The following is a 112223-nucleotide window of genomic DNA, read 5'->3' on the forward strand; positions in this document are numbered from 1 at the left end:
CAGAAGGCGTCGAAGTCGTCGGGCTCCTCACGGTCGGGCAGATAGCGGCGCAGTTCCTCCAGCGGGAGGTCCATCTGGGGCACGGTGCGGCTCCTCGGGGATGCAGGCGGCGGGGTGACGGCGCGTCAGGCGGGGTTCCCGGAGTCGGCCTCGGGGTCGACGCCGGTGTCGGCGCCGACCACCCGTACCGGCGCCGATGTGGTGACCCGGGCGCGGCCGTCTGCGTCAAGCGCGACCGAGAGCGGGTGCCCGGCGATCCGCAGGCCGTCCAGGCGCAGCGGGCGGAGGCTGTGGGCGGCCGGCGACAGGCTGAGCGTTCCACCGGGTACGTCGGCGTCGAGCCCCAGAGCGGCCTGGAGCAGCACGACGGCGGAGGCGGCGGACCAGGCCTGCGGGCGGCAGGCGGCCGGGTAGGGCGCGGGCGCGGGGTCGATCGCGGAGCCGTGGCCGGCGAACAGCTCGGGGAGCCTCCCCTCGAATGCCTCGGAGGCGGCGATCAGGCCCTCGGCCAGCGCGGCGGCCTCCTGCGGGAATCCGGCGCGGACCAGGCCGTGCACGGCGATGGCGGTGTCATGCGGCCAGATCGACCCGATGTGATAGCCGAGCGGGTTGAACCCGGTGCTGTCGGTGGAGAGGGTGCGCAGGCCGAAGCCGGAGTCCAGCTCGGGTCCGGCGATCCGGGCGGCCAGCAGTGCGCTCTCCTCCTGGTCGAGCAGTCCGGTACCGAGCAGATGGCCGAAGCCGGAGGTGACCGAGTCCACCGGCTGCTTCTTGGCGTCCAGTGCCACCGCCGGGTAGCGGCCGGTCTCGTCCTCGACCCAGAAGCTCTCCCGGAACCGGCGGCGCAGCCGGTCGGCCCACTCCTCCCAGCGGTCCGCGCCCGGGCGGCCGAAGGCGCGCAGCAGCTCGGCCCCGGCGAGGGCGGCCTCATAGCCGTACGCCTGGACCTCGCAGAGCGCGATCGGCGCTTCGGCGAGGCGGCCGTCACGCCAGCGGATGGAGTCGCCGGAGTCCTTCCAGCCCTGGTTGGCCAGGCCCCGGCCGGTGGTGTCGATGTACTCCAGCAGCCCGTCGCCGTCGGCGTCGCCGTAGGTGGCCAGCCACTCCAGCGCGGCCTCGGCGTGCGGCAGCAGCTCCCGCACCTGCTCCGGGTCCAGGCCCCAGCGCCAGGCGTCGCGGAGCAGGGTGATCCAGAGCGGGGTGGCGTCGACGGTGCCGTAGTAGACCGGGGGGAGGCTGGTGCGCTCGTCCAGGTTCAGCTCCTCGCGGCGGACCTCGTGCAGGATCTTGCCGGGCTGCTCCTCGGAGCGCGGGTCGACGGCGGCGCCCTGGCGGCGGGCCAGGGTGCGCAAGGTTCCGGCGGCCAGCTCGGTGCCGAGCGGCAGCAGCATCCGGGCGGCCCAGAGCGAGTCGCGGCCGAAGAGGGTGAGGAACCACGGGGAGCCGGCGGCGAGGAAGACGTCCTCCGGGGCCTGCGGGTCGGAGAGCAGCAGCCGCTCCAGGTCGCCGACGGACCGGGCCACCAGGTGGTCGAGGCTGCGGTCGGCGCTGCGCAGCGTCACCGGCTGCCAGGGCACGGCGTCCCGGTGCACGGCCGGGAACTGGTCGGGCTCCCGGTCCTGGACGGTGCACTCGACGGTGGTCTGCCAGGTCTCGCCGGGGGGCAGCTCGATGTGGTGGCGCAGTTCGGCGTGGCTGCCGGCGGTGCGGACCTCGGCGGCGGGCGTGCCCGGGGCGCTGCGCAGGGCGACGGTCAGCCCGCCGTCCGTCCAGGTCAGGCCGTCGGCGTCGGCCTGCGGGGTGAGGGCGGGGAGGCTGCGGCCGCTCTTGACGTCGACCATCCGGGCCAGGTCGGTGGCGGCCCGGACGACCAGGGTCAGCCGGACGTGCCCCAGGCCCGCGTTGCTGATGCTCAGCTCCTCGCGGAGCGCGCCCGGCTCGACCCGGCGCACCCGGTGCAGGGTGACCGCCGGGTCGGCGGTGTGCTCACCGACACCGCGCAGCACCGCGCGGAACGCCGTCTCGTCGGCGGCGCGCAGCGTGCGGGCGATCGGCGCCACCGGGACGCCCTCCACCCGGACCGAGAGCGCGGAGAGCGCCCGCCGGTCCCCGTGGAAGAAGCCGTCGGCCCCGGTCGCGATGTCCCCGTCCGGGCGGGAGAGCACCAGGCTGGGGGCGTAGAGGGTGGTGCAGGTGTCGTGCAGGAAGGGCTGGAGCCCTTCGACCGCGACCTCCTCGGCGGGCTGGTCACCGGCGGGGTGTCCCTGGACAGCCATGTTCACTGTGGGGCGCCTCTCATCGTTTGGATCGATCAAATCTCACCCTAACCCTTGCCAACCTGGGGTTGAAGAGAGTTTTATCGATCCATCAACCACGCAGCGCCGCGTTTCAGCCGTCGGCGCTTCATGACGGAGGCCGTTGGTGGCAGCTACGAACCCGCCTGCCGGGCGCAGAAAGGGCCCGCCCACGCTGGCCCTGGTCGCCCAGCGGGCCGGGGTGTCCGCACAGACGGTGTCCAATGCGCTCAACTCCCCCGAGCTGCTGGCCCCGGCGACCCTGGAGCGGGTCCGCCAGGCCATCACCGAGCTGGACTACCGCCCTCACCAGGCCGCCCGCTCGCTGCGGACCAAGTCCAGCCGGCTGATCGGGTACGGTGTGGTTCCGGCCCCCAGCGGTGTCTCCACGCCTGTCCTCGACCACTTCCTGCACGCGCTGTCGGACTCGGCCGACCAGGCGGGCTACCGTATCCTGCTCTTCGCCGCCCCCACCGGCGCGGCCGACGAGCCCGAGCGGTACGCCGAACTGCTCCAGGACCACTCGGTCGACGCGTTCGTCCTGAGCGGCACCTACCGGGGCGACCGCCGCCCCGCCTGGCTGCAGAAGCGTTCCATCCCCTTTGTCGCGTTCGGCCGCTCCTGGTCGGCGCGTGACATCGGGGACTGGGTGGACGTGGACGGCGCCCACGGCACCTCGGCCGCCGTCGACCACCTGGTCGCCCTCGGCCACCGCAGGATCGCCTTCCTGGGCTGGCCGCGCGGCTCCGGCGTCGGTGACGACCGGGCACGCGGCTGGCGCGAGGCGATGCGCCGGCACGGGCTGCCGGTACGGGACCTCCGGATCAGCTCGGTGGACGACGTGGACGCCGCCGGGGAGGCGGTCGGCCGGCTGATCCACGGCGGCGCCACCGCCGTCGTCGCGGCCAGCGACACGCTGGCGCTCGGCTGCTACCGGGCGCTGCGTGAGGCCGGTCACGTCCCCGGTCGGGACATGGCAGTGGTCGGGTTCGACGACTCGCCCGCCGCCGCGCTGCTCAGCCCCAGCCTCAGCAGCCTGCACCAGCCGCTGGAGGAGGTCGGCCGGGCCTGCATGCGGCTGCTGCTGGCTCGGATCAAGCGTCCGGAGGCCGAGCCGGAGCATGTGCTGCTGGCCCCGGACCTCGTCGTCCGGGAGAGCTCCGCCCCGGCGCCGGCGAGGTGAACCCGGTCACACCGGACCACCCCGCATGACCGCACCACCTGTATGACCGCACCACCCGCACGACCCTGCACCACCCTGCATGACCCGCACGACCTGGAGAGATGATGACAGCACGAAGAGCCGCAACAGCCGCCGCCGTCTGCGGCGCGTTCCTGCTGGCCGGATGTTCGTCCGGCTTCGGCAGCGACAGCAGCGCCAAGCAGGAGACGAGCAGCGGCGGGCAGAAGCTCACGGTGATGATCGGCTCGTCGGGCGACGCCGAGACCAACGCTGTGAAGTCCGCCACGGCTGCCTGGGCCAAGAAGACCGGCAACTCCGTCACGGTGGTGCCCGCCCAGAACCTCGACCAGCAGCTCGGCCAGGCGCTGGCCGGCGGCAAGCCGCCGGACGTCTTCTACGTCGGCTCCTCGACCTTCGCCAACTACGCCAAGGGCAACTCGCTCTACGCCTACGGCGACCAGCTCTCCTCCAAGGACGACTTCTCGGCCTCGCTGCGCAGCTCCTTCAGCTACGACGGCAAGTTCGTCTGCGCGCCCAAGGACAGCTCCACGCTGGCCCTGGAGATCAACACCGCGATGTGGAAGAAGGCCGGGCTCACCGAGGCCGACTACCCCACCACCTGGAACGACCTGGAGAAGGTCGCCAAGAAGCTGACCAGCGGCAAGGTCACCGGCCTGGTGGTCGACACCTCGTACAACCGGCTGGGCGCGTTCTTCAAGGAGGCCGGCGGCTGGATCACCGACGCCGACCAGACCAAGGTGACCGCCGACAGTCCCGGCAACCTCCAGGCGCTGACCTTCGTCAAGAAGATGCTCTCCGAGGGTGTGATGAAGCTCCCCAAGCAGGTGGACACCGGCTGGGGCGGCGAGGCGCTGGGCACCGGCAAGGCCGCCATGACCATCGAGGGCAACTGGATCACCGGCGCGATGGCCTCGGACTACCCGTCCGTGGACTACAAGGTCATCCCGCTGCCGCAGGGCCCGGTTGGCAAGGGCACGCTCTCCTTCAGCACCTGCTGGGGCATCGCCAACAAGAGCGCGCACCACGCCGCCGCCGTCTCCCTGGTGGAGTCGCTCACGACCGTGGACCAGCAGCTCGCCTTCGCCGGAGCCTTTGGCGTCATGCCCTCGCGGACCAGCGCGCTGGCCGGCTATGAGGCCAAGTTCCCGGAGGCCAAGGTGTTCGCCGACGGCAGCGCCTATGCGCAGGGTCCGGTGACCCTGCCCGGCTTCAGCAAGGTGCTGACCCAGTTCGACAGCGACCTGGCCGGACTGGCGACCGCCGATCCGAAGAAGATCCTGTCCGACTTCCAGGCCAACGCCCAGCAGGTACTGGACAGCGGCAACTGACCGCAGCCGCCGGTGCCGCGCCCACCCGGCGCGGCACCGGCGGCAGCCACGCAGCCATCCAGCCACGCAGCACACGCGGTCACCGGCACCGCACCGCACGGCACACCCCGAGGGAACCGATCCCTTCGGGGTGCAAGAGGAGAAAGCATGAGCCAGCACGGCAACGGCACCGCCACGGCGCCGGCCGGCACCGGCGCCGTCCAACCCGACGGAGAGCGCCGGCGTGACGGCGGCCGCCGCCGCGAGGGAGCGGGCCGCCGCGACCGAGGGCCCGGAATCAGAGGGCGCCAGGGCGTGTGGGGCTGGCTCTTTGTGAGCCCGATGGTGGTCGTCCTGGGGCTGTTCCTGCTGGTGCCGATCCTGATGGCGCTCTGGGTGAGCCTGCTGCACTGGAACGGCCAGTCCAACCCGTTCAGCGGCGCGGCGGACTTCGTCGGTGTGCGCAACTACACCGACATGCTCACCACCGACGGCCTGGACCGCCGGCTCTTCATGACCTCGGTGCGCAACAACCTCTACTACGTGCTGCTGGCCGTGCCGCTCCAGACCGTGCTCTCGCTCGGGCTGGCGGTCGCCGTCAACAGCCGCCTGGTCAAGGGCAAGGGCCTCTTCCGGACGGTCTTCTACTTCCCCTCGGTGACCAGCTCGATCGCCATCTCCACCGTCTTCCTCTTCCTCTTCCAGGGCAGCGGTGCGGTCAACGCGCTGCTGAAGTGGTTCGGGATCACCGGGCCGAAGTGGTTCACCGACGCGCATGGGCTGGTCTGGTCGGTACTCGGCTGGTTCGGCATCGTCGACCCCGACAAGCCCGTCGCGGCGCTGGCCGCGCACGGCTTCCTCGGGCTCTCCTGGTGGGACTGGCTCTCCGGCCCGTCCATCGCCATGTGCACCATCATCGCGCTGGCGGTGTGGACCACCTCGGGCACCTACATGCTGATCTTCCTCGCCGCGCTCCAGGACGTGCCGGTCGAGCTGGAGGAGGCGGCCCGGATCGACGGCGCCGGCCGCTGGCAGTCCTTCCGCCATGTCACCCTGCCCGCGCTGCGCCCGGTGCTCTTCCTGGTGATCACGCTCGGGCTGATCGGCACCTGGCAGGTCTTCGACTCCGTCTATGTGATGAGCCAGGGCGCCCCGGCCAACACCACCCTCACCCCCGCCTACCTCTCGTACACCGCAGGGTTCCAGGACAGCGACTACGGCCGCGCCGCCGCCATCGCCTTCATCCTGCTGGCGATCATCGTGATGATGACCATCGTCCAGCGCGTACTGCTGCGGGACCGCGACGAGCACCCGTCGCGCTTCCGGCTCCGGCGCAGGAGGACCTCATGAGCACCCCCAAGAACCCGATCCGCGCCCACCGCGGCGGGAACCGGACGGTACGGATCATCGCCTACCCGGTGCTGATCCTGCTCGGCCTGGTCTATGTGCTGCCGTTCGTCGTCCAGATCGTCACCTCGCTCAAGACCGACCCGGACGCCGCCGCACATCCGCTCTCGCTGATCCCCAACCCGTTCTCGCTCGCCTCCTACCAGCGGCTCTTCGGCTCGGGCGTGGCCGGTGACGCGGTGCCGTTCCCGCACTGGCTGGCCAACTCCGTGCTGGTCACGCTCTTTGTCACCGCCGGGCGGGTGTTCTTCGACTCGCTGGCCGGGTACGCCCTGGCCCGGCTGGACTTCCGGGGCCGCAAGCTGCTCTTCAACGGGCTGCTGACGGTGATGGCCGTACCGGGCGTGGTGCTGCTGATCCCCAAGTTCCTGGTGCTCAACCAGCTCGGGATCTTCGACACCTACGCGGGCATGATCATTCCGCTGATGGTCGACGCCGCCGGGGTGTTCATCATGCGCCAGTTCTTCGTCTCGCTGCCGAAGGAGGTGGAGGAGGCGGCCCGGATCGACGGCGCGGGCGTCTTCCGCACCTTCTGGTCGGTGGTGCTCCCGATGGCCCGCCCGGCACTGATCACCCTGACCATCCTGTCGTTCCAGGGCTCCTGGAACGAGTTCACCCACTTCCTGGTGGCCACCCAGTCCCCGCAGTACGAGACCCTGACCACCGGCCTGGCGCACTTTGTCTCGGGCAGCCTGAGCGCGGGCACCCAGTACCCGCTCAAGCTCACGGCGGCGCTGCTGGCGACCATCCCGGTGGCCATCCTCTTCTTCGTCTTCCAGCGGCACTTCGTCCGCAGCGCCAACTCCGGAGCCGTCAAGCAGTGACCGGGGCGGGCCCGCCCCGGCCCGCCACCCGGCCCGCTCCCCCGAAACCCGAGGACCCCTCCACCTGACAGGGAGGGGTCCTCGGTCATGCGGCGGGGTCGCGCCGGAGCCTGTCGTGGAAGTCGACGGCGAAGGCCCCGCTCTGCGTGAGAGGAGGCGGGCGGCGCGGACCGGGAACTCGGCCGGACCGGGAACTCGGCCGGAGTGGGCGGGAGTCGAGGGGTCGTGCCGCAGCCGGGCGACCAGGGAGGCGGTGCGCTCGTCGAATGACGCCGCGTCGAAGACCCTGGCCATGCCCTTGCGGCAGGCGGCCTCCGCCGCCTCGCTGCGCGACCGGCCGAGCGGGGTGAGTTCGCAGTACACCCCACGGCGGTCGTGGTCGCAGCTGTGAAGGCCATGGTGCCCAGGCCGGTGATGAGGATGCCGATCGTGGAGGTCAGCCGCGCGGTGGCCTTGGCGCTCGACTTGCTCCGGAAGCCGTGCGCGACCATGCATGCGCACGCACTTTCCACAAATGCTTGCGCAAGCATGGCCGGGAGGGCTCTAATGACCACCACGCGCTCCCCCACACCCCCTCCCCGCCTTCCGGAAGGGCCACCATGCAGAGAACCGTGCGCACCGCCGCCGCCACAGCCTTCGCCGTCGCGCTGCTGGCCACCGCCTGCTCGACCAAGGGCAGCACCCCCTCGGCCGCCGCCTCCGACGGTGGGGTCGCCATGGGTCCCGGCGTGACCGCCCACGCCATCAAGCTCGGCGTGCTCACCGACCTGTCCGGTCCGATCGGCCCGCAGGGCAAGGCCGGACTGGCCGGCATCAAGCTCTTCTGGGAGCAGCAGAACGCCAGGGGCGGGGTCTGCGACCGCACCGTGGAGATCGTCGCCAGGGACAACCAGTACAACGTGCAGAAGTCCGTGGTGCACTACGCGGCGCTGCGCAACGAGGTCCTGGGCCTCCAGAACTTCGCGGGCGCCGCAGATGTCCTGGCCGTCCAGCAGCAGATCAAGTCCGACCGGATGGTCGTGCTGCCCGGCTCGTACGACAGCGCCATCCTGGCCATCCCCACCGCCCCGCTGCCGGGCTCGCCGTACGACATCGAGGCGATCAACGGCGTCAGCTACCTGGTCGGGGCGAAGAAGATCGCCGAGGGCGACACCATCGGCGTCATCCACTACCCGAGCGGTATCGGCACCAATGTGCTGGCCGGGGTGAAGGCCGCCGCCGAGCACTTCAAGCTCAGGCTGGTGGAGCAGGAGATCGACCCCACCAGCAGCGATGTCACCGCCCAGGTGGCGGCGATGAAGGCGGCCGGTGCCAAGGTCATCGTGATGGGCACCTCCGGTACCCAGACCGTGGCGGTGGCCTCGCTGGCCTACTCCAGCGGCTACCGGGTGACCGTGCAGGCACCGAATCTGATCTCGGCCGCCTCGGTCACCGGCCCGGCCAGGGACGCCCTGGTCAAGACGGTGGTGCTGACCGGCAACACCTCGCCGTTCTCCGCCGACAAGCCGGTGATCAAGGAGATGCTGGCCGCGTTCAAGGCCGAGTACCCGGACACCGACATCACCGCCCCGGCCGGCGCCGGCTATGTCTTCGCCAAGATCTACCTCCAGATCCTGGAGCGCGCCTGCGCCAACAAGGACCTCACCCGGGACGGCCTGGCCACGGCCCTGGCCCAGCTGACCTCGATCGACTCGGGCGGCATGCAGGTCGCGCTGGACTTCTCCAAGCCGGGTGAGCCCGCCTCGCGCGAGAGCTTCATCATGAAGCCGGACCCGGCCTCCGTGGACGGCGTGTCCGTCGTACAGGAGCCGAAGGCCAGCGAACTCGCCCTCAGCTACGTCCCGACCGGCCGTTGAACGTCGTGACCGCATCGCGTGCCGGAGCGTGAACCGTGCTCAACGTCGAATCGCTGGTCGTGCGCTATGGAACGGCACACGCCCTCAGCGGTATCTCCCTCACCGTCGAACCCGGCCGGGTCACGGCCCTGCTCGGCAACAACGGCGCCGGCAAGACCACCCTGCTGAGGACGCTGTCCGGCACCATCGCGCTGCACGGCGGTCTGGCGGTCGGCGGCAGTGCGCAGTTGGAGGTGCGCGACCTGCTGCGGACCCCCGCCGACCGGATCGTCCGCGCGGGCCTGGCGCAGGTCCCCGAGGGGCGGCGGGTCTTCGCGCAGCTGAGCGTGGAGGACAATCTGCGGGCCGGCGGCCTCTCGGTGAAGTCCCGGCGGGACGCCGAGCAGGTGCTGGGCCGGGTGCTGGAGATGTTCCCGATCCTGCGCGAGCGGTCGCGGCAGAGTGCGGGCCTGCTCTCCGGCGGCGAGCAGCAGATGCTGGCCATCGGACGCGCCCTGATGAGCTCGCCGCGAGTCCTGCTGCTCGACGAACCGTCACTCGGGATCGCACCGCTGGTGGCCCGGGAGATCGCCACGGCGGTGCGGCAGATCGCCGACACCGGCGTGGCGGTGCTCCTTGTGGAGCAGAACACCCGCCTCGCCCTGGGTATCGCCGACCAGGTGTACGCGGTCGACGGCGGGGCGGTGGCCGCGCAGGGGCCCGCCTCGGAGTTCGCCGACTCCGAGCTGCTGCGGCGGCTCAGCCTCGGCGGCGGCTCCGGCGGGGCGCCCGCCTCTCCCCGACCCGCCTCCCCCCGACCCGTCTCCCCCCGACCCGCCTCCCCCCGGAAGGAGCAGTGACCTCCCATGAGTGACCTTCCCCGAGCGCGGACCGGTGCCGACCAGGCCGCCCCGGAGCTGGTGGTGGAGGGGGTGACCGTCCGCTTCGGCGGCGTGACGGCGGTCGCCGACGCCGGCTTCACGGTGCGTCCGGGCACGGTGCATGCGCTGATCGGCCCCAATGGGGCGGGCAAGTCGAGCTGCTTCAACGCGATCACCGGGGTGTACCGGGCGGCTGCCGGCACCGTGCACCACCGCCGCGAGCGCATCGACACGCTGCGGCCGGCCGCGATTGCCGCCCGTGGGGTGGCCCGTACCTTCCAGAACCTGGTGCTGCCCGGGGAGTTGAGCGTGTACGACTGCCTGCGGGTCGCCCGCCACCACCGGACCAGGGCCGGGGTGCTCGCCACCGGTCTTGGGCTGCCGTCGGCCCGGCGGGAACGGCGCCGCGACGCGGAGTTCGTGCGCGAGGCGGCCGATGCCGTCGGCCTCGCGGACCTGCTGGGCCATCCGGTGGGCAGCCTGCCGTACGGCATCCGCAAGAAGGTCGAGTTCGCACGCGCCCTCTGCGCCGAGCCCACGCTGCTGCTGCTGGACGAGCCGGTGGCCGGTATCAACGACGCCGAGTCCGACGAGATGGCCGAGGCCGTGCTCCGGGTGCGGGCCGAGCGCGGGCTGACCGTGCTGCTGGTCGAGCACAGCATGCCGTTTGTCATGGGCGTCAGTGACCATGTGACGGTCCTTCAGTCCGGGCGGGTCATCGCCGACGGGACACCGCAGCAGGTCCGGAACGACCCGGTGGTGATCGCCGCCTATCTCGGCGACACCCCGACCACGCCGGAACCGGCCCTCTCCTCCGGAGAACTCCGTGATCAGACTTCTTGAGGCTCTTGTCAACGGCGTCTCACTCGGGGCGCTCTACTCGCTGATCGCGCTGGGTTTCGTGATCATCTACCGCGCGACCGGGGTGCTCAACTTCGCCCATGGCGCATTCCTGCTGGCGGGCACCTATGTGACCGCCGAGGTGGCGGCCGACCACGGCTTCCCGCTCGGTCTGCTCGCCGGGCTGGCCGCCGGGGCGGCCCTGGGGGCGGTCACCCAGATCGTCTTTATGCGGTTCTCGCGGGACCGCAGCCATATCGGCCTCAGCGTGCTGACCCTGGGGATCAACATCCTCGCGGTCACCGAGGTCACCCGCCGGATCGGCGACCGCACCATCCCCATGAGCCAGCCCTGGGGGTCGTCCGAGCTGCAGCTGGGCCCGGTGACGGTACCCCTGGTGCGCATGGTGGCCCTGGCCGGCGCCGCCGTGATCATCTCCGGGTTCCTGGCCGTGTTCCGCCGCACCCGCTGGGGTCTGGCGCTGCGGGTGAGCGCCGCCGACCGGGAGACCGCCGCCCTCATGGGGGTGCGGCTGTCGCGGGTGTCCGGCACCAGCTGGGCGATCGGCGGCCTGATGGCGGCCGTGGCCGGTCTCTTCCTGGCCTCCTTCCCCAGCCCGGGTGTGGACGCGGGCCTCTCCAACAGCGCGATGCGCGCCTTCCCGGCGGCGGTCATCGGCGGCCTGGACTCGGTCGGCGGCGCGCTGCTGGGCGGTCTGGCGCTGGGCGTCGCCGAATCGCTCACCGCGACCTATGAGTCCGGGCTCGGCGCCTTCGGCAAGGGTCTCTCGGGTGTGGTCGCGTACCTCGTCCTCTTCGCCGTCCTGCTGGTGCGCCCGGACGGCTTCTTCGGCAGGAAGGCGGTGGCCCGTGTCTAGATCCGGATGGCCCGTGGCCGGGTCCGGATGGACCGTCACCAGGGCCCGGGCGGTCACCGGGGCGATGCTGCTGGTGCTGGTCGCGGCGCCGTTCTACCTCGGCGAGTTCTGGATGCAGCTCGGCGTCTTCGCCCTGGCCGCCGTGGTGGGGGCGATCGGTCTGAGCATCCAGGTCGGGGTGGCCGGGCAGCTGTCGCTGGCCCATGCGCTCTTCCTGGGCAGCGGCGCCTATCTGTACGCCTTCCTGGGCAGCGGCGGCGAAGGCCAGGTGGCCGGGCTGGGCTGGCCCACCGCCCTGGCCGCGATCGGCGCGGTCGGGCTGACCGCACTCCTCGGGGCGGCGCTCAGCCCGATCGCCGGGCGGCTGCGCGGCCTCTATCTGGGAGTCGCCTCCATCGGCCTGGTCTTCCTCGCCCAGCATGTGCTCATCAGGGTCACCCCGCTCTCCGGGGGCTCCGCCGGCCGGGCCGTACCGCCGCTCTCCGTCGGCGGGTTCGAACTCTCCGACAGCTCCCCGCTGACGGTGCTGGGGGTGCCGCTCGGCGGCCTTGAGAAGCTGTGGTTCCTCGGGCTGGCCGTCGCGGTCGTCGGCTATGCGGCGGCCCGCCGCATCGTGGGCGGGCGCCCCGGCCTGGCCCTGCACATGGTGCGGGAGAGCGAGATCGGCGCCGCCGCGATGGGGGTGCGGGTCGGCCGCGCCAAGGCCACCGCCTTTGTGCTGGCGGCCGTGTACGGCGGTACCGCCGGGGTGCTGATCGCCCTGGGGTCACGCTGGATCGTCCCCGACTCCTTCGGCTACTCGGCGTCCGTCGAGTATCTGGTGATGATCATCATCGGCGGCCTCAGCAGCGTCCGAGGGGCGGTCGCCGGAGCGGCGTTTGTCTCCGTGCTGCCGCTGCTGCTGTCCCGGTACGTCGACAGCGTGCCGTTCCTCGGCGCCGGGGGTGGGATCGACGGCCCCATGCTCGCCGCGTTCCTGTACGCGGCGCTGCTGGTGGTCGTGATCATGTTCGCCCCCGGCGGCCTCAACTCCCTGCTGACGGCGCTCACCGGCCGCAGCGACACCAGGACGGAGCAACTTCCGTGACCCCCACCGCCGACAGCCTCGCCGACCGGTTCCTCCGAGCCGTCGAGCAGGGCGACATCGACACCGTCCGGGACACCGTGTACACACCGGAGACGGTGATCTGGCACAACACCGACAACCGGGAGATCGGCCCCGAGGAGAACTTCCGGGTGCTGCGCTGGCTGACCGGGGTGCTGCCGGATATGCGCTACGAGGAGGTGCGGCGCCGGGAGACCCCGGACGGATATGTGCAGCAGCACGTCCTGCGCGGCACCGTGCCCGACGGCACCGCCATCGAGATCCGCGCCTGCTTTGTGGTGACCCTGCGCGGGGACCGCATCGTGCGACTCGACGAGTATCTGGACACTGCGGCCGGGCGCCCGCTCGACCCCTACCGACCCACCTCCCCCTCGGCATGACCAGCGGCCCATCCACCTCCGGAGGCACCATGACCCTCACCGTCACCGCGCTGTCCCAGCTCAGGGAGAAGGCCGGAACCGACCTCGGCACCACCGGCTGGCTCGACATCACCCAGGACCGGGTGGACACCTTCGCCGACGCCACCGGCGACCACCAGTGGATCCACATCGACCCCGAGCGCGCCGCGCGCGGCCCCTTCGGCGCCCCCATCGCCCATGGGTACCTCACCCTGTCCCTGATCAGCCTGCTCTTCAGCGACCTGCTCAGGAGGCAGGGCCTGGGCATGTCCATCAACTACGGGCTGAACAGGGTCCGCTTCCCCGCGCCCGTGCCCGTCGGATCGAGAATCCGGCTGACCGGCCGGATCGCCGAGGTCGCGGACGTCCCCGGGGGCCTCCAGCTGACCTATGACTTCACCGTGGAGGTCGAAGGCTCGCCGAAGCCGGCCTGCGTCGCCCAGGCCATCCACCGCTACCACGCCTGAACGCCGTCCGCAGGGTGGCCCGGGCGGGGACCCGAGGTCTAGACTGCCCCGCGATGCGTACCGCTCCGATCGTCTAGCGCCCGACACGAGGCCCCGACTCCCCTTGTGTCCATTTATGCTGACGGAGCATCACCGCATGACTACCCCCTCCGGGCTTCCGCTGCGGCGGAACCGCGACTTCCTGCTGCTGATCTCCGGGCAGGCCGTCTCCTACCTCGGCGACCAGGTCCAGGACTTCGCCCTGCTGCTGCTGGTGCTGGCGATGGCCGGGCCCTCCGGGCAGGCCGGTGTGGTCCTCGGCCTCAACACCGCCGCCTTCCTGGTGTTCGGGCTGTTCGCCGGGGCCCTGGTGGACCGCTGGGACCGCCGCCGCACCATGGTCTGGTGCGAGATCGGGCGGGCCGCCGCCACCGGCGGCGTCGCCGCCGCGCTCTGGCTGGACAGGCTCACCCTGCCCTGCCTGTATGCGTTCGCGGTGGTCACCGGCACGCTCACCGCGCTCTTCCAGTCCGCGAACACGGCCGCCCTGCCCAATGTCGTCGGGCCGGACCGCCTCGCCAGGGCGCTGGGGACCAGCCAGGGCGTGACCAGCACCCTGCGGGTCGGCGGCGCATCGCTGGGCGCCGCCGTCTACGCCGTCGGCCGGGCGGTGCCATTTGTGGTCAACGCCGTCTCCTTCCTGCTCTCGGCGGCGGCGCTACGGCTGATGCGCCTCTCCTTCCAGCAGCCGACCGGGCCGGTGGACGGCGGGGAGCGGACCGCCCGGCGGATGACCACCGACCTCCGCGAGGGGCTGAGCTGGCTCCGGCAGCAGCCGGTGATCCGCTTCCTCTGCCTGGTGCAGGCCGCCGACAACCTCCGCTACGGGGCCGGATACCTGGTCATCATCGCGCTGGCGCAGGCGGTCGGTGCGACACCGACGCAGATCGGCCTGGTCTTCACCGGGGCGGCGATCGGTGCGCTGGCCGGCTCACTGCCGGCCGCCCGGGCCGCCGCCCGGTTCCCGCTGGGGCGGATCGCCGTGGCGATGCTCTGGGTGGAGGCCCTGGTCTTCCCGCTCTACGCGGCGGCGCCGAATGCGCTGCTGCTGGGCGTGGTCGCGGCGGCCGAGTCGGTGATCGCCCCGATCCACTCGGTGGCCATCACCACCCATCGGCTGGCCGTCACCCCGGACCACCTGCGCGGTCGCACCTCCGCCGCCGTGCAGACCCTCACCATGGGCGCGCTCTCGGTCGGCACCATGCTGGGCGGCGTCCTGATCGCCGCCCTGGGCGCCCGGGGCACCGCCCTGACGCTCGGCGGCTGGCTCGCCCTGCTGGCGCTCTGCACCACCGCCAACCGCCGGGTCCGGACCGCCGGGACCCCTGCGCCCACGGCCATGGCCGCCACCGCCGCTCCCTTGACCTGACCGCGCCCACCCGACCGCGCCGCCGGGGGCGCGGGTGAGGGTGCACGTGCGGGGCGGCGGGCGGCGTGCGACGGGGTCAGGACCGCCCGACGTCCTGCCGCAGCCGCCACACGGCCCCCGCCGTGAAGACCCCGGTCCAGGCCAGCAGATTGAGTACCGAGGCTGCTCCGGCGCCGCCGCCGCCCAGACAGGACTGCGCGAGGGTACCGGCGCCATAAGCCGGGGTGAACGGCGCCACGACCCGGATCGCGTGCGGCAGCAGGCTCAGCGGGATGAAGATGCCGCCGAGCACGGCCAGCAGCACCAGCGCCGGGCCGACCAGTTGCATCACGTTCTGGGACGGCAGGACCAGGCCCGTGAACAGGCCGAAGAGCGCGAACACCGCAGAGGGGAGCCAGGCGGCGAGCCCGGCCAGCAGCCAGACATGCGGCGGAAGGTCGACGCCGAGCGCCGCCCCGAGGGCGAACTCGGCCAGCACCGCGATCAGCCCGAGCACCATCGCGGTGATCGTCTTCACGGCGACCTGGGCGAGCGGCCGCAGCGGGGTGAGCCGCAGTTGCCGGTTCCAGCCCGCGACGCGCTCCATGGCGACGCCCGCGCCACAGGAGGTGGCTCCGATCATGGCGCCGTACACGGCCATGGCCACCGTGATCCGCGCGAGCGGCTGCCCGTCCCCGGGGTGGTGGTCGCGGTACGGCAGCCCGTAGAGCAGCAGAAAGGACATCGGCATCGCCACCACCAGGATGACGGTCCGTAGGCTGCGCAGCGCCCTGCGGATCTCCAGCCCCAGCAGCGTGGCGTTGAAGCCGCCGAGGGCGGGTGCGGACCGGGGGGCCGGGGCCGATGCGGACACGGTCAGCTCCTTGTCGTACCGGCGTGGGAGGGCCCGGCGTCCGGCGCGGTGAGCGCGAGGAACGCCTCCTCCAGGCGGTTGGAGGTCACTTCGATGTCCCGGGCCGCCGGATGGGACATCAGATAGCGCACGACGGCGTCGGAGTCCCGGGTGCGCACGGTGACGGTCACGCCCCGGCGCTCCACGGACTCGACCCCGGGAACGGCCCGGACCAGCGTCTCGTCGGCGTCCGGCCAGACGGCCGTGACCTGCCGGCCCGCAGCGGCGTTCCGGATCTCGGCCGGGGTGCCGTCTGCGATGACCCTGCCGCCGCGGATCACCACGATGCGGTCGGCGTAGCGGTCCGCCTCGTCCAGCTGGTGGGTGGCCAGCAGAAGGGTGGGCGGCAGAAGGGTGGGCGGCATGGCTCCGGACGCCTGGGTGACGGTACGCCAGAAGTCGCGCCGCCCACCGGCGTCCAGCCCGGCGGTGGGCTCGTCGAGGACCAGCAGCCGTGGACGGCCGACCAGGGCGAGGGCGAAGCGGAGCCGCTGCTGCTCTCCGCCGGAGCACCTGCCGACCCGGCGGCGGGCGATTGAGGTGAGCCCGGCGCGCTCCAGGGTCTCGCCGACCGGGGCGGCGTCGGCGTAGAGCGAGGCGACATAGCGCACGGTCTCCGCGACGGTGAAGTCGCCCAGCAGTCCGCCGCCCTGGAGGATTCCGGCGACCTCCCCGGCGGCGACCGCCCGGTCCGGGCTGCGGCCGTGGATCAGTACCGAGCCGGAGTCGGGGTGCTGGAGTCCCAGGACCATGTCGATGGTGGTGGTCTTCCCGGCGCCATTGGGGCCCAGCAGGGCCACCACCTGCCCTGCGTCGACGCTCAGGGAGAGACCGTCGACGGCGGTGATGTCGCCGAACCTCTTGGTCAGCGCGGAGAGCCGCACGGGCGCCGCCTCCGGGGACGGCGGGCTCTCCGCGCTCCTCGCGGGGGCGGTCATGGGGCACCTCGCCGGGTCGCGGGTTCGGGTTCGGCTGGTGCGCCGGTGACATCGAGGGCGAGCAGCACCGCCGCGAGCTGGGCCTCACGCAGCGGGCTGAGGCCGAGCCGGTTGTGCGCCATATGCACATGGGAGCCCAGGATCTGCCGCGCCCGCTCCGGTCCGAGGGTTGTGCTCCAGCCGCCCGCTGCGGCCCGCAGCCGCTTGGTCCAGGTCGACCAGCGGCACGGCGCCCCGGCCACCAGCTCGCGGAGCGCCGGGGCGGTGGGGGCCAGCCGCTCGGCGTCGGCCCGCACCGCGCGGTCCAGCCCCTCCCAGTCCGGAGGCCCGCCGGGACGCCGGGCGAGCAGCGCCCGCCAGCCGTCGCGATGGCCGGCCAGCAGTCCGCTGCGGTCGGGCCGGTCGGTCCGGTCGGTCCGGTCAGGCCAGGCGGACAGCGAGGCGGCGAGCAGTTCCAGCCCGTCCAGGAAGGCATGCCGGTGGTCGGGCCGGGCACGGCAGGCCCGCAGGCAGACCACGCTGGACGCGTGGAAGAGGTCCTCGCTGTACGGCAGCAGCGCCGGTCCGCCGTAGCGCTCGTACTCCGGCTGGTACTCGGCCCGGTGGGCGCCGGGCGGCGCCAACTGCTCGACCGGCAGCGGGCTGCCGTACTCGCCGATGGCGGCCAGCGGCTCCACGGACCGGCGGTAGGCGTCGGGGGTCAGCCTCCGCTCTTCGGGAAGGTCCGCGTCGATCCGGGCGAGCCGGTCGGCGAGCAGGGCTTCGACGTCTGCGGCCTGCCGGTCGCCGAGGTCGGCGATGCGCAGCCGCACATGCGGGCCCGCCTGCCAGTACCGGATGAAGAACCACGGCCGGGGCTGCCCGTCGGAGGTGGGGCCGACGAGTTCCAGCACCGGGGGCAGCGCGGTGACCACGACGGTTTCGAGTGCCTGCGGATCGAGCGAGGCGACATGCAGGTGCCAGCTGCGCCAGGTGCGCGCGGTGCCGGTCATGGGCGCAGGTCCAGCATCGGGGCGGTGAACCTGGGGGTTCCGCAGACGGTCATGAAGACGGGGACCTCCTTGCGTTCCAGCCCGAGCAGGGGCTGGACGTGGTGTTCGTCGTAGGAGCGGGCCGGCCGGGCGATCAGACCGGTGGCGGCGGCTGCCAGGCAGAGTCCGTGGATGGTCCATCCGCACCACAGGTTGAGCAGGGCGAGGGCGCCCGGGCCGAGCGCATCGAAGAGCGCGTCGGTGTCGGTGCTGTGCACCCAGAGCACCGAGGCATGGCGCAGCGCGATGTCGGTGGTGGGGGACGAGGGACGGGCGAAGCCGGGTTCCAGCCGGGCGAGCACCCCGGGGTCGGCGCGGTGGGGGTGCGGCCGTCCGGCGTGCAGCCGGTGGACGCCGTCGGGCAGGTCGCCGACGCCGCTGAGTACCAGGGTGGTGCGCACATGGCGGCCGACCTCGGCGACCAGCGGGTCGGGGGGCGGCACGGCGGCCCAGGCGAGCAGGTTGTCCAGCGTGGCGCGGCCGACCGGCGCGGGGCGCAGTGCGAAGCCGTAGCGGCGGCCGGAGACCCGTCCCGCCGTTCTGCGCCACAGGACGTCCGCCCAGCTCACGGGGGACACGGAGGACGGTGTGGGATGGAGGGGCAGGCCGTGGGCGGGGCTCGGCGGCTGCGGCGAGCCAGGCGGTGCGGCGGTGGCGCGCAGGGCGCTGACGGCGCTGGACTCGGCAACCGTGGGGTCCTGGGCCGCCGACTCCAGCAGCCGGTGGCGGGCCGCTCCCCCGCTGTCGGCGGGTTCGGGGCGGCCGGGTGGGCCGGGGAGCGGTCGGCTGGGCCGGGGCGGCCGGGGCTGCGGGAGCCGGGCGACCAGCGGCGCCGACCAGTGGCCCGGTCCGGCTGCGGTGAGCAGCCGGAAGGCCGGGTGCGGCGGTGCGGTGACCGGTGCGGTGACCGGTTCGGCCTCGATCGGCTCGCCGAAGAGGTCGGCGGCGACGCAGAGGGCTCGCAGATTGATGCCGAGTTCCGCTTCGCAGACCGCGAACCGCAACCGGCCGTAGGCGGCGGGCAGGTCGGAGTACCGGGCGGCCAGCACGATCCGCGCCGTGTCGTCCCCAGGGTCCCTGTCGTCCCTGTCGTCCCCGACGTTCCCGGCGTCCCCGGCGTCCGGCGCGGCCGGTCGGATGTCGACCAGGGCGTGCCGGTAGAGGTCCAGGTAGCGCAGCGAGTCATGGTGCGCGAGGAAGGCGTGCACCGGGTACTTGGCCCGGCCGGAGGCGACCGCGCGGTGGTCGTCGTACTGGTGGTCCGGTTCGCGGCGCTGGAGTCCGAGGGCGGTCAGCAGGATCGCGCCCACCCGGTCACCCTCGGCCGCCCCGGCCGTGTCCCGGCAGCGGTGCGGGAACGGCGTGGCGGCCAGGGTCTCGTACACGTCCATGGGCAGCGGCAGGCCGGTGGTGCCGCGCGCCTGCGGCGGCGGCAGCAACGCGGTCGTCGGGTGCGCGTCATCCACCTGGTGCTGCTCGCCCAGCAGCCGCTTACCGGGCCCCTGCCGATAGGCGAACCGTCTGACGTCATCCGCCGCCATGGAGGGCCCGGTCATGGGAACGGGTGGGGGTCGAAGGGGATGTCCGCCTCGGGCGCCCCGAGGGTGTCGAGCAGGCGGCCGAGCCCGGCGAGGCGCTGCTGGGCGTGGCCGAAGCACATCGGCACGATGCCGGGCACCACGGCCTTGACGGCGCTCATGCCGTGCGCGGTGTGCTCGGGCGTGGACTGGTCGACCACCAGGATCCGGTCGAGCCCGGCCTGCCGGAACAGCTCGGCGGTGAACTCCAGGGCCCCTCGGACGTCTCCGGCGGCGGCGCGCACCAGCGCATGCGGCCAGTCCGGGAAAGCCTCCTCCAGGGTGACGTCCGGTCCGCCGAGCACCCGCTCGATCCGGGGCAGCAGCTCGGGGAAGGTGCTGCGCCGCCAGTGCTCCGCGATGGTCTGGATGGGCCAGGGGTCGTCGATGGTGTGCGCGTACTCCGCCGGGTCCCAGACCAGGCCCGCGCTGACCATCTGGGTCAGCTCCCAGAGCGCCGCGCGGACGGCCTCCTCCGGGTCGGGGTGGCAGCCGGCGGTGCTGAAGCTGGCCGGGATCATCCGGTCGCGGCGGATCGCCAGCGCCCACACGGCGGGCACCGGGATCCGGTCGGTGGCCACCAGCAGATGGACGTCGTAGCCCCGCTCCTCGGCCAGCCGCAGCATCATCCGGCTGTCCGGGTCGCGGATCACGGCCGGGTCGATCCGGGGCAGCGGCCGGGCCCGGTGCCAGGCCAGCAGGAAGGCGTCGCGTTCGGCGAGTTCGAAGAGGGCGTGCAGGGACGCCTCCTCGTAGGTGGCCCCCAGGGCGCTGCCGCTGGAGGAGTCCAGGAAGAAGTTGCGCCGGGGCCCGGGAGGCGTCGCGGGGTCGTCGCGTTCCCGTGCGCTGGGCGGGCGCAGGTCGTAGCGGTAGCGGAAGAACCCGATCTCGGCGGGGACCAGCAGCGGTTCGCCGCCGCCGAGCGGCTGGGACCAGACCCAGTCCAGTTCGGCGTCCTGGTGGTAGGGGCGCAGCCGGGAGTGCGGTGAGGCGAGTTGGCGTTCGGTGTAGTGGCCGAGGGTCATCGGGTCGAGGGCCAGGTCGCCGAGGGTGCGGCGGCTGGTCGCGGGCAGGATCGCCGCTCCGTGCGGGTAGCCCGCCATGCGTTCATAGGCTTCGAGTACGGCGACCGCCTCGGCCTCGCGGAAGGTCGCGGCCCGCCCCATCCCGGCGGGGGTGCCGACCAGCAGCTCGGTCTCGCTGATCGGGTACGTTCCGGCGGAGTGCCGGGTCATCCGGGTGATCGGGCCGAACCGGGGGTCGGCGAGGGCGGCGCGCATCCGTTCCGGGTCCAGGGCGAACGGTGGGTGCTCGCCCCGGGTCGGCACCGCCGCTCCGGTGGGTCGGCTGACGGTGCGTCGCGCCTTGGGCGGCGGGTCGGACGGTGTGATCAGCAGGCGGGGCGCCGGATCGCCGCAGACGCGGCAGCGGAAGGTCCGGCTGACGCGATGCCGGGTGACCGTGCCGGTGGCGGAGACGGCGATCAGGCCGCCGGTGTCGCGGATGCCGTGGTGCCGGTCGGTGGCCAGGGCGCCGACGGCGTCCCCGAGCCAGGGCGGGAAGGCGGCGGCCGTACCGGACCCGGCGGGCGGCGGGGTCGCGGAACCGCTTGCCTCCAGTCGCTCGCGCTCCGCGCGGTCGTGGCCGAAGCGCTCCTCCGGCTCCCACCGCAGATAGAGCGAGGCCGCCTGGGCGCAGCCGGCGCACCCGGTGGAGCCGCCGGGGGTCCACAGCGGCCCGATCAGGGTCTCCGAGGCGGTGATCCGCACCGAGAGCAGCGGCCGGTCGGCGGTCCGGGCCCAGGCCAGGGCCTGGCGTTCCCAGCCCACGTCGAACCCGCCGCGGCAGGCCAGCAGGGGTCCGGTCGCATCCGGGCCGCCGAGTGCGGCGGCCCAGCCCGGCCAGTCCCAGCCGGCGGGGGCTCCGGGGCCCACCCGTGGCGGGTGCCCGGGGGCGGCCGGTGCGGCGGGGACAGCCGGTGCGGCGGTGTCGGGCTTGGCGATGTCGGGCTTGGCGATGTCGGGCTTGGCGATGTCGGGCTTGGCGATGTCGGTCATGCGCACCACACCAGCCCGCTGACGACGGGCAGTTCGCCCAGCACCGGGTCGGCGGTGCGCCGGGCGGCGTGCAGGCGGCGCCCCTGCTCGGCCAGCACCTTCTCGACCTGCTGGAGCCCGGCGCGCACCGCCGCGTCCGGCAGGGTTTCGATCAGCGCGGTGCCGGGGCCGCCGTCTCCGAGCCGCTCCCGGAGTGCGGGGTCGGCCTGGGCTGCGGCCGCCCCGGCGCCGAGTGCCGCGTACAGCGCTGTGTCGGGGTCGGGGCCCCAGGCCCGGGCGCGGAGGGTGCCGGTGGTGTCCTCGACGGCGGCCAGTGCCCAGCCGAGCCCGGGTAGGGCCCGTACCTCGGCGTGGATGGAGCGCCGGAAGTAGTCCTCGGTGACGCTCCACAGCGACCGCTGGCCGGCGTCGGTGAGGCCCTGCCAGTCCAGTCGGCGCAGCGCCGGACGGTTCGTCAGCTCGGCGTCCAGGCAGCGCAGCGCTCCGTCGAGCAGCCAGCGCGGAGCCGTGGAACCGGCGGCGGCAGCCACCGGCGGGCCCCCGGCCGCGCCCGGCGGTCGCCACTGCGGCGGGCAGTCCTGGGCGGCCAGCACACGTACGGCCGCGAGCAGGGCGTCCAGAACCGCCTCGGCGCGGTTGTGCCCCCAGCCTGCGGTGGGCTGCGGCGGGCGGCTGCCGAGCGGCCGGGCGGTGGCCAGCGAGACGGGCATCTGGATCAGCGTGGCGTCGTCTCCCCGGGCGACCAGGCCGCTCCACGGCTGGGTGAGGGCGGCGAGCGCTTCCAGGGTGGCGGCGGCGCTCAGCTCTGCCTGCTCGGTCGGCTCCGCCGGTGCTGCGTGCTGGTCGAGCAGGGCCAGGGGGGCGGCGCAGCGCTCCCAGGTCGGGGCGGGGGTGCCGGGCGCGGCCGGGAGCTGCCGGGTGCGCAGTTGCCCGCCGTGTACCAGCGTCGGGCCCGGCGCGGGGTCGCCGATCCCGGTGAGCAGGGCCAGTGCCGCGCTCGCGGCGAGCGATCCGGCCAGTACCGCGCTGAGCGGGCGCGGCGCCGGGCCGTCCGGGGTGGCGTCGATCCAGGCCCGTACCCGCCGCAGCAGCGGCGCGGGGTGCGCGGGGAGGGCGCCGACCGGCCCGACCAGGGCGAAGTCGCGTCCGGCGTGGACCGGGATCAGTGGGACGCCGGCGTACTCCTCCGGTCGGGGCGGCTCCCCGGGGGTGTCGGCGTCGTCCACCAGGACGGCCAGGTCGCAGTCGGCCGCCCGGGGGGTGGGGCGCTCACTGCGCCGGATGTCCTCGACGCCGTAGCTCCGCAGGGTCCGCTCGACCAGCCGGGCCGCCGGACCGCCGCCGACGACGGCGACGGTGGCGCCGCGCAGCCGCGCGAAGACCCGGTACGGGTCGTCGCTCCGCGCCTCCAGGAAGGCGAGCACCTCGGCGTGGCGGGCGGCGGTCGCCGGGTCCGGCGGTGGGGCGGTCAGCGCGTCCAGGTCGAGCAGGACGCCTTCCCGCAGCAGGCGGTCCAGGATGTGGCGCAGGACGGGCCGGGCGGCTTCGTCGCCGAGGTCGCGGACCAGGTCGTCCAGGCTGGTGCCGGCGGCCAGCAGGCCCAGTCGGCTGTCGAGCAGCGGATACAGGCCGGGCGGCCCGGCCAGGACGAACGAGCGTCCGGCCCGGGCCCAGTGGACGCCCTGCGGGACCGGCGCATAGTGGGCGTCGGGGCGCAGCTTGACCCTCACGCGGGGCCTCCCTCGGGGTGCGGCGGGGACGGGAGGCGGTCCAGTTCGACGGCCCACTCGGCGGCGTGGACGCCGGTGCGCACCTCGGGCAGCGCCTCCTCGAAGTACCCCATCCGACGGCGCTCCATCAGCCGGGGCAGCACCCGGACCATCAGCGCGCTGGCCAGGTCGACATACTGCGGCTTCTCCCGGCGGCGGGCGGCGACGATCTGCTGGATCTGCGCGGCCGTACCGGCCTCCGGCGCGCTGCCGTCGCGGTCGCGGTCTCGGTCCAGGCCGGGCATCCGCCACAGCGGGGTCTTGATGACGATCTGCTCGGGGACGTCGTGCCGGGCACGCCAGGCGGTGACCGCGAGCAGGTCGCTGACCTCGTCGGCGGGCTCCGCCGGGGCGGGCAGGTCAGCGCCCGGGTACCAGCGTCGGCGCTGGAGCACGCAGTGCCCGGCGACCAGGCGCGGATACGCGGTGGTGCCGCCGGTCCGGGCGTCGTGGTCGCGGCGGGCCCGGTGGGTGCGTTCGACCGGGTCGAAGGCGACCAGGCTCGGGCCGTACAGCCAGACCGCCAGCAGCAGCGCGGGGGGCTGGGCGTCGATCCACTTCATGCCGAGGGAGAGCACCCGGACCGGGGCGCCGTCGCCGTCGAGCAGGCCGAGCCGGTCGGTGGCCGGGTCGTGGACCAGGCGGGCGGCGGCCCAGTCCCGTGCGGTCATGGTGCGGTCCAGCAGGCGCATCCGGTGGTTGAGGTTGCTGCCGTGCAGCCCGTGGTCCTCGACCAGGCGGGGGCCGTCCGAGCCGTAGAGGGCGTGGAGGCGGCGGCGCAGCCGGTCCGGCGGGTCGCCGTGCGGGTCCGCCTGGGGCTGGCCGAGGAACCGCGTGGTGAGCTGGCCGTGGCCGGGATAGCAGGCGTTGACCACCAGCCGGTCGCCGGCGGGCTGCACCAGCATGCCGTAGGAGGCGCCGTCGGCGGAGAACCGGTCGGGTACGGCTGCCGCCAGTTCGGCCAACCAGTCGGCGCCGAAGCGCAGCTCCTCCTCGGCGCGGGCCGCCAGCAGGCGGTCGCCGAGCGCGGTGCAGGCGTCGGCCCGGGTCTTGAGCAGCGCGGCCAGCGAGCCGTCGGCGGGGCCGTGGTCGGCCGCGGTCTGCTCGGTCAGCGCGGCCTGCCGGGCGCGGACCTCGGCGACCAAATCCTGGGCGTGGTCGAGCAGCGGGGCCTGTCCGCCGCTGCCGAACCGGTCCACAAAGGCCCGGGTGAGCAGGGACCGCGCATCGTGGTGGCGGTCGAACATGGCGTAGAAGCGGGCGACCGCGGCCAGGTCGCGGAGTGGCTGATCGTAGCCGTCGCGGCTCACCGTGCGCGGGGCGAGCAGGTAGTCCTCGTTGACCCGCAGCCGGGCCGGGGCCGCGCTGAGGGCGTTGAGCTGCTTCTCGGTGGCCTCGATGCGGTTGAGGGCGGCGGTCCGCTCGGTCACCGAGCCCCGGGCGGCCAGGTCGAGTGCGTCGCGCAGCCGGGTGAGCAGCGGCGCGGCCTCGGGGCAGCGGTCGGCGAGCGCGTGCTCGGCGTCGCCGAGCAGGTCGGCGCTCTGCTCGTCCAGCACGGGCCCGGCGACCAGGATCTGGGCTCGGGCGGCGGCGGTGACCAGGGCCTCGGCCTCCTGCGGGGGGATGGCCAGCCGGAGCGCGGTCTGCTCGATCAGTGCCTCGGTGGGGATCGGCCCGAGCGCGGTCAGCCGCAGTACGGTCGCCAGGCCGTCGTTGAGCACGGCGCCGAGCAGCCGGGACCGGCCGTCGGCGCGGTGCAGAAAGCGGATCCGGTCGCCCTCCTCACGCAGCATGGGGTTGCGCGCCAGCAGGCCGGGGATGGGCGCGGTGCCTGCGGAGACCGCGTCGGGCGGGTTGGCGATGCCGCCCACCAGGCCGGAGAGCAGCGGCTGGTCGATGCTCAGCAGTCCGGCCGCCTGGCGCCGGTCGAAGCGGGTCTGGTCCAGCGGGGTGCCGTCCGGCGACCAGGTCGCGAAGCCGGCGGCGGTGAGGCGGGAGAGCGGGCTGACCCGCAGGATGGCGCGGGCGTAGTGCTGGATCAGGCCGCGTTCGGACTTGCGGTCCCTGGCTGATGGGCGGCCGGGGCTGCGGCGGTAGCGCAGCACGGCGTCCAGCATCTGCGGGGAGTTCAGCGCGAGCGAGAGCTGGAACGGCTCCGACCCGAGGGCCTCGGCGAAGGCAACGCGTTCCTGGGTGAGGAAGGTGGGGTGGCCGGTCTGGACGGCGGTGCGGGCCAGCAGCCTGCGTTCGGCGGCGTCGAGCCAGGCGACGACGACTGCGGGGAGGTCGGCCGGCCAGGGGCCGGGCCCGGGGTCGCGCCCGTTGTAGACGGCGCGCTTGAGGTGCAGCAGGCGGTGCCGGAGTCGGCCTTCGGCGGTCCCGGCCAGGGCGAACAGCGCGTCGCAGGCGGGTTCGCTCAGCTCAGCGCAGCGGCGTTCGGCCGCGTACAGGGCGCCGAGCGCGGTACGCAGCGGGGGTGCGCTCAGCCGGCGGCCGGCGGCCGGCGGTCGGGTTGATGCGCAGCATCACGCTGTCGGCGAGCGTCCACCGTCCGGGCTCTGCCGGGGGCGTCGGGGCGGCCGAGTCCTGCGCGGCGTCGGTCAGCACGGGGAGAGTTCCTCTCGCTCGGGGGAATCACCCGGGAAGTGCGCCAGGGGGGGGTGGTGCGCCAGGGGAAGTACGCCGGGGGGAGGTGCGCGCGCCGGGGTCAGCGGGGCGCGAGTTCGCCGGCCCGGGCGCGCATGCGCTCCACGGAGCTGAGCCCGGTCAGGCGGTCGGCCGCCTCGCTCAGCCCGAAGCACAGGTAGTAGCGCCGCAGCGGAGTGATGCCGAAGCAGGTCAGCGTGGGGTAGACGGTGTTCAGCAGCACCCGGTAGGCGGTCTGGCGGTAGTTCTGCTCGGCCACCTGGCGGTTGGTCAGATACGCGGCGATGAACTCGCTGCGCACCGGCGGGCCCATCGGGTACTCCATCGGGCCGACGGCGCTCTGCAACGCCCGCTCGTCCAGCAGGCCGGCGGCGCACATGCCCTCGGCCACGCCCCAGCCACGGCCGATCGCGGACTGCCAGGAGTGCAGCAGCGGGTCATCGACGGGTGCGGTCAGCGCGTCGAGGAAGACCTCCTCGTCCTGCGCGAAGCGCTGGGCGAAGACGGACCCGAGGTCGGCGTGGTTGCCGGTCGCCGAGCAGACGCCCTCCACATGGGAGCGGAAGGCGAGCGTCCCGACGCCGTAGCCCAGCGGATGCGAGCGCGCCACCAGGGCCATCACCCGGGCGAGGGTGGGCAGCAGCTCGGCGTCGGGCAGTTCGGCGGTGTCCAGGACGGGTTCCAGATAGCCGGCGGTGATGAGGTCGCGGGCCCGCAGGACGTCCGGGGCGAGCTGCTCGGCGTCCTCGTCCGGTCCGGCGGTGACATGGCCCTGCGGGTGCAGCGGCAGGGGGTCGCCCTTCTGGTTCTCCCAGCGGGCCAGCTGTCCGGCGCGCCGCAGGTAGTCCTCCACTGCGGGCGGTTCACCGGGGCGCTCGGCGGCGATCCGGCCGGCGGTCTCCAGGAACTCCTCAAGGTGCGCGGTGCGGTCGGGATAGGCGCGTACGACGACGCGCAGATGCGAGCCGTGCAGCCAGCCGCGCCGCAGCTGGACGACCGGAAGCTGCTGCGTGGATTTCAATCGCCGGATCGGCGAGGACATCGCACGCAGCAGCTCCCGAGGCTGCGTTGAATAGTCGGTGATGCATACGGCCGTGCCCGGGCCGATTCTGTCCATGTCGTGACTCCCGGAGGAACACGGAGCGCCGCGCCGGCGTGAGGCCGGACGAACGTCCGCAGATAGGCCGGTCCGCTGAATCCACCGGTGACGCTACTTTGAATTCATGATGCGTTCAGCGCGTCATTCCGGAATGCGGGAGGTCAGCAGCAGGAGGTGGACAGCGAGCCGCTGATGCCCAGGTCGGCCTCGCCGAGGATCTCCTCGCCGTCGGGGGTGACGGTCGGGAAGATGATGATCGCGGAGGCGCCCATGTCCGGGAGCGCGACACTGTCGGTCACGTCCAGGACCTCCAGCTCGTTCACGTCGAATGCGCCGAAGTCGATGCTCATTGTCTTTTCCCTTCGTCGGTTGCCGCGTGGATTTCGGTGCCACGCGAACGACCATCAGCTTCCTGGGGCCGCCGCATTCGCGCAAGCACGTCCGATGACATCAACGTGCCATCGCGCGGTCGGCTCGGCGCGTCCGCAATGTCCCCTTTGGGGCTTTTCCTCGAAACTGTTCGCATCAAAGGCGGCAAGCCGGACATCCCCGAGGTGCAGTTTGGTGCCAGATTCCGCCGCACCCCGGGCCGTGCACTGGACGCGGCGGTGGCTCTCGCCCACAGTCGGGTGCTGCCAGCGCATGCCGTGCCGTCGCCTTCGGCCGACCGCCGGCCCCGACTCCGTGCGCTCGACCGCCGCGACCGGGAGTTCGTGGCCCGTAGCGCCCCTGGACGCACATCGGAGCCCAATGTGATCACAGCGCAGGGATTGACCCGAGTCTTCCGCACCCGTTCCGGTCCGGTGGAGGCGGTCTCCGGAGTCGATCTGACGGTCGAGGACGGCGAAGTCGTCGGCTTCCTCGGCCCCAACGGCGCCGGGAAGACCACCACCGTCCGCATGCTCTGCACACTGCTGAAGCCGACCTCCGGCACCGCCACCGTGGCCGGCCACGACGTGGTCCGGCAGCGGGCCGAGGTGCGGCGGCGGATCGGCTATGTCGGCCAGAGCGGCTCCGGCGGCGAGCACCGCGCGGGGGACGAACTGCGTACCCAGGCGATGCTCCAGGGCCTGGACAGAGCCGCGGCCACCGCCCGGGCGGCCGAACTCGCCGAGCAGTTCGACCTCGGCGAGCTGCTGGAGCGGCCGTGCAGCAAGCTGTCCGGCGGGCAGCGCCGCCGCCTCGACCTGGCGCTGGGGCTGGTGCACCGCCCCGGACTGCTCTTCCTCGACGAACCGACCGCAGGTCTCGACCCGCAGGCGCGCGCCAACCTCTGGGACCACCTGCGCACGCTCCGTGCCGAACAGGGCACCACGATCTTCCTCACCACGCACTACCTGGACGAGGCCGACGCCCTCTGCGACCGCATCCTGGTGATCGACGGCGGGCGCATCGTCGCCTCCGACACCTCGGACGCGCTCAAGAACCAGATCGGCGGCGACGTCATCATCCTGGAGAGCGACCAGATCGGCGACATCACAGCCGTCGCCACCCGGGTCCTCCCGGACTGCCGCCCGGACTCCACGGTCGGCTCGGTCCACCTCCACTGCGCGGACGCGCAGCGCCGGCTGCCCGAGCTGCTGCGAGCCCTCCACGAGGCGGGGGTCGAGCTCACCTCGATCGCCGTCAAACGCCCCACCCTGGAGGACGCCTTCCTGCGGCTGACCGGCCGTTCGCTGCGCGAGGAGGGCCGCGGTGCCGCCCCGGCGGAGCAAGCCCCCCAACCCGACCAGGCAGCGACCGGGGACGCCCCCGCCGAGCCGATCCACTCCGAGGTGGCCTCGTGACCACAGCACGCACCAGCCTGATCATCTTCCGCCGGTCGATGCACTACACCCTGCGCAACCCCGCCTGGGTGATCGCCGGACTCCTCCAGCCGCTGCTCTACCTCACCCTCTTCGCGCCGCTGCTGTCCCGGCTCACCGAGGTGCCGGGCTTCGGCGACAACCCGTGGCGGGTCTTCGTCCCCGGGCTGCTGGTGCAGCAGTCGGTCTTCGCCTCGGTCTTCGTGGGGTTCGGCGTGATCGCCGACACCCGCTCGGGCGTACTGGACCGCATGCGGGTGACGGCGGCCAGCGAGCTTGGCCTGCTGATCGGGCGGGTGCTGCGCGATGTGGTGGTGCTCACCGCCCAAGGCGTGCTGCTGGTCCTCGGCGCACTGCTGGCCGGGCTGCGCGCCTCCCTCGTCGGCGTGCTGATCTCCTTCGCGGTGCTGGGCGTGCTGGGCCTGGCCATGTCGGCGCTCTCCTACGGCCTGGCGCTGCGGCTGCCCGCCGAGGACGTCTTCGGCCAGCTCATCAACAGCCTGACGCTGCCGACCCTGCTGCTCTCCGGGGTGCTGCTGCCGATGACGCTGGCCCCGGGCTGGCTGTCCGGCCTCTCCAAGGCCAACCCGCTCTCCCATGTGGTGACCGGGACCCGGGCGCTGTTCCAAGGGCAGCTGACCGGCAGCGGCGCCATGACCGGCGCGGCGGTGGCGGTCGGTCTGGCGCTGCTGACCCTCTGGTTCGGCCTGCGCTCCCTCCGTACCGACGAACGCTAGTGCCGCGCCCGCCCGAGCACCGGAGGAAAGGGATCTGACGTGACCGTGAGCACCGCCGAGGTGCGCACCCGCCACCGGCTGGAACGGCACCGGCTGGGCAACGGGCTGACCGTGCTCCTGCTGCCGGACCCCGAGGTCTCGGCCGTGGGCGTCACCGTGAGCTATGACGTCGGCTACCGCACCGAGGCGCGGTCCGGCTTCGCCCACCTCTTCGAGCATCTGATGTTCCAGGGCAGCGCCTCGCTGCCCAAGCTCGCCCACGCGCAGCACATCCAGGCCGCCGGCGGCGCCTTCAACGGCGCCACGCACCGGGACCACACCGCGTACTACCAGGTGGTACCGGCCGAGGCGCTGGAGCTCGTGCTCTTCCTGGAGGCGGACCGGATGCGGTCCCCGCGCATCACCCAGGAGAACATCGACAACCAGGTCGCGGTGGTCGCCGAGGAGATCCGGCGGAACATCCTCGGCCGCCCCTACGGCGGATTCCCGGCGTTCCAGCTGCCCGAGCTGCTCTTCACCCGGCACGCCAACACCCACAACGGCTACGGCGACTTCGCGTCCCTGGCGGATGTGGAGGTGGCGGAGTGCGAGGAGTTCTTCGACCGGCACTACGCACCGGGCAGCGCGGTCCTGGCCATCAGCGGCAACTTCGACCCGGCCCGTGCGCTGGACCTCGTCGACCGGTACTTCGGCCCGCTGCCCGGCAGGCCCGCCGCCGACCGGCCGCCGACCGCCGAACCGCCCCCGGCCGAGCCCGTCGCCGTCACCCGCCGCGACCCGCTGGCCCCGGTGCCCGCGCTGGCCGTCGCCTGGCGCTGCCCGCCGCCCGGCTCGCCCGAGTACCGGGCCGCGCTGCTCGCCGCCTCGGTCCTCGGGGACCCCGAGTCGGGTCGGCTGCGCCGGGTCCTGGTGCGGGAGCGGGCGCTGGCCACCCAGGCGGCCGTACTGCCCTCGCTCACCGGGCAGGCGTACGACGCCAGGGACCCCGAGGCGATCGTGGCGACCGCCGTCTGCGGCACCGGCGCCTCGCCCGACACCGTCGCCGCCGCCGTCCAGGAGGAGCTGTCCCGGATGGCCCGCGCCGCCGAGCAGGACGGCGGCCTGACCCGGCAGGAGGTGGAGTCGGCCGCGCGCCGGCTGCGCACCGCCTGGTACGTCGAGCTGGACACCGTGGCCGCGCGGGCCCGCCGGCTGGCCGCCTTCGAGGTGCTCTACGCCGACGCCGAACAGGCCCTGGAGGCACCCGCGCTGCCGACCGGTGACGGACTCGACCAGGTGCGCGCGGCAGCCGCCGCGCTCGCCGACTGCCCACCCGCCGTGCTGTCCCTGGAGCCCGACCAAGGAGCGGCATGACCACCCCGACCCTGCCCGCTCACCTGCTGCCCGACCTGCGGCAGGCCCCGCCGCCGCCACCGCTGGACCACGCCGCGCGTACCCTGCCGAGCGGACTGCGGATCGTCGCCGCGCGCCGCGCCTCGGTGCCGATGGTCGAGCTGCGCCTCGGCGTCCCGTTCGGCGGCGAGGAGCCCCGGCACTGCGCCGACGCGGAACTGCTGGTCTCCACCCTGCTCTGCGGCACGGCGCGGCGCGACCGGGACGCCTTCGAGCGCGACCTGGCCGGACTCGGCGGCACCCTGCGCGCCACCGTGCGGCCGGAGCGGCTGAAGATCACCGCGCGGGCGCCGGTCGAGGGGCTGCCGCTGCTGCTCGACCTGCTCGCGGACTGCCTGACCGGGGCCGCCTACGACCCCCGGGCCGTGGAGGCCGAACGCGCCCGGCTGGTCGACCGGGTCCGGATCGCCGAGCGGCTGCCACAGTACGCGGCGCGCGCCGCCCTGCTGCGGCACTGCTTCGGCGACCACCCGGCGGCCCGCGAGACGCCGTCGGCCGACCAGGTCGCCGCCGTACCCCGGGAGGCCCTGCCGGAGCTGCACCGCACCCGGCTGGTGCCCGGCGGCTCGGTCCTGGTGCTGGCCGGGGACCTGACGCCCGGTCACGCCCTGGACGCCGCCGCCACCGCGCTGGCCGACTGGTCCGGGGCGGCTCCGGCCCGCGCGATGCCCCGGCCGCCCGCCGTCCTCGGCGGCCCGGTCGCCACGGTCGACCGGCCGGGCGTACGGCAGGCCGACGTCTGGCTGGCCGGGCCCTCCCTGCCGCGCCGGGACCCGGAGTACCCGGCGCTGCACCTGGCCGAGCAGATCGTCGGCGGCTACTTCTCCTCCCGGCTGATGCGGACGCTGCGCGAGGAGGCCGGCTACGTCTACAGCGCGCGGTGCGCCGCCGAGGAGATCGGCGGGCAGGCGGTGAACCTGGTGCAGTTCGGCTGCGATCCGCGCCACGCGGCGGAGGCGCTGGACCGCACCCTGGCCCACCTCGACCGGATCGGCGGCGACCAGCCGCCCACCCCCGAGGAGGTGCGGTCCGCGGCGGGGTACAGCCGGGGCGTCCGGTCCATCACGCTCTCCAGCCAGACCGGCCTGGCCGACGCGCTGTTCGACGCCTGCGTGCACGACCTCGCCCCGGACTGGCTCACCGAGTTCCCCGCCCGCCTCGCCGCGACCGGCACCGCCCAGGTCCGGGCCGCCGCCGCGCGGCACCTCTCCGCCGCCGCCTTCACCGGCGTCCTGCTCCAGCCCTGACCCCGTACCCCCTGCCAACTCCCCTGCCTCCGGAGGACACTGTGCGCTTCGGCCTCTCCTTCCTGCCCGACAGCACCCCGGCGACCAAGGCGCCGACCGCGTACTACGACGAAGTCCTGGAGCTGGCCCGGTACGGGGACCAGGCCGGGTTCGACTACGTCAAGATGACCGAGCACTATCTGCACCCCTACGGCGGCTACTGCCCGAGCCCGCTGACCTTCCTGACCGCCGTGGCCGCGCAGACCCGGAACATCCGGCTGATCACCGGATGCGTCCTGCCGGTCTTCCACCACCCGGTCCAGCTCGCCTCGCTGATCGCCATGGTCGACGCGATCAGCAACGGGCGGCTGGAGATCGGCTTCGCGCGGGCCTACCTGCCGCATGAGTTCGTCTCCTTCGATGTGCCGATGGACGGCAGCCGGGCCCGCTTCGAGGCCACCGTGGCCGCCGTGCACCGCCTGCTGACGGAGGAGAAGGTCAGCGAGGAGACCCCCTTCTTCACCCTGCGGGACGCGACCGTGCTGCCCCGCCCGACCCAGCAGCCCCGGCCGCCGTTCTGGATCGCGGCCGTACAGACCCCGGCGAGCTTCCGGCGGATCGGCGAACTCGGCTACGGCCTGCTGATCACCCCGACCGGGCGGGACTTCGACACCTCGATGGTCGAGCTCTACCGCGAGTCGTTCGCCGCGCACCACCCGGGCGAGCGGGCCCGCGTGATGGCGAGCATGCCGCTGGTCGTCGCCGACACCGACCAGGAGGCCAGGGCCATCGCGGACCCGCACCTCAACCGGTACCTCCAGGTCTGGGGGTCGGCCCTGGAGAGCTGGGACGAGACCGTCTCCTCCGACTACGCCCAGTACACCGGACTGGCCGCGTCCATCCGCACCCTCACCGCCAAGGACCTGCGGGCCAACGGCAGCGCCATCGTCGGCTCGCCGGAGCATGTGGTCGAGCAGATCGGCCGCTTCCAGGAGCGCACCCACGCCGACGGGCTGCTCTGGCAGGCCGACTTCGGCGACTTCGGGGGCGCCGCCGCCATGCGCTCCACCGAGCTCTTCGCGGACAAGGTGCGCCCGCACTTCCCGGCGGTGGCCCAGTGACCTCCGCCACCGCACCGGTGATCGAACCGGCCGCCGACCCGGCCCTCCCCGTACTGCTCAACCCGAGCGCGGTCCACCAGGACGGCCGGATCCGCTACCAGGTGCGGGACGGCGAGCGGATCCGGGTGCTGGCGGTGACCGTGACCGCGACGGTGCGCGCCCTGGTGGCGCTCGCCGGACTCGGCCCGCTGCCCGCCGCCGCCCTCACCGCAGAGCTGGGCGGCCGGTTGGCCGGGCCGGACGCCGCCGCGCAGGCGGTCCGGGCCGGGCTGCGCAGCGGGCTGCTGGTCCCGGCCGGGCCCGGCGGGCCGCCCGCCCCGCCGAGCCGTCCAGGCACCGGGGCGGCGGCCCTGCGGCACACCCTGGCCCGGCCCCCGGCCGGCTATGAGCGGGCCTTCGGCGACCTGGCGGCGGTCGCCCGGCTGTGCGCGGTGTTCGACCGGGGACATGACACCCGGGCCCTGCTCACCGTCGCCTTCACCGACCGGTTCGGTGCGGGCGGCCGGGCCAACCTGGCGGACGAGGCCGCCGACCTGCTCGGCGTCGCGCAGCGCCGGGCCCGCATGCTCGGCTCCGCAGCGAGCGACGAGTTCGGACCGGCCGACGGCTCCCTGGGCCGGCTGCTGCGGCTGCGCGCCGAGGCCAGGCGCGCACTCGACCGGCGGCTGCGCGCGACCGCCGACGGTCCGGTCGCGCTGGAGCCCGGCCTGCTCGAAGAGCTGGCGGCGGGCCTTCCGCAGCGCTTCGCGGAGCCGCCGGTCGGCTACCGCGTGCTGGTCCGGCCGCAGGACGGCTGGGTCGAGGTCCTCGCCTATGAGGCCGCCGGGCGGACCTCGGACCCGGAGCCCGGGGAGGACGGGCAGCGGATACGGGTGCTGGCGCACCCGGAGCGGCCCATGGTGCGGTCCGCCACCGCCGACCGGGCCCCGATGGCGTCGGCCGACTGGTGCCGGGTGGCCCTGGTCCATGACCAGGAGTCCGACACGCTGACCCTGCACGACGGCGACGGCCGCCCCTTCCTGGTCCGCTGTACGCCGACCGGGCAGCCGGAGTCGCTGCCCGCGCCGCTCGGGGTCGCCGCCTGGCTGTCCGGCGCGGGACGGGTGCTGCTCGACCCCTATGCGGCGACCGTCGCCGGGCTGCGGGCCGCGAACCCCTCCGCGACCGGCTTCGACCTGCCGCGCCTGACCAGTGGACGGGTCGTCCTCGGGCGCGGCGGCCACCTTCCCGCCGACCCTGGCGCAGCGGCCGGAGCGCAGCCGGGAAGCCCCGCGTCGCCGGTCTGGCTGGTCGACTGCGACGGTGCCGCGCGGTGAGGGTGAAGCTGCGGCCAGGCAGCCACTTCGCCCCCACCGAGCAGGGGCTGTACTGCCGCTTCCACGGGTCGTCGTTTGTACTGCGCGGACCGTCCGAGGTGTTCCGGCTGTTCGACTCCCACCTGGGGGCGCTCACCGACGGCACCGACCTGGACGCGCTCATCGCGACGGAGCAGCCCTCGGCGGCGGCGGTGCTGCGCGGGATCGTCGGCCGGCTGCTGGAGCGCGGCCTGATGCTGGACCTGGACACGGCCGGGAGGCCGGTACCGGACGCGGCCACGGCCGCGCGCCACGAGGATCTGCTCAGCCATCTGGAGGAGCACTGCGCGCGGCCCTACGAGGTCTTCGCCGAGGTGCGCGCGGCCCGGGTCGCCGTCCGGGGCGGCGGCCCGGCCGCCGCCGCCCTGACCCGCGCGCTGGAGTCCTTCGGCATCGGGCTCGCCGAGGGGGCGGACCCGGCCCGGCTCACCGTGCTGATCGACGACGTGGAGGCACCGGCCGACCTGCTGGCGGTCGCCGCTTCGCTGTCCGGGCCCGGGGCGCTGCTGCCGCTGGTCGCCGACGAGGAGCGGATCGTGGTCGGGCCGGTGCTGGACGGCGCGGGGGGCCTGCCCGGGTTCGCGTCGGCCGTCGAGCGGGTGGCGCTGTGGAATCGGACCGACCCGGCGGCGCCCCCGCCCCGGCCCGTGGGGGCCGTGCTCGCCGGGTCGCTGGCCGCCCGACGCGTACTCGACCGGCTGACCGGCATCGCGGAGACCGACGACCTGCTGGTGGTGCACGGCCACACGGCGTCGGTCACCACCGTCCCGTTCACCCCGCCGCCACCGGGGCCGCACCGGCGACCGCTGACCGGACGTGACCTGGAGCCCGCCGCCACCCTCACCCCCGCCGACACCGACACCGACACCGACAGCGACGGAGAAGCCGCCGCAGCGCTCCTCACCGCACCGTGGCGCGGCACAGCGCGCTGGCTTGAGAACGCGGCCGGGACCGGCCGACCGATCGCCACGGCCGCACTCCGACCGGTCGCGGCGGCACCGCATGGCCCGCTGCTCGGCTGGGGAGGCAGCCAGGCCGCCGCCCGGCGCGACGCCGTACTGGCCCTGCTGCGCGCCCAGGCGGCCATGGCGGACGACGGTCCCGCGACGCCCGGCCCCCCGCCCGGGGCGCCCTGGACGGCGGCGGCCGGGTCCAGCATGGCGCACCTCGTACTCGACGGCGTCCTGCGACTGCTCGCCACCGAGGCGCCGGCCGCCGCCCCCGAGCGTCAGGTGCGCTGGCAGGACCTCGGCTCCTCCCCCGTCCGGGCGCTGTGGAGCGCACTCGATGACTACCACGGCAGCCCGGTGGAGCTGACCGAGCGCCGCCTCCCCGGTCTGGACTGGTCGCTGGTCTGCTGCCAGGACCGGCGGACCGGTGACCTGGTCAGCGCGGAATGGGGGCCGACCACGCCGACGGCCGCGCACGCCGCCCTGGGTACGGCGTTCGTCACCGCGCTGCACCACGGCGAGAAGGCCCCGCCCCCGACCGCCGGGGCCTGGTGCGTGGAGCTGCTTCCGGTACGCGCCCTGCACCGCCTGCTCGGGCAGGTGCGGGAGGGCACGGCGGTGGGCGGGCGCAGGATCGGCGGACGGCTGGTCACGGTGGACCCGGTCTTCGGCCGCCACCCCCTGCCGAGCGGACGGATATGGCTGACATGACGCCGGAGAGGGCGGAGAGAACGACGATGGCTGCCGCGAGCGACGACGAGATCCTGCGGTTCGCGCTGCGCCAGGGGCCGCTGCGCGGACTGCTCCAGGACCCGGTGCGGATCGACGAGCGGGTCCGTACCACGGCCACCCTGCCGCCGCAGGGCGCCCGCGGGCCGCTCGGCCGCCCCCTCCCGCTCGGCACCCGGGACCTGCTGGCCGAGGCCGGGTACCCGGGCGGCCGGGTCCCCGCCGCGAACGCCGGGCCGGGGCTGCTCGGGCATGTGCTCACCGCCGCGTTCGGCCTCCAGCGCCGCGAGCCGTCCAACCCGGCCAACGACCACCGGGTCATCGCCTCCGTCCGCAGCAAGTTCCCGGTCCATGTGCAGGTGGTCGGACCGGACGGTGCGCCCGGCTACCTCGATCCCTACCGGCATGCCCTGGTGGACCTCGATGCCGACCCGGCCCCGGTGGCGGCGCTGCGACCGCCGGGCGGCGGCGTCCGCGTGGTGCTGGGGGCCCGGTACACCGATCTGCCCACCCCGTACGGCATCCTGCGCCGGGCGCTGGCCGACCTGGAGATCGGCATCAATGTGCGCAGCCTGGTGGTCGCGGCGCAGCTCTTCGGCGTCCCGGCGACCGTTCAGTACGGCGGTCCCCAGGTGGGCGCCGCCGGGGAGCTGCTGGCCTCGTCCGGGCCGGGAAGCTGGTCGGCGCCGGTTGTCGTCACCCTGCACGGCCTCGATCCGCTGCCGCCGTCCCGGCCGCTCGGCGGGCCCGTCCAGGACCGCTACGACCGGGGCTTCGACGCCCTGCTGGACACCGGGTCCGCGCACCCGTCCCTCACCGGGTCGGCCCTGGTGGCCGAGGTCCGCTACACGGTCGACGCAGCGCCCTGCTCCCCCGCCGAGGCGATCCCGCCGCTGCCCGATCGGGCCGGGACGGACTGGAGCCGGGTGGTGTGGAACCGTACGGCGGGCCGGGTGCCGAGCCCGCTGACCGGGTTCGCGGTGCGACCGGCGGCCACCGACCGGGGCCGCCTGGCGGAACTGCTGGCCTGGGCGCGGGTCCCGGCTCCGGAGGGGCGGCTGCGGGACATCGGCTCCGCCGTCCGGCTCCATGTCGTCGTCCAGCACACGGCCGGCCTCGCCTCCGGCCACTATGCGGTGGACGAGGGAGCGCTGCGGCTGGAGCAGGCCGACGCGGGGCTGGCGGGCAGGCTGGAGGCCGGCTTCGGCTATCCGCTGACGCCGGAGAACGACTGCGGCGTCCGGCATGCGCTCTCGCTCTGGTACTTCACCGTCGACCTGGAGCGGCTGATCGCGGACTTCGGGCCGGAGGCGTGGAGCCTGCTCCAGGTGTGGTGCGGCTGGGTCACCCACGGCCTGACCGTCGCGGCTGCGGCGCAGGGGCTGTTCGCCCGCCCGGCGCGTTCGTTCGACGAGCACCTGGTCTCCAGCCTGCTGCGGCTGCCGCGCGAGCAGACCCCGGTCTTCATGACCGTCTGCGGGCGTGCCCGCTACGCCGAGCCGATGCTCGATCTGCGGACCTGATGCCCTCCGGTCCGGGCCCCCGCCGCCCCCTGGCCGGGTGCGGCGGGGGCCCGGACCGATCGTCAGCCCGCCACCGTCTGCTGCTCGGTGCAGGAGATGCCCAGCCGGACCGACTGCACGCCGGCCTGGAAGCGGCTGACCGCGCCCAGCTGGTGGAGGATGTCCGCGACATGGCGTCTACAGGTCCGCAGCGAGATGCCCAGTCGACGGGCCACCACCTCGTCCTTGGCACCGTCCGCGAGCAGCCCGATGATGCGCCGCTTCAGCTCGGCGTCCGCACCCCTCCCGAACGGCTCGGGCTCGGCGCCGGCCTCGGGCGCCGGACGCTCGTCCTCGACCCGCCCCCAGGCGGTCTCGAAGAGCCAGACCAACTGCTCGACCACGGCGGCCTGCCGGACCACGACCACCGCCCCCGCCTGACCTGCGGCCCCGGCTCCTCCGGCTCCCCCGGCTCCCCCTGTGGCCGGGAGCAGCGCCACCGAGTCATCCACGATCAGCAGTTCGCGCGACCCCGCGGGGGCGGCCCTGACCTCGCCCCGGTCGCACGACGGCAGCGGCGAACCGGCGCCGAGCAGGGCCCGCAGGGCCACGCCGGGGGCGGTCAGCACCCGGTCCCGTACGGCCGGGAAGCCCAGGATCAGGGTCCCTTCCCCGGGTCGGATCCAGCGCAGCTGCCGGGCACCGCCGACCAGCAGGTCGACCACCAGGGCGGCTGCCTGACCGGCCGTCACCACCGCCGTACCGCCCGGCTCCGCAGCTCTGCGGTCGTCCACCTGGGTGCAGAGGGACCGCATCCTGGCCTGTGCCTGGACCAGGTCCGACTGACACCTGCCCACCTGCTCGGCGAGTTCCGCCAGCAGGTCGGTCATCTCATGGGGCGACCCGCCGCCGGACGGTCGGGTGACCATGCTCGTGCCCGATCGACCGGCGGAAGGGTGCATCTCGGACAATGACCTGTCTCCTCTGCGGGACGGCTCCCCTTCGGCTCGGGAGGGGAGCTGGCGGTCTCCTCACTGCTGACCACGCGGCGGGCGCCTGCGGTTCGGTTCGTCCCCTGTCCGGGAGACCGGCGGTCGGCCGACCCTTGGCCCTCAATCCACCTTTGCGGCGTTAAAGAGTGTGTTGCCTCCGACTGCGGGAGAAATCGGCAGTATTACCGAATCTGTCGAACACGGCCCGAGGCCGGGCCGGAGACCCGGCTCCGGTGCGGTGCCGGGGCGCCGGCGGCCCGTCATGCCTTGGGTTGGAGGAGCCGCTGCGCCAGCGCCGTGCGGTTGGGGACACCCAACTTGCGGTAGATGCGGCCCAGATGGCTGTCCACGGTCCGCACGCTCAGTTGGAGCCGGGCGGCGATGCCGCTGCTGGTGAGGCCAGCGCTCGCGAGTTCGGCGACCTGGCGCTCGCGTTCGGTCAGCGCGGCCAGGCCGGTCAGGCCCGAGAGCCCGGTGAGGTCGGTGAGCCCGGTGAGACGGGTCAGCGGTTCGGCGCCGCCGGAGGTCCGGGGCTGGTCCGGGGAGAGCAGCCGGCGCAGCTCGGCCGCCTCCGCGCCCAGCCGTGGCGACCGGCAGGCACGGGCCAGCTCCTCCGCCGCGCAGAGCTGCCGTACGGCCTCCGCGCCGCGCCGGGCGGCGATGAGGCGGCGGGCCGAGAGCAGCAGCGTCCGGCACTGCTCCAGCCGCATGGACTGCCGGCCGAAGCCGTCGGCCGCCTCGCTCAGCGCCCGGGCACGCTCGCCGTACGGAGCCGCGACGCGGAACTCCGCCCGCCGGGCGTAGGCCCGTACGCCGGGCAGCGGCAGCCACCGGGCGCCCGCTGCGGCGCGTCTGCTGTGGCGAACGGCCGCCGCGACGTCCCCGCGTGCCGCCGCGCCGGTGGCGAGCAGTTCCCAGAGCCTGGTCCGGGCGCCGGGGCGGACTCCGTGCAGTGCCTCGCCTCCGGCTGCCTCAAGCAGCAGGCGGTCGCCGCGCTCCCATGCGCCGCAGCAGAGCAGCAGTTCCGCCTGGCGGGCGCGTACCGCGACCGCCCATCTCCAGGGCAGGTGCCGGGTGAGCAGCACGGCGCGCTCGGCGACCGCCAGGGCGTCTTCGGCGGAGTCCGACGCGGCGCTCCACAGCAGGGCGTGCGCCCGTAAGACCTCGGCCGACGCCCGGACATCGGGGCGGTCGGCGCGTGTCGCCAGGAACTCGGCCTCTTCGGCGGCGGAGAGCGCGAGGGAGAGCCGCCCCGTCCGGAGGCAGGTCTCGGCGAGGGCCGCGAGGACGTCCGGCAGCGCATACGCCTGGCCGGTGCGGCGGCACAGGTCCGCCGCCCGCAGCAGGTGGCGCTCGGCGTCGCCGAACCGCTCCAGGGCCAGCTCGGCCACGCCCAGCCGATGGAGGCTGAGCAGGTCGTCGAGGAGGGCGCCGTCGGACATCACATCGGCCAGCCGCGCGGCCTCGTCCGTGGCGGTCTGCGCCTCGGCGAGCCCCCCGAGCTGCAATGCGGCGTGCGCGGCCAGGGCCTGGGCACCGGCCTGCACGGGACCCGGACAGTGCTCGCGGGCCAGTACCAGGGCAGCGTCGGCGTGCCGACGCGCCGCCAGGTCGTCGCCGCTCTGGTCCGCGACCTCCGCCAGCTGGGCGTGCACCATCCCCGCGATGGGGTGGCCCTGGGCGGGCACGGCGGCCAGGGTGCGCTCGCCGATCGCGGACGCCTCGGGATAGTGGCCCAGCATCCGCTCGGCCTGCATGCAGTAGGCGGCCCCGGAGGACTCGGCACCCGGCAGCGGCTGCGCCAGCGAGGGCAGCGCGGCATGCAGCACGGCCCGGGCGTCGGCCGGCCGACCGGCGAGCAGCCACGCCTGGCCGAGCAGGATCTGCGCCTCGGTGCGCCTCGGGTCGTAGACCGGGGTCAGCCGGACCGCGATCTCCGCCCAGGTCGCCGCGAGTTCCGGGGCCGTACGGAGGCAGGCTTCGGCCCCCCGCCGGAGTATCCCGATGTCCTCGGGGTGGTCGAAGCCGGCCACCTGTGCGACATGACCGGCCACCGCCGTGGGCGGCGCTCCACGCCCGGCCAGCTCGGCCGCCGCGCGGCGGTGCAGCAGCCGCCGCTCCCCCAGTGGTGTGTCGTCGTACACGACCTTGCGCAGCCGCCTGTCGCGGAATGCCAGCAGCGCCGGGGAACCGGCGACCCGGACCAGGTACTCCCGGCCCAGGATGTCCAGCGCCGCCAGGACCCGGTCCTGCGGCAGACCGGCGACGGGCACCAGCGCGTCGGGGGTGAACTCGTCGCCGAGCACGGCGGCGGCGCGCACCACCCGGACCACCGGCGCTGCCTTCTCCAATCCGTCCGCCTCGGTGGGCAATTGGCCTAGCAGGCCGCTGGTGTCGATATCCGGTTCTCCGGCGACCAATCCGCCCCGGTCTCTCCACGGCCCCCAGGTCGACCCGCCCGGGGCTCTGACCTCCGGCGTTCTCTCCGGAGCCACTCTGGGGTGACCGCATCGTGATATGCCGTCATGGTGCTGCTGCTCTTCAGAAGAGATCACGTGTTCCGTCCCCCTGGGATCGCGACGTTGATCTGCTTTCGACAGGCCGCGGAAACGCGCACCAAGAACGCCCGACTTGGGCCCGCGGCACGGGGATGAGCCTATGCGTGCGAACGGTTTCCGCGCGAGAGATCGGCCTCCGCTTCCGGCCGCAGACCGGTCGGACGGCCTTCAGTCGGCGAGCAGCGCCCTCTCGAAGACCTCCCGCCGCTCGCGTAGAGAGGCCGTGTCGTCCGGGTACAGCAGGTGGTGGCCCTCTCCGGCACCGCGTCAGCTGCCCGAAGCCGCATCCTCACCGGCGACGAGCAGACGATAGCCGTAGTCGACACTGTCCCGGCGGAGCAGGTCGGCGTGACGGCTCTCCCAGGCACCGGAGTCCAGATCCGCGCGCAGCCGCGCCATCGCGGCCGCCACGACGTCGGTCGGCAGGGTCGCGAAGGTGGAGCTGGCCTGCCGCACCACGGGGTCGAGGAAGTACTCGGGCCGACGCCAGTAGGCGGTCTGGAGGCCGTCGGTGAAGTCATGCGGAATCGGGAAGGGGAGCACCGTATGCGCGCCCAGCGCCTCGGCCACCTCCGACAGCGGGGTGAAGCGCCCTTGATCCAGGTCCCGGATCTCCGGCAGGTACTCCTCGACCAGCCACAGCTCCGGACGGTGGTCCGGGTCCCAGGTGAACACGACCTGCCGCCCGGCGACCCGGCGCAGCTCGCTCAGCCCTCGGTGCAGATCGGCCCAGTGGTGCACGGTCAGCACCGCCATGGCCGCGTCGAAGGCCCCGTCCGGGAACGGCAGGTCCTCCGCGCCTGCCCGGACCTTGGCCGTACCCGGGTGCTGGTCGAGCATGACCTGGGACGGGTCGACCGCTGTGACCTCGGCGTCCGACGGCTCATAGGAGCCGGCCCCCGCACCGACGTTGACCACCGTGCGGGCGCCGCCCAGCGCCCGGTGGATCAGCTCGCCCAGCCGGGGGTCGGGGCGCCGGACCTGCCGGTAGCCGATCCCGATGCGGTCATAGGTCGCCGGTGTGCCACCGGCAGCAGAGGAAGCCATGCCTCCCATGCCATCAGCTTTCCCGCCGGGACTCCAGCCTGGCCGGGTCCTGATCCGAACGGAAGGTCGCGCTCCCCGCCGGGCGGGGAGCGCGACCTCCGTGCAGCCGACTGCGCTCATGGCCGGGTGGGCCATGGGCTCGCCGTCAGGCCGCGACGGGCCCGGACGGCAGGCGGCCGGTTAGTCGTGGCAGCGTTGCCGGCGCCTCCTCACAGCAGCGAGGACCGAGATGCCCAGGGCGAGCGAGAGAGCCGCAATCGCGAGGACGGCGTGCTCGTTGCCCAGTCCGCTGCTCGCCAGCCCGGTGGAAAGCGGCACCGGGGGCAGCAGGCCGGGTGCTGCGGCGGCGTACGGGGCGTCATGACCCGACTCGTCGCCTCCTGCACCGCCCCGACCGTGGCCGATGCCCTCGTCACAGTGGTCGCCGGTGTAGATGCCGTTGTCACCGACGTAGCCGGCGTCGTCACCGTAGTCGTCGCCGTAGCTCTGTTCCACGGACTCGTCGAGGCGCTCGCCGCCGTAGCCACCGTGGTCCTCGCTGTAGCCACCGTGGTCCTCGCTGTAGCCACCGTGGTCGCCGCCACCGTGTCCGCCGCCGTAACCACCGTGGTCGCCACCGTAGCCACCACCGTGACCACCATGACCGCCGTGGCCGCCGTGGCCGCCGTGGCCGCCGTGACCACCATGGCCGCCGTGACCACCGTAACCACCGTGGCCGCCGTAGCCGCCGTGGCCGCCGTAGCCACCATGGCCGCCGTAGCCACCATGGCCGCCGTAGCCACCATGGCCGCCGTAGCCACCGCCGGAAGGTCCAGGCGGTCCAGGCGGTCCGGGAGGACCGGGAGGACCGGCCGGGCCAGGTGCCCCAGGTGCACCGGGTGCTCCCGGCGCTCCCGTCGGACCAGCAGCTCCAGGTGCACCGGGTGCTCCGGGTGCTCCGGGTGCTCCAGGCGCTCCCGTCGGACCAGCGGGACCAGCCGGACCGGTAGGCCCAGCCTCACCAGGCGCCCCAGGCGCTCCAGGCGCACCGGGTGCTCCAGGCGCCCCGGTCGGACCAGCCGGACCAGCCGGACCGGTAGGCCCAGCCTCACCAGGCGCCCCAGGCGCTCCAGGCGCACCGGGTGCTCCAGGCGCCCCGGTCGGACCAGCCGGACCAGCCGGACCAGTAGGCCCAGCCTCACCAGGCGCCCCAGGCGCCCCAGGCGCACCGGGTGCTCCAGGCGCCCCGGTCGGACCAGCCGGACCAGTAGGCCCAGCCTCACCAGGCGCCCCAGGCGCCCCAGGCGCTCCAGGTGCCCCCGGTACCCCGGGTGCTCCAGGTGCCCCGGGTGCCCCCGGCGCTCCAGGTGCTCCGGGCGCTCCAGGCGCTCCAGGCGCCCCGGTCGGACCGGGTGAGCCGGTCGGACCGGGTGGTCCGCTCGGCCCCGGAGGTCCGCTCGGCCCGGGAGGCCCGGGGGGTCCGGGAGGACCGACGGTGCAGGCTGCCCTGGTGATCGTGTTGGTGTCCAGGGTGACCGCGCCGTTGCGCGCCAGCGCCCGGCCTTCGATGACCGCGCCGGTCTCCACCGAGATGGAGGTCAGCGCCAGGATGTTGCCCATGAAGAAGGAATTGGTCCCGATGGTGGCGGAGCTGCCCACCTGCCAGAACACATTGCACGCCTGAGCCCCGTTGATGAGGCTGACGTTGCTGGCGGAGCCGGTGATGAGGGTCGAGGCGATCTGGAAGATGAAGACGGCGTCAGGATCGCCCTGGGCGTCAAGTGTCAGGGTCCCCGTCAGGCCGAGGGGGCCGGTGGACTGGTAGACCCCTGGAATCAGGGTCAGCCCGGTGAGATCGCCCGCGACGCTGGCCGTGGGCGCCCGTCCGGCCGCGTCGTTGTACGCGGTCGTCAGGTCGGACTGTGCCTGAAGGGCGGGGGCGTCGGCGATGTGCTGCACCCCATTGACGATTCCCGGGGGAAAGCCCGTCACCGAGCTGCCCGGGCTCAGTCCTAGATCTCCATTGATGATGCTGGGGCCTGTATTGGTGACCGTTGAACCGGCCAGAACGGCGTAGCTGGTGACGGTCCCGAGCCCGACAGGGGCATCCGCAGCATGTGCGTTCCCTGGGAACAATGAGGCCGCCGCCAGCACCAGCACCCCAAGCGGCAGGCCGATGGCTGCTCTGAGCCGGGCGACCCGCCGCCGACGCCCTCTACGGGGGTCAAGCGGGATGGCATCCACTGCCATTGAAGGTGGACCTTTCCCTGTGGTGGTCGTGGCGCCTGCCGCTCCGGTGGACAGGGAGTCCTCCATGGTCAGGCTGGGGGCAGCCATTGCAGGAACTATCGCCGGGCCACTGGAGCAGGAGATCGCAGAACATGTGTGCGTGCGGTGATGGTCAGTCATGCAACGGATCCAGCACGCAGGACGAATAAGAACATAATCCGCAAAAGCTATCTTCTTGGGCGGGGCAGACGGGTGACCGCCCAAGACCACGCGACACTGCCCTAAGGTGACGCTTCGGCAGCGGACAACCGAGGAGGAGCAATGGAGCCTGACGGCACCGGACTGCAGGTGTGGGTGACGGGATCGACGGACGGGATCGGACGGGAGACCGCGGCGACCCTTGTCGCAGCCGGGCACCGAGTCGTCCTGCACGCGCGCGACCAGGCACGGGCCGAGCAGGCGCGAGCTGCGGTACCGGGGGCCGCCGGGGTGCTCGTGGGCGACCTGGCCTCGCTGGCCGACACCCGGGAACTGGCTGCGGCCGCCACCGAGGCCGGCCTGTTCGATGTGGTGATCCACAACGCCGGCATCGGCGGCGGAGCGCCCCGACGCAGCGTTACCGGCGACGGACTGGAACTCATCTTTCAGGTCAATGTGCTCGCGCCGTACCTGCTCACCGCGCTGATGCCGGCGCCCCGCCGCCTGGTCTACCTGACCTCCGGGCTGGAGGCCCAGGGCACGGCGGCGCTGGACGACCTCCAGTGGGTGCGCAGGCCGTGGGACGGCATGCAGGCGTACTCGGACTCCAAGCTGTACGACGTGGCCCTGGCCTTCGCGGTCGCGCGACGCTGGCAGGGGACCCTGTCCAACGCCGTCGACCCGGGCTGGATCAGGACCAAGCTCGGCGGGCCCAACGCCACCGACGACCTGCCGGAGGGCGCGGAGACCCAGATCTGGCTGGCCACCAGCGATGAGGAGGCCGCCACCGTGACGGGGCGCTACTTCAAGCGGCGGTGCGAGCTGAAGGCCAACCCCGCCGCCACCGACCCGGCGGTCCAGGACGGACTGCTCGCCGCCTGCGCCGAGCTGACGGGCGTTGAGCTGCCTGCCTGAGACCCGGGCCGCAGCACGGCCGTGACCGCTGCGCTACCGTCCGGATCCATGGACGACAGCGTGTACGTGGGCAACGCGGGCCGGGACGCGGCACTGGACCGAGGCTGGCTGCTCGGGCACTTCAAGGACGCCCCCGACCCCCGGCACAGCGAGGCCGTCGAGATCAAGTGGGGCGTCCACCCGCAGGGCGACAGGCGCGCGCAGTGGGTGACCGGAGAGGAGCGCACCGCGCTGCTGGTCCTCATCAGTGGGCGCTTCCGCGTGGAACTGCCCGGGCGCGATGTCGTCCTGACCCGGCAGGGTGACTATGTGGTGTGGGGCCAGGGCGTCGACCACTCCTGGTACGCGGAGGAGGAGTCGGTGGTACTGACCGTCCGCTGGCCGTCAGTCCCCGGCTACCGGGTCGCGGACGAGGCGGGCGAGGACGACATCGCCATGGCGGCCGGTCCTGCTTGACGTCGACCTCTGCCCGGGGCCGTCGCCACCATGGCGGCGGCCCCGACGGTCGTCCTCCGTCGGCGCTACCGGAAGCGGGCGACGAAGCGGCGTTGCCAGGGTGTCTCCACGGCCCGTGGCGCGTAGTGCTCCCGGACATAGGCGACGGCTTCGCGGTTGGGCACTCCGTCCAGTACGGCGAGGCAGGCCAGCGCGGTACCGGTCCGCCCGTACCCGCCGCCGCAGGCGACCTCGACGCGCCCGTCCCCGGCACGCGCCCATGCCTCGCGCAGCGCCTCCCCGGCGGCCGTGCGGTCGGACGGCAGCCAGAAGTCCGGCCAGCGCACCCAGCGGGCCTCCCAGTCGACGGGCGGCGGCTCGTGGCCCAGCAGGTACAGCGCGAAGTCGGGCTCCGGTCCGGCCGGCAGGGGGTGGCGCAGTCCCCGGCCGCGCACCAGTCGGCCCGAGGGCAGTCGCAGCACGCCCACCGTCGTGGGATCCCAGGTAGCGGTCACGGAGCGAGCGTAGCCCGCCTGTCCTGCCGAGGCGCTGACCGTAGACCCGGGCAGGCCGCGGGCCCTACGCCGTCCCGGTCAGCCGGGCCACCTGGTCCGTGCGGGCGAGGTGCCGCCGGAAGGCGTCGAGGTCGGCCGGGCCGGGGACGACAAGGGTGTCCACCCGGTCCACCCGATTGGCGGGCAGGTCCGCCGCTATCCGCAGGCCGGTGCCAGCGGGGCGGCGACGTCCATCAGCCGTACCCCGTCGAAGGCGAAGACGACCACCTGGTGGGCCCGGCGTCCTGCCTGTCGATGGTGCACGCGGCCAGGGTATCGGCCTCGGTCGCACGGAACGGCGGTGTCCGGACCTGTGGGGTTCCTGTCCTGGAGGACATGGCAGCACGGTGGGCGCGCGGGCAGGCTGAAGGGGTCACCGGGGCCTACCAGGCCCTTCCCCCGAGGAGAAGAGTCGTGCCCATGACAGCCCAGGAGTCGTTCGCCGCCGGAGTGGCCGTGCCGGACACCCGGCTCGCCACGGAGGCCACCGAGCTCGTACGGGAGACCACCGACGACCTGATCTACCACCACTCGCGCCGGGTCTACTGGTTCGGCGCCCTCCAGGGCCGCAACCGAGGGCTGAGCTTCGACCCGGAGCTGCTCTACCTCGGCGCGATCTTCCACGACCTGGGTCTGGGCGCGAAGTTCCACGGCAGTGGCCGCCGCTTCGAGGTGGACAGCGCCGACGAGGCCCGCCGCTTCCTCCAGAGCCGGGGGGTGCCCGAGGACAGCATCCGGCGGGTGTGGACGGCCATCGCCCTGCACACCACCCCGGGCATCCCGCAGTTCATGGAGCCGGAGGTGGCGCTGGTCACCGCCGGAGTCGAGTACGACGTCCTGGGCATCGGCTACCACGACATCAGCGCGAGCGACCGTGCCGAGATCACCGCGCTGCACCCACGGCCCGACTTCAAGCGGTGCATCCTGCGGGCGTTCACCGAGGGCATCGCCCCCAAACCGGAGACCACCTTCGGAAATGTGAAGGCGGACGTCCTGGAGCACTTCGTCCCGGGCTTCACCCGAGGGGACTTCGTCGAGACCATCCAGAACTCGCCCTGGCCGGAGTGACCACGACCTGCGAGGCCCGGCCGGGTGATGACGGGGGAACACCACCCGACCGGGTCACGCGCCGAGCGTACCCCCTCGCACGCTGGCAAAGAAGGGGCAATGGAAGACCAAAATCTTCCCCTTCAGCGGGGGTCTCCACCCGGGGTCCGGGGGCGCACGCCACCCTTTCGGGGTGTACGACAGAGGGGTGATTCCGAGGACGCGTCTCGATCGGCTGCGGAGACCGGCCCATGCGTGGCTGACCCTTCCGCTGGCCCTGATCGTGCTGATCACCTTGGGAGACCTGCTCACCCCCCGGCCGATCCATCTCGGCGCGCTGCTGGTGGCCGCGCCCGCCTTCACCGCCGCCTTCGCGGGGCCCTGGCTCACCGGCGCGATCAGCCTGCTGGCGGTCTGCGCCCAGGTGAGCATCGGCCTGCACAGCGGCCAACTGGGGTCGGAGGACGTCCAGGCGCAGATCGTCGCCCTGGTGGCGGTGTCGGCGGTGGTCGTGGTCTTCGCCCTGCTGCGCAGCCGGCACCAGAAGGTCCTGACCCAGGTGCGCTCGGTGTCCGAGGCCGCGCAGCGGGTGGTGCTGCGCCCGCTGCCGCCGCGTCTGGGCCCGCTGCGGGTCGCCACGCTGTACCTGGCGGCGGAGGCCGAGGCGCAGATCGGCGGCGATCTGTACGCGGCGGCGCGCACCGGCTCCGGTACCCGGCTGCTGATCGGCGACGTCCGGGGCAACGGCCTGACCGCGATCAACGACGCCGCCTCGCTGCTGGGCGCCTTCCGCAGCGGCGCCCGCAACCCGGTGCCGCTGCCCGACCTCGTGGCGTACCTGGACAGCCGGGTGTACCAGGACCTCAATGAGCCGACCGACGCGGACGCGTACACCGAGGGCTTCATCACCGCCACGCTGCTCGACATACCCGACCACGGCCGGGAACTCCGGCTGATCAGCTGCGGCCATCCGCCGCCGCTGCTGCTGCACCACGGCCGGGTCACCCCGTTGCAGGCCGCCCGCAGCGCGCCGCCGCTGGGGCTGGCCGGGCTCGCTCCGCCGGACGGCTACGCGGCGCACACCTTCCCCTTCGAGGAGGGCGATGTGCTGCTGCTCTACACCGACGGGATCACCGAGACCCGTGACCGGTCGGGGCGGTTCTACCCGCTGGCCGAGGCCGCCGCGCGCTGGACCGGCGGCGAGCCGCAGGAACTGCTCGACCACATCCGTGACGATCTGCTGGCCTTCGCCAAGGGGCGCCTGGAGGACGACGCGGCGGCGGTCGCCCTCTGCCGGGTGCCGGCGCCGGTCGGATAGCCGCCCGGGACAGCCAGGAGGGCCAAGACGGCCAGTACAGCCGGGACAGCCGGGACAGCCAGGACGGCCGGGACGCCGCATGCCGCGACCGGGCGGGATCACGCGGCGACCGCATGATCGACATGACGGCCGTCCGGGGCTGCGGCACGATCGATCAGGCCTTCTACTCCTACACGGCCCCCGAGCCCGACGGGCTGGCCGACCGCCCGCTGGAGCCGACCGCCGCCCGGTGGCTGCCGCAGCGCGGCTCCCACCTCGCCGTACTGCCGTATGACGCGGTCCGCCGCTCGCCGACCCCGCACGAGGACATCCAGACCTTCTTCGCCGCCGCCTACCGGGCCGGTGCCGACCTCGCCGGATGGCCTGCCGAACGGGAGTGCGACCACGGCATCACCGATCCGCTCCTCGCCTGACCGGCCCCGACGGCGCCCCCAGGGCGCGCGCCGGGGCCGGGTCGCCGGGCGGGGTCCTGCTACAGGTCGAACTCGTCCGGGGAGATGCCGACGGCAAAGCATGCCTCGCGGACCACGGCCTGCTCGGACTTGTCGAAGTCGCCGTCGGCGCCGCCGATGACGATGCCGATCTGGATCACGGCGCGGGCCTCGACGGGCTTCTTCTGCACCCTGCCGATGTCCTGAAGGAGCGTCACCTTGCCGAGGCCGAAGTCGGCGGTCAGCTTGGCCAGGTAGTCCTCGAAGCGGCGGTGCAGGTCGGCTGCGGGGAAGTTCTGGAGTACGGGGTTGGTGGCGATCAGTGAGGCCACGCGCTGCCGCTCGGAGGGGTCGACCGAGCCGTCGGCAGCCGCGACCAGGGCGCAGATGGCCATGCTGGCATCGCGGAAGGCCCCGCTCTTGAGCTCGTTCTTCTTGGATTCGAGCTGGGTCTGCATCGTCTGCGCGGACTCCCGCAGGCGGTTCCAGAGTGACATGAAGGTTCTGCTCCTGAATCTGCTCGGGCCGACCCGGCCAGGGTGGGTGCCGCTGGGCGGCTTGAGGGGTCAACGTGCACAGGCCGACCGGGAGTTCCGCCGGGGCGGTCCGGATCGATCCGCCCTGCTCGCCCGGCGGCAGGCGTGTCGTGCCGGGTGTGTACGGAAATGCAGTCGGCAGCCTGCTACCTTTTACTTTCGCTTTACCATACGGGGTGCAGGACCGAAGACGGGAGATGAGGCCGCGATGCAGCCGAGCGGTGAGAGCAACGGGCAGGGCGCTGGGGTGTCCCTGTCGAAGGTGACGCTGACCAAGAGCGCGCCGCAGGTGTCCCTGGAGAAGTCCGCCGCGCGCGGGGTGCTGCGGGTGAACCTCAACTGGACGGCCCGGCCGCCGCAGCAGCAGGCCCCGGCGTCGGGCGGCTGGCTGAAGAAGCTTCAGTCGGCGCTGGCGCCGCAGCCCGGCATCGACCTGGACCTGGGCTGCCTGTGGGAGTTCAGCGACGGCTCCAAGGGCGTGGTGCAGGCCCTCGGCAACGCCTTCACCGCGCGGACCGCGGACGGGCGGGTGGTGATCTCGCTGGACGGCGACGACCGGTCGGGCGCCTCCGTGGGCGGCGAGAACCTGTCGATCGACCTGGCCCACCTGGACGCCGTCCGCCGGATCCTGGTCTTCGCACTGATCTACGAGGGCGTACCCAACTGGGAGCAGGCGCGCGCGGTGACCACGGTGTCGCCCGCCGACGGCCCGGCGATCGAGGTGCTGCTGGACGAGGCCGATCCGGCCGCGCGGGTCTGCGGGGTGGCGCTGCTGGAGAACACCGGCGGCCAGCTGTCGGTGCGGCGCGAGGTGCGCTACGTGCGGGGCGGCCAGGACCTGCTGGACCAGGCGTACGGGTGGGGTCTGGAGTGGGCGCCCGGCCGGAAGTAGGCCGCCCGCGCCCCCACAGCGCACGACACGCACCACACGCACCACGCGCGCCATGGCACCGCCCGACCGGGCGGTGCCATGGCGCGTCTGCCGTTCACCCGCCGCCGCGCGTGGACGGCCCGGCTGCCAGGGGTCAGACGTTGACGCCGTAGTCGCCGGCGATGCCGGCCAGCCCGGAGGCGTATCCCTGGCCGATCGCCCGGAACTTCCACTCGGCGCCGTTCCGGTACAGCTCCCCGAAGACCATGGCGGTCTCGGTGGAGGCGTCCTCGGTCAGGTCGTAGCGGGCCAGTTCCCGCCCGTCGGCCTGGTTGACGATGCGGATGAAGGCGTTGCGGACCTGGCCGAAGCTCTGGCCGCGCGTATTGGCGTCGTAGATGGAGACCGGGAAGACGACCCGGTCGACCTGGGGCGACATCCGGCCCAGGTCGACCCTGATCTGCTCGTCGTCGCCGTCTCCGCCGCCGGTGAGGTTGTCGCCGCTGTGCTCGACCGTGCGGTCGGGGCTGGCGAGGTTGTTGAAGAAGACGAAGTGCTGGTCGGTCAGTACCTTGCCGTCGGCGCCGCAGAGCAGCGCGGACGCGTCCAGGTCGTAGTCGGCCCCGGTGGTGGTCCGCACGTCCCATCCGAGGCCGACGGTGACGGCGGTCAGCCCGGGAGCCTCCTTGCTCAGCGAGACATTGCCGCCCTTGGCCAGCGTCACACCCATGAACGTCCTCCTAGTGCCTTTGCGGTTGCGTTTGGTAGTTCCTTGGATTGCGCAATGTCTAAAGTATGGGGGCGCCACCGGTACAGCGACGACTCAGGAGGGCAACGGCGATGTGGGAGACGGCAGTCCTGGTAGGCGGCCCTGCGGACGGGGTCCAGGTGCGTGTCGCCGACCGCCCGCTGGTCCTTCAGGTCACGCTGCCCTGCCCGGTCGAGGGCACAGCGGGCGAGTTGACCGTGGAGGCGCTGCACGTCTACCGCCGCAAGGGCGGCCAGCCGCCGCTGCGGTACGGGTTCGACCCGGCCAGCCCCTGACACCGGCACGCTCTGCGACATCGCGCAATCATGCCTCCTGAGGTACCCGCGGGCAATGCGCGGCGCCGGCGCCGCGCCCGGCGACGTCTGCCCGGTAGTGAGGCGTACTGGTGCGTGCAGCTGCCGGGTCGTACGTGGGCGGTTCGCCGACGCAGCAGCTGTGCCTGCCAGGGCGGCGAGCGGGGCAAAGGCTGCCGGGTGCGGCACCAGGCCCGGGGCGTACCCTGAAGGGCCGCCACCAGCCGGAAGCGAGGCGTGTACATGTGACCAGGTCCGCCGCCGGGCCGGGCGGCCCCGCCGCCGAGTCGGGCCCGGAGCCACCCGCACCCGAGGTGCTCCGGAACGCCGCAGCGGCGTTCGGCCTGCTGGCGTCGACCATGCGGCTGCACCTCGTCTGGATCCTGGCGCAGGGCGAGTGCGACGTCAGCGGGCTCGCCGAGCAGGTCGGCGGCGCCCTGCCGGCCGTCAGCCAGCATCTGACCAAGCTGAGGCTCGCCGGACTGGTACACGCGCGGCGGGAGGGCCGCCGGCAGGTCTACCTGGTGAGCGACCCCGATGTGGTGACGGTGGTGCAGCTGATGATCAGGCAGCTGGCGGACCGCTCCAACCGTCCGCCCACCGCCCACCGCCAGGGGGCCTGACAGCGCCTCGGCACCCCCGCGAGCGCCCCGGTCCGGTACAGGACGTGGCGCAATCGGTGCCCACGGCAACCGCTCGACCGCCGACCCCTATCAGCAGATGACAAGGCTCTTGGGCACTGCCTGACAGCCGTTGCCGGGACCGTTGACACCGCGTCCAGCTGCTGCCACCTTGCGAATACCCGCCAGTAATGTACGCGCCTCCCGCAGTCGCGGAGCCGTACCCCGCCCGCTGACCGCCCCCGGTCGGCGGGCGGTACACGCCATATGACGGATCGTCATACAGCGGCTGGACACCCACCCCCCATTCCACGGAGCGTTCCCATGCGCCTTCCGCTGCCCTCTGCTGCCCGCAAGCGGCTCCGCCGCCCCGCCGCCGTGCTCACCGCGCTGGCTGCGGCCTCGGCCCTGCTCTTCGCGGGCGCCGCCCCGGCCAGTGCAGCCACCGCCCAACTGCCAGTCCGCTACTCCCCGCTGGGCGGTCTGCTGCCCTCGCTGACCGACCCCTCCTCGGCACCGCCCGGAGCGAACGACTGGAACTGTCGACCCGGCAGCGCGCACCCCCGGCCGGTGGTCCTGGTCAACGGCACCTTCGCCAATATGCGCAACAACTGGGACTCCCTCTCCCCGCTGCTGCACAACCGCGGCTACTGCGTCTACGCCTTCAACTACGGCGGGCCCGCGGGCAATGTCATCCAGAGCATCGGCGACATCCCCACCAGCGCCGGGCAGCTGTCGGCCTTTGTCGACCGGGTGCTGGCCGCCACCGGGTCCTCCCAGGTCGACCTGGTCGGCCACTCGCAGGGCGGGCTGCTGCCCCGCTACTACCTCAACTTCCTCGGCGGCGCCCCCAAGGTGCACGCCCTGGTCGGCCTCGCCCCCTCCAACCACGGCACCACCCTGGACGGCCTGGTCACCCTCGCAAGCGCCGTCAACCTGCTGGGCCTGGTCAACCCGCTGGTCTCCGCAGCGTGCACGGCCTGCGTCCAGCAGGAGGTCGGCTCGGACTTCGTCCGGCGGATGAACGCGGTGCCCGACACCGTGCCCGGCGTGGACTACACGGTCATCTCGACCGCGTACGACGCCGTGGTCACCCCGTACCGGTCCACCTTCCTCGCCGGGAGCAGGGTCACCAACATCACGCTCCAGGACCAGTGCGGCTGGGACTTCTCCGGCCATGTCGGCATCGCCTTCTCGCCCAATGCGCTCGGGGCCGTACTCAACGCCCTGGACCCCGCCCACGCCGCCGCCGTGCCCTGCACCCTCTACGTGCCGGGGCTCTGACCCGTCACCGACCCCGCCTGGGCCTGCTGCCCGGGCGGGGTCCGGCGGCCTGGGAAACCCGGGGGCAGGAAGATACGCTGGCCGCGCATGCTCCGCAGGCCGGGGACCGGCTCGGGGCGCCAGCCCCGGGCGTACACGGGCGGCCCGCTGCCGCCCGCCACCAGGACCGCGACCGGCCGGAGCCGGGTGGCCGCCCGGATACCCGCCGGGGTGGTGGTGGCGTCATGGCCGGAGGTCTGCCGGGAGGCGCAGCCGGTGTAGTAGGCGACCGGGACGGCGTGGTCGCCGGTCAGCAGGCACGGCGGGCGGACGCCCAGCCGGTGCAGGGCTGCGGCCAGCCGGGCGTAGTCGCCGGTGGAGTCCCGGTTGGCGGCGACGGCACCGGCCAGTACCGACTGCTGTACGGCCAGGTGGCCGACCAGCGCCGCGATGACCAGCGCTGCCGCCGCCGGGCGCAGCCGACCGGGCAGCCGGGTGGGGGCCCAGAGCAGGAAGTCCGCCACCGGCAGCGCCAGCAGCGCGTACGAGGGCAGCAGAAAGCGCGGGGCCGCGTAGTCGATGCCGAAGAGGTAGGGCACCGCCATGCAGACGGCGGTCGCGGCGGGCAGGACGGCGCTCGCCGACCGCCGCGCGGACCGGGCGGCGAGGAGCCCGCCGGCGGCGCAGAGCGGCAGGGCAAACCACCAGGCGGCGGTGGCGCGGTGCCGCCACGGGCCGGTGCACGGTCTGCACAGGGTGCGGCCGTCCAGCGCCCGCAGCTGGTCGCCGAGGGCCAGCTGGGCACCCATGCCGCCCTCGATCTCGCTGGCCCGGCCCAGCCGGGCGAGCACTCCGCCGTAGTGCAGTTGGGCCTCGACCACCCACTCCGCGCCGCCGACGACCAGCCCGGCGGCGAGCGCCAGCAGCACGGCCGGGCGGCGGCGGCCGGGCAGCAGCAGCGCTGCGGCGGCGAGCGGCAGCACCAGCCATCCGGCGTCGGGCGGGCGCATCAGCGCCACCAGGGCCGTCCCGGCCGCCAGGCCCGGCAGCGCCCAGCGGTCGGCGCGGTCGTGTACGGCGCGCAGGCAGCAGCCCACGGCGGCCAGGGCACCGAAGGCGCTCCACAGGTTGGGCATCGCCGCCGGCCCGTAGAAGAGGGTGATCCACAGCCCGGCGAAGAGCACCCCCGCCAGGGCGAGCACCCGGGTCGGCAGCAGCCGCCGCCACACCGCCAGGGTCGCGAACAGGGCGCACCCGGAGAGCAGCGCCAGGCAGATCCGCAGCACGGGTGTGGCGGAGGTCAGCGCCGCCATGGGGGCGACCAGGTACGAGATCCCCCGGGCGCGCGGGGCGCTGAAGAACGCGGCGGGCACCCTAGGGTCCACCTGGCTCACATAGATCGTCTCGTCCCAGCCGAGCCCGGTTCCCGGCACCACCAGGGCCAGCTGGGCGGCGGTGAAGGCGGCGGCGACGGCCGCGAGCCACCGCAGCCCCGGTGCCCGCGCGCCGGGGGGCGGCGGTGGCGCCTGCGGTGGTGGCATGGCCGGGTCCTCCAGGGAGCGGGGATGGTCGCGGGGCCCTGTGTCCGGGGCCGGTGGGACGGGCGGCGTCCACGGACCATCAGAGCAACCGTGGCCCACGCTGACCAGCGCAAAGACCCCTCCGGGTGAACGCGGCGGCGCCGAGCCACACCCATGCGGCGGACGGAGGCACGGCGCGCAGCGGCATCACAAGCGGCGGCGCGGCTCAGGGCAGAACGGCACACAGCGGCGGCGGAGAGGCAGAACGGCGGCAGGACGAGCAGCAACGCAACGAGCGGCGGCACAGCAGCACGGCGAACAGCACCACGACGAGCAGCGGCACAGCAAACGCGTCAGGGCAGCGCAGCACGCGGCGGCGAGGCGCAGGGCAAGACAGCGCACATCAGCATGGCGAACGCCGCAGGGCAGCGCAGCGCGCGACGACGCGGGGAACGGCCGCGCCGGGGCGGGTGTACCGGGCGGCTGGGCGGGCAGGCGGTCCCGGAACTCCCCGGCGAGGGCGGCCTGCCGTCCGCCGTGAAGACCGCGACCGTACCGCCCCGGGCTGCCGAAGCCCGCAGGGGCACCCGGCAGCGGCGGTGCCCGGGGGACCCACCCGATCGGAGATGAACGGCGATGAAGGCAAGCATCGGAGACCGGCTGGTCGTCGAGAGCCCCACGACGGGCGCCCAGCGGCGGGACGGCGAGATCGTCGGCCTGCACCACCCCGACGGCACCCCGCCCTACGACGTGCGCTGGTCCGACACCGGCCATGTGTCGCTGGTCTTCCCCGGACCGGACGCGCACATCCACCGCTTCGCCGGGCAGACCGAGCAGCCTGCGTGAACCCGACGTAGCCCCGACGTGACCCCGACGGGCCGCCGCCCGGACATTCAGCCGGGCGGCGGCCCGCCGGTGCGGATGCGCCGCCCGGTGACCCGTTCCAGGCCGATCCGGATCCACATCGTTCCCTTGCTCCCGACCCAGGGCGGGGTACCGGCGCGCTCGGCGAGCCGGCGTACGGCGGCCGGGTCGGTGACCTGGACGCCGTGGCCCACCACCAGCACGCTCCACCCCTCGCTCAGCGCCTCGTCCAGGTGGTCGACCTCGAAGGCGACCTCGGCTCCGGCGGCCCTGGCGGGGGTGGTGCCGGGGACGGTACGGAAGGCGACGGCGTCCCGGTCCACGGTGTAGTTCACCGGGACCGCGGCAGGCCCCTCAGGCGTCGTCACCACGACCCTGCCCACCCCCCGGGCGCCCAGCCGGGCGCGGCACTCCTCGGGGTCGAGCCGCAGCAGCTCCGGGCGGGCGGCTGCCCAGCCGGCGCCCGGCGGCCGCCCGACATCCTCGCCCTGGAGTTCGGAGACGGTGCTCTCCAGGGCTCCGGCCAGCCGGAACATGCCCTCCCGGCTGGTGCCGACCGGCTGCTCCTCCAGGTACTCCAGGTAGCCGGGGGACATCCCGGCCCGGTGGGCGACCTGCGGAAGGCTGAGGCCGAGCTGCTCCCGGCGCCGGCGCAGCCGGTCGCCCAGGGAGCTGCCGTCGTGCTGTCCGCCGGGGCCCGCCCCGGCGGACGGCGAAGTGCCGGACATGGGCTCCACCTCTCCTCCCCCGCCGCTGCGGAGTGCCCCGGCCGGGGCACTCCGCTACGGCCGGGGGCCATGACCCTGGATCGGTCGGCCGGGGTCACTCCGTATGGGTGACCTTGATGCGGCGGGCCTCCTTCTTGGCCTCGCCCAGCCCGACGCTGACGGTGAGGATGCCGGCGTTGTAGTCGGCCTGGATGTCGTCCTCCTTGGCGCCGGCCGGGAGCGCCACGGTGCGGGTGAAGGAGCCGTAGCGAAACTCGGAGCGGTGCTTCTCCTGGGTCTCCTCGGTGCGCTCCGCCCGGATGGTGAGCATGCCGTCCTGGACGGTGATGTCCAGGTCCTTGCCGGGGTCGATGCCGGGGATCTCGGCCCTGACGAGATACCGGTCGCCCTCGGGGTACTCCTCGATCCGCACGGTGTAGAGGTCGGCCATGGCGGGCCAGGCCAGTCGGGACGGGAAGGACTCGAACCACTCGGGCAGGTCGGGGAAGAGCGACCGGCCCTGCCGACGTGCGGGAATGGCCATCACAACACCTCCACGGTGTGTCGACGCGTTCGGACTCTTCCAGTGGACTCCTCAGCTGCGGCTGGGGCCAGTTCGGAACCTCTGCTCAGTCGGCCGCCTCGGCCAGCCAGAGGTCGGGGCCGAAGACCTCGTACCGGATGGCGCGGGCGGGCACTCCGGCCGCGAGCAGCGCGGCGCGCGCCGTGCGCATGAACGGCAGCGGGCCGCAGAGGTAGACCGAGGCGTCGGCGGGGAGGTCGATGCCGTCCAGGTCCATCGGGCCGGTGCGGGCTTCGGGCTCCTCCGGGCCGGGCTGCTCGTACCAGAAGACCGCGTCTCCGTCGTGCAGCCGCTCCAGGGCGGCGCGGACGTCGGTGCGCAGGGCGTGGTCGGCGGGTGACCGGTCGGCGTGCAGGGCCAGGACCGGGCGGGTGGAGCCGGTGGCCGCGAGGTGTTCCAGCATGGCGGCCATCGGGGTGACGCCGACCCCGGCGGAGACCAGCACCAGGGGGGTGTCGGCGTCGTCGAGCACCACGTCACCGTAGGGCGGGGAGAGGGTGAGCGTGTCGCCGGTGCGCACCTGCCGGTGGAGCAGGGTGGAGACCTCGCCGTCGGGGGCGCCGCCCGCGCCGGTGACGCGTTTGACGGTGATCCGGCGCAGCTCCTGGCCGGGGGCGGTGGAGAGGCTGTACTGGCGCAGCTGGTGCACGCCGTCGGGCATCCGGACCCGGACGGAGACGTGATCACTGCGGCGGATTCGGCGGAGAGCATGGATCGGTCCCCCTGGGAGGCAGAGGCGGCAGCGGATTCCCGGCCGCCGAGGTGCGGCCGGGGCTGGTGCGGCGGAGCAGAGAGAGAGGAGTCCTGCCGGGGCTGGGCACGGCAGGACGTCCCCGGGCCGGTGGGGTCAGTCGTGCGGGACGACGGCCACCGGGCAGTGCGCGAAGTGCAGCGCGGCATGCGCGACCGGCCCGACCCGCATCGTCAGGGCCGGGCGGCGCACCCGGCGGCCGACCACCAGCAGCCCGGCACCGGCGGCAGCCCGGACCAGCACCTCGCCCCGGGCGCCCGACTCCACCTGCTCCACCACCTCCACCTGCGGGTACTTCTCCCGCCAGGGGGTCAGTGCCTCGGTCAGCGCGGCGCGCTCGCTCTCCTCCTGGCCGTCGACGGGGTCCAGGCCCACCGCGCCGTATCCGTAGACCGGCGGCAGGCTCCACGCCCGTACGGCGCGCAGCGCGGCGCCTCTGACCGCCGCCGCGGTGAAGGCGAAGTCCAGCAGGGCGGGGGCCGGGTCCTGGTAGCCCTTGACGCCGACCACGACCTCGTTCCCGGCGCCGTCGGCCGGCCTGCCGCCGTCGGTGCGCACCATCACCACCGGCCCGGCGGCGCGGGCCAGCAGCTGGGAGCCGAGCGAGCCGAGCATAAAGCCCGCCACGGCGCCGTACCCATGGGAGCCCAGCACCAGCAGCTCCGACTCCTCCGACTGGGCCAGCAGCACCGTGGCCGCCGCCCCCTCGGTCTCCTCCACCGAGTCGACCGCCAGTTCGGGGTAGCACTCCCGCAGGGCCGCCGCCGTCTCACGCAGCAGGCGGCCCGACCAGTGCTCCCGGGTCTCCTCGTCCTGCACCGAGGGGCCGATCTGCGGCCGGGCGTTCCAGGAGTGGACGAGCCGCAGCGGCAGTCGGCGGCGCAGGGCTTCGCGGGCCGCCCAGTCCGCGGCGGCCAGGCTCTCGGGAGAGCCGTCGATGCCGACGGTCACGGGTCGCAGCATGGGGGAGAACCTCCGGTGTCGGACACGGCCCGGTGCGGACCCGCTGCCCGCCCGGCCTGGCACCCCACAATCTGCCCGCACCCGGGGCTCCTCCGGCAGGGCCACAGGTCCCGACCTGACGCCCACCCGGCCCGTGCCCGGTCCGCCGCCGCGCCGGGCGAAGGCCCCCGCCCGTCCCGGCGCTGGGACGGGCGCCGGGACGGGGTTCCGGGCGGGGGTTCCGGGCGGGGTCGGGGGGTCAGTCGGGGAGGTCGGCGAGCACGTCGGCGGGGGTGCGCCGGGGGGTGGCCGGGCGGGTGGTGCCGTAGCCGAAGCGGATCAGCATCTGGACGTGCAGGTGCTGGTCGCGGGCCGGGTCGCGCAGTGCCCAGCGCAGGTCGGGCCACTCCAGGGCCTGATGGAAGAGCGAGGTGCGGACGCCGGCGGCCGTGGCGAGCAGCAGGACGTGTTCCAGGGCCTGCCCGGCGCGCAGCCAGTCGGCGCGGGTGTCATGGGCGGTGGCCAGCACGGCGACGGTGGGGGTGGTCTCGAAGGGGGCGGCGGGGAGCAGGCCCGGGGACCGCAGGGCGCTGAAGTCGCGCATCGGCAGTCGGCCTGCGGAGTCCTGCGGGCCCAGGGCGCTGCCCGGGATGCCGTAGGGGCTGCCCGCAGGGCCGCTGATCGCCCGTCGGCTCTCGGCGCTGCGGTCGTCGTCGCGGGTGTTGCGCTGTTCGGCGCGGCGGGTGAGGTGGAGCAGGCGCACGGTCTCCTGGCGGTCCGGGGTGTAGAGGACTGTGCCGCCGATGTGGGCGGCGTCGGCGAGTTCGCCGAGGAGCTGCGGGGGCACCCGGTGGTCGGCGAAGGGCAGCCGGCTGGTGTGGCGGCGCCAGAGGGCGTCGTACAGCGCCTGGTGGCGGCCCCGGGCGCGGGGCGGCAGCGCGGTGAGCCGGACGGCGGCCAGCAGGGTGGGGTCGGCGGGTTCGGGGAGCAGCCGGACGCGGGCGGCTCGGCCGAGGTGGCGGGCGGCGACGCGGAGGTTGAAGACGGCGGCGCCGACGGAGAGGTACAGGGCCCGGCCCACGGGGTCGGTGTGCCGGGGGTTGCGGACGTGGTCGCTGTGGACGGCGAGGGTCGCGGTGTCCGGGTCGTACTGGAAGCGCCAGGGCTGGGTGTTGTGGATGGAGGGTGCGGCGACGGCCGCCGCGACGAGCCTCTCCAGGGTCGCCGCGTCAAGGGCGAGGGCGGCGGGGGCGGGGACAGTGGTGATGGACACGGTTCCTCCTCGGGCTCCGGCGCGCGGGTGCGGTCGGGCGGATCGGGCCAGTCGCGGCGGCGGGGGCGGGTCGGGGGGCGGGGGTCGGCCGGCACAGTCGGCGTTCATCGGGATGCCTCTCCGGTGAGGAGCGGCAGGGTGTGGCCGGGCCGGGCGGGCGGCAGTGGGGCCGCGAGGTCGGCGTCGGTGGGCGGCGGCAGCAGGGTGAGCAGGGCGGCGAGCACATGCCGGTAGGGCGAGTTGACGGCGTTGAGGACGTGCCGGATCAGCTCCAGCCCCCGGCGGTGGCGGCGCAGCGGTGCCTCTCCGGTGCTGGGTCCGGCCAGGGCGGCGAACTCCAGCACCGCCGGGAGGTGGTCGGGGAGTTCGCCGGCGGCGGTGTTCCAGCCGGCGGCCCGGTAGCCCTGGGCGAGGGCGAGCAGGGCCATGCCTCGGCGGCGGGGGTCGCCGTGCAGATAGGAGGTGAGGTGGAGGCTGGACATCCGACGCGGGTCGAAGACGTCGATGTGGTGGCGCTCCAGGTCCTCGGGGTCGGTGGTGTCGAACCAGCGGGCGAAGACGACGAGTTCACCGGCGGCGGGGGTGGCGGTGAGGTTGGCGGTGGAGGCGGCCAGGGCGGGCCGGACGGCGGCGAGTTCGGCGTCCGGGTACTGGAGGAAGAGCGAGCAGAGCCGGAGCAGCAGGGCGCGTTCGGCCGCCTGCTCGGGGCAGCCGGAAGTGCGGGTGGGGCTGGACTGCGGGGTCACTGGTGTCCTCTGGCCGGGGAGTCGGTGCACCTGTGGGGGTGGCGCGGGGCGGGCGGGCCGCGCCGCGCCGCCCGTCGGCACCTCGCCCCGGTCCGGTAAGCGCCCAGCAGCCGGCGGCCACCCCTGCCCGGTGTGGCCGCTGGCCTGACCTGCGGTTGTCCCGTTCTCCATGGGTCGAACGCTAGAGGTGCGGCCCGGCAGCGCGGGAGGGACCAACGGACCCCTCCCGGCCGCCCCCCGGCCCCGACCACCCCGCCGACCACGGTCCGCTGGTCCCACCGTCCGCAGGCGCACAGCGGGGGCGGTCTCGAATGGGTCAGCGGGGAGGCACTGGCCGTCTGCCCGGGGCACGGCCCGGCCAGCCTTCGAGGCGACGGGAGGACGGCACAGGGCCACGGGCACGGCGAGACCACCGACGCCCCCACCCGACCCACGCCCAACACGCACCACCAGACGACGGGGCGACGGGGCGACGGGGCGACGGGGCGACGGGGCGACGGGGCGACGGGGCGACGGGGCGACGGACAAGGCGAGACCACCGACACCCCCCATCACACAACCACCCCACCCGCGCCCAGCACACACCACCAAGCGACGGAAGGACGGCACAAGGCGGGGGTGGACGTCAGGTGGTGCGGATGATGCGGCCGCTGAGGCGGGTGGGGGTGATGCGGATCCACAGGGGGCGGTCGCCGCCGGCCCAGGGGCGGGGGGTGGCGCGGGCGGCGATGCGGTGGATCTCGTCGGGGTCGGTGACATGCTCGGCGGGGCCGTTGGCAAGCACGCTCCACCCCTGGCTGAGCGCATCGTCGATCCGGTCGACCTGGAAGGCGACCTCCTGGCGGATCGCGCCGGCGGGGGCCGCGCCGGGGCCGGTGCGGTAGACGATGCAGTCGCCGACGACGGCGTAGTTGACCGGGAGGACGTCGATGCCCAGGTCGGTGGTGAAGGCCACCCGGCCGACGCCGCGCGAGGAGAGCCGCGCCCGGCACTCCTCGGGGGTGAGTTCGGCGAACTCGGGGCCGGTGGCGGGCCCGGACCGGCCGGGCGGGAGGTCGACGTCACCGCCGCGCAACTGTTCGGCGGTGGTCTCCAGGGCGCCGGCGAGCCGGGTCAGGGCGCCGGGCTCGATCTGGGCCGGCCGCTCCTCGACGTACTGGAGGTAGCGGGCCGCCATCCCGGCCCGGGCCGCGACCTGCTCCCGGCTGAGTCCCAGCTGGCTGCGCCGCAGGGCGGCGCGGCGGCCGATGTCGCCGGGCTGCGCCGCATGTGCCCGACGGTTCGGCTGGTCGAGCTGGTCGAGCTGGTCGTTCCGGTCCTGCCGGTCGCGCTGATCCTGCTGATGCTGCTGGTCGTGCTGGGACACGCTGGGGCACCTCCGGGTCGGGGCACGGAGCCGTACGGCACAGTCCCGCCCTTCCCCCAGGGAACCACCGGGGGCGGCGGTCCGCCAGGCACTCCCGCCGGGCGGACCGCCGCCGGAGGGCCCGGCCGGCCGCCGCCGATGGTCAGCGGCGGCCCTCGGCGGTGCCGGGCCCGCTGCTCCGTCCGGGCGCCCCTCACGCACCGGCCGGTGCAGGACCGGGGGGTTACTCGGCGGGCGTGATCAGGCCGTAGTGGCCGTCGTAGCGGTGGTAGAGGACGGCGCCCCGGCCGGTGGCGACGTCGGCGAAGAAGACGAACGGCAGGCCGGTGAGCTCCAGCCACCGCACCGCCTCGGCCTCCTCGATACGCGGGGCGGGCACCTCGCCGACCGTGAGCGGCACCCCGGCGGGGACGGCCGCGCCCTTCGGTGCGGGGCCGGTGCGGGTGAGGTGGTAGCCGGCGGGTCCGGTCCGGTGGACCACGGCGTCGAGACCGGTGGCGGCGTCGGTGAAGAGGCGGAAGTCGTGATCCAGGGCCTCCATCTCGAAGACCGCCTCGTCCACCGGCTCGGGTGCGACGTCAAAGGACTTGCGGCGTACGATCCGCCGCTCCTCGGCCGGACGCGGTCGGCGGTCCGGCCGCTGCGCGGGCTCCCCGGTGCGCCGTGCGGTGTCCCGGCGGCGGGTGACCCGGTCGAGCCGGCCGGCCAGTCGGTCCCGCAGCAGGTCGATCGCCTCGGTCATGGTCGGCGCCCCCACATGGGCCCGTACCAGCCGTCCGCCGACGTCCACGGAGACCTCGGCCACGGCCGGGCGGGCCGCCGACGGGTGGTTGCCCTGGGTGAGCTTCACACGGACGCCGAGCACCGGTTCACGCAGCCGTCCGACCACGGGCCCCAGCTTGGCCCGGGCGTACTCGGCGGCGCCGTGCGGGGTGCCGCCGCGCAGGGCCACCTGCACCTCGGCGGCGGGCCGGGTCTGGGTTCGGTTCATCAGGTCTCCTCCTCGGTCCGCCACCAGACTTGCGGGCGCCGATGCCGGCGCCGAGGGCCGAACGGCCTCACCCCGGTGCCGTCGGGCCCTGCACGGCCTCGGCACCGCCCCGATCAGCGGCGATGCCTCGCGCAGGGCCGGTCGGCGGCGGTCGGCTGGACCGGACGGCCCAGGCCCCGGCCCGAGGAGCGGCGCGACAGTGGACGCGTCGGCGAAGACGGGATGCCCCGTACCGGCGTCGGCAGTCGTACGCCGGGCAGGCGACACCGCAAGGACCTCGGCGGCGCGACACCGGACCGCCGAAGCGCCGATGACCGGCAGCCGCGGCCCCTCCGCCGCAGCCGACCGGTGCAGGAACGTCGAGGAGGTGGGCACGATGCGCCGCAGCGCACGACAATTCCGTCCGGGCGGCCGTACCGGCTGGCGGACCCGGCTGCGCCGCGCCACCGGCCGGGACGGCAACCCCCTGCGGCGCCCGCTGGACCGCAGCCGGGCGCGGCTCGGCTGGGTGCTCCTGCTGCTGGCCGTCCTGGCGGTAGCCCTGCCCACGGCCGTCGCGGCGGCGCTGTACCGCTCGGACCGGCACGCCGCCGACGAGCAGGCCGCACATCGGCACCGCATCACCGCCACCACCCTGACCGGCGCCCCGGCCGGCGGTGCCTGGGTGCCGTCCACCGGGGAGTGGCCGGTCCTCGCCCGCTGGCAGTACCCGGCGGGCCAGGTACGCACCGCAGCGGTACCGGTGGAGGCGGGCACCGCCCGGGGCGCCCCGGTGACCGTCTGGGTCGACGACTCCGGCGACCCGGCGGCGCCGCCCCGCAGCACCGCCGACATCACCACCGGGGCCGTGCTGGCGGGTCTGGCGGTGCTCACCTGCACCGGGCTGGTGTGCGGGACCGTCCGGACGGTCGGGCGGCGGCGCATCGAGATCCGTACGGCGGCGGCCTGGGAGCGGGAGTGGGAGCAGGTGGAACCGCGCTGGTCCGGGCGGTCGCGGTCGTCCTGACCCGCACCGGCGCCAGCTCCGGCCTGACCGGCCCCGGCACCGGCACCGGCCCCGGCCCCGGCCCCGAACAGCACGTGGCTCAGCGGCGCACCGGACGGCGTCCGGCGGCCGTGCCGCACCGTGCGCGGACGGCGTCGACGGCATCCCAGTCGGCGGGCCCGAGGATGGCCGTCGCCGCCGGGAAGAGCCCGTCCTGCTCCTTGACGATGTGCTCGCGCAGCAGCACCAGCGCGAGCAGGAAGCGGCCCGGCCAGCCGGGGTCGGCCGGGGTGCCGTGCTCGGCCTCGGCCAGCACGGCTTCGATGCGGCGGTGCTCCTCCTCCAGCTCTCCGATCCGGTCCGGGAAGGCTGCCGCCAGGGCGGGGAAGAGGCCGCGCTCCTGCACTTCGGTGTGCGGGGCGAGGACGGCGGCGATGCGCCGGGCCGACTCGGCCATCCGGGGGAGGTCCCGCAGCCGGTAGGCGGCGCGCACCTCGCCGATGAGGGCGATGGCCTGCTCGTGCTCGCGGATGAGTTCGTCGATCGCGGTCACGGCCTGGCCTCCGCAGTACTCGCAGCTGGTGCCTCCGTACGGAGGGCGGCGCCCCGTCGTGGGGTGGGCCTGCGGCACCAGCCTGGGGTGTACGGCCCGCCGGCGCCAAGGGACCTTGGTCCCTGCGGGCGCCGCAACAGACCCTGCGGACCCCGGGCCGGGAGGCGGGCGGCATGGCCCGTACACGGTGAGCTGACATGCCGACGAGTCCGGGGCTGGGCTGCGCCGAGGCCGCGGCTTAGGGTGCGGGCATGCCCCGCCCTTCAAGCGTTCCGTCTCCGGCCCGTCGTGACGCCGATCCGCGCCGGGTGCGGCGGCGTGCCCGGTGGCACCGGGTGTGGGGCGTCTGCGCGCTGGCTGCGGGGGCGCTGGTGTCGGCCTTCGCGGTCACGGTCTTCGCCGGGGTCCCGGAGACCGCCGCGGTGGAGCGGGCGTTCCTGGCGGCCGTGCCCTGCCCCGCCGCTGCCGACGACGGCGTGGCCGACTGCCTGCGCACGGTGCAGGCGACGGTGACCGGCACGCAGATCCGCAGGGGGCGGGGGAGCCGGTACTTCGTCGAGCTGCTCGGCCCGGCCCCCGCTTCCGGACGGCTCGACATGGGGTCGGCCGATCCGCTGGTACGGTCGCTGCGGCCGGGTGACCGGGTGGAGGTCACGGTGTGGCGGGACTTCGCGGTGGCCGTGGCGCGGGACGGAGTGGCCCAGGAGGCCGCTGACACACCCGTGAACCAGCCGGAGTTCGACACGGCGGTGGCGACGGCGGCGCTGGCAGTGGGGGTGTACGGGTGCGTCGCGGGCGGCTGGGCGCTGCTGCGGGCCCGCCGCAGCGCGCTGGAGGGGCTGCCGCCGCTGCTGGTGCCGCTGGGGAAGGGCGTCATCCTGTCGGTGGCCTGTGCCCTGCCGGCGGCGCTTTTCGGGATCTGGCGGGGTGGCCCGACGGCGGTGGTCGTCGGATGGCTGGTGCTGCTGCCGGTGGCCCTGTGGCTGGGGTTCCTGTTCGACCGCCTGATGCGGCGGGGGCGGCACCGCCAGGTGCCCGCTCCGCAGGGGCCGTGACCCCACCGCCCACGCTCGCCCGAGCGTCCCACACCCTTGCGCCGCCACCTGACCCTTTGCCACCTTCCTCTGGAGAACACCCTCATGCGTGCGTTCACGGCCGTCGTCAACCCCGCTGCGGGCGGCGCCAGGGGAGCGGCGGCGCTGGGGCCGCTGGCCCGGCTGCTGCGGGCGGCCGGAGCGCAGGTCGAGGTGGAGTACAGCCGTGGCCTGGACCACGCCCGGGAGGTCGCGCGCCACGCCGGTGAGCGTGGGCGGGTGGTGCTCGCGGTCGGCGGCGACGGCATGGCCGGCTGCGTCGGCGGCGCGCTCGCCGGTACGGAGGCCGTGCTCGGGCTGGTCCCGGCCGGGCGCGGCAATGACTTCGCACGGGCGCTCGCCCTGCCCTCGGAACCCTCGGCGCTGGCCGAGCTGCTGCTGCACGGCGACCCCCGGCGGATCGACGCGATCGAGGTGGAGTCGGCGGTGCACGGGCGGACCGCCGTGCTGGGCAGCGTGTACGCGGGCGTCGACGCGGTGGCGAACCGGCACGCCAACGAGGCCCGGCTGCTGCGCGGCGCCGCCTCGTACTACCTGGGCGGGCTGCGGGCGGTGCTGGGGTGGCGGCCGGCCGACTACCGGATCACCGTGGACGGGGTGCCATACGAGCGGCGCGGCTTCACCGTGGTGGCGGCCAACTCCGGCTTCTACGGGTTCGGCCGCCGGATCGCCCCGGACGCGCGGGTGGACGACGGACTGCTGGACATCGTCGTCATCAGCGAGGCGTCCCGGCTGCTCTTCTTCGCGGTGATGCGCGAACTGCGGTCCGGCACCCACCTCAGGCGCCCGCAGGTGGAGGTGGTGCGCGGCCGGGAGGTCCGCATAGAGGCGGGCCGCGACCTTCCGTACGGGGCCGACGGCGAGGTGGAGGCGGCGCTGCCGGTGACCGCCCGGGTGCTGCCGGGGGCACTGCGCATCCTCTGCTGAGGCACTGTGAGGCGCCCCGGCCGCGCGCGGAGGCACTGCCGGAGCGACGGCGTCGGGAGTGGCTCCGTCCGCCGTCGAGCGGCAACCGGCGCCGAAGCCCTCCCTCGGCCGTCCCAGGCGCCGCCCGACTCCCCGTATGCCCGGGCGGTGCCTGCCAAGTGTCGGGCCCCCGTGCCCCGGTGCGAGACCGACCCGACGACATGAGCATGATGGAGCCCACCAACAGATCACTAACATCTGTTCAACCGACGTTCCGTACCCGGCCGGACCCCCGGCCGCCCTACCCGGAAAGGCAGCTGGATGCGGTTCGGCCTGCTCGGGCCCCTGACCGTCCACGACGGCGCCACGGCGCTCCGCGTGACGTCACCCAAAGGCCGGCTGCTGCTCGGCGCCCTGCTCCTCCGGGCCAACCGGCCGGTCTCCGCCGACGCCCTGCGCAGCGAACTCTGGGGCGAGCGGCCACCCCCCACCGCCACCGCGTCCCTGCACAACCATGTGGCGCGGCTGCGGCGCCTGCTGGGCCCGGACGGCGAGGACCGGCTGGCCTCCACCCCGGCCGGGTATGTGCTGCGCGTCCGGCCGGGCGAACTGGACGCCGACGTCTTCACCGCACACCTGCGCCGCGCCCGGGCCGCGCGGCTGCGCCAGGAGTGGGACACCGTCGGCCAGGAGACCTCGGCCGCGCTCTCCCTGTGGCGGGGGCAGCCGCTGGCCGACCTGCCCGCCCTGGCCGGGGCGGACCCGCAGATCCACCACCTCACCGAGGCCCGGATGCAGGCGCTGGAGTGGCGCTTCGACGCCGACCTGCACCGCGGACGCCATGACGGGCTGGTCCCCGAGCTGGCCCACTGGAGCGCCGATCAGCCGCTGCGGGAGGCGTTCCACCGGCAGCTGATGCTCGCCCTGCACCGCACCGACCGCCGGGCCGAGGCGCTCGATGTGTACCGGCGGCTGCGCCGCGCGCTGGTGGACCAGCTCGGGGTGGAGCCCGGTCCCGCGATCCGGCAGGCGCACCGGGACATCCTGGCGGACAGCGCCGAGCCGCAGCCGGAGCCGGGCGTCCCGTCCGCGCCCCCGGTCCCCGCCCAACTCCCCGCCGACCTGGTGGACTTCACCGGTCGCGGCGGCCAGGTGGAGCAGGTGCGGGCGCTGCTGACCGGCCGGGCGGGCGGCGGCGGCGCCGTCGTGGTCTCGGCGGTGTCGGGCACCGGGGGGATCGGCAAGACCGCGTTGGCGGTCCATGCGGCGCACGGGCTGGTCGAGGAGTTCCCGGACGGGCAGCTCTATGTGGACCTGCGGGGCGTCTCCCCCTCCCCGCCGACGTCGGCCGAGGTGCTCGCCCGGTTCCTGCGCGACCTCGGGGTGCCCGAGGACGCCGTCCCGCCGGGCGAGGACGCCCGCGCCGCCCGCTTCCGTACGCTGACCGCCGGGCGCCGCCTGCTGCTGGTGCTGGACAACGCCCGTGACGCCGCACAGGTCCGCCCGCTGCTGCCCGGCGACGGCCGCTGCGGCGTGCTGGTCACCAGCCGCCGCAGGCTGCCCGGCCTGGCCGGGGCGGCCCATCTGCACCTGGACGTCCTGGACGACGGAGACGCGCTGGCGTTCTTCGGCGCCGTGGTGGGACCGGCCCGCGCGGCGGCCGAACCGGAGGCCACCGCCGCCGTCCTGGCCTGCTGCGCCGGGCTGCCGCTGGCCATCCGGATCGCCGCCGCCCGGTTGGCGGGCCGCTCCTCCTGGCCGGTCTCCGCGCTCGCCGAGCGGCTGGCCGACGAGCGCCGCAGGCTGGACGAGCTGCGGGTGGACGACATCGCCGTCCGGGCGAGCTTCCAGGTGGGCTACACCAGCCTGCCGGCCCCGTCCTGCGGCGCCGACCCGAGCCGGGCGTTCCGCCTGCTGGGCCTCGTCCAGGTGCCCGACCTGGGCCTGTACGCCGCCGCCGCGCTGCTGGGGCTTCCGCCGGACGACGCCGAGCAGACCCTGGAGCTGCTGGTCGACGCCTGCCTGCTGGACAGCCCGTCCCCCGGGCGCTACCGCCTGCACGACCTGCTGCGCGTCTACGCCGCCGAACGGGCGGCCGAGGAGGAGGACGCGGAGGAGCGCCGCGAGGCGGTCCGGCGGATGGCCCGCTGGTGCCTGGGAACCCTGACGGCGGCCGACGAGATCCTGCTGCCCCGGTTCGGACGGCCCGGGATGCCGCCCGCCGACCCGGACCATCCGCCGCTGCGGTTCGACTCCTTCGACCAGGCGCTGCGGTGGTGCGAGAGCGAGCTGGCCACGCTGCTCGGCGCCGCCCGGGCCGCCGCCGCGCACGGCCTGCACGAGCTGGCCTGGCTGCTGGCCGCGCTCGCCTGGCGCCGGTACATGGCGAACGGCCGCTACGAGGAGTGGCACGCCGTCAACGAGATCGGCATGAGCAGCGCGCTGCACCTCGGCGACCCGGTGGCGCAGACCCACCTGCTGAACTCCCGGGGCGCGCTGGCCTGGCGCACCGGCCGGTACGACGAGGCCGAGCAGAGCCTCACCGCGAAGCTCGACATCCACCGGCGGCTGGGCGACGTCACCGGCGAGATGGTGGCGCTGGGCAACCTCGCGGTCATCTCCGAGCACCGGGGGCGGTACACCCAGAGCCGGGAGCAGAGCCGGCACGCCCTGCGGCTGGCCCGCTCGGCGGGAGACCGTACGACGGAGGGCAACGCCCTCAACAACATCGGCATCTGCGAGGACCGGCTGGGCAACCACCGCGAGGCGCTGACCCAGCATCACGCCTCGCTGGCGATCTGGCGGGAGCTGGGACACGGGGCCGGTGAGGCGATGGCGCTGGCCAACGTCGGTGCGGTCCACCTCCATCTGCGGGAGTACGACGAGGCGCTGGTCCATCTGCGGGAGGCGCTGCCGATCGCCCGCGCCGCCGCCAGCCGGGTCAACGAGGCCGAGATCCTCTCCGACCTCGGCAGGACCATGATCGGCCTCGACCGTCCGGAGGAGGCACGCCTCCATCTGACCGAGGCCCTCGGCTGCTGGCAGGCGCTGGACCGCCCGGAGGCGCAGGAGGTCGGCGCCCTGCTGGACGCTCTCGACGCACCCGCAGAGCACTCCGGCGACTGACCCCCAGGGTGGGGAGGAATACCGCCACCGCGCCGCCCGCGCCACGGCCACCCCGACCGTGACCCTGACCGCCGCCGACCTCCTGGCGTGAGCCCGCGTACGGCCCCGGCCGGCGGGGCGGCGGCGCCTCCGGCGGCATGGCGGGCGGGAGGAGGGGCAGGGGGAATGAGAGCCGCAGGTCCGGGCGGTGGCAGACAGGCCGGACCGGAACGAGGACCCCACCGCTGCGGGCACGCGGCGGCTAAGGAGCGTCTGGATGAGTGCGACCGAGGTCTCCCGGGCCGGGCCTCCCCCGCCGGGCGGCGCACTGACGGTGCTCGACCCGTCCGCGCTGGTGCTGGACGCGGACGGGCGGGTGGTGCTGTGGGGCCCGCAGGCGCAGGAGCTGTTCGGCCACACCGCCGAGGACGCCCTGGGCCGCCCCGTCGGGGCGCTGCTGGTCGATCCGCAGCACCGCGCGTCGGCGGTGGAGCTCTTCACCGGGGCCGTGGCGGAGGGCGTCGCCCGCTCGGGCACCGTACCGGTCCGGCACCGGGACGGCAGCACCCGGCTGGTGCAGTTCCGCACCATGCGGCTGCGGGGTGCGGACGGCGGGTACTTCGCGCTGGGGATCGCCACCGACCAGGCGGCCCTGCTGCGGGTGGAGCGGGATCTGGCCCTCTCCGAACGGCTGGTCTCGCAGTCCCCGATCGGGCTGGCGGTGCTCGACCCCGAGCTGCGCTATCTGATGGTCAACCCGACGCTGGAGCGCCTCAACGGCCTCTCCGGTCGCCATCTGGGCCTGACCGTCCGCGAGGCGCTCTCCTTCATGGACGCGGAACCGGTCGAGGCCGACATGGAGCGGGTGCTGGCGACCGGCGTCCCGCTGGTCAACCGGTTCTCCGTGGGCCCCACCCCCGCCGACCCCGGCCGCGAGCACGCCTGGTCGGCGTCGTACCACCGGCTGGAGGACCGCGGCGGACGGGTGCTCGGCCTGGCCGTCTCGGTGGTCGACGTCACCGAGCAGCACCAGGCGACCCTGGAGGCAGCCGCCGCCCGCCGACGGCTGGCCCAGGTCGCCGACGCCAGCGTGCGCATCGGTTCCACCCTGGACCTGGACACCACCGCCGACGAGCTGGCGGAGGTGTGCGTACCGGACCTGGCGGACCTGGCTGCGGTGCATGTGCTGGACTGCGTCCCGGCGGGGCGGGGTGAAGGCGTCGCGGTACCGGAGGGAAGCCCGAGGGCGTTCCGCCCGCCGTCCGTGGCGAGCGCCGGGCCTTCCCCCGTCGCCTCGGCGCTCGGCGGGGCCGGGGGCCCGGTCCGCTGCGCCGCCGAGCGTCTGATCACCCGCTGTGTGAACGCCGCCCTGCCGATCCGGCTCTCCCGTCTGGACCGGCGGGACCTGGCGCACATCGCCCCCGACCCGCAGTCCGCCGCGCTGCTGGCGCGGGCCGGAGCGCACTCCTATCTGGCGGTGCCGCTGATCGTCCGGGGCAGGGTGCTGGGCGCCCTCGACCTGGTCCGCTGCGGCAATCCGGTCCCGTTCGACGAGGACGATGTCGTCCTGGCCACCGAGCTGGCCGCCCGCGCGGCCGTCTGCGTGGAGCACGCCCGCTGGTACCAGCACCAGCGGCACACCGCCGAGACCCTGCAACGCAGCCTGCTGCCGCACCGGCCGCCGCACCAGGCCGGTCTGGAGATCGCCGTCCGCTACCAGGCCGCCGAGGCCGTCTGCGACATCGGCGGCGACTGGTACGACGCGATCCCGCTGCCGGACGGCAAGACCGCCCTGATCATCGGCGATGTGATGGGCAGCGGGATCAGCGCGGCAGCCACCATGGGCCAGCTGCGGACCGCGACCCGCACCCTGGCCGCGCTCGACCTGGAGCCGGCCGCCGTGCTGAGCCACCTCGACCGCATCACCGCCGACCTCGACCACCGCTTCGCGACCTGCGTCTACGCCGTCCATGACCCGCAGCGGTCGCAGTGCCGGATCTCCTCGGCCGGTCATCTGCCGCCCGTCCTGGTCCGCCCGGGCCGGGCCGCGCCCGCGCTGCTGGACCTGCCGACCGGGGCTCCGCTCGGCGTCGGCGGTGTCCCCTTCGAGACCACCTGCCTCGACCTGGCCGCCGGCGACCGGCTGGTGCTCTACACCGACGGCCTGGTCGAGACGCGGGACCAGCCCATCGACGCCCGGCTGGCGGCCCTGCTGCTCCTGCTGGAGCGGCACCGGCTGCCGCTGGAGGAGACCTGCGATCTGCTGCTCCGGGCGCTGCGCCGCCCGGGCGACCCGGACGATGTGGCCGTGCTCATCGCCTCGGTGCAGCCGCCGGGCTGAAGGGGCTGAACAGGCTGAACGGGCTGAACGGGCGGCGCCGGGTCAGCCGTCCTGCTGGGGCAGGCGCACCACGGCGTGGCCGCCGTCGAGGTCCACCCGGGTGCGCGGGGGCGCCCCGTCGCCCTGGTCGTCGCGGAGCATCAGGGTGGTCCTGCGCTCGTCCAGCTCGTGCTGCTTCCCGGCGGCGAAGGTGGCGTGCAGCTGCTCGAAACCGGTGGCGGAGATCTGTCCCTCGCGGCCGGTACCGCGCCAGGGGACCCAGCGGGAGCGGCCGGCCCGCAGCGCCAGTTGGTCGAGCAGGGCGACCAGGGTGAGCAGGCAGACCAGTCCGGGGATGCTCATCGCCCAGAAGACCATCATCCCTACGCCTCCTTCAGCAGTCCTGCGACGGTCCGGCCGAAGACCAGGCGGCCCGTCCAGCGGGTCGGTGCGTCCAGCAGGCCGGGCAGCCCGCGCACCCGCAGGTCCTCGCACCAGACGACGACCGAGCCGGTCCCCTCCGGGCGCACCTCGATCTCGGCCTGGCCCAGCACCGCCGTCCCGCGCTTCTCCAGGCGGCAGCGCCCCGGCCGACCCGCCGTGGGCGGCTCCCAGAGCACGATCTCCATCGGGTCGTCGAACCCGGCCCGGCCGACGCCGGTGCGCGCCACCAGCACGGTGCCCACTCCGGTCGGCGGCGGAGTGGTGACGGTGATCCCGGTCAGCGGCACCCGGTCGGCGTGCCGCTCCCAGTCGGTCATGCGGCGCCACGCCTCGTCGGCGGAGAGGGCGGAGCGGCGTTCGATCCGGAACAGGGCCACTCCATGAGCATAGGGGCAGCGGGCGCCCGGCGGCGGGCGGTCACCCGCGAGCGGCGTACGGTGCGTCAGGTCTGCGGCGTGAGTAGTTCAGCCCTTGACCACGCCGAGCGGTACCAGGCGGGCGACGGACCGGCACAGACCGGCCCCCTCGCCCGCCTCCACCACGGCGGCGACGTCCTTGTAGGCGCCGGGGTGCTCCTCCGCCAGCCCCCGCCAGGAGGACGGGCGCACCGCGATGCCCTGGGCCTCCAGCCGGTCGCGCAGCTGCCGGCCGCTGACCGAGCGGGCCGCCTGGTGGCGGCTCTGCACCCGGCCCGCGCCATGGCAGGTGGAGTGGAAGGCCCGGCCGCCCGGGACGCCGGTGAGCACATAGGAGGCGGTGCCCATGGTGCCCGGGATCAGCACCGGCTGCCCGGTCGCGCGCAGGTCCGGCGGCAGGTCGGGGTGGCCCGGCGGGAGCGCCCGGGTGGCGCCCTTGCGGTGCACGCAGAGCCACCGGGGCACGCCGTCGACCTCGTGCTCCTCCAGCTTGGCGAGGTTGTGCGAGATGTCGTAGACCAGGTCCAGCCGGGCGCCCGTGACCTCGGCGAAGACCCGGCGGGCCGCCTCGGCGAGCATATGGCGGTTGACCCGGCCGTAGTTGGCGGCGGCGGCCATGGCCGCCAGGTAGTCCTGCCCGGCCGGGGAGTCCACCGGGGCGCAGGCCAGCTGCCGGTCGGGGACCTGGATGCCGTACTGGCGCATGGTCTGCTCCATCCGGCGTACCTGGTCGCCGCAGATCTGGTGGCCCAGGCCGCGCGAACCGCAGTGGATCATCACGCAGACCTGCCCGGGGTGCAGGCCGAAGGCGGTGGCGACGGGGGCGTCGTACACCTCGGCGACCCGCTGCACTTCCAGGAAGTGGTTGCCGGACCCGAGGCTGCCGACCTGGTGCAGCCCGCGCTCCAGGGCCCGTTCGCCGACCTGGCCGGGGTCGGCCCCGTCCACCGCGCCGCCGTCCTCGCAGCGGTCCAGGTCGCGCTGCTCGCCATGGCCCCGCTCCAGGGCGTGGCGGGAGCCGTCGGTGAGGATGCGGCGCAGCTCGTCCCGGTCGTGCGGGGTCCAGACGCCGCCCCGGGTCATTCCGCGCGGTACGGCGGGGTCCAGGGCGTCCATCAGCCGACCGAGGACGGGCGCCAGCTCCTGGGCGGTGAGGTCGGCCGCGAGCAGCCGGACGCCGCAGGAGATGTCGAAGCCCACCCCGCCCGGGGAGACCACGCCGCCCTGCGCGGGGTCGGTCGCGGCGACGCCGCCGATCGGGAAGCCGTACCCCCAGTGCACATCCGGCATGGCGTACGACGCCTCGACGATGCCCGGGAGGGTGGCGACATTGCGGACCTGCTCCAGCGACTGTCCGGCGTCGCTCAGCAGCGCCCGGGAGGCGAACACCACGCCCGGGACCCGCATCGCGCCCCGCCGCTCGACCCGGAACTCATAGCGGTCGATCTGGGTGAGGTCCATGGTGCCCGTGGCGGTACCCGCCGCCCGGCGGCCGAAACGCGCGGCCGGAACGCGGCGGGGGTGTCAGACGTCGACCGTGAAGGCGCATGACCAGCCGCCGTCAGCGGACCCCCGGGTGAGGTGCAGCCCGTGCAGCGACACCGCCTTGGGCAGCGCACCGACCGCCTGCACCGCCTCGGCGGCGGCCATGGCCAGCCGGACGTCCAGGCCGCCGTCGGGCGCGGCGGCCACCTCGGCGGCCAGCGGCAGTTCGCCGTGCACCTCCAGCCGGTAGATCACCTCGTCCAGCAGCGCCACCAGCAGGTCCTCGTCGGCGGCCGGCGGGAGGTGCGCGGTGACGCCGCGCCGGGGCGGGGCGCCGGCGAGGTCGGCGAGGTCGGCGAAGGAGGCGACCAGGCCGGTGACGGCCTCGGCGAGGCAGCGTTCCCGGTCGGGTGCCCAGGCCTCGATCCGGGTGTCGGCGGTGTGCGGGAGGCTGCGGTGGCCGGCGGCGGGCCGGTCGGGGTGCGGGGCCATCGGGGGCCTCCTGTCGTCGGCTGCGGTGCGGCGGGGTAGGCGCTGCCAAGGGCCGGGCCCTGAGGAGTGGCACCGTGGAGTGGTTCAGCAGCCCCGACTACTGGTGGAGCAGGCTCGTCCTGCAACGGGCGCTGGCCGCCGTGTACCTGGTGGGCTTCCTGGTGGCCGCCAACCAGTTCCGGGCGCTGCTCGGCGAGCGGGGGCTGCTGCCGGTGCCGCGCTTCCTCGCCCGGACGCCGTTCCGCCGCTCCCCCAGCATCTTCCATCTGCACTACTCCGACCGCTTCTTCGCGGCGGTGGCCTGGGGCGGCGTCGTGCTCTCCGCCGCGGTGGTGGCGGGGGCGGCGGACGCGGTCCCGCTCTGGGCGTCCATGCTGATCTGGGCGGTGCTCTGGGCGCTCTATCTGTCGATCGTGAACGTCGGGCAGATCTGGTACGCGTTCGGCTGGGAGTCGCTGCTGCTGGAAGCGGGCTTCCTGGCGGTCTTCCTGGGGAACGCCGGGACGGCGCCGCCGGTGCTGGTGCTCTGGCTGATGCGCTGGCTGGTCTTCCGGGTGGAGTTCGGCGCCGGGCTGATCAAGCTGCGCGGCGACCGCTGCTGGCGCGACCTGACCTGCCTCTACTACCACCATGAGACACAGCCGATGCCGGGTCCGCTGAGCTGGTTCTTCCACCACCTGCCCAGGCCGCTGCACCGGGTGGAGACGGCGGCCAACCATGTCGCGCAGCTGGTCGCGCCGCTGGTGCTGCTCACCCCGCAGCCGGCCGCGAGCGTGGCGGCGGGCGTCATCATCGCCACCCAGCTGTGGCTGGTGCTGTCCGGCAACTTCGCCTGGCTCAACTGGCTGACGATCGTGCTGGCCCTCGCCGCCGTGGACGGGTCCCGCGCCGCCGCACTGCTGGGGCTGCCCGCCGCTCCGGCGCAGTCCGCCGCGCCGCTCTGGTTCCAGGTCGCGGTCCTCGCCGCCACGGGGCTGGTGGCCGTGCTCAGCTACTGGCCGGTACGCAATCTGCTCTCCCGCCACCAGCTGATGAACAGCTCCTTCAACACCCTCCACCTGGTCAACACCTACGGGGCCTTCGGCAGCATCGTCCGGCTCCGCCACGAGGTGGTGATCGAGGGCACCGACGAGGCGCGGCCCACCGCCGAGACGGTGTGGCGGGAGTACTCCTTCAAGGGCAAGCCGGGCGACCCCCGGCGGCTGCCTCGCCAGTTCGCCCCGTACCACCTGCGGCTGGACTGGCTGATGTGGTTCGCCGGGATCTCGCCGTCCTACGCCCGGCCGTGGCTGCGCCCGCTGGTCGCCCGGCTGCTGGAGAACGACCCGGCGACGCTGAGGCTGCTGCGGAGCAACCCCTTCCCGGCCGCTCCGCCCGCGCTGGTGCGGGCCCGGCTCTACCGCTACCGGTTCACCGACTGGCAGGAGCTGCGCCGTACCGGGGCCTGGTGGCACCGGGAGCCAGTGGGCGAGCTGCTGCCGCCGGTCCGCTCGGCTCGGTGACGGCGAGCACGGCGGGCACGGCGGGCACGGCGGGCACGGCGGTGGCCGCCGGGACGGTCAGGCGGACGACCACGGGGCGTCCGCCGCCCGGGCCTCGGGCAGCAGTTCGCGGATGTCGTGCGGCAGGACATGGCCGAGCTTCTGCATCAGCTCGGGCGCCAGCGAGGCGTCCAGCACATCCAGCACCGCTCCCGCCTCGGCCAGCGCCATCTCCTCGGTGGTACCCGCCCGCCAGGCGATCCGCCCGGCGAAGCCGGCCAGGCCGAACCGCTCGCCCCGGCGCCGCTCCTCGCGGGACGGGCCGTGGGTGACGGCCACCCGCAGCAGGTGCTGCGCGATCTCCGGGGGCAGCTGGGCCGCGATGTGCTCGGCGAGGCCGACCGGCACCCGCTCCGCCAGGGTCTCCAGAGTCGCCCGTACGGCACGCTCCGCCGTGCGCCGGTCGGGGAGCGCGCCCCGGGCCCGGACCTCGCCGATGAACTCGTCGTAGTGCATGGTCCCGGCCTCCCGTCCATGGAGTTGCCGCCTCACTCATGCCGCCTCACTCATAGGGACGCGTGTCCGGGCGGACCGGGTCGAAACCCGCCGGGGGGTGTGTCCGGCGCGGGGTCGTGGAAGGCATGCCGGGGTGGAGGACGCAGAGGTGGTGATCATCGGCGCCGGTGCGGCCGGCCTCTCCCTGGCACGCCGGCTGGCCGCGACCCGCCCGGCCGGCCCGGTGGTGCTGCTGGAGCCGCCCGACGGCCCGCTGCGCAGCCCGGTACGCACCTGGTGCTGGTGGGAGGCGGCGGACGGCGGGGAGTACGACGCGGCGGTCCGCGCGTCCTGGGACCGGATCGCCGTGCACGGCCCCGCCGGGGAGCGGGTGGAAGCGCCGCTGGCGCCGCTGCGCTACAAGATGCTGCGGTCGGACGACTTCGAGACCCTGGTCGCCGGGGAACTGGCCGGGCACCCGGCCGTACACCGGCTGCCGGGCGCGGTCACCGCCGTCCACGACGGCCCCCGGGCCGCCGAGGTGGTCGCCGACACCCCGGGCGGGGTGCTGCGGCTGCGGGCCCGCTGGGTCTTCGACTCCCGGCCGCCCAGGGAGCTGCCACCCGCCCGCACCCGGCTGCTCCAGCACTTCCGGGGCTGGTTCGTACGGACCGCCGAGGCGGCCTTCGACCCGGCCGTGGCGCTGCTGATGGACTTCCGCGTCCCGCAGCCGTCCGGCGGCCTGGCCTTCGGCTATGTGCTGCCGACCGGACCGCGCGGGGCGCTGGTGGAGTACACCCGGTTCTCCGCCGACCTGCTCGGCCGCGACGCCTATGACGCCGCACTCGACCGGTATGTCCGCGAGGTGCTGGGCCTCGGCCGGTTCCGGACCACCGGCACCGAGCAGGGGGCCATCCCGATGACCGACGGGGCCTTCCCGCGCCGGGTGGGCGCCCGGGTCTTCCGGATCGGGACCGCAGGGGGCGCCACCCGCCCCGCCACCGGCTACACCTTCAGCGCCATCCAGCGGCAGTCGCGCGGCATCGCGCAGGCGTACGCGGCCGGGCGGGTTCCCGTCCCGCCCCCGCCGCACCGCCGCCGCCATCTGACGATGGACGCGGCGCTGCTGCGGGCACTGGACCGGGGGCGGCTGGACGGCGCCGCGTACTTCACCGGGCTCTTCCGGAGCCATCCGCCGGGGCGGCTGCTGCGCTTCCTGGACGGCGGGTCCACCCTGCGCGAGGAGGCCATGGTGGGCCTGCGCGGCCCTGTCGTACCGATGGCGCTGAGCTGCGCCGAACTCCCCCTGCTGCGGCGGCGTCCCCGCGTCGGCCGTCCGGGGTAGGCGGGGCCGGGTCGCGGCGCGTCCGCCCGCCCGGGTCTGCCCGGCGCCGTAGGGTCACCGCGCCACCGCACCCGTGGAAGGGCTGGTTATGACGCTGCTTCAGGGCCGTGAGCTGGCCGACGCCTTCGACCGCTCGGCCGCCGCCTACGACCGGCTGGTGGGTGCCAACCCCGGCTACCACGCCCATCTGCGGCTGGCCGCGCGCCGGCTGGGGCTGCCCGCCGGCGGTGCCGGATCGCGCGTACTCGACCTGGGGTGCGGCACCGGCGCCTCCACCGCCGCGCTGCTGCGGGCCGCCCCGCAGGCCCGGATCACGGCGGTGGACGCCTCGGCGGGCATGCTGGAGCGGGCCAGGGCCAAGCACTGGCCGCCGGAGGTCACCTTTGTCCACTCCTCCGTCGAGACCCTGGCCGAGACCGGCGTGACCGGGCCCTTCGACGCCGCCTTCGCCGCCTATCTGGTGCGCAACACCGCCGACCCGGACGCGGTGCTGGCGGCGGTCCACGGGCTGCTGCGGCCGGGAGGGCGGCTGGCGGTCCACGAGTACGCCCTGACAGGTGCTCCGGTGCACCGGGCGGTCTGGTCCACGGTCTGCTGGGGCGTGGTGATCCCGCTGGGCGCGGCGGGTCCGGGCGGCGCCCGGCTCTACCGCCACCTGTGGCGCAGCGTGCTGGGCTTCGACACCGCCCCGGCGCTACGGGACCGGCTGCTGCGGGCGGGCTTCGACGAGGTGCGGATCGCTCCGGTCACCGGCTGGCAGCGGGGCATCGTGCACACCTTCACGGCGCAGCGACCGGCGGCGGCGGAGTGAGCGGCGCTGCGCTGGGGGACGGCGGTACGGCGCCGCGCCGGGGCCGGGACCGGCGGGCCCGGCGCTGGCCGCTGCCCACCGGGCGGGAGCGGGTGGCGTCGCCGGCGCCCCGGGTCGCGGTCGTCGGCGGCGGCATCGCCGGGCTGGCCGCCGCCACCGCACTGGCCGAGCGCGGCGTCCTGGTGGACCTGCTGGAGCGGCGCCCGGTGCTGGGCGGCCGCCTCGCGGGCTGGCCGACCACGCTGGCGGACGGCTCGGCGGTGACCATGAGCCGGGGCTTCCACGCCTTCTTCCGGCAGTACTACAACCTGCGTGGACTGCTGCGCCGCGCCGACCCCCGCCTCGCCATGCTGACCCCGCTGCCCGACTACCCGCTGCGGCGTCGCGGCGGCGGCCAGGACAGCTTCGCCCGGGTGCCCCGGACCCCACCCTGGAGCGCCCTCGGCTTTGCCGCGCTCAGCCCCTCCTTCACCTGGTCGGGGCTGGCCCGGATGGCTCCCCGGGCCGCGCTGCCGCTGCTGGATGTGCGGGTGCCGGAGGTGTACGAGCGGCTGGACGGCATCAGCGCGGCGGACTTCCTGTACGCCGTGCGCTTCCCCGAGGAGGCCCGGCACCTGGCATTCGAGGTCTTCTCGCGCAGCTTCTTCGCCGACCCGGGCGAGCTGTCCGCCGCCGAACTGGCCCTGATGTTCCACATCTACTTCCTGGGCTCCGCCGAGGGGCTGCTCTTCGACGTGCCCGCCGAACCCTTCCCGCAGGCGCTCTGGGACCCGCTGGCGGCCTATCTGCGCGGGCACGGCGTACGGCTGCGCACCGGCACGGCGGTCGAGCGGGTACGGCCGCGCGCCGGGGGCGGCTTCGCGGTGGCGGCGGACGGCGGGCGCCCGGAGGTGTTCGACGCGGTGGTGCTGGCCCTGGACACCGGGGGGCTGCGCGACCTGGTGGCCGCCTCCCCCGCCCTGGGCGACGCACCGTGGCGCGGCCGGATCGCGGCGCTGCGTCAGGCCCCGCCGTTCCTGGTCTCCCGGCTCTGGCTGGACCGGCCGGTCCGCCCCGGGCGGGCGGGCTTCCTGGGCACCAGCGGCTGGGGGCCGCTGGACAATGTCAGCGTCCTGGAGCGCTGGGAGGGCGAGGCCGCGCGGTGGGCGGCGCGCACCGGCGGCTCGGTGGTGGAGCTGCATGCGTACGCCGTCGGCCCGACGGCGGACCGCGCGGCGATGCAGCGGCGGCTCCGGGCCGAACTGCACCGGGTGTACCCGGAGACGGCGCGGGCCCGGCTGGTGGACGCGCGCCATGAGTGGCAGGACGACTGCCCGCTCTTCCCGGTCGGGGGCTTCGCCGCCCGCCCGGGGGTCGCCACCCCGCAGCCGGGCCTGGTACTGGCCGGGGACCTGGTACGCACCGATCTGCCGACGGCCCTGATGGAGCGCGCCGCCACCACCGGCTTCCAGGCGGCCAACCTGCTGCTGGAGCGCTGGGGCGTACGAGGCCAGACCCTCTGGTCCGTACCGACCGCCGGCCGTTCACGGCTGCTGCGCACACTGGCCGCCCACGCCTGACCACCCGCCCGCGCTCAGCCCCTCCGGCCCGCACCCCAGCCACACCCGACCACCGCGCCGCCCAGCCCGCGCCCCACCACCGCGCCCCGCCCCCGCCGCGCACAGCCCCTCCCCCTCCAGCGCGCACCCATCCCCCAGCCACGCGCGCCCCCCTCACCCAGGAAACCGCCCCTCCGCCCGCAGCTCCCAGCGGCGTTCGGCGTAGGCGAGGTCGTCCCGCCAGAGCCGGGCCGCAGTGCGCCGGACCAGGAGGCGCAGCAGCGGTGCGGCGCGGCGGGCGGCGGTGAAGCCCGGGCGGCCGGAGTGGGCGACCACCGCCTCCACCACCGCCGTGCGAGGGGAGCCGCCGTCCGCCGGCCGTACCGGGGTGGCGTGGGTCTCGACCACGCTGGTGGCGCCCTCGCCGTCGAGGATCCGCATCACCACGGTGCGCGGCCCCGGCGCGGTGAAGGAGGCCCGTACGGGAACGCCGATCCGGCCGCTCAGCCGGAAGGCCACCTCCACCACGAAACGGTCCTCGGCCGGGTCGCCGGTGTCCGGCCCGGGGGCCTGTACGACGGTGAGGTCGGCGAAGGCGTAGGGGTGGAACCAGGCGCCGTGCCACGGGTCGAGGCGGTTGGCGACCACGTCCTGCGGCTCGCAGCGGCCGACGGAGGTGGTGACGGCGGTCAGCGAGGCGGCCGGGTCGGGGCGGGTCGGGATCGGCGGGGCCGGGGTGGGGGCCTCGCCGCCGGCGGTGTCCAGCCGTACCCAGGCGAGCAGCCCGTCGTCGTGGGCGGGGAACGGCGCCCAGCCGGGGAAGCCCTCGGCGCCCAGGGACAGGCCGTGCCAGCGGCAGACCAGCCGCCCGCCGACCACGGGGCTGGTGTGGAGCGGGGCGCCCAGGTGGGGGCAGGCGCCGGGCCCGGCGTGCAGGCGTCCGTCGGCGCCGCGCCAGGCGACCAGCTCGGTTCCGGCGACGGTCCGGCCGAGGGGTCGACCGGGGCGGACCTCGCTGCTGGCTCCCAGCACATACCAGTTGCCCGTGGGCCGTGCCAGGGCGCGGGCCAGCGCGGCGGCGATGACGGCCGGACGGGCGTCGTCCCAGGTGGGCCGCTGCTCGGCCCATCCGGTGCCGCGCAGCAGGCCCAGCGGGATACGGGAGGCGCGGCCGGTCATCCGGTGGTCTCCCGGAGCGGGCGGGGGCGCAGGGCGGCGGCGGTCCGGGCCCGGCAGCGGGCCAGGGCGACCCGGCCGAGGCCGCCGAGGGCGGTGGCGGCGCGGCGGTGTCCGGCCACGGTGACCCGGCGGTGCAGGACCGCGTAGTCGGCGCCCTCGATCTCGTCCAGGATGCGGCGGTAGAGGGCCAGCGCCGTGGCGACGCAGGGCCGTGACACGGGGTCGAGCATGGGGATGCCGAGCGCGGCGTAGCGGTAGACCCGGCGGTTGGCCTGGACCAGGTCGCGCAGCGCCTCCCGGACCCGCCGGTCGGTGCGGCCGGTGTTGCGGCACCAGCGCAGCAGGGCCCGGTCGGCGCCGTGCGCGGCGAGCCGGTCGGCGGGCAGGTAGACGCGGTCGCGGTCCAGGTCCTCGCCGACGTCGCGGAGGAAGTTGGTGAGCTGGAAGGCGACGCCGAGTGCGGCGGCGTGCGGGGCCGCCTCGGCCTGCGGCGAGGTGGTGCCGAGGACGGGCAGCACCTGGAGGCCGATCACTGCGGCGGAGCCGTACATATAGGTGTGCAGGTCGGCGAAGGTGGCGTAGTCGGTGACGGTGAGGTCCATCCGCATGGACGCCATGAAGGCGGCGAAGTGGCGGTGGTCGATGCGGTGGCGGGCTGCGGTGTCGGCCAGCGCGGCGACGACCGGGTGTTCGCTGCGCCCGGTGGAGAGGCCCTGGTCGAGGTGGCGTTCCAGCCTTCGCAGGGCGCGGTCACGGGCGGCGGGCGGGGTCTCCGGGGCGAGGTCGTCGACGATGTCGTCGGCCCAGCGGGCGAAGCCGTACAGGGCGTGGACGGCGGGCCGCCGGTCGGGGGTGAGCAGCCGGGTGGCGAGGAAGTAGGTGCGGCCGTGCCGGGCGTTGAGCTGTCGGCAGCGCAGGTAGGCGGCGCGCAGCGCGGGGTCGGTGATGCCCGCGCTGTCGAGTTCCCGGGCCGTCATACGGGGGCCCCGGGGCGGCGGTGGACGCCGGTGATGCGGGCGGCGGCGAGCTTGCCGGAGAGCAGCACGGTGGGCACGCCGACGCCGGGGACGGTGCCGCAGCCGGCGAGTACCGCGTTGTCGGTGCCGCGCACCAGGTTGCGGGGGCGGAAGGGCCCGGTCTGGGTGAGGGTGTGGGCGGCGGAGAAGGGGGTGCCGGCGGCGTGGCCCTGGGCGGCCCAGTCGGCGGGGGTGACGATCCGTTCGGCCTGGACGGAGCCGTCGAAGCCGGACAGGCCGCGCCGTTCGAGTTCGGCGACCAGCCGGTCCCGGTAGGCGGGCCCGAGTGCGGTCCAGTCCAGTGGCCCGGTGTGCAGATTGGGGCAGGGGGCCAGCACATAGTGCAGATGGCGGCCGGCGGGGGCCAGGTCGGGGTCGGTGGCGGTGGGGCGGGTGATGAGCAGTGAGGGGTCGGTCATGGGCGTACCAGTGCGGGTCAGCTCCTGGAAGGTGCGGTGCCAGGCGTGCCCGAAGGAGAGCGTGTGGTGGGCGAGCCCGTCCCAGGTGCGGTCGGTTCCGGCGTGCAGCAGGAAGGCCGAGGGGGACCAGCGGAGCGGGGCGGGGCGACGCGGGGACCGTCCGAGCAGCCGGTGGACGGTCGGCAGGCCGGGGGTGAGGACCACGGCGTCGCAGCCGATGCGGTCGCCGTCTGCGGTGCGGACGGCGCGGATCGTGGTGCCTCCCGGTGCCCGTTCCAGGGCCGTGGCCTCGCTTCCGTGGCGCAGGTCGGCCCCGGCCCGGCGGGCGGCCTCGGCGAGCGCCCGGGGTACGGCGTGCATGCCGCCGCGTGGGAAGTACACACCGGCGACGGTGTCCATGTACGCGATGACGGCGTAGGCGGCCAGTGCGCGGGCCGGTGGCACTCCGGCGTACAGGGACTGGAAGGAGAAGACCCGGCGCAGCCGCTCGTCCGGCAGGAACCGGGCGATGCGCGGACCCAGCCGCCCGAAGCCGCCGAGCGCGGCCAGCCGGGCGAGGTCGGCGCCGAGCAGGGAGAGCGGGGAGTCGAAGTTGGCGTCGATGAAGCTGCGCATCTGCACCCGGTGGAGTTCGGTCAGCCAGCGGCGCAGCCGCCGGTAGCCGACGACGTTGCGGGCCCCGGCGAACCGTTCCACCTCGGCCTCCATCGCCGCCGGGTCGGTGTGCACATCCAGCTGGGAGCCGTCGGCGAAGCGGGCGCGGTAGGCGGGGTGCAGCGGGACCAGGTCCAGATGGTCTTCGGTCGTGTCGCCCACGGCGGCGAACGCCTCGTCCAGCAGGTCGGGCATGGTCAGTACGGTGGGGCCGGTGTCCAGCCGGTAGCCGGCCATCTCCTCGCGGCCTGCCAGGCCGCCGCAACGGGGGCCGCGCTCCAGGACGGTGACGCGGCGTCCGGCGCCCAGCAGGTGCAGGGCGGCGGACAGGCCGGCCAGGCCCGCGCCGACCACCACCACATGGTCGGTGCGCCCGGGAACGGTCCTCATGCGTCCTGCCTTTCGTGGTCGCTCGCGCCGCTCTGCTGGGGTGCGCGACCGCCCCGCGACCGCCGGGTGCGGCACCGTCCGCTCACCGGGCTCCCCCGGCTCGGCCGTCTGCGGCCTGCTCGGCCGCGATCTGACGCCGGCACAGGATGCTTGAGCGGCCGGGTGCCGTCGTCGAACCGCTACGGACGGACTGGGCCGGGTCTTCCTCCCCCGCTGTTCCGGTCACCCCCGACGGTCACCCCCGACGGCCGCACCCGCCCCGCCGTCGCATCGCTCCCGCCCGGGGCCCCGTGCCGGGCTTCAGCCCGGACGCCGTCTGCTTCGCCTGCCGGGGCGGTGACCGCTTGGCCAGGGGCGGTCCCCGCCCGAGCAGGGGCTCGGGCAGGGACCAGCCTCCCGGCGTGCCATGCGCTTGTCACGCCGGCAGCGTGCAGGCCCGGAGTGTCCGGGCCGTGTGGCCGTCAGCCCCGGTCGCGACCGAAGCCCTTCTCGCCGTGGCGCCCGCCGTGGCCCCAGCCGTTCCCGTAGCCTTCGCGGCCGCTCCGCTCGGTCCGGCTGTAGTCGAACTCGCGCTCCTCGCTCCGGCGGACGCCGCGCTCGCGGTGGCGGCGGGTCTCGGCGTTGATGCAGACGTTGCCGCCGGTGGGGTTGAGGGCGGCGAGCAGGCTGATGCCGTTGCCGCACACGTTGATCGGCACGGTGATCGGCACCTGGATCAGGTTGCCGGACAGGACGCCGGGCGAGCCGACGGCCGCGCCCTCCGCGCCTCCGGCGTACGCGGTGCCCGCTCCGGTGGACATCAGGCACCCGGCGACGGCCGTCAGGACAGCCGCCTTGGTGATCTTGTTCATTGAGGAACTCCTCAGGTGAAGAAGTGGTCGCCCATGTCGATGCCCGGGCGGCGGGGACGAGAACGGGTGCGGCCCGCAGGCTCACCCGGAAGGCCGCCCGGCTCTGCACGATCAGCCCAAGGCGGTGGGACCAACCGGGGTCCGGCGGGCAGCCTCAGCGACGGCGGCGCTGCTGGGGCTGCCGGCGCTCTCCGGCACCGGTGCCCGCCGCGTCCGGCTGCGACCGGGTACCGTCCCGGCCCCCGGCCGCCCGTCGGTCGCGCCCTCCCCTGGCAGCGCGGTGACCGCCCACCACATCGCCGAGGGCGGCCACCAGCGCCAGCAGGACGAACCCGGTCGCCACCGTCACCCCGCGCTGGAAGGCCCCCGCCCAGTCCCCCGGGTGGGAGTTGACCCGGGCGAAGAAGACGGAGCCCACCGCCGCGATGCCGAGGGACGAGCCGATCCGCTGCGCGGTCTGGAGGACGCCCCCCGCGCTGCCGGCCCGGATCACCGGGACCTCGCTCAGCGTCAGCGTCTGGTTGGGCGAGATGACCAGCCCACTGCCCAGGCCCGCGAAGAGCAGCGGGGCGGCCGTCACCCAGCCGGCCCCCTGCCCCGGCACCAGGTGCACGGCGAGCGCCGCACCGGCCAGGCCGATTGCCACCATCACCAGCCCCCAGACCACCAGCGGCCTGCCCAGGCGGTGCACCATCCGCCCGCCGATCGCCGCCGCGACGGCCGAGCCCAGGGCGAAGGGGGTGATCGCCAGGCCGGCGATCAGCGCGCTGTAGTGCAGGCCGTTCTGGAGGTAGAGGGTGAAGATGAAGAAGATCGCGGTGAAGCCGGCGAAGTACACCAGCGAGAGCAGCGCCCCGAGCGCATAGGACCGGGCCTGGAAGAGCCGCAGGTCCACCAGCGGTTCGGCGCGGCGGCCGTAGTGCTGCTCCCAGACCGCGAAGGCCGCCAGCAGCAGCCCGGAGACCGGGAGCAGCAGCCACTTGGCGCTGCCCGGCCACTGCTGCTCCTGGACGAAGGGCAGCAGGAGCAGCACCGTGCCCACCCCGAGCAGCAGCACCCCGGCCGGGTCGAAGCCGCCCGGCCGCCGGTTGCGGGCGGCCCCCGGACCGGGCAGCAGCCGGTACGCCACCGGGAGGGCGGCGATGCCGATGGGCAGGTTGACGTAGAAGACCCAGCGCCAGCCCTCGTGGGCGCCGAACGCCTGGATGAGCAGGCCGCCCAGCAGCGGGCCGACGGCCGTGGAGATGCCGATGGTGGCGCCCAGCAGCCCGAAGGCGCGGCCGCGCTCGGCGCCCTGGAAGAGCTGCTGGACGAACCCGGAGACCTGGGGCATCAGCACCCCGCCCGCGATGCCCTGGACCAGGCGGGCACCGACCAGCCACCCCTCGTTCTGGGCGGCCCCGACCAGTGCGCTGGCGGCGGTGAAGAGCGCGAGTCCGGACATGAAGACGGCGCGGCGGCTGCGGGCGTCCCCGAGCCGCCCGGCGGGCACCAGGGCGAGGCCGAAGGTGAGCGCATACCCGGAGAGCACCCACTGGAGGGCGCTCTCCGAGGTGTGCAGACCGGTCCGGATGGACGGCAGGGCGACATTGACGATGGAGACGTCGAGCAGCGTCATGAAGCCGGCGATCAGGCAGACCGCGAGAGCCTGCCAGCGGTGGGCGGCCGGCGGTTGCCCGGGATCGCCTCCCGACCTGCCGAGGGCGGCGGATGCTGTGCTCACTGAGGGGCCCTTCGCGCGTCGTCGAATCCCCGGCGGGCCGGAGCCGGTCCCCGATCCACCGTGGTTCCCCTCTGTGGCTGCTGCCCCGGGGCGCCGCCGCGATGCGGCCCGATCCCGCCCGCGGCCGCCGGGCGCCGCCGCTGCGGCCACGCCGCCACTCGGACCAATGCGGCCCCCGGCGGTGGCCGGTGCGGTGGACTTCCCCCGCCTGCCCATGCGCGCGGACACGGCGCCGCACACTTTGGAGGAGCGAGGAATGAAGAAGCTCGGCATGCTGGCGGCCGCAGCCGCCCTGGTGGGGCTGGCTGCCGCCCCCGCCCCGGCCCGGCCGGCCCTTCCGAACGCCACGACCCAGCGCTTCCTCGGAGACGCGCTCCGGGCGGTCAACGCCGTACGGGCGAGGCACCACGCCCCGCCGCTGGTCCTGGACCGGCAGCTGTCGGAGTACGCGGCCACCCGGGCCCGGGAGGTCTCCCGGTGGGAGGGGCTGCACGGCGGCCACGGCGGCGGTCCGCATCCCGGCACCGCCGAGAACATCTACTGGGGCGGCGGCTCCGCCCCCGTGGTGCGCACCGCCGATGAAGCGGTGGCGTCCTGGTACCGCGAGGTCCGGGAGTACGACTTCAGGCACCCGGGCGGCTCGCCGTCGACCGGCCGGTTCAGCCAGCTGGTCTGGAGGGCCACCACGCGGATGGGGGCGGCGCGGGTGGCCGGGCAGGGGCCGCAGTGGTTCGAGACGTATATCGTCTTTGTCTTCCGGAGCCCGGGGAACATCCGGGGGGAGTATGCGCGGAACGTCCTCCCGGCCGAGCCGGGCCAGGTCGCCAAGCCGGGGGCCGGGGCGAGGCCGGGGCCGGGTACGGAACCGGCTCCGAGGCCGGGGGCCGAACTCAAGCCGGGTACGGACCCCAGGCCGGGTACCGACCCCGCGCCGGGGCCGGGCGCGGAGCCCGTACACGGCGCGGAGCCCGGGCGTGGGCACGCCCCGGGGGCCGAGGCGGCGCCGCAGCCTGCACCGGGGCGGGCTGACTGACCCGGCGGACTGACCCGGCGGAGGACGGCGTCACACTCGCCAGGGGGTGACGCCCCACCGGAAGACATGGTGCATCCCCGGCGCGAGCGCGACCAGGTCGGTGCCGCTGCGGAAGGCGTCCGGCGGGCAGGACATCGGCTCGACCGCGACACCCCGGCGCCGCTCGGGCCCGGCGAGGGTGTCGCCGGTGAACACCTGGACCACCCTGGCGCCCTCGCCCAGCCATAGGTCGGTCCCGTACTCCCCGGAGGGGTGGGCCAGCCGCACCACGGTCCGGCCGTCGGCACCGGGGTCCAGGTCGGTGAAGGCGGTGTCCAGCCGAAGCGAGCCGATCGGGCGGGGGCCGCGGAAGTCGTACGGCGTCCCCTGCACCTCCTCGCTGCCCAGCGGTATGCCCCGCTCGTCGGTGCGCAGCCGCCGGCGGGCGGGGACGGTCAGCAGCGCGGCGTCGACCGGTTGGGTGTCCACGGTGAGGTACGGGTGCTGGCCCACGCCGTAGGGCGCGGCGGTGCCGGAGAGGTTGCGTGCCGTGACGGTGACCGAGAGCCCGGTGGGGCCGAGCGCGTACTGCGCCCGCAGGTCCAGGTGGAAGGGGTAGCCGGGCTGCGGCCAGAGCGTGGCGGCGAGCACCACCCGGTCGTCCTCCTGCTGCTGCGGCTGCCAGGAGGTCCAGCGGAGCAGGCCGTGGATGGCGTTGCCCCGCCGGGGCTCGGTGAGCGGCAGCTGCCGGTCCTCGCCGTGCCAGTGGTAGCGGCCGTCCCTGATCCGGTTGGGCCAGGGCACCAGGAGCTGCCCGCGCCCGCCGGTGATCGGCTGGTCGGCGGCGAAGCCGTCGAGGACCGGGCGGTCGCCGGCGGTGTAGCGGCGCAGTGCGGCGCCCAGTTCGACGACGACGGCGCGCTGGTCGCCGTGGGCGAGGGTGAACTGCTGCCCGGTGGCGTTCTGGTCGGTCTGCGGCACCTGCTGCCTCCTTGTGCGGGCGGCCCGGCAGCGGCGATCCCGGCCGACGGGTGCCGGCCGGGATCGCGGGTGGGGCGCGGTGGGGCGCGGTGGGTACGGGCGGTCAGGTGGCCGTGGCCGTGCCCTCGCCGGTGCGGGCGACCAGTGCCCAGATGATCAGGATGTCCAGGGCGATCACCACGATCGCCCAGAGCGGGTACCACGGCAGCCACGCGAAGTTGGCCAGCATGCTCAGCCCCGCGAGGGCGACACCCACGGCCCGCGCCCACAGCGCACCCGTGAAGAGCGCAAAGCCCGCGAGGGCGAGCACGATGCCGAGGATCAGATGGATCCAGCCCCAGCCGGTCAGGCTGAACTGGTAGGAGTACTGGCGGGTGATGACCAGCAGGCTGTCCTTGGCGATGGCGGAGACGCCCTCGAAGACCGCCATCAGTCCGGCAAAGATCATCATGACCGCGGCGAACACCGTCCAGCCGGACACCATGGGGTGTCCGGTGCCCCGGGGTGCGGTGCCGGTCCCCGCTCCGCTGACGTGACTGGCCATATCGGCTCCTCGGGAGTAGTGGGCCCTGCGTGCCGACCGGCCGGGCCGGTCGGCGGCCCCCCGAACAGCGTCGCATCAGCCGCGCCGGTCGGCATCTCCGCCCGGAGAGAGCCGCCCTGACGTGCGGAAACCCCTGCCCGAACGGCCCTATGCCGCACAGGGCACGCGGTGCGGCCAGAGAGCCCGCAGCCACCTGGTGGACGCATAGAGGCCGCATGTCGGACAGCGAGACCCAAGCGGCGGGGCCGCCGTACGACGCCCCGAGGCCACAGCGCCGCCGGCGACTGCTGCTGGTCTCCCTGCTGCGCTCGGCGGGGCTGCTGCTCGCCCTGTACTACGCACAAGACCCGCACCCACCAGCAGGACGGTTACAAGGCCCACCTGGCCATCGAGCCCGAGACCGGCTTATAGACCGCTGTTGCCCTGCGACCCGCAAACTCCGCCACCGGGGCACCACCGCCAACGACACCTGGCTCCACACCCGAGCCGCCGCCCTCAACCTCCGCCGACTGATCAACCTCGGACTCACCCGAACCCACGGCACCTGGCAGCTCGCCCCGGCCACCGGATGATCAGAGGGGCCGCCGGCCTCCGGCCGGACAGCCCCTCAGCAAGATCTTCATGACTCTTCTAGGCAGTGCGGCCGTCGCCGCCCGAGCGCCAGGCTTCCAGGCCCGCCTGCGATGCCTGGCGGGCCTGCTGGAGCCTGGCCGCCGCCCGCTGGCTGGGCGGTACGTCCAGTTGCCGCACCCATCGGCGCCCTGCGGTGGCGAGGGCGAAACCGGCGAGCGCCATACCGGTGAACGCCAACAGGGCACCGCCCGCCGTGAGCACGGCGCCGACCGTGACAAGCCGGGTGTCGATCTCGATGGCCCGGGAGGTGGAGAGGTGATGGTTCATGGACTTCACGATGCTCCACGGTGGGGCAGCCCGCATCCCGGGCAGTCCCTACGGGTCCGGCTGGCCGCCCCGGCGGGGTTCGGCCGGTCAGGGCTTGCGGTGGCGGGGGCGGGTGCGCTCCCGGTAGCCCAGGCCGCCCATCAGGAAGAGCAGCGTCCCGGCGCAGATGGCCAGCACCAGCAGGGCGAAGCCGATTATCTCCAGAGCGATCACCACGGCCCCTTCCACTGGGCGACATGACCGGTACGCCCCATTAAGGCATGGCGGCGCGGCCAGTGCAGAAGTCCCCGGCCCTCGCTCTCGGGTCCGGCTACACGGACGCCTGGGCGAACCAGCCCGGGGCCGACGTCAGCCCCCAGATGACCACGCCGTCGATGATGACCACCAGCACCGCCAGCACCGGCGCGGAGGCGATGAAGAACATCCACCGCACGGCGCTCGCGACGGCGAACGCCAGGGCCAGCAGCCGTCCGGTGACCCGCTGGCGGCCGGTCAGCGCCCAGGCGGCGTAGAACGCCAGCACGGCGGTGACCAGGTCGAAGACCGCCCACCACGCGTACGGGGAGCCGAAGACGGCGAAGGCGCGCGGGTAGAGCCAGTCGCTGCCGGCCCACTCGGTGACCGCCGCGATCACCAGAAAGGTGCCGAGCAGCACCATCATCACCGAGGCGAAGGCCACCCGGCTCGGCATCGGTTCGGCGGGGGAACGGTCGCGGGAGGAACGGTCGCGGGGGGAGCGGCCGGCGGATGGATCGCGGTACATGGTCCGGTCTTAGCACCGGGGGGCGGGCCGGGCACGCCGGGCCACGACGACGCTCCCCCGGTCGGGTGCGGGGCCCGGCCGGGGGAGCGGATGCGACGGGGTGTCAGAGGATGGCGCCGGGAGCGTACTTGGCGGCCTCGGGGTGCCGGTCGGCGACCTCCTGGATACGGCGGACCACCTCGGCGACCTGGGCCCCGGCCGCTCCGGTGAAGGAGAGCCGGTCGGCGAGCAGCGCGTCGAGCCCCGCGCGGTCCAGCGGGATGCGGTCGTCGGCGGCGAGCCGGTCGAGCAGCTCGTTGTGCCGGGCGCCCTCGCGCATGGCCAGCGCCGAGGCGACGGCATGCTCCTTGATCACCTCATGGGCGGTCTCCCGGCCGACCCCGGCCCGCACCGCGCCCATCAGCACCTTGGTGGTGGCGAGGAAGGGCAGGTAGCGGTCGAGTTCGGCCTCGATGACGGCCGGGAAGGCGCCGAACTCGTCCAGCACGGTGAGGAAGGTCTCCAGCAGGCCGTCGAAGGCGAAGAAGGCGTCCGGCAGGGCGACCCGGCGGACCACGGAGCAGGAGACGTCGCCCTCGTTCCACTGGTCGCCGCCCAGCTCGGCGGTCATGGAGGCGTAGCCGCGCAGGATGACGGCGAGGCCGTTGACGCGCTCGCAGGAGCGGGTGTTCATCTTGTGCGGCATCGCGGACGAGCCGACCTGGCCGGGCTTGAAGCCCTCGGTGACCAGTTCGTGGCCGGCCATCAGCCGGATGGTCTTGGCCAGGCTGGAGGGGGCGGCGGAGAGCTGGACCAGGGCGCTGAGCACCTCGAAGTCGAGCGAGCGCGGGTAGACCTGGCCGACGCTGGTGAGCACCTGGTCGAAGCCGAGGTGGCCGGCGACCCGCCGCTCCAGCTCGTCCAGCTTGGCGGCGTCGCCGCCGAGCAGGTCCAGCATGTCCTGGGCGGTGCCGACGGGGCCCTTGATGCCGCGCAGCGGGTAGCGGCCCAGCAGCTCCTCGACCCGGGCGAAGGCGACCAGCAGCTCGTCGGCGGCGGTGGCGAACCGCTTGCCGAGGGTGGTGGCCTGGGCGGCGACATTGTGCGAGCGCCCGGCCATGACCTGCTCGGAGTGGAGGGCGGCGAGGCGGCCGAGCCGGACCAGCACGGCGACGGTGCGGTCGCGGACATGCTCCAGGGACTGCCGGATCTGGAGCTGCTCGACGTTCTCGGTGAGGTCCCGGGACGTCATGCCCTTGTGGATCTGCTCATGGCCGGCCAGGGCGCTGAACTCCTCGATCCGCGCCTTGACGTCATGCCGGGTGACGCGCTCGCGGGCGGCGATCGAGGCCAGGTCCACCTGGTCGACCACGCGCTCGTAGTCGGCGACGGCGTCGGCGGGGACCTCGATGCCGAGGTCCTGCTGTGCCTTCAGCACGGCCAGCCAGAGGCGGCGCTCCAGCACCACCTTGTGCTCGGGGGACCACAGCCGGGCCAGCTCCGTGGAGGCGTACCGGGCGGCGAGGACATCGGGGATGTTGGGCTTGGCGCTCACGTTTCGCAAGCCTAACAGTCCTGGTCAGCGGGGAGCCGTCCGGGCCGGTCCGGCGGCCCCTGCCCGGCCGCCGGCCTCGGCGGTCAGGCGGGCGGCGGTGACCATGGCGTGGATGCCCAGGACGGCGCAGTCCAGGGCGTGCTCGAAGTCCCGCTCGCGGACCGCGCCGACGCCCTCGGTGCGGCGCGGCTGCACCAGCTCGGCGTGGAGCACCAGACCGGCGTCGGTGCGTACGGCGGTGTCGTACGCGATCTCGTACAGCTCGTCCTCGGTCGCGCCGGTGAGCCGGGCACGCTCGCGCCAGTGGCCTTCGGTGGTGGCGAAGCCGTAGATGAACTGGAAGACCAGCGAAAGGGCGCCGGCGTACTGCTCGGGGGGCAGGCCGCTGCGGGCGATCACCGCGATGGCGGTGCGGGAGAAGCGCGCCGAGCGCGGGCCGAGGTTGAGGTAGGTGCCGTGAAGGCGGGTGGCCCAGGGGTGGGCGACCAGCACCCGGCGCCACTCGCGGGCCAGGGCGCGCAGCTGCTGGGGCCAGTCGTGGTCGGCCCGGTCGGGGTCGGGGTCGGGCGGGCCGTCGGGGACCTCGGGCAGCGCCATGTCGGCCAGCACCTCGTCCAGGGCCAGTTCCAGCAGGTCGTCCTTGTTGTCGACGTACCAGTACACCGACATGGGGGTGACGCCGAGGTCGGCGGCGAGTCGGCGCATCGAGAAGGCCGCCAGTCCGTCGGCGTCCAGCAGCCGTACGGCGGCGCGGACGATGCGGTCGCGGCTGAGCCCGGCCGGGGCCTGGCTGCCGCGCCCGCCGCTGCGCCTCTCGGTGCGGCTCTCGCGGGGCGGCCGCAGCCAGACGCTGGTGTGCGGGTAGTGGCCCTTGTCCTCTGCCACCTGCGGCCTCCCTGCGCTCTGCGGCCCCCGTCCGGGGCCCGCACCCCCGATCGTATGCGGCGGACGGGCCGCCTCGGGGGTGCGGGCCGGGGCGGTCAGCCCGCGACCTCGGCGCGGTCGCCCGGCCCCTGGGCAGCCGCCGGGGCGGCGCGGTCGCCGGCCCGGCGCAGCAGGTGTCCGGCGACCAGCCCGCCGGCCAGTACGGCGGCGGCGCCGATCAGCTGACTGGCCGTCAGCCCGCTGGTGAACGCCTGCCTGGCCCGGTCGGCGAGGGCGGCGGCGTCGGGCCCGTCCGCCGCGTGCCGCAGCGCGTCGGGAAGCGAGCGGGCGGCGTCGCCGCCGAATCCGGCGGGCAGCCCGGCGGCGAAGCGGGCGGTGAGCAGGGCGCCGAGCACGGCCACCCCGACGGAGGTGCCCAGCTCGGAGAGGGTACCGGCCAGTCCGGAGCCGACGCCTGCCCGCTCCGGGGGGATGGCGCCCATGAGCGCGGCGGCCATGGCGGGCTGGGCGAAGGCGACTCCGGCGCCCATCAGCACCAGCCCCGCGCAGGTGCCGGCGTAGGAGCCGTCGCGGCCGAACAGGGCGACCGCCGCCAGGCCGCCGGCCATCAGCGCCATCCCGCCGGCGATGGCGACCGGGGCGCTGACCCGGGCAGCGAGGCGGGCGCCGAGGCCGGTCATATTGAGGGCGACCACGGTGGCGGCCATCGGCACCACCCGGACTCCGGCCTGGAGCGGGTCATAGCCCAGTACGAACTGGAGCTGCTGGGTGAGCAGGAAGAGCGAGCCGCCCATGCCGAAGGCCACCAGCACACCGCCGGATATCGCGCCCCGGAACCGGGGGTCGGCGAAGAAGCCCATGTCGAGCATGGGGTGCTCGGTGCGGCGCTCCCAGTGGACGAACCCGGCCAGTGCGGCGGCGCCGACGGCGGCGGAGGCGAGGGTGCGGGCGCCGGTCCAGCCGTGCTCGGGGCCCGAGATCACCGCGAAGACCAGGCCCAGCATGGCGGTCGTGCAGAGCGCGGCACCGAGCAGGTCGGGGCGGTCGCCGCGCGGGTCCTTGGACTCGGGTACCAGCCGGGCGATGGCCACCAGCCCGAGGACGACGACCGGGAGGTTGACGATGAAGACCGAGCCCCACCAGAAGTGGTCGAGCAGCAGCCCGCCGATGACGGGCCCGGCGGCGAAGCCCAGGGAGGTGACCGCCGCCCAGCCGCCGATCGCCTTGGGCCGCTCCTCGGCGTCGAAGACGCGGACCAGGATGGCGAGGGTGGTGGCCATCAGCAGGCTGCCGCCGACGCCCATCCCGGCCCGGGCGGCGATCAGCCGGCCGGGGCTGTCGGCGAGGGCGGCGGCGAGCGAGCCACAGCCGAAGAGGGCCAGGCCGATCAGCTGGACGCGCTTGCGGCCGTAGCGGTCCGCCAGCCCGCCGGCGGTGATCAGCAGCCCTGCCTGGGCGAGGGAGTACGCGCTGACCATCCACTGGACGTCGGCGGTCCCGGCGCCGAGTTCCCGGGTGAGGGAGGGGACGGCGACATTGAGGACGGTGTTGTCGAGGACCACGACCAGTTGGGCGAGGCAGAGCACGCCAAGGATCAGCCATCGGTCGGGGCGGCGGACGGCGGGGGATGTCATCAGGCTCTGCTCCTTGTACACCGTAGAATGACCTACAGCGTAGAAGAACCCTTGTACGGCGTACAAGCGGGTTTTCAGGAGCGGCCGGAGCCGGGGTCAGTCCCGCTCGGCGGGGGTCAGCAGCGGCAGCAGCCGACCGCAGAGATCCCGGAGGGCGCTCCGCTGGTCGGCGTCGAGGGCGTCGAAGGCCCGCTGCGTCCGGTGCATCTCGGCCTGGACGGCCTGCAGCGCGGCGCGGCCCTCCTCCGTGGCGACCACGATCTTGACCCGCCGGTCGGCCTCGTCCGCCTGCCGCAGCGCAAAGCCCCGGGCCTCCAGGCGGTCCACGATGCCGGTGACATTGGAGGCGTCGCAGCCGAGCCGACCGGCCAGCGCCCGCATGGGCACCGGCTCCCGCACTGCGCCGAGCGCCTTGGCCTGCACGGAGGTCAGGCCGAGGCGGCCGGCGGCAGCCGCGAAGTCCTGGAGGTAGGCGGCGCACACGGCGGCGACCGCCTCCATGAGCTCGGCGGTGGTAGGAGCGGTACTGGTCTCGGCCATGGGGTCACCGTACGGCAGCCCTACCGGCGCGGAGCTACCGGCCGTCGTTCACCCGGCGCACCAGGCGGTCGACCACCGGCATCATCTTCTCCACCCCGCCCGCCGTCGTCGGCGCGGTGCGGTAGCGGCCCTGCACCACGATGCTCGGCAGTTCCGGCACGGCGTAGCGCTCCAGCAGCCTGGGCGCCTCCCGGGTCTCCCGCCGGACCTGGGCGGACTCATAGGCGCCACGGAAGCGGGCCCGGTCGACGCCCTGCCCGGCGGCCCAGTCGGCGGCGGCAGCCTCGGTGGTGAGGCTGCGGTGCCGGTCGCGCACCGCGTGGAAGACCGCGCCCTGCAGGCGGTCGACCAGGCCCAGCCGCTCCAGGGTGTAGTAGAGGCGGGCGTGCGCGGCCATCGCGGGGGCACCCGGCCAGACCGCCGGCACCCGGCGCAGCCGCACATCGGCGCGGTGCCGAGCGGCCCAGGCGGCGAGTGGCTTCTCCAGGCGCTGGGAGTGCGGGCAGTCGTACCAGAAGAACTCCACCACCTCCCGCTTGCCCGACTCCCGGACGGCCTGCGGGTGGGCGAGCCTGACATATCCCTGCCGGGTGTCACCGGCGGAGGCGGAGGAGGCGGCGGAGGCGGGGCAGAGAGCGGTGGCCAGCGCCGCCAGCAGGGCGGCGCCACGCGTCAAGAGCTTCATTGCGGCACCCTGGCACCGCCGGGGCGGCGGCTGCCGCAGGGCACACGGCGGCGCGGCCCGGATTCGCCCGCTCAGCCGCCCGGCGGACCGGCCGCCGGTAGACCCGGCGGCTCAGCGGACCAGCAGCTCCGCCAGCCGTTCCAGGTCGGCCTGCGGGTCGGCGGTGAGACCGGTGTGCACCGGCCCGGGCTGCACCACGGTGCTGCGCGGCGCGGTCAGCCAGCGGAACCGCTGCCCGGGGCTGTCCGCCGCCGCCGGCCCGGCGTGCTCACCGCCCAGGCAGACGCCCTCCACCCCGCGCAGCGCCCGCCGCACGCCCTCGACGTCCGCCCGGGGGTCGAGCGCCAGCAGCCGCGCCTCGTCCAGGTGGGTGCGTACGCCGACGAAGCCGGCCGTACGGCAGTAGAGCAGCACCCCGACGTTGATGCACTCGCCGCGCTCCACCCGGGGCACCGCGCGCAGCACCGCGTACTCGAAGTCATGCCGCTCCGGCTGCTGCTGCTCCCTGCTCATGCGGCCACCTCCGGGAGCCAGTCGCGGGGGCCTGCCATCCGGGCCGCGAGCTGCGCGGCATACGCCTCGCGGACCGCGTCGGGGGTGGCGAAGCCGGGCTCGTCCAGCAGCCACTCGTCGGGGATCAGGGCCGCCGTCTCGCGCAGCAGGTCCTCGGTGACCAGCGGTGCCAGGTCGCGGTCGGCCGCCGCCAGGTCGGGGGCGAACCGGGCCAGGGCGTGGTCCCCCGCGTCGAAGGGGCGGCGGGCCCAGGCGGCGGCGCCGGGCCAGTGGTGGTGGAAGATCAGGCAGGCGCCGTGGTCGATCAGCCAGAGCTCGCCGCCGACCGAGAGCAGATTGGGGTTGCGCCAGGAGCGGTCCACATTGCCGATCAGCGCGTCGAACCAGACGATCCGCCCGGCCAGCACCGGGTCGACCTCGAAGCAGAGCGGGTCGAAGCCCAGCGCACCGGAGAGAAAGGCCATGCCCAGGTTGAGGCCGCCGCTGGCCCGCAGCTGCTCCTGCACCTGCTGGTCGGGTTCGCTGCGGGCGAGTACCGGGTCCAGCCGCAGCCGCAGCAGCTCGGGGACCCGCAGGCCCAGCCGCCGGGCCAGCTCCCCGGCCAGCACCTCTGCCACCAGGGCCTTGCGGCCCTGCGCGGCGCCGACCCACTTGGCGAGATAGAGCCTCAGGTCGTCGCCCTCGACGACGCCCGGCATCGATCCGCCCTCACGCAGTGGCGTCACATACCGGACCGCCGTCACCTCGGGAAGCACCGTGACACCCTACCGTCCGTGATCGGCGCCCCCGACCTCCAGGCATGATCCGCTGCCGGAGGGTGAGGAGCAGTGGCGAGGCGGTCCGCGCGGGTGGCGGGGCCGTGCCCCGCGTGCGACTGTGGCCGCAGGCGGCAGCGGCACCGCAGCTCACGCAGGCCGGCGGCAGTGGCAGGAGCGACAGAGTCGGGACCAGCAAGTGAGGGATGCCTGATGGAACGACCCCGGATCCTGGTGGTGGGCGGCGGCTTCGCCGGTGTGGAGTGCGCCCGGCGGCTGGAGCGCAGACTGTCTCCGGCCGAGGCGGAGATCGCCCTGGTCACGCCCTACAGCTACCAGCTCTACCTGCCGCTGCTGCCCAATGTCGCCGCCGGAGTGCTCACCCCGCAGTCGGTGGCCGTCTCGCTCCGCCGCACCCTGCACCGCACCAACATCATCCCGGGCGGCGCGATCGGCGTGGACACCCAGGCGAAGATGTGCGTCATCCGCGCCATCACCGACGAGGTGGTGGTCAAGCGGTACGACTACCTGGTGCTGGCCCCCGGCAGCATCACCCGGACCTTCGACATCCCGGGCCTCAACCAGTACGCGCGCGGGATGAAGACGCTGGCCGAGGCCGCGTACATCCGCGACCATGTGATCGCCCAGCTGGACCTGGCGTCGGCGACCCAGGACCGGGCGGAGCGCGAGTCGCGGCTCCAGTTCGTGGTGGTCGGCGGCGGCTACGCGGGCACCGAGACCGCCGCCTGCCTCCAGCGGCTCACCACCGCCGCCACCAAGCGCTATCCGCGCCTGGACCCGCGCCTGGTCAAGTGGCACCTGATCGACATCGCCCCCCGGCTGATGCCCGAACTGGGCGACAAGCTCGGCCGCACCGCGCTGGACATCCTGCGGCGGCGCGGCATCGACATCTCGCTCGGGGTCTCGGTGGCCGAGGTCGGCGCCGACAGCGTGAAGTTCACCGACGGCCGGCTGATCCCCAGCCGCACCCTGATCTGGACCGCCGGGGTCGCCGCCAGCCCACTGGTGGGCACCCTCGGCGCGGAGACGGTCAAGGGCCGGCTCGCGGTCACCGCGGACATGCGGGTACCGCAGCTCGACGGGGTCTTCGCGCTCGGCGACGCGGCGGCCGTACCGGACCTGGCCAAGGGCGACGGCGCGGTCTGCCCGCCGACCGCGCAGCACGGGCAGCGGCAGGGCAAAACGGTGGCCGACAATGTGGTGGCGCTGCTGCGCAACCAGCCGCTGGCGGCGTACCGGCACCGGGACCTCGGCCTGGTGGTGGACCTCGGCGGGGCGGACGCGGTCTCCAAGCCGCTCGGCGTGGAGCTGCACGGGCCCGCCGCGCAGGCGGTGGCCCGTGGCTACCATCTGATGGCGCTGCGCACCAATGTCGCCAAGGCCCGGGTGGCGGTCAACTGGACGCTCAACGCGACCGCCGGCGACGACTTTGTGCGCACCGGCTTCCAGGCCCGCCGTCCGGCGGCGCTGCGCGACTTCGAGTACACCGATTCCTACCTCACCCGGGAGCAGGTCAAGGAGTACACCACCTCGCTGCTGGCCAAGGGGTGACGCCGACCGGGCCACCCCGCCTCACTCGTACGGGTGACCGCCGGTCGGCCCGCCGCACCCGCGCCCACCAGCGCCGACCGCTCCGCACGGCCGCGACGAGGGTCGGCGTCCGGCGACGGCGGGGGCGGGACCGGCGGTAGCTTCCCAGGTCTATGCAATCGCTCTCACCCGCCGCGCTCCGCGCCCGGCTGCCGCGCCGCGCCGTCCTGGGTGCCACCTCGGCCACCGCGCTGGCCGCCCTGTTGCCGAGCCGCCCGGCCGCCGCCGCGCCGCCGTCCGCCGACCGGCCCCCGCTGCCCTCGGACGCCGAGGTCGCCCGGCAGGTGCGCGCCGAGTTCCTGCACAGCTGGGAGGGGTACCGGCGGAGTGCCTGGGGGTACGACGAGCTGCGCCCGCTGTCGGCCGGTCACCATGACTTCTACCTGTCCGGCCGCACCTTCGGCCTGTCGATCGTCGAGGCGCTGGACACCCTCTGGGTGATGGAGCAGGACCGCGAGGTGAAGCGGGCCGCCGACTGGATCGAGCACCACTTCGACCCGGCGCAGGACGGCGAGGTCCATGTCTTCGAGACGGTGATCCGGCTGGTCGGCGGCCTGCTCGCGGGCCATCTCTGCACCGGCCGGCCACGGCTGCTGACCCGCTGCCGGGAACTGACCGACCGGCTGCTCCCGGCCTTCACCGCCTCCCCCACCGGCATCCCCTACATCCGGGTCAACCTGCGCACCGGCGCGGTCTCCGGCACCACTCCCCCGCTCGCCGAGGTGGGCACCAACATCCTGGAGTTCGGGCTGCTGTCGCAGCTCACCGGTGACGACCGCTACTACGACGCGGCCAAGCGCGCCTACCGGGCCGTACTGGAGCGCCGCTCCGCGCTGGACCTGCTGGGCACCTCCATCGACACCGAGACCGGCCGCTGGGTGGACACCACCTCCTGCGCACCCAACCCCCCGGTGGACTCCTTCTACGAGTACCTGTGGGCGGGCGCCGAGCTCTTCGGCGACAGCGAACTGCGCGGCTGGTACCGGCTGCTGACCGATGCCGTGCTGAACATCCAGGGCGAGCGGCGCCATGGGCGGCTCTGGTTCCGCCAGGTCGACCAGGAGACCGGAGCGGTGGTCGGGCACGGCCAGTCGGAGCTCGGCGCCTTCTACGCGGGCCTGCTGGGCAAGGGCGGCAACCTGACGGCGGGCGAGGACTACTACCGTTCCTGGACCGCCCTGCTGGACCGCCACCCGGTGCTGCCCGAGGCCGTGGACTTCGCCGACGGGCGCGTCACCTCGCCGCGCAACGACCTGCGGCCGGAGTACGTCAACTCCTCCTTCGACCTGTGGCGGCTCACCGGGGACGCCGTCTACAAGCGCACCGCCTACCGGTACTTCCAGGGGCTCCGCAACCATCTGCGGGTGCCCGGCGGCTATACGGTGGCGGACGATGTGACCGCCGCCCCGATGCGGCTGGGCGATCTGACGCCCGGTTACTGGTTTGCGGAGAACCTCAAGTACGTCTATCTGATGTTCGCCCGCACTCGCCGCTTCGACCGGCGCAGGGGGCTGCTGTCCACCGAGGGCAAGATCCTGCGCGGCGCCGTACGGGCCTGACCGCCGCAAGGCCCGCCATCGACCCGGGGCGCGGCGGGCCAGAGGTCAGACCGGGCGGCCCACCGCCGAGGTGCGCTGGTGGCCCAGCGCGGCGGCGACGTCGGCGGCAAGCGCGGGAATGTCGCGCGCGGTCAGGGTGGAGACGGTGAGCCGGATGCCGGGGGGCGACTCCAGGCGGAAGCGGGCGCCGGGTGAGGCGGCCCAGCCGCGCTGGAGCAGGCCGGAGACGGCGGCGGCCTCGTCCCAGACGGGGATCCAGACATTGAGCCCGCTGGCACCGTGCGCGGCCACCCCCCGGTCGGCGAGCGCGGCCAGCAGGGCCTCCCGCCGCTCCCGGTAGGCGGCGGCGATCCTGGGCGCGGGGGCCGCGCCGGTCCGCCAGAGCTCGGCGACAGTGCGTTGCAGCAGATGGCTGACCCAGCCGGCGCCCAGCCGCTGGCGGCCGAGCACCCGGCCGAGGGTGTCGGCGTCCCCGGTGGCCACGGAGAGCCGCAGGTCGGGGCCGTACGCCTTGGCGGCGGACCGCACCACGGCCCACTGCCCGACCACCGGGTCCCGGCCGGGGGCGGCGGCGAGGGGCAGATAGGGCTGGTCGACGATGCCGTGGCCGTGGTCGTCCTCCACCAGCAGGACGGCGGGATGGGCGGCGAGCACCGAGCGCAGCGCGCGGGCGCGCTCGGCGGAGAGGGCGGCGCCGGTGGGGTTCTGGGCCCGGACGGTGACGACCAGGGCGCGGGCTCCGGCCGCCAGGGCGCGGGCGACATCGTCCGGCAGCGGGCCGTGGTCGTCGACGGCGACCGGGACCGCGCGCAGGCCGAGGGCGGGGACCAGGTCGAGGAGGCTGCTCCAGCCGGGGTCCTCGACGGCGACGGCGTCGCCGGGGCGCAGCCGGGCGGTGAAGATCCGTTCGATGGCGTCCAGGGAGCCGGAGGCGACGGCGAGCGGGCCGTCGGGGACGCCGTCGGCGCGAAAGGCCGCCGTGGCCAGGGCGAGCAGCCCGGGGTCGACGGCGGAGCAGCCGTAGAGGACGGGGTCGCGGTCCAGGGAGGCGGCTGCGGCGGCGGTGGCCGGGGTGAGTGGCGGCAGCAGGGCGGTGTCCGGGTTGCCGGTGGAGAGGTCGCGGGCGCCGGTCGGCACCTCCACCCGGATCTGGTCGCGGGGGGTCACTGCGGGCCGGGAGCGGATGTGGCTGCCCCGCCTGCCTGCGGTCTCGATGACGCCCCGGTCGCGGAGCAGCCGGTAGGCGGCGGCGACGGTGTTGGGGTTGACCTCCAGCTCGGCGGCCAGGTCGCGCAGCGGCGGCAGTGCCTGACCGGGAGTCAGCTCACCTGCGGAGACGGCCTGTTCGATATCGGCCGCGATCTCCGTGGCGCGGCGGCCGCGAATTCGATACTCTCCTAGCACAAAACACATTATGCACTAGTGCAGAGGGAGTTGTCATGTCGGCCAACGACACGACGCAGTACGCACGGACACCGCGCACCACCCCCACCCGGTACCGCGACCGCGCGACCTGGGAGCGGGCGGCGATCCACGCCATCCTGGACGAGGGCTACCTCTGCCACCTCGGCTTTGTGGTGGACGGCGCCCCGGTGGTGCTGCCCACCATCTACGCCCGGGTCGGTGACCGGCTGTACCTGCACGGCTCCACCGGCAGCCGGCCGCTGCGTGCCGCCGCCGCCGACCCGGGCCTGCGGGTCTGCGTCACGGTCACCCTGGAGGACGGCCTGGTGCTGACCCGCTCCGCCTTCAACCACTCGGTGAACTTCCGCTCCGTGGTCGCCCATGGCACGGCCCACCGGGTCACCGACCCCGAGGAGCTCTCGGTCGCCCTCGACGCGCTGGTCGACCAGGCCGTACCCGGCCGCTCCGCCGACTGCCGGCCCGCCGACGCGCGGGAGCTGGCCGCGACCGCCGTCATCCGGCTCGACCTGGACGAGGTGTCGGCCAAGACCCGCGACGACGGCGCGGACGACGACCCCGAGGACATGGACCTGCCGCACTGGGCCGGGGTGATCCCGATCCGCACCGTCCGGGGCACCCCCGTCCCCCACCCGGCGCTCCCGCCGGAGCAGCCACTGCCCGCGTATCTGCGCGACGCCCGCTGAAGGGAGACCCGACCGTGCTCATCCGCTCCTGGGACCGGGGCGAGGAGGCCGAGTGGCGCCGCTGGCTCGCCGAGGGCCGCGACTTCGGCGTACTCGCCGCCAACGGCCCCGCCGGCAGCGGCCCCGTGGCCACCCCGACCCACTTCCTGCTGGACGCGGACCGGGGCGAGATCCTGGTCCACCTGGCCGCCCCCAACCCGCTCTGGGCGGCGCTGCGCGCCGACCCGCACGCCACCCTCACCGTCACCGACGACTACGCCTTCGCCCCCGGCCACTGGCGGGCCGCCGACGGCACCCCGCCCGAGCACGGCGTGCCCACCAGCTACTACGCCGCCGTGCAGTTCCACTGCACGGCGGAGATCCTGGACGACCCGGCCGACAAGGCGGAGCTGCTGGTGCGGCAGCTGGCGCACTTCCAGCCGGAGACCCCGGTCGCCGCGATCACGCCGGGAGCCGAGCCCTTCGGCGAGCAGCTGCCCGGGCTGCGCGGCCTGCGGCTCACGGTGGTGCGGGTGGACGCCAAGTTCAAGTACGACGACAAGAAGACACCGGCTCAGCAGGCCACCGCCGCCGACCGGCTCGCCGAGCGTGGCCGTCCGCGCGACGCCGCCGCCCGGGCCCAACTGCTGCGCCGCGCCGCCGCGCGGGCCGGAGGCTGCCCGGCGGGTTGAGCCCTGCGGCCGGACCCGGCGGTATCACCCCATTACCGGCGATCCGGGCGTTTTGCTGGTGTCATGGGAGCGGATGACCTCCACCCGGCCTCGCGGGCGGCCCGCCCCAGTCCTCGGGAGCACACCCTGACCAGCAGCACACCGGCGCAGCGAGCCGCAGAGACGCCCCTCGCCCATGTGGTCTTCATCGCCGCGAGCGCGGCCATGGGCGGGTTCCTGTTCGGCTACGACAGCGCGGTGATCAACGGTGCGGTGACGGGCATCCAGAAGCACTTCGCCGTGGGCAGCGCCGAGACCGCCGCCACCGTCGCCGCCGCGCTGCTCGGCTCGGCGGTCGGCGCCACGGTCGCGGGATGGCTGGCCGACCGGCTCGGCCGCATCCGCGTCATGCAGCTGGCTGCGGTGCTCTTCGCCGTCAGCGGGGTGGGGTCGATGTTCCCGCCGGACATCGGGGTCCTGGCGACCTGGCGGGTGGTCGGCGGCATCGCCATCGGCATCGCCTCGGTGATCACCCCCGCCTATATCGCGGAGGTGGCACCGCCCGCCTACCGGGGTCGGCTGGGGTCCTTCCAGCAACTGGCGATCGTGCTGGGCATCGCCGTCTCGCAGCTCGTCAACTACGCGCTCAACCAGGCGGCCGGCGGCGACTCCAGCGGACTGCTGAAGGGCATCCAGGCGTGGCGCTGGATGCTGGGGGTGGAGGCGGTCCCCGCCCTGGTGTACCTGCTGATGTCGCTGGCGATCCCGGAGTCGCCCCGCTATCTGATCGCCTCCGGGCAGGAGGCCAGGGCCCGCGCCGTACTCACCGAGGTCGAGGGGCCGCGGACCGACCCGGACGCCCGGGTCGCCGAGATCCGGTCCGTGATGGCGACCGAGCACCGCTCCCGGATGCGGGACCTGCTGGGCGGCCGGGCCGGGCTGCTGCCGATCGTCTGGGTCGGCATCGGCGCCTCGGCGTTCCAGCAGTTCGTCGGCATCAATGTGATCTTCTACTACTCGTCGCTGCTCTGGCAGTCGGTCGGCATCACCGAGAGCGCATCGCTGCTGATCAGCCTCTCCACCTCGATCATCAACATCGTCGGCACCGTGATCGCCATGCTGCTGGTGGACCGGATCGGCCGCAGACCGCTGGCGCTCGCGGGCTCGACCGGCATGGCGGTCGCCCTGGCGGCGGCCTCCTGGGCCTTCTCGTACCGCACCGGCACCGGCAGCTCCGCGCACATCCCCAACCTCCAGGGCACGGTGGCCCTGGTCGCGGCGCACTTCTTTGTGCTCTGCTTCGCCTTCTCCTGGGGCGTGGTGGTGTGGGTGCTGCTCGGCGAGATGTTCCCCAACCGCATCCGGGCACTGGCGCTCGGTGTGGCGGCCTCCGCCCAGTGGCTCGCCAACTGGGCGGTCACGGTCTCCTTCCCCAGCCTCTCGGACTGGAACCTGTCCGCCACCTATGCCATCTACGCCGGGTTCGCGCTGCTGTCGATCCCCTTTGTGGCCTTCTGCATCCGGGAGACCCGGGGCCGCACCCTGGAGTCGATGGGCTGAGCGGACGTACGGGAGTCCCGAACCCGGTGTCAGGCGCTCTGCGGGACGACCGCGCAGCGGGCCTGGACCTGGGCCGGATCGATCCCGGCCGAGCGCAGGATCTGGGCGGCCCGGCAGCCCGGCTCGGCGGCGAGGGCGGCCAGCAGCGACAGCCCCACCGGGAGGCCCACCGGACGGTCCGCGACCCGCTCCAGGGCGGCGGCGGCCGCACAGCTCCAGCGGGGCCGCGCGGCGGACGGGAAGAGCCGCCCCACCGCGCCCGGGCGGTCATTGGCGGCCCGGACCGGCGGGCGGCTCTCGGCGGTGGCCCGCCAGTCCCGGCCGAAGCCGATGCTGCGCTGTACCAGGTAGCCCATCAGCCGCGCCGCCTGCCGCTGCTGCGGGGCGGCGGCGGCCAGCGCCTCGGGGTCGGACTCCAGCACCGAGTGGAGCAGATGGCCGGTGTCGACCTCCGCGTCACCGGCCCGCGCCGCCCGGCGGCGCGCTGCGGCGGCCACCGACCGCAGGGCGGCGGACATCGGGGGCGCGGAGGTGGTGCGGGAGACGTCTGGCTGCACGGTTCCACCACATCACTCGGCCCCGGGCGCGGTCGTCCGCTCGGGGGACCGTCCCGGGGTCCACCGGGAGGAGGGCCGGCACGGGCCGCGCTCCTCCGCAGGGAGGAGGCAGACCCGGCCGGGATGGCTGGGAGCAGTGTGCTGCGCAGGGTGACGGGACGTCAACCCAGAGGTACGACCCCCGTACACGCGTACCGGTCGGATCCCTCGACCAGCCGAAGAGACCAGCGTGGTGGCACCACCCGGCGGCGTGGTGCGCATACCATCGTCGGCGCGGACCGCCCGTCCGCTCGCATGCCGCGCTCGGCGTCCCAGAGGAGGGGCCATGGCCGACCCGGGGGGCTCCCGGCAGAACGTCTCCTTCCCCAGCAATGGCGCACAGGCGCACGGCTACCTCGCACTGCCGCCGTCCGGATCGGGCCCCGGCCTGGTGGTGGTCCAGGAGTGGTGGGGGCTGACGTCCCACATCGCCGCGATGGCCGACCGGTTCGCCGCCGAGGGGTTCACCGTGCTGGCGCCGGACCTGTTCGGCGGCGCCACCACCCATGACCCGGAGGAGGCCGCCCGGCTGCTGCGGGAGCTGCCGGTGGAGCGCGCCGCACGGGACCTGCGCGGCGCGGTGGACTTCCTGCTGGCGCACCCCGCCACCACCGGCGACGCGGTCGGCGCGGTCGGGTTCTGCATGGGCGGCGGCTTCGCCCTGGTGCTGGCGGCGCAGGAGGGCGACCGGGTGGCGGCGGCGGTCCCCTTCTATGGACTGCCGCGCATCCCCGAGTACGACTATCGCGGCCTGACCGCCAGGGTGCTGGGCCACTACGCGGAGCAGGACCACGGCATCCCGATGACCGCCGTGGACGAGGCGGCGGCCCGGATCGAGGCCGCCTCGGGGCGCAAACCGGAGATCCACTTCTATCCGGCGGGCCATGCCTTCATGAACGACGAGAACCTGCTGGGCACCCACGACCCGGAGCAGGCCGGCATCGCCTGGCGCCGCACCCTGGCCTTCCTGCGCAGCGTGCTCGGCTGAGGCTGCCGGGGCGGCGGCCGCCCGGTGAGCGTCACCTGGATGGACACGGCCCGGGCGGCGTCGCCATAGTCTCGGGGTGTCCACGCACCCCTCCCCCGCGCCACCCCCCGCGCCACCGGCCGGGCCGCCCGCCGGGCCGCCCGCCCCGCCGCCCGCCGCCCGCCCGTTCGCCTGGGCCGGGCGCACCTACCGCATCCAGACCGCCGCCACCGTCATCACCGGCCTGGGCAACGCCGGGGCGCCGATCGCCACCGCGTTCGCCGTGCTGCGGTCCGGCGGAGACGCGGGGGACGTCGGCTGGACGGCGGCGGCGCGGCTGCTGCCGACGGTGCTCTTCCTGCTGATCGGCGGCGCTCTGGCGGACCGGCTGCCGCGCCACCGGGTGATGGTGGCCGCCAATGCGCTGAACGCCGTCTCGCAGGCGGCGCTGGCCGTCCTGGTCCTCTGCGGCACGGTCCAGCTCTGGCAGTTGCTGGTGCTGGCGGCGGCGGGCGGCACCGGGCAGGCGTTCTACTCGCCGGCCGCCCAGGGGGTGATCCTCGGCAGCGTGGACCGTGCCCATGCGGCGCGCGCCTTCGCCGTCTTCCGCATCGCGGTCAACGCCGCCCAGATCGGCGGCGCCGCGCTGGGCGGGGCGCTGGTGGCGGCGGTCGGCCCCGGCTGGGTGCTGGCGGCGGACGCGGCCGGGTTCGCGGCCGCCGCCGGGCTGCGGACGCTGCTGGACGCGCCCGCTCGGCAGGCGGCACCGCAGGACGGCGGCATGCTGCGCGATCTGCTGGACGGCTGGCGGGAGTTCGCCTCCCGCCGCTGGCTGTGGGCGGTGGTCGTGCAGTTCTCGGTCGTCAACGCATGCCTGATCGCCACCGAAGCGGTACTCGGGCCGATCGTCGCGGACGATCGGCTCGGCGGCGCCCGGCCCTGGGGACTGGCACTGGCCGCGTCCGGCATCGGCATGGTCGCGGGCGGGCTGCTGATGGTCCGCTGGCGTCCGCGCCGCATCCTGCTGGCGGGCAACGCCGGCGTCTTCCTGTTCGCCCTGCCCTCCGCCGCCCTGGCGGCGGGTGCGCCGCTGCCGCTGCTGGCGGCGGCCATGTTCGCCGCCGGGCTGGGCGCCGAGGTCTTCGGGGTCAACTGGATGGTGGCGCTCCAGCAGGAGATACCGGAGGAGAAGACGGCCAGGGTGGCCGCCTACGACTGGCTCGGCTCGGTGGCACTCACCCCGGTCGGCACCGCCGTCGCCGGACCGGCGACCGTGGCGCTCGGCCTGGACGGGACGCTGTGGACGGCCACCGCGCTCTGCCTGGCGCTGACCGTGCTGGTGCTCGCCACCCCGGAGGTACGCCGCCTCTCCCGCACGAGGACCAGCACCCCCGCCCCTGCGTCCTCGACCCCGGCCGCTGCGGGCTGACCCTCTCGGCTGCCGTCAGGGCCAGAGCAGACCGCGACCCCAGGTGCCGTCGTGGCCCCGGGTGTACGCCAGCCGGACATGGCGGCGGCCGGACTCCCCCTGCCAGAACTCCACCTCGTCCGCGAGCACCGCATAGAGGGTGTGCCCGGGGGCGACGGCTGCGGGCTCCCGGTCCAGCAGCGCAGCCGCCCGGTCCCAGGCGTCGGCCAACTCCTCGGCATCCGCGAGGCGTTCGCTCTGGTGGCCGACCAGGGCCGCGATCCGCGAGGCCGGGCTGCGGCCGTGAAAGTCCTCGGCGGCCCGGTCGCCGCCCTCCGCCTCCACCCTGCCGCGCAGCCGCACCTGCCGCCCCTGCGCGGGCCAGTAGAAGGTGAGCGCCGCCCACGGGGTGGCGGCCAGCTGGCGGCCCTTGGGGCTGTCGGCGTCGGCGGCGAACCACCAGGCGCCCCGGGCCGCGTCCACATCGCGCAGCACCAGCATCCGGGCGTCCGGCCGTCCATCTGAATCGACCGTGCTCAAGGTGGCCACCTGGGCGTCCGGCACCTCCGCGTCGAGCGCCCAGAGCAGCCAGTCCACAAAGAGCGGCCCCGGCTCCACCGGGGCCCGCCCCGCGTCGAAGGAGGGCAGCTCCCGGGCCATCGGCGGCCGGTCCCGCAGCACCGCCGCCAGCGGACCCTCCGCCCGACCGCCCGCCCTGACGCCCTCCACCGTGTGCTGCACCGCCGCCTCCTCACCGCCCGCCCCGTCCGGCGGCCCACCTGATCATTTCCCTCAGGCCATACTGCCGCACGCCGCCCGGCGCTGCCCGGCACCCCCCACAGGGGCACCCGGCCGTGTCCCGCGCACCCCACCCGCCCCCGGAGCCACCGGCGGCACACGAGGGAGGTGGAGAAGGACGCCAGTCTGGACATCCCGCCACTGCCGGGCCTCCCGGCCCTGCCGGTGGTCCGGCTCGGCAGCTACCGGCCGCGCGGCATACGGCGGGGCGGCCGTTCGCCTGGGTCGACGATCTCGCCCCACCCCGCCCGGTACGCCGTTCGCTGGTGCCGCGCCGGGCTCAGTCCTCCTCGGCGAGGATCAGATAGAGCTTCTTGCGGGCCTCCGTGACGACCGCGACGGCCTTGGTGCGCTGCTCGGCGCTGCCCGTGGCCATCACCTGCTTCAGGGCGTCGAAGAGCCCGCCGAGGGAGTTTCTGACGTCACGCACGGCCTCCCAGTCCACATCCGGCCCGGCCGCCTCCTCCCAGGGGGACTCGGCCCCCGCGTCGGCCTCGGCGCGACCGCTCTCGGTGAGCTCGAAGAGGCGCTTGCCGCCACCCTCCTGACTGCGGATCAGCCCCTCCTCCTCCAGCATCTGGAGGGTCGGATAGACCGAACCGGGGCTGGGCCGCCAGGCACCGGAGGTGCGCTCGGCAATCTCCTGGATCATCTCGTAGCCGTGCATGGGCCGCTCCTTGAGCAGCGCCAGCAGGGAGGCGCGGACATTGCCGCGCCGGGCACGCCCGCCGTGCCGGCCCCGGCCGTGCGGACCCCGGCCGAAGGGCCCGAAGCCGCCCGGCCCAAAGCCGCCGGGACCGCCGAACGGCGGCCCGAACGGGCCGAAGGCCGGCCGCTCCTGCGGCCCGGGGTGATGGCCGTGGCGGCCGGGGTTGAAGGGGAATCCGGGTCGCATGATGTCTACCGCCTCTCGTACGGTCAGCGTTCCATCCCGATGCTTCGACGATATATCGGTAACACTCGTCGGTCAACAACCTTCCCCATCGCTCGGTGTCCGCTGCCACTGGACCTTGACCACTTGCCGCTGCGGCGGACCGGGGTGCGAGCAGTCCCGGGCGGCAGCGGTGTCCCGCAGAACGGCTGCGGGCGCGGTCACTGGGAGAGGGGGCCGATCACGCCGCCGGTGCGGGTGTGGAGGAAGCGGTCCGGACGGGTCGGACAGGGCGGCCAGGACGGTGAACACGACTCCGGAGGGGTCGTGCGAGCCGTGGAGCTCACCGGTGAGGAACTCCAGGTCGACGTCGCTCGCCTACAGCTCCTCGGCCAGGGTCGCCGGTTGGATGCCACGGCCGAGCCGCTTGTGCTCGTGGACGGCGAGCGTGACGCGGACCCCGGAGGCGCGCAGTCCGCCGGCGAGGGCGGCGGCCTTGTCCAGCAACAGCCCCGCTACCGGGGCCTCTGGACGGAGAACTCGTTGCCGTCGGGGTCGAGCATCAGCGCCCGGGCGCCGTCGCCCTCGCCGATGTCGGTGCGCGTCGCGCCGAGCGAGACCAGGCGGTCGACCTCCGCCTCCCAGTCGGCGTCGGCGGGGACCGCCAGCTCGAAGTACAGCCTGTTTGTGCCGGTCTTCGGCGCCACCGGAGGACCACCCCACGTGATCTTCGTACCGCCGTTCGGTGATTGGATCGCGGTCTCCTGGTCCTGGTCCCAGACCAGCGGCCACCGCAGCGCCGCGCTCCAGAAGTAACCGACCTCCTGCGTACCGTCGCAGGCCAGCGCTCCGATGAAGCCGGTGTCGGCGAGGAACTTGTTGCCCGCCTCGATGACGCAGAACTCGTTGCCGTCCGGATCGGCGAGCACCACATGCCCCTCTTCCGGGCGTTGGCCCACGTCGATGTGTTTCCCGCCGAATTCCAGCGCTCTGGCCACCGTCCAGTGCTGATCCTCCGGGGAGGTGCTCGTCAGGTCGAAGTGCGCCCGGTTCCGGCCGATCTTCGGCTCCTGGCTCGGCAGGAAACAGATACGGAACCCGGTGGCATCAGGGGGCAGGATCGCGACGTCGCCGTCCGGGCCGTCGGCCAACTCCCAGCCCAGCACCCCGGACCAGAAACGCGCCAGGCCCGACGGCCGGGGCGCATTGAAGCAGATCGCGAACAACCGACTGGACATACCCCGTGCATCCCCGATCCGCTGACGGTCGATACGGCGCCTCGCCCTCCCTGCAGGCGCAGCCTAGGGGTGGCCGTGCGGCACCCGCATCCGAGTTTCCGTCGCGGGGGGAGGGGGGGAGCCCGGTCCCGCACAGCTGACGATCGTGCGGAACGGCACCGGCTGAGCCGACCCGTCACGCCGGGGCGGCAGCCGGTTCGCCCTCAAGGGTGCGCAGCGCGGGCACGGCGGCGGGGCGGGCGGTCACTCGGAGGGTGATGTGTGAGCTGGTGTCACGTTTCGCGGTCGCGGCTCGGCCGCCGTATCGGGCTCACTCCTCTGCCGTGCGGCCGCCGAACGTGGCCACGGCTTCGCGGCCCTTGATCTGGTTCTCGGTGACATGGGGGCGCAGCTCGGCCTCGTAGGCGGCGAAGGCCGCGCGGTGGTCGCCGTTGGCGGCAGACAGCTGCCGGGCCAGTGAGCGGGCGCCAAGCAGAGCCTGGGAGGTGCCCATGCCCGCAGTCGGGGCAGCGCAGTACCCCGCGTCGCCGAGCAGCGCGATGCGCCCCTCCGCTGGTCGACCCGGATCACGCACCGTCCGGCGCCGTCGTCGCGCCGCGTGCCGAAGCTCCCGATCGACAGTGGCCTCGCCTTCCGGTGGGCCGTCGCGAACGCCGGCCCACGGGGCGCCTTCCGCAGGTCGATACGTGGTGCCCGCACCAGTCGACTGGAGCACCGTCGGCCGCCGAGGTACAGCATCAACGCACCCCCATCCAAGGCACGCTTCATCCACTGTGCATAGGACACTCGGTCCATGCGCCTCCGAGTCATCGACGCCTTCACCGACCGGCCCTTCTCCGGCAACCCCGCCGCCGTCTGCCTGCTCGACCTGCCCGACTGGCCGCAGGACGCCTGGATGCAGCAGGTCGCGGCCGAGCTCAACCTCTCCGAGACCGCCT

At 74.5% G+C, this 112223-nt stretch carries 107 protein-coding genes and 3 pseudogenes (2 of these 110 cut by a window edge); 52 read left to right on the forward strand and 58 right to left on the reverse strand.

The features are described 5' to 3' along the window. Positions 1 to 83 carry the beginning of an acetylxylan esterase gene (locus C7M71_RS02540; RefSeq protein WP_111490798.1) on the reverse strand. It extends 895 nt beyond the left edge of the window, so only the first 83 of its 978 coding nucleotides appear in the window; it begins with the start codon at positions 81 to 83; the stop codon falls past the left edge of the window. A gap of 42 nt (positions 84 to 125) precedes the next feature. Next, on the reverse strand, positions 126 to 2276 hold the full coding sequence (locus tag C7M71_RS02545; protein WP_111490803.1) for an amylo-alpha-1,6-glucosidase: 2151 nt from the start codon (positions 2274 to 2276) through the stop codon (positions 126 to 128). Positions 2277 to 2421: 145 nt separating this feature from the next. Between C7M71_RS02545 and C7M71_RS02550 the strand changes: the two genes are divergently transcribed. The 13 genes from C7M71_RS02550 (at position 2422) to C7M71_RS02605 (ending at position 14847) form a co-directional block, all read left to right on the forward strand. After that, on the forward strand, positions 2422 to 3477 hold the full coding sequence (locus C7M71_RS02550) for a LacI family DNA-binding transcriptional regulator (protein ID WP_111490799.1): 1056 nt from the start codon (positions 2422 to 2424) through the stop codon (positions 3475 to 3477). Between the two features lie 104 nt (positions 3478 to 3581). Continuing rightward, positions 3582 to 4826 (forward strand): sugar ABC transporter substrate-binding protein, encoded by a 1245-nt coding sequence (locus C7M71_RS02555; protein ID WP_111490804.1) that lies wholly within the window; start codon positions 3582 to 3584, stop codon positions 4824 to 4826. Positions 4827 to 4973: 147 nt separating this feature from the next. Continuing rightward, a complete protein-coding gene (locus C7M71_RS02560; protein ID WP_229758489.1) occupies positions 4974 to 6155 on the forward strand; it encodes a carbohydrate ABC transporter permease in 1182 nt (393 codons plus the stop codon). Beyond that, complete coding sequence (locus C7M71_RS02565) at positions 6152 to 7036, forward strand: carbohydrate ABC transporter permease (protein ID WP_111490800.1); 885 nt, start codon at positions 6152 to 6154, stop codon at positions 7034 to 7036. The genes C7M71_RS02560 and C7M71_RS02565 overlap by 4 nt, the downstream gene beginning before the upstream one ends. Before the next feature lie 253 nt (positions 7037 to 7289). Further along, positions 7290 to 7427 (forward strand): hypothetical protein, encoded by a 138-nt coding sequence (locus C7M71_RS30465; RefSeq protein ID WP_162824109.1) that lies wholly within the window; start codon positions 7290 to 7292, stop codon positions 7425 to 7427. A gap of 208 nt (positions 7428 to 7635) precedes the next feature. Then, positions 7636 to 8892 carry an ABC transporter substrate-binding protein gene (locus tag C7M71_RS02570; RefSeq protein WP_111490801.1) on the forward strand — a complete coding sequence of 419 codons (1257 nt, stop codon included), beginning with the start codon at positions 7636 to 7638 and terminating at the stop codon, positions 8890 to 8892. Between the two features lie 35 nt (positions 8893 to 8927). Next, positions 8928 to 9731: an ABC transporter ATP-binding protein gene (locus C7M71_RS02575; protein WP_114914136.1), complete on the forward strand. Its 804-nt coding sequence runs from the start codon at positions 8928 to 8930 to the stop codon at positions 9729 to 9731. 6 nt (positions 9732 to 9737) lie between these two features. Further along, a complete protein-coding gene (locus C7M71_RS02580; RefSeq protein ID WP_111493411.1) occupies positions 9738 to 10595 on the forward strand; it encodes an ABC transporter ATP-binding protein in 858 nt (285 codons plus the stop codon). After that, the gene (locus tag C7M71_RS02585) at positions 10579 to 11469 is read left to right on the forward strand and encodes a branched-chain amino acid ABC transporter permease (RefSeq protein WP_111493409.1); all 891 of its coding nucleotides are present in this window, start codon (positions 10579 to 10581) and stop codon (positions 11467 to 11469) included. Before C7M71_RS02580 ends, C7M71_RS02585 begins: the two co-directional genes overlap by 17 nt. A 13-nt stretch (positions 11470 to 11482) precedes the next feature. Beyond that, positions 11483 to 12556, forward strand: coding sequence for a branched-chain amino acid ABC transporter permease (locus tag C7M71_RS02590; RefSeq protein WP_229758490.1), 1074 nt, complete (start codon positions 11483 to 11485; stop codon positions 12554 to 12556). Further along, entirely contained in the window at positions 12553 to 12954 is a 402-nt protein-coding gene (locus C7M71_RS02595; protein ID WP_111493407.1) for a nuclear transport factor 2 family protein, read from the forward strand. The genes C7M71_RS02590 and C7M71_RS02595 overlap by 4 nt, the downstream gene beginning before the upstream one ends. Positions 12955 to 12983: 29 nt before the next feature. Continuing rightward, positions 12984 to 13439: a MaoC family dehydratase gene (locus C7M71_RS02600; protein ID WP_111493405.1), complete on the forward strand. Its 456-nt coding sequence runs from the start codon at positions 12984 to 12986 to the stop codon at positions 13437 to 13439. 136 nt (positions 13440 to 13575) lie between these two features. After that, positions 13576 to 14847, forward strand: a complete 1272-nt coding sequence (locus C7M71_RS02605) for an MFS transporter (protein ID WP_162824110.1) — start codon at positions 13576 to 13578, stop codon at positions 14845 to 14847. Positions 14848 to 14923: 76 nt separating this feature from the next. Here C7M71_RS02605 and C7M71_RS02610 read toward each other — a convergent pair whose 3' ends face one another. From C7M71_RS02610 to C7M71_RS02630, 7 genes are read right to left on the reverse strand one after another with little or no spacing between them, the layout of a single operon-like run. Continuing rightward, complete coding sequence (locus C7M71_RS02610; protein WP_111493401.1) at positions 14924 to 15700, reverse strand: ABC transporter permease; 777 nt, start codon at positions 15698 to 15700, stop codon at positions 14924 to 14926. Between the two features lie 2 nt (positions 15701 to 15702). Then, positions 15703 to 16677 carry an ABC transporter ATP-binding protein gene (locus C7M71_RS02615; RefSeq protein ID WP_111493399.1) on the reverse strand — a complete coding sequence of 325 codons (975 nt, stop codon included), beginning with the start codon at positions 16675 to 16677 and terminating at the stop codon, positions 15703 to 15705. After that, positions 16674 to 17669, reverse strand: a complete 996-nt coding sequence (locus C7M71_RS02620) for a thiopeptide-type bacteriocin biosynthesis protein (RefSeq protein WP_162824111.1) — start codon at positions 17667 to 17669, stop codon at positions 16674 to 16676. Before C7M71_RS02620 ends, C7M71_RS02615 begins: the two co-directional genes overlap by 4 nt. Next, positions 17666 to 19264 carry a hypothetical protein gene (locus C7M71_RS30470; RefSeq protein WP_162824112.1) on the reverse strand — a complete coding sequence of 533 codons (1599 nt, stop codon included), beginning with the start codon at positions 19262 to 19264 and terminating at the stop codon, positions 17666 to 17668. Before C7M71_RS30470 ends, C7M71_RS02620 begins: the two co-directional genes overlap by 4 nt. Continuing rightward, a complete protein-coding gene (locus tag C7M71_RS32460) occupies positions 19261 to 21342 on the reverse strand; it encodes a TOMM precursor leader peptide-binding protein (protein ID WP_111492649.1) in 2082 nt (693 codons plus the stop codon). Before C7M71_RS32460 ends, C7M71_RS30470 begins: the two co-directional genes overlap by 4 nt. Next, positions 21339 to 23072 carry a hypothetical protein gene (locus C7M71_RS32465; protein WP_111492650.1) on the reverse strand — a complete coding sequence of 578 codons (1734 nt, stop codon included), beginning with the start codon at positions 23070 to 23072 and terminating at the stop codon, positions 21339 to 21341. The genes C7M71_RS32460 and C7M71_RS32465 overlap by 4 nt, the downstream gene beginning before the upstream one ends. Continuing rightward, positions 23069 to 25228: a hypothetical protein gene (locus C7M71_RS02630; RefSeq protein WP_111492651.1), complete on the reverse strand. Its 2160-nt coding sequence runs from the start codon at positions 25226 to 25228 to the stop codon at positions 23069 to 23071. Before C7M71_RS02630 ends, C7M71_RS32465 begins: the two co-directional genes overlap by 4 nt. 90 nt (positions 25229 to 25318) lie before the next feature. Here C7M71_RS02630 and C7M71_RS02635 point away from each other — a divergent pair, with 90 nt between their 5' ends. After that, entirely contained in the window at positions 25319 to 25627 is a 309-nt protein-coding gene (locus C7M71_RS02635) for a hypothetical protein (protein WP_111492652.1), read from the forward strand. A gap of 191 nt (positions 25628 to 25818) precedes the next feature. Here C7M71_RS02635 and C7M71_RS02640 read toward each other — a convergent pair whose 3' ends face one another. Then, complete coding sequence (locus C7M71_RS02640; RefSeq protein WP_162824113.1) at positions 25819 to 26874, reverse strand: hypothetical protein; 1056 nt, start codon at positions 26872 to 26874, stop codon at positions 25819 to 25821. Between the two features lie 143 nt (positions 26875 to 27017). Beyond that, positions 27018 to 27206, reverse strand: a complete 189-nt coding sequence (locus tag C7M71_RS02645; protein WP_111492654.1) for a thiopeptide-type bacteriocin — start codon at positions 27204 to 27206, stop codon at positions 27018 to 27020. A 420-nt stretch (positions 27207 to 27626) separates the two neighbouring features. Here C7M71_RS02645 and C7M71_RS02650 point away from each other — a divergent pair, with 420 nt between their 5' ends. From C7M71_RS02650 to C7M71_RS02685, 8 genes are read left to right on the forward strand one after another with little or no spacing between them, the layout of a single operon-like run. Continuing rightward, complete coding sequence (locus C7M71_RS02650; RefSeq protein ID WP_322975140.1) at positions 27627 to 28643, forward strand: ATP-binding cassette domain-containing protein; 1017 nt, start codon at positions 27627 to 27629, stop codon at positions 28641 to 28643. Continuing rightward, positions 28640 to 29398, forward strand: coding sequence for an ABC transporter permease (locus tag C7M71_RS02655; protein ID WP_111492656.1), 759 nt, complete (start codon positions 28640 to 28642; stop codon positions 29396 to 29398). The genes C7M71_RS02650 and C7M71_RS02655 overlap by 4 nt, the downstream gene beginning before the upstream one ends. 39 nt (positions 29399 to 29437) lie before the next feature. Then, positions 29438 to 30751, forward strand: coding sequence for a M16 family metallopeptidase (locus C7M71_RS02660; protein ID WP_114914139.1), 1314 nt, complete (start codon positions 29438 to 29440; stop codon positions 30749 to 30751). Further along, on the forward strand, positions 30748 to 32037 hold the full coding sequence (locus C7M71_RS02665) for a M16 family metallopeptidase (RefSeq protein WP_114914140.1): 1290 nt from the start codon (positions 30748 to 30750) through the stop codon (positions 32035 to 32037). The genes C7M71_RS02660 and C7M71_RS02665 overlap by 4 nt, the downstream gene beginning before the upstream one ends. A gap of 41 nt (positions 32038 to 32078) precedes the next feature. Next, the gene (locus tag C7M71_RS02670; protein WP_162824114.1) at positions 32079 to 33137 is read left to right on the forward strand and encodes an LLM class flavin-dependent oxidoreductase; all 1059 of its coding nucleotides are present in this window, start codon (positions 32079 to 32081) and stop codon (positions 33135 to 33137) included. Beyond that, a complete protein-coding gene (locus tag C7M71_RS02675; protein ID WP_114914141.1) occupies positions 33134 to 34453 on the forward strand; it encodes a hypothetical protein in 1320 nt (439 codons plus the stop codon). The genes C7M71_RS02670 and C7M71_RS02675 overlap by 4 nt, the downstream gene beginning before the upstream one ends. Further along, the gene (locus tag C7M71_RS02680) at positions 34450 to 36153 is read left to right on the forward strand and encodes a hypothetical protein (protein WP_162824115.1); all 1704 of its coding nucleotides are present in this window, start codon (positions 34450 to 34452) and stop codon (positions 36151 to 36153) included. The genes C7M71_RS02675 and C7M71_RS02680 overlap by 4 nt, the downstream gene beginning before the upstream one ends. Positions 36154 to 36179: 26 nt before the next feature. Next, positions 36180 to 37694 carry a hypothetical protein gene (locus C7M71_RS02685; RefSeq protein ID WP_111489687.1) on the forward strand — a complete coding sequence of 505 codons (1515 nt, stop codon included), beginning with the start codon at positions 36180 to 36182 and terminating at the stop codon, positions 37692 to 37694. A gap of 62 nt (positions 37695 to 37756) precedes the next feature. On the opposite strand, the gene C7M71_RS02690 is transcribed toward C7M71_RS02685, so the two are convergent. From C7M71_RS02690 to C7M71_RS30935, 4 genes are all read right to left on the reverse strand, one after another. Further along, the gene (locus C7M71_RS02690; RefSeq protein ID WP_111489688.1) at positions 37757 to 38602 is read right to left on the reverse strand and encodes a helix-turn-helix domain-containing protein; all 846 of its coding nucleotides are present in this window, start codon (positions 38600 to 38602) and stop codon (positions 37757 to 37759) included. 323 nt (positions 38603 to 38925) lie between these two features. After that, a complete protein-coding gene (locus tag C7M71_RS02695; RefSeq protein WP_162824116.1) occupies positions 38926 to 41037 on the reverse strand; it encodes a helix-turn-helix transcriptional regulator in 2112 nt (703 codons plus the stop codon). A 453-nt stretch (positions 41038 to 41490) separates the two neighbouring features. Then, complete coding sequence (locus tag C7M71_RS02700) at positions 41491 to 42270, reverse strand: class I SAM-dependent methyltransferase (RefSeq protein ID WP_111489690.1); 780 nt, start codon at positions 42268 to 42270, stop codon at positions 41491 to 41493. Positions 42271 to 42450: 180 nt separating this feature from the next. Beyond that, positions 42451 to 42765 (reverse strand): hypothetical protein, encoded by a 315-nt coding sequence (locus tag C7M71_RS30935; protein ID WP_175607605.1) that lies wholly within the window; start codon positions 42763 to 42765, stop codon positions 42451 to 42453. A gap of 365 nt (positions 42766 to 43130) precedes the next feature. Here C7M71_RS30935 and C7M71_RS32470 point away from each other — a divergent pair, with 365 nt between their 5' ends. Further along, a complete protein-coding gene (locus tag C7M71_RS32470; RefSeq protein WP_265737710.1) occupies positions 43131 to 43259 on the forward strand; it encodes a hypothetical protein in 129 nt (42 codons plus the stop codon). A gap of 559 nt (positions 43260 to 43818) precedes the next feature. Here the strand turns inward: C7M71_RS32470 and C7M71_RS31355 are convergent. Continuing rightward, positions 43819 to 44658, reverse strand: a pseudogene (locus tag C7M71_RS31355) (ice-binding family protein); the annotation flags it as partial. Between the two features lie 141 nt (positions 44659 to 44799). Here C7M71_RS31355 and C7M71_RS02710 point away from each other — a divergent pair. Continuing rightward, entirely contained in the window at positions 44800 to 45591 is a 792-nt protein-coding gene (locus C7M71_RS02710) for an SDR family NAD(P)-dependent oxidoreductase (protein WP_111489691.1), read from the forward strand. 48 nt (positions 45592 to 45639) lie between these two features. Then, complete coding sequence (locus C7M71_RS02715; protein ID WP_111489692.1) at positions 45640 to 46047, forward strand: cupin domain-containing protein; 408 nt, start codon at positions 45640 to 45642, stop codon at positions 46045 to 46047. 65 nt (positions 46048 to 46112) lie between these two features. On the opposite strand, the gene C7M71_RS02720 is transcribed toward C7M71_RS02715, so the two are convergent. Next, on the reverse strand, positions 46113 to 46541 hold the full coding sequence (locus tag C7M71_RS02720) for a protein-tyrosine phosphatase family protein (RefSeq protein ID WP_111489693.1): 429 nt from the start codon (positions 46539 to 46541) through the stop codon (positions 46113 to 46115). Positions 46542 to 47000: 459 nt separating this feature from the next. Between C7M71_RS02720 and C7M71_RS02725 the strand changes: the two genes are divergently transcribed. The 3 genes from C7M71_RS02725 to C7M71_RS02735 all read left to right on the forward strand — a co-directional run bounded on the left by C7M71_RS02725 (position 47001) and on the right by C7M71_RS02735 (position 49358). Continuing rightward, a complete protein-coding gene (locus C7M71_RS02725; RefSeq protein WP_111489694.1) occupies positions 47001 to 47648 on the forward strand; it encodes an HD domain-containing protein in 648 nt (215 codons plus the stop codon). 262 nt (positions 47649 to 47910) lie between these two features. After that, complete coding sequence (locus C7M71_RS02730) at positions 47911 to 48945, forward strand: PP2C family protein-serine/threonine phosphatase (RefSeq protein WP_229758491.1); 1035 nt, start codon at positions 47911 to 47913, stop codon at positions 48943 to 48945. Between the two features lie 113 nt (positions 48946 to 49058). Next, positions 49059 to 49358, forward strand: coding sequence for a DUF5996 family protein (locus C7M71_RS02735; RefSeq protein WP_111489695.1), 300 nt, complete (start codon positions 49059 to 49061; stop codon positions 49356 to 49358). 59 nt (positions 49359 to 49417) lie between these two features. Here the strand turns inward: C7M71_RS02735 and C7M71_RS02740 are convergent, their stop codons facing one another. Then, a complete protein-coding gene (locus C7M71_RS02740; RefSeq protein ID WP_111489696.1) occupies positions 49418 to 49873 on the reverse strand; it encodes a tellurite resistance TerB family protein in 456 nt (151 codons plus the stop codon). A gap of 286 nt (positions 49874 to 50159) precedes the next feature. Here C7M71_RS02740 and C7M71_RS02745 point away from each other — a divergent pair, with 286 nt between their 5' ends. After that, positions 50160 to 50804, forward strand: a complete 645-nt coding sequence (locus C7M71_RS02745; protein WP_162824117.1) for a TerD family protein — start codon at positions 50160 to 50162, stop codon at positions 50802 to 50804. A gap of 133 nt (positions 50805 to 50937) precedes the next feature. Here C7M71_RS02745 and C7M71_RS02750 read toward each other — a convergent pair whose 3' ends face one another. Next, positions 50938 to 51513, reverse strand: a complete 576-nt coding sequence (locus tag C7M71_RS02750; RefSeq protein WP_111489698.1) for a TerD family protein — start codon at positions 51511 to 51513, stop codon at positions 50938 to 50940. A gap of 110 nt (positions 51514 to 51623) precedes the next feature. On the opposite strand from C7M71_RS02750, the gene C7M71_RS02755 reads away from it, so the two are divergent. From C7M71_RS02755 to C7M71_RS02765, 3 genes are all read left to right on the forward strand, one after another. Further along, positions 51624 to 51827: a hypothetical protein gene (locus tag C7M71_RS02755; RefSeq protein WP_322975141.1), complete on the forward strand. Its 204-nt coding sequence runs from the start codon at positions 51624 to 51626 to the stop codon at positions 51825 to 51827. 263 nt (positions 51828 to 52090) lie between these two features. Next, on the forward strand, positions 52091 to 52468 hold the full coding sequence (locus C7M71_RS02760; protein WP_407675849.1) for an ArsR/SmtB family transcription factor: 378 nt from the start codon (positions 52091 to 52093) through the stop codon (positions 52466 to 52468). A gap of 321 nt (positions 52469 to 52789) precedes the next feature. After that, entirely contained in the window at positions 52790 to 53749 is a 960-nt protein-coding gene (locus tag C7M71_RS02765) for an esterase/lipase family protein (RefSeq protein WP_111489700.1), read from the forward strand. Here C7M71_RS02765 and C7M71_RS02770 read toward each other — a convergent pair. Then, positions 53731 to 55269 (reverse strand): hypothetical protein, encoded by a 1539-nt coding sequence (locus C7M71_RS02770; protein ID WP_175607621.1) that lies wholly within the window; start codon positions 55267 to 55269, stop codon positions 53731 to 53733. The two genes, C7M71_RS02765 and C7M71_RS02770, sit on opposite strands and share 19 nt — an antisense overlap. A gap of 615 nt (positions 55270 to 55884) precedes the next feature. Here C7M71_RS02770 and C7M71_RS02775 point away from each other — a divergent pair. Continuing rightward, positions 55885 to 56088 (forward strand): annotated as a pseudogene (locus tag C7M71_RS02775) (DUF1918 domain-containing protein); the annotation flags it as partial. A 53-nt stretch (positions 56089 to 56141) separates the two neighbouring features. On the opposite strand, the gene C7M71_RS02780 reads toward C7M71_RS02775, so the two are convergent. The 8 genes and pseudogenes from C7M71_RS02780 to C7M71_RS02820 form a co-directional block, all read right to left on the reverse strand. Continuing rightward, complete coding sequence (locus C7M71_RS02780; protein ID WP_111489702.1) at positions 56142 to 56840, reverse strand: helix-turn-helix domain-containing protein; 699 nt, start codon at positions 56838 to 56840, stop codon at positions 56142 to 56144. Positions 56841 to 56934: 94 nt separating this feature from the next. Then, positions 56935 to 57363 (reverse strand): Hsp20/alpha crystallin family protein, encoded by a 429-nt coding sequence (locus tag C7M71_RS02785; RefSeq protein WP_111489703.1) that lies wholly within the window; start codon positions 57361 to 57363, stop codon positions 56935 to 56937. A gap of 85 nt (positions 57364 to 57448) precedes the next feature. Continuing rightward, positions 57449 to 58087 (reverse strand): annotated as a pseudogene (locus tag C7M71_RS02790) (hemin transporter); the annotation flags it as partial. A 162-nt stretch (positions 58088 to 58249) separates the two neighbouring features. Next, positions 58250 to 59116: a universal stress protein gene (locus C7M71_RS02795; RefSeq protein WP_111489705.1), complete on the reverse strand. Its 867-nt coding sequence runs from the start codon at positions 59114 to 59116 to the stop codon at positions 58250 to 58252. A gap of 238 nt (positions 59117 to 59354) precedes the next feature. Beyond that, a complete protein-coding gene (locus C7M71_RS02800) occupies positions 59355 to 60368 on the reverse strand; it encodes an Acg family FMN-binding oxidoreductase (protein ID WP_111489706.1) in 1014 nt (337 codons plus the stop codon). A gap of 104 nt (positions 60369 to 60472) precedes the next feature. Then, positions 60473 to 61114: a nitrate reductase molybdenum cofactor assembly chaperone gene (gene narJ / locus C7M71_RS02805; protein ID WP_229758492.1), complete on the reverse strand. Its 642-nt coding sequence runs from the start codon at positions 61112 to 61114 to the stop codon at positions 60473 to 60475. 625 nt (positions 61115 to 61739) lie between these two features. Then, on the reverse strand, positions 61740 to 62480 hold the full coding sequence (locus C7M71_RS02810; RefSeq protein ID WP_229758493.1) for a helix-turn-helix domain-containing protein: 741 nt from the start codon (positions 62478 to 62480) through the stop codon (positions 61740 to 61742). A 223-nt stretch (positions 62481 to 62703) separates the two neighbouring features. Further along, positions 62704 to 63471, reverse strand: coding sequence for a ribosome hibernation promotion factor (locus C7M71_RS02820; protein ID WP_111489708.1), 768 nt, complete (start codon positions 63469 to 63471; stop codon positions 62704 to 62706). 310 nt (positions 63472 to 63781) lie between these two features. Between C7M71_RS02820 and C7M71_RS02825 the strand changes: the two genes are divergently transcribed. After that, entirely contained in the window at positions 63782 to 64477 is a 696-nt protein-coding gene (locus C7M71_RS02825) for an Rv1733c family protein (protein ID WP_229758494.1), read from the forward strand. Positions 64478 to 64556: 79 nt separating this feature from the next. Here the strand turns inward: C7M71_RS02825 and C7M71_RS02830 are convergent, their stop codons facing one another. After that, positions 64557 to 65009 carry a hemerythrin domain-containing protein gene (locus C7M71_RS02830; protein ID WP_229758495.1) on the reverse strand — a complete coding sequence of 151 codons (453 nt, stop codon included), beginning with the start codon at positions 65007 to 65009 and terminating at the stop codon, positions 64557 to 64559. 251 nt (positions 65010 to 65260) lie between these two features. Between C7M71_RS02830 and C7M71_RS02835 the strand changes: the two genes are divergently transcribed. The 4 genes from C7M71_RS02835 (at position 65261) to C7M71_RS02850 (ending at position 72455) form a co-directional block, all read left to right on the forward strand. Further along, positions 65261 to 66064: a hypothetical protein gene (locus C7M71_RS02835; RefSeq protein ID WP_162824118.1), complete on the forward strand. Its 804-nt coding sequence runs from the start codon at positions 65261 to 65263 to the stop codon at positions 66062 to 66064. 84 nt (positions 66065 to 66148) lie between these two features. Beyond that, entirely contained in the window at positions 66149 to 67030 is an 882-nt protein-coding gene (locus C7M71_RS02840; protein ID WP_111489711.1) for a diacylglycerol/lipid kinase family protein, read from the forward strand. A gap of 357 nt (positions 67031 to 67387) precedes the next feature. Further along, complete coding sequence (locus C7M71_RS02845) at positions 67388 to 70135, forward strand: AfsR/SARP family transcriptional regulator (protein ID WP_162824119.1); 2748 nt, start codon at positions 67388 to 67390, stop codon at positions 70133 to 70135. Between the two features lie 256 nt (positions 70136 to 70391). Continuing rightward, a complete protein-coding gene (locus C7M71_RS02850) occupies positions 70392 to 72455 on the forward strand; it encodes a SpoIIE family protein phosphatase (RefSeq protein WP_111489713.1) in 2064 nt (687 codons plus the stop codon). Between the two features lie 42 nt (positions 72456 to 72497). On the opposite strand, the gene C7M71_RS02855 is transcribed toward C7M71_RS02850, so the two are convergent. The 4 genes from C7M71_RS02855 to C7M71_RS02870 form a co-directional block, all read right to left on the reverse strand. Then, complete coding sequence (locus tag C7M71_RS02855) at positions 72498 to 72815, reverse strand: DUF6191 domain-containing protein (RefSeq protein WP_111489714.1); 318 nt, start codon at positions 72813 to 72815, stop codon at positions 72498 to 72500. 2 nt (positions 72816 to 72817) lie between these two features. Further along, positions 72818 to 73255, reverse strand: coding sequence for an SRPBCC family protein (locus tag C7M71_RS02860; protein WP_111489715.1), 438 nt, complete (start codon positions 73253 to 73255; stop codon positions 72818 to 72820). Between the two features lie 87 nt (positions 73256 to 73342). Further along, positions 73343 to 74755, reverse strand: a complete 1413-nt coding sequence (locus C7M71_RS02865; protein WP_111489716.1) for an RtcB family protein — start codon at positions 74753 to 74755, stop codon at positions 73343 to 73345. A gap of 63 nt (positions 74756 to 74818) precedes the next feature. Continuing rightward, entirely contained in the window at positions 74819 to 75271 is a 453-nt protein-coding gene (locus C7M71_RS02870; protein ID WP_111489717.1) for an archease, read from the reverse strand. A gap of 74 nt (positions 75272 to 75345) precedes the next feature. Between C7M71_RS02870 and C7M71_RS02875 the strand changes: the two genes are divergently transcribed. Then, positions 75346 to 76773 carry a lipase maturation factor family protein gene (locus C7M71_RS02875; protein WP_111489718.1) on the forward strand — a complete coding sequence of 476 codons (1428 nt, stop codon included), beginning with the start codon at positions 75346 to 75348 and terminating at the stop codon, positions 76771 to 76773. Positions 76774 to 76830: 57 nt separating this feature from the next. On the opposite strand, the gene C7M71_RS02880 is transcribed toward C7M71_RS02875, so the two are convergent. Next, entirely contained in the window at positions 76831 to 77268 is a 438-nt protein-coding gene (locus tag C7M71_RS02880) for a DUF2267 domain-containing protein (protein WP_111489719.1), read from the reverse strand. Between the two features lie 133 nt (positions 77269 to 77401). Here C7M71_RS02880 and C7M71_RS02885 point away from each other — a divergent pair, with 133 nt between their 5' ends. The 3 genes from C7M71_RS02885 to C7M71_RS02895 all read left to right on the forward strand — a co-directional run bounded on the left by C7M71_RS02885 (position 77402) and on the right by C7M71_RS02895 (position 80962). Beyond that, the gene (locus C7M71_RS02885; protein WP_111489720.1) at positions 77402 to 78592 is read left to right on the forward strand and encodes a lycopene cyclase family protein; all 1191 of its coding nucleotides are present in this window, start codon (positions 77402 to 77404) and stop codon (positions 78590 to 78592) included. Between the two features lie 88 nt (positions 78593 to 78680). Next, entirely contained in the window at positions 78681 to 79403 is a 723-nt protein-coding gene (locus C7M71_RS02890; RefSeq protein ID WP_111489721.1) for a methyltransferase domain-containing protein, read from the forward strand. Further along, complete coding sequence (locus C7M71_RS02895; RefSeq protein ID WP_229758496.1) at positions 79400 to 80962, forward strand: FAD-dependent oxidoreductase; 1563 nt, start codon at positions 79400 to 79402, stop codon at positions 80960 to 80962. Before C7M71_RS02890 ends, C7M71_RS02895 begins: the two co-directional genes overlap by 4 nt. 153 nt (positions 80963 to 81115) lie before the next feature. On the opposite strand, the gene C7M71_RS02900 is transcribed toward C7M71_RS02895, so the two are convergent. The 5 genes from C7M71_RS02900 to C7M71_RS02920 form a co-directional block, all read right to left on the reverse strand. Next, on the reverse strand, positions 81116 to 82120 hold the full coding sequence (locus C7M71_RS02900; RefSeq protein ID WP_111494338.1) for a DUF5914 domain-containing protein: 1005 nt from the start codon (positions 82118 to 82120) through the stop codon (positions 81116 to 81118). Beyond that, entirely contained in the window at positions 82117 to 83097 is a 981-nt protein-coding gene (locus C7M71_RS02905; protein ID WP_111494340.1) for a phytoene/squalene synthase family protein, read from the reverse strand. The genes C7M71_RS02900 and C7M71_RS02905 overlap by 4 nt, the downstream gene beginning before the upstream one ends. After that, positions 83094 to 84599 (reverse strand): phytoene desaturase family protein, encoded by a 1506-nt coding sequence (gene crtI / locus C7M71_RS02910; RefSeq protein WP_111494342.1) that lies wholly within the window; start codon positions 84597 to 84599, stop codon positions 83094 to 83096. Before crtI ends, C7M71_RS02905 begins: the two co-directional genes overlap by 4 nt. A gap of 461 nt (positions 84600 to 85060) precedes the next feature. Beyond that, positions 85061 to 85450 carry a chaplin gene (locus C7M71_RS32845; RefSeq protein WP_111494344.1) on the reverse strand — a complete coding sequence of 130 codons (390 nt, stop codon included), beginning with the start codon at positions 85448 to 85450 and terminating at the stop codon, positions 85061 to 85063. A 154-nt stretch (positions 85451 to 85604) separates the two neighbouring features. Next, a complete protein-coding gene (locus C7M71_RS02920; protein WP_111494346.1) occupies positions 85605 to 87173 on the reverse strand; it encodes an MFS transporter in 1569 nt (522 codons plus the stop codon). 256 nt (positions 87174 to 87429) lie between these two features. On the opposite strand from C7M71_RS02920, the gene C7M71_RS02925 reads away from it, so the two are divergent. Continuing rightward, the gene (locus C7M71_RS02925; RefSeq protein WP_111494159.1) at positions 87430 to 88206 is read left to right on the forward strand and encodes a CAP domain-containing protein; all 777 of its coding nucleotides are present in this window, start codon (positions 87430 to 87432) and stop codon (positions 88204 to 88206) included. 30 nt (positions 88207 to 88236) lie between these two features. Here the strand turns inward: C7M71_RS02925 and C7M71_RS02930 are convergent, their stop codons facing one another. Beyond that, positions 88237 to 89166, reverse strand: coding sequence for an aldose 1-epimerase family protein (locus C7M71_RS02930; RefSeq protein ID WP_111494157.1), 930 nt, complete (start codon positions 89164 to 89166; stop codon positions 88237 to 88239). A gap of 103 nt (positions 89167 to 89269) precedes the next feature. Then, on the reverse strand, positions 89270 to 89710 hold the full coding sequence (locus C7M71_RS02935) for a DUF7144 family membrane protein (RefSeq protein WP_111494155.1): 441 nt from the start codon (positions 89708 to 89710) through the stop codon (positions 89270 to 89272). A 215-nt stretch (positions 89711 to 89925) separates the two neighbouring features. Between C7M71_RS02935 and C7M71_RS02940 the strand changes: the two genes are divergently transcribed. After that, positions 89926 to 90282 (forward strand): hypothetical protein, encoded by a 357-nt coding sequence (locus C7M71_RS02940; protein ID WP_111494153.1) that lies wholly within the window; start codon positions 89926 to 89928, stop codon positions 90280 to 90282. Between the two features lie 58 nt (positions 90283 to 90340). Here C7M71_RS02940 and C7M71_RS02945 read toward each other — a convergent pair whose 3' ends face one another. The 10 genes from C7M71_RS02945 to C7M71_RS02985 all read right to left on the reverse strand — a co-directional run bounded on the left by C7M71_RS02945 (position 90341) and on the right by C7M71_RS02985 (position 97919). Continuing rightward, positions 90341 to 90610, reverse strand: coding sequence for a hypothetical protein (locus C7M71_RS02945; protein ID WP_111494151.1), 270 nt, complete (start codon positions 90608 to 90610; stop codon positions 90341 to 90343). A gap of 87 nt (positions 90611 to 90697) precedes the next feature. After that, a complete protein-coding gene (locus C7M71_RS32480; RefSeq protein ID WP_265737637.1) occupies positions 90698 to 90826 on the reverse strand; it encodes a hypothetical protein in 129 nt (42 codons plus the stop codon). A gap of 94 nt (positions 90827 to 90920) precedes the next feature. Beyond that, on the reverse strand, positions 90921 to 91373 hold the full coding sequence (locus tag C7M71_RS02950; RefSeq protein WP_111494149.1) for a DUF7144 family membrane protein: 453 nt from the start codon (positions 91371 to 91373) through the stop codon (positions 90921 to 90923). Between the two features lie 103 nt (positions 91374 to 91476). After that, positions 91477 to 92907, reverse strand: coding sequence for an adenylosuccinate lyase (gene purB / locus C7M71_RS02955; protein WP_407675850.1), 1431 nt, complete (start codon positions 92905 to 92907; stop codon positions 91477 to 91479). A 24-nt stretch (positions 92908 to 92931) separates the two neighbouring features. Beyond that, positions 92932 to 93792 carry a TetR/AcrR family transcriptional regulator gene (locus tag C7M71_RS02960; RefSeq protein ID WP_111494145.1) on the reverse strand — a complete coding sequence of 287 codons (861 nt, stop codon included), beginning with the start codon at positions 93790 to 93792 and terminating at the stop codon, positions 92932 to 92934. A 95-nt stretch (positions 93793 to 93887) separates the two neighbouring features. Beyond that, the gene (locus tag C7M71_RS02965; protein ID WP_114914144.1) at positions 93888 to 95426 is read right to left on the reverse strand and encodes an MFS transporter; all 1539 of its coding nucleotides are present in this window, start codon (positions 95424 to 95426) and stop codon (positions 93888 to 93890) included. Between the two features lie 96 nt (positions 95427 to 95522). Beyond that, on the reverse strand, positions 95523 to 95966 hold the full coding sequence (locus C7M71_RS02970) for a MarR family winged helix-turn-helix transcriptional regulator (protein WP_111492689.1): 444 nt from the start codon (positions 95964 to 95966) through the stop codon (positions 95523 to 95525). 34 nt (positions 95967 to 96000) lie between these two features. Continuing rightward, positions 96001 to 96651: a thiol:disulfide interchange protein DsbA/DsbL gene (locus C7M71_RS02975; RefSeq protein WP_111492690.1), complete on the reverse strand. Its 651-nt coding sequence runs from the start codon at positions 96649 to 96651 to the stop codon at positions 96001 to 96003. Positions 96652 to 96762: 111 nt separating this feature from the next. Further along, positions 96763 to 97164 (reverse strand): DUF3037 domain-containing protein, encoded by a 402-nt coding sequence (locus C7M71_RS02980; protein ID WP_111492691.1) that lies wholly within the window; start codon positions 97162 to 97164, stop codon positions 96763 to 96765. Continuing rightward, on the reverse strand, positions 97161 to 97919 hold the full coding sequence (locus tag C7M71_RS02985) for a HipA family kinase (protein ID WP_111492692.1): 759 nt from the start codon (positions 97917 to 97919) through the stop codon (positions 97161 to 97163). The genes C7M71_RS02980 and C7M71_RS02985 overlap by 4 nt, the downstream gene beginning before the upstream one ends. Positions 97920 to 98132: 213 nt before the next feature. Here C7M71_RS02985 and C7M71_RS02990 point away from each other — a divergent pair, with 213 nt between their 5' ends. Both C7M71_RS02990 and C7M71_RS02995 read left to right on the forward strand, forming a co-directional pair. After that, positions 98133 to 99491, forward strand: a complete 1359-nt coding sequence (locus C7M71_RS02990) for an NAD(P)/FAD-dependent oxidoreductase (RefSeq protein WP_111492693.1) — start codon at positions 98133 to 98135, stop codon at positions 99489 to 99491. A 152-nt stretch (positions 99492 to 99643) separates the two neighbouring features. Beyond that, entirely contained in the window at positions 99644 to 101089 is a 1446-nt protein-coding gene (locus C7M71_RS02995; RefSeq protein WP_111492694.1) for a glycoside hydrolase family 47 protein, read from the forward strand. 45 nt (positions 101090 to 101134) lie between these two features. On the opposite strand, the gene C7M71_RS03000 is transcribed toward C7M71_RS02995, so the two are convergent. Next, positions 101135 to 102493 (reverse strand): aminotransferase class I/II-fold pyridoxal phosphate-dependent enzyme, encoded by a 1359-nt coding sequence (locus C7M71_RS03000; RefSeq protein ID WP_111492695.1) that lies wholly within the window; start codon positions 102491 to 102493, stop codon positions 101135 to 101137. 35 nt (positions 102494 to 102528) lie between these two features. Here C7M71_RS03000 and C7M71_RS03005 point away from each other — a divergent pair, with 35 nt between their 5' ends. From C7M71_RS03005 to C7M71_RS03015, 3 genes are all read left to right on the forward strand, one after another. Beyond that, positions 102529 to 103197, forward strand: coding sequence for a pyridoxamine 5'-phosphate oxidase family protein (locus tag C7M71_RS03005; RefSeq protein WP_111492696.1), 669 nt, complete (start codon positions 102529 to 102531; stop codon positions 103195 to 103197). Positions 103198 to 103211: 14 nt separating this feature from the next. Continuing rightward, entirely contained in the window at positions 103212 to 103868 is a 657-nt protein-coding gene (locus tag C7M71_RS03010) for an FMN-binding negative transcriptional regulator (RefSeq protein WP_111492697.1), read from the forward strand. Positions 103869 to 103931: 63 nt separating this feature from the next. Next, positions 103932 to 105407: a sugar porter family MFS transporter gene (locus tag C7M71_RS03015; RefSeq protein WP_111492698.1), complete on the forward strand. Its 1476-nt coding sequence runs from the start codon at positions 103932 to 103934 to the stop codon at positions 105405 to 105407. Positions 105408 to 105436: 29 nt separating this feature from the next. Here the strand turns inward: C7M71_RS03015 and C7M71_RS03020 are convergent, their stop codons facing one another. Continuing rightward, a complete protein-coding gene (locus C7M71_RS03020; RefSeq protein ID WP_229758497.1) occupies positions 105437 to 105964 on the reverse strand; it encodes a Clp protease N-terminal domain-containing protein in 528 nt (175 codons plus the stop codon). A gap of 325 nt (positions 105965 to 106289) precedes the next feature. Between C7M71_RS03020 and C7M71_RS03025 the strand changes: the two genes are divergently transcribed. Together C7M71_RS03025 and C7M71_RS03030 are read left to right on the forward strand one after the other, a co-directional pair. Further along, positions 106290 to 106991: a dienelactone hydrolase family protein gene (locus tag C7M71_RS03025; RefSeq protein ID WP_111495591.1), complete on the forward strand. Its 702-nt coding sequence runs from the start codon at positions 106290 to 106292 to the stop codon at positions 106989 to 106991. A gap of 76 nt (positions 106992 to 107067) precedes the next feature. Next, on the forward strand, positions 107068 to 108399 hold the full coding sequence (locus tag C7M71_RS03030) for an MFS transporter (RefSeq protein WP_114914145.1): 1332 nt from the start codon (positions 107068 to 107070) through the stop codon (positions 108397 to 108399). A 15-nt stretch (positions 108400 to 108414) separates the two neighbouring features. Here the strand turns inward: C7M71_RS03030 and C7M71_RS03035 are convergent, their stop codons facing one another. The 5 genes from C7M71_RS03035 to C7M71_RS03055 all read right to left on the reverse strand — a co-directional run bounded on the left by C7M71_RS03035 (position 108415) and on the right by C7M71_RS03055 (position 111778). Further along, the gene (locus C7M71_RS03035; RefSeq protein ID WP_229758498.1) at positions 108415 to 109119 is read right to left on the reverse strand and encodes a pyridoxine/pyridoxamine 5'-phosphate oxidase; all 705 of its coding nucleotides are present in this window, start codon (positions 109117 to 109119) and stop codon (positions 108415 to 108417) included. Positions 109120 to 109456: 337 nt separating this feature from the next. Continuing rightward, on the reverse strand, positions 109457 to 110071 hold the full coding sequence (locus C7M71_RS03040; protein ID WP_111493110.1) for a PadR family transcriptional regulator: 615 nt from the start codon (positions 110069 to 110071) through the stop codon (positions 109457 to 109459). Between the two features lie 354 nt (positions 110072 to 110425). Further along, positions 110426 to 110554 carry a hypothetical protein gene (locus C7M71_RS32485; protein ID WP_265737638.1) on the reverse strand — a complete coding sequence of 43 codons (129 nt, stop codon included), beginning with the start codon at positions 110552 to 110554 and terminating at the stop codon, positions 110426 to 110428. 8 nt (positions 110555 to 110562) lie between these two features. Next, positions 110563 to 111285 (reverse strand): VOC family protein, encoded by a 723-nt coding sequence (locus C7M71_RS03050; protein WP_111493109.1) that lies wholly within the window; start codon positions 111283 to 111285, stop codon positions 110563 to 110565. A gap of 310 nt (positions 111286 to 111595) precedes the next feature. Further along, entirely contained in the window at positions 111596 to 111778 is a 183-nt protein-coding gene (locus C7M71_RS03055) for a hypothetical protein (RefSeq protein WP_407675851.1), read from the reverse strand. Between the two features lie 300 nt (positions 111779 to 112078). Between C7M71_RS03055 and C7M71_RS03060 the strand changes: the two genes are divergently transcribed. After that, positions 112079 to 112223, forward strand: the start of a protein-coding gene (locus C7M71_RS03060; protein ID WP_111493108.1) for a PhzF family phenazine biosynthesis protein. 671 nt of this gene lie beyond the right edge of the window; the window shows 145 of its 816 coding nt (coding positions 1-145); the start codon lies at positions 112079 to 112081; the stop codon falls past the right edge of the window.

The sequence above is a fragment of the Peterkaempfera bronchialis genome, from assembly GCF_003258605.2.
GTDB classification, from domain to species: domain Bacteria; phylum Actinomycetota; class Actinomycetes; order Streptomycetales; family Streptomycetaceae; genus Peterkaempfera; species Peterkaempfera bronchialis.

Excerpts from the sequence above, each read along its gene's own strand:
- C7M71_RS02545 (WP_111490803.1), bottom strand. The coding sequence starts at position 2,276 with ATGGCTGTCCAGGGACACCCCGCCGGTGACCAGCCCGCCGAGGAGGTC.
- C7M71_RS02555 (WP_111490804.1), top strand. The coding sequence starts at position 3,582 with ATGACAGCACGAAGAGCCGCAACAGCCGCCGCCGTCTGCGGCGCGTTC.
- C7M71_RS02560 (WP_229758489.1), top strand. The coding sequence starts at position 4,974 with ATGAGCCAGCACGGCAACGGCACCGCCACGGCGCCGGCCGGCACCGGC.
- C7M71_RS02565 (WP_111490800.1), top strand. The coding sequence starts at position 6,152 with ATGAGCACCCCCAAGAACCCGATCCGCGCCCACCGCGGCGGGAACCGG.
- C7M71_RS02570 (WP_111490801.1), top strand. The coding sequence starts at position 7,636 with ATGCAGAGAACCGTGCGCACCGCCGCCGCCACAGCCTTCGCCGTCGCG.
- C7M71_RS02580 (WP_111493411.1), top strand. The coding sequence starts at position 9,738 with ATGAGTGACCTTCCCCGAGCGCGGACCGGTGCCGACCAGGCCGCCCCG.
- C7M71_RS02600 (WP_111493405.1), top strand. The coding sequence starts at position 12,984 with ATGACCCTCACCGTCACCGCGCTGTCCCAGCTCAGGGAGAAGGCCGGA.
- C7M71_RS02605 (WP_162824110.1), top strand. The coding sequence starts at position 13,576 with ATGACTACCCCCTCCGGGCTTCCGCTGCGGCGGAACCGCGACTTCCTG.
- C7M71_RS02615 (WP_111493399.1), bottom strand. The coding sequence starts at position 16,677 with ATGACCGCCCCCGCGAGGAGCGCGGAGAGCCCGCCGTCCCCGGAGGCG.
- C7M71_RS02620 (WP_162824111.1), bottom strand. The coding sequence starts at position 17,669 with ATGACCGGCACCGCGCGCACCTGGCGCAGCTGGCACCTGCATGTCGCC.
- C7M71_RS30470 (WP_162824112.1), bottom strand. The coding sequence starts at position 19,264 with ATGACCGGGCCCTCCATGGCGGCGGATGACGTCAGACGGTTCGCCTAT.
- C7M71_RS32460 (WP_111492649.1), bottom strand. The coding sequence starts at position 21,342 with ATGACCGACATCGCCAAGCCCGACATCGCCAAGCCCGACATCGCCAAG.
- C7M71_RS02630 (WP_111492651.1), bottom strand. The coding sequence starts at position 25,228 with ATGCTGGACGCCGTGCTGCGCTACCGCCGCAGCCCCGGCCGCCCATCA.
- C7M71_RS02640 (WP_162824113.1), bottom strand. The coding sequence starts at position 26,874 with ATGGACAGAATCGGCCCGGGCACGGCCGTATGCATCACCGACTATTCA.
- C7M71_RS02645 (WP_111492654.1), bottom strand. The coding sequence starts at position 27,206 with ATGAGCATCGACTTCGGCGCATTCGACGTGAACGAGCTGGAGGTCCTG.
- C7M71_RS02665 (WP_114914140.1), top strand. The coding sequence starts at position 30,748 with ATGACCACCCCGACCCTGCCCGCTCACCTGCTGCCCGACCTGCGGCAG.
- C7M71_RS02685 (WP_111489687.1), top strand. The coding sequence starts at position 36,180 with ATGGCTGCCGCGAGCGACGACGAGATCCTGCGGTTCGCGCTGCGCCAG.
- C7M71_RS02690 (WP_111489688.1), bottom strand. The coding sequence starts at position 38,602 with ATGGTCACCCGACCGTCCGGCGGCGGGTCGCCCCATGAGATGACCGAC.
- C7M71_RS02700 (WP_111489690.1), bottom strand. The coding sequence starts at position 42,270 with ATGGCTTCCTCTGCTGCCGGTGGCACACCGGCGACCTATGACCGCATC.
- C7M71_RS02710 (WP_111489691.1), top strand. The coding sequence starts at position 44,800 with ATGGAGCCTGACGGCACCGGACTGCAGGTGTGGGTGACGGGATCGACG.
- C7M71_RS02715 (WP_111489692.1), top strand. The coding sequence starts at position 45,640 with ATGGACGACAGCGTGTACGTGGGCAACGCGGGCCGGGACGCGGCACTG.
- C7M71_RS02725 (WP_111489694.1), top strand. The coding sequence starts at position 47,001 with ATGACAGCCCAGGAGTCGTTCGCCGCCGGAGTGGCCGTGCCGGACACC.
- C7M71_RS02735 (WP_111489695.1), top strand. The coding sequence starts at position 49,059 with ATGATCGACATGACGGCCGTCCGGGGCTGCGGCACGATCGATCAGGCC.
- C7M71_RS02740 (WP_111489696.1), bottom strand. The coding sequence starts at position 49,873 with ATGTCACTCTGGAACCGCCTGCGGGAGTCCGCGCAGACGATGCAGACC.
- C7M71_RS02750 (WP_111489698.1), bottom strand. The coding sequence starts at position 51,513 with ATGGGTGTGACGCTGGCCAAGGGCGGCAATGTCTCGCTGAGCAAGGAG.
- C7M71_RS02755 (WP_322975141.1), top strand. The coding sequence starts at position 51,624 with ATGTGGGAGACGGCAGTCCTGGTAGGCGGCCCTGCGGACGGGGTCCAG.
- C7M71_RS02765 (WP_111489700.1), top strand. The coding sequence starts at position 52,790 with ATGCGCCTTCCGCTGCCCTCTGCTGCCCGCAAGCGGCTCCGCCGCCCC.
- C7M71_RS02770 (WP_175607621.1), bottom strand. The coding sequence starts at position 55,269 with ATGCCACCACCGCAGGCGCCACCGCCGCCCCCCGGCGCGCGGGCACCG.
- C7M71_RS02780 (WP_111489702.1), bottom strand. The coding sequence starts at position 56,840 with ATGTCCGGCACTTCGCCGTCCGCCGGGGCGGGCCCCGGCGGACAGCAC.
- C7M71_RS02785 (WP_111489703.1), bottom strand. The coding sequence starts at position 57,363 with ATGGCCATTCCCGCACGTCGGCAGGGCCGGTCGCTCTTCCCCGACCTG.
- C7M71_RS02795 (WP_111489705.1), bottom strand. The coding sequence starts at position 59,116 with ATGCTGCGACCCGTGACCGTCGGCATCGACGGCTCTCCCGAGAGCCTG.
- C7M71_RS02820 (WP_111489708.1), bottom strand. The coding sequence starts at position 63,471 with ATGAACCGAACCCAGACCCGGCCCGCCGCCGAGGTGCAGGTGGCCCTG.
- C7M71_RS02825 (WP_229758494.1), top strand. The coding sequence starts at position 63,782 with ATGACCGGCAGCCGCGGCCCCTCCGCCGCAGCCGACCGGTGCAGGAAC.
- C7M71_RS02835 (WP_162824118.1), top strand. The coding sequence starts at position 65,261 with ATGCCCCGCCCTTCAAGCGTTCCGTCTCCGGCCCGTCGTGACGCCGAT.
- C7M71_RS02840 (WP_111489711.1), top strand. The coding sequence starts at position 66,149 with ATGCGTGCGTTCACGGCCGTCGTCAACCCCGCTGCGGGCGGCGCCAGG.
- C7M71_RS02850 (WP_111489713.1), top strand. The coding sequence starts at position 70,392 with ATGAGTGCGACCGAGGTCTCCCGGGCCGGGCCTCCCCCGCCGGGCGGC.
- C7M71_RS02855 (WP_111489714.1), bottom strand. The coding sequence starts at position 72,815 with ATGATGGTCTTCTGGGCGATGAGCATCCCCGGACTGGTCTGCCTGCTC.
- C7M71_RS02865 (WP_111489716.1), bottom strand. The coding sequence starts at position 74,755 with ATGGACCTCACCCAGATCGACCGCTATGAGTTCCGGGTCGAGCGGCGG.
- C7M71_RS02870 (WP_111489717.1), bottom strand. The coding sequence starts at position 75,271 with ATGGCCCCGCACCCCGACCGGCCCGCCGCCGGCCACCGCAGCCTCCCG.
- C7M71_RS02880 (WP_111489719.1), bottom strand. The coding sequence starts at position 77,268 with ATGCACTACGACGAGTTCATCGGCGAGGTCCGGGCCCGGGGCGCGCTC.
- C7M71_RS02890 (WP_111489721.1), top strand. The coding sequence starts at position 78,681 with ATGACGCTGCTTCAGGGCCGTGAGCTGGCCGACGCCTTCGACCGCTCG.
- C7M71_RS02900 (WP_111494338.1), bottom strand. The coding sequence starts at position 82,120 with ATGACCGGCCGCGCCTCCCGTATCCCGCTGGGCCTGCTGCGCGGCACC.
- C7M71_RS02905 (WP_111494340.1), bottom strand. The coding sequence starts at position 83,097 with ATGACGGCCCGGGAACTCGACAGCGCGGGCATCACCGACCCCGCGCTG.
- crtI (WP_111494342.1), bottom strand. The coding sequence starts at position 84,599 with ATGAGGACCGTTCCCGGGCGCACCGACCATGTGGTGGTGGTCGGCGCG.
- C7M71_RS32845 (WP_111494344.1), bottom strand. The coding sequence starts at position 85,450 with ATGAACAAGATCACCAAGGCGGCTGTCCTGACGGCCGTCGCCGGGTGC.
- C7M71_RS02925 (WP_111494159.1), top strand. The coding sequence starts at position 87,430 with ATGAAGAAGCTCGGCATGCTGGCGGCCGCAGCCGCCCTGGTGGGGCTG.
- C7M71_RS02935 (WP_111494155.1), bottom strand. The coding sequence starts at position 89,710 with ATGGCCAGTCACGTCAGCGGAGCGGGGACCGGCACCGCACCCCGGGGC.
- C7M71_RS02940 (WP_111494153.1), top strand. The coding sequence starts at position 89,926 with ATGTCGGACAGCGAGACCCAAGCGGCGGGGCCGCCGTACGACGCCCCG.
- C7M71_RS02945 (WP_111494151.1), bottom strand. The coding sequence starts at position 90,610 with ATGAACCATCACCTCTCCACCTCCCGGGCCATCGAGATCGACACCCGG.
- C7M71_RS02950 (WP_111494149.1), bottom strand. The coding sequence starts at position 91,373 with ATGTACCGCGATCCATCCGCCGGCCGCTCCCCCCGCGACCGTTCCTCC.
- C7M71_RS02965 (WP_114914144.1), bottom strand. The coding sequence starts at position 95,426 with ATGACATCCCCCGCCGTCCGCCGCCCCGACCGATGGCTGATCCTTGGC.
- C7M71_RS02970 (WP_111492689.1), bottom strand. The coding sequence starts at position 95,966 with ATGGCCGAGACCAGTACCGCTCCTACCACCGCCGAGCTCATGGAGGCG.
- C7M71_RS02975 (WP_111492690.1), bottom strand. The coding sequence starts at position 96,651 with ATGAAGCTCTTGACGCGTGGCGCCGCCCTGCTGGCGGCGCTGGCCACC.
- C7M71_RS02980 (WP_111492691.1), bottom strand. The coding sequence starts at position 97,164 with ATGAGCAGGGAGCAGCAGCAGCCGGAGCGGCATGACTTCGAGTACGCG.
- C7M71_RS02990 (WP_111492693.1), top strand. The coding sequence starts at position 98,133 with ATGGAACGACCCCGGATCCTGGTGGTGGGCGGCGGCTTCGCCGGTGTG.
- C7M71_RS02995 (WP_111492694.1), top strand. The coding sequence starts at position 99,644 with ATGCAATCGCTCTCACCCGCCGCGCTCCGCGCCCGGCTGCCGCGCCGC.
- C7M71_RS03005 (WP_111492696.1), top strand. The coding sequence starts at position 102,529 with ATGTCGGCCAACGACACGACGCAGTACGCACGGACACCGCGCACCACC.
- C7M71_RS03015 (WP_111492698.1), top strand. The coding sequence starts at position 103,932 with ATGGGAGCGGATGACCTCCACCCGGCCTCGCGGGCGGCCCGCCCCAGT.
- C7M71_RS03025 (WP_111495591.1), top strand. The coding sequence starts at position 106,290 with ATGGCCGACCCGGGGGGCTCCCGGCAGAACGTCTCCTTCCCCAGCAAT.
- C7M71_RS03040 (WP_111493110.1), bottom strand. The coding sequence starts at position 110,071 with ATGCGACCCGGATTCCCCTTCAACCCCGGCCGCCACGGCCATCACCCC.
- C7M71_RS03050 (WP_111493109.1), bottom strand. The coding sequence starts at position 111,285 with ATGTCCAGTCGGTTGTTCGCGATCTGCTTCAATGCGCCCCGGCCGTCG.
- C7M71_RS03055 (WP_407675851.1), bottom strand. The coding sequence starts at position 111,778 with ATGGGCACCTCCCAGGCTCTGCTTGGCGCCCGCTCACTGGCCCGGCAG.